This window comes from Moraxella caprae DSM 19149, from assembly GCF_000426885.1.
In the GTDB taxonomy this organism is placed as follows: Bacteria; Pseudomonadota; Gammaproteobacteria; order Pseudomonadales; family Moraxellaceae; genus Moraxella; species Moraxella caprae.
The window spans coordinates 1-82,036 of sequence record NZ_AUGF01000011.1 but is presented as its reverse complement, the minus strand read 5'-3'; the positions used below and the strand labels follow the sequence as shown (position 1 = coordinate 82,036).

At 45.4% G+C, this 82,036-nt stretch carries 72 protein-coding genes, 3 tRNA genes and 4 pseudogenes; 41 read left to right on the top strand and 38 right to left on the bottom strand.

The window, feature by feature from the left end:
• Positions 1-372: 372 nt before the first annotated feature.
• The gene (locus tag K941_RS0105015) at positions 373-1,395 is read left to right on the top strand and encodes a tyrosine recombinase XerC (RefSeq protein ID WP_084137677.1); all 1,023 of its coding nucleotides are present in this window, start codon (positions 373-375) and stop codon (positions 1,393-1,395) included.
• Here K941_RS0105015 and K941_RS14785 read toward each other — a convergent pair.
• Positions 1,396-2,263 (bottom strand): annotated as a pseudogene (locus tag K941_RS14785) (nitrilase-related carbon-nitrogen hydrolase).
• Between the two features lie 308 nt (positions 2,264-2,571).
• On the opposite strand from K941_RS14785, the gene rpoN reads away from it, so the two are divergent.
• A complete protein-coding gene (rpoN, locus tag K941_RS0105000; protein ID WP_029102749.1) occupies positions 2,572-4,173 on the top strand; it encodes an RNA polymerase factor sigma-54 in 1,602 nt (533 codons plus the stop codon).
• Positions 4,174-4,232: 59 nt separating this feature from the next.
• Here rpoN and K941_RS0104995 read toward each other — a convergent pair whose 3' ends face one another.
• The gene (locus K941_RS0104995; protein ID WP_029102748.1) at positions 4,233-4,697 is read right to left on the bottom strand and encodes a hypothetical protein; all 465 of its coding nucleotides are present in this window, start codon (positions 4,695-4,697) and stop codon (positions 4,233-4,235) included.
• Positions 4,698-5,279: 582 nt separating this feature from the next.
• Here K941_RS0104995 and K941_RS0104985 point away from each other — a divergent pair.
• The 12 genes from K941_RS0104985 to K941_RS0104930 all read left to right on the top strand — a co-directional run bounded on the left by K941_RS0104985 (position 5,280) and on the right by K941_RS0104930 (position 14,584).
• A complete protein-coding gene (locus tag K941_RS0104985) occupies positions 5,280-6,998 on the top strand; it encodes an acetolactate synthase 3 large subunit (protein ID WP_029102747.1) in 1,719 nt (572 codons plus the stop codon).
• Positions 6,998-7,510, top strand: a complete 513-nt coding sequence (gene ilvN, locus K941_RS0104980) for an acetolactate synthase small subunit (protein WP_029102746.1) — start codon at positions 6,998-7,000, stop codon at positions 7,508-7,510. Before K941_RS0104985 ends, ilvN begins: the two co-directional genes overlap by 1 nt.
• Positions 7,511-7,555: 45 nt before the next feature.
• Positions 7,556-7,822, top strand: a complete 267-nt coding sequence (locus K941_RS0104975) for a hypothetical protein (protein ID WP_029102745.1) — start codon at positions 7,556-7,558, stop codon at positions 7,820-7,822.
• Positions 7,809-8,192 (top strand): PIN domain-containing protein, encoded by a 384-nt coding sequence (locus K941_RS14780; protein ID WP_036387516.1) that lies wholly within the window; start codon positions 7,809-7,811, stop codon positions 8,190-8,192. The genes K941_RS0104975 and K941_RS14780 overlap by 14 nt, the downstream gene beginning before the upstream one ends.
• Before the next feature lie 49 nt (positions 8,193-8,241).
• Positions 8,242-8,721, top strand: a complete 480-nt coding sequence (locus K941_RS0104965) for a hypothetical protein (RefSeq protein ID WP_029102744.1) — start codon at positions 8,242-8,244, stop codon at positions 8,719-8,721.
• 122 nt (positions 8,722-8,843) lie between these two features.
• Complete coding sequence (ilvC, locus tag K941_RS0104960; protein WP_029102743.1) at positions 8,844-9,866, top strand: ketol-acid reductoisomerase; 1,023 nt, start codon at positions 8,844-8,846, stop codon at positions 9,864-9,866.
• Positions 9,867-9,961: 95 nt separating this feature from the next.
• Complete coding sequence (locus K941_RS0104955) at positions 9,962-10,420, top strand: hypothetical protein (RefSeq protein ID WP_051225891.1); 459 nt, start codon at positions 9,962-9,964, stop codon at positions 10,418-10,420.
• Between the two features lie 291 nt (positions 10,421-10,711).
• Positions 10,712-10,924: a cold-shock protein gene (locus tag K941_RS0104950; protein ID WP_029102741.1), complete on the top strand. Its 213-nt coding sequence runs from the start codon at positions 10,712-10,714 to the stop codon at positions 10,922-10,924.
• A 418-nt stretch (positions 10,925-11,342) separates the two neighbouring features.
• Complete coding sequence (locus K941_RS0104945; RefSeq protein WP_029102740.1) at positions 11,343-12,092, top strand: electron transfer flavoprotein subunit beta/FixA family protein; 750 nt, start codon at positions 11,343-11,345, stop codon at positions 12,090-12,092.
• A gap of 140 nt (positions 12,093-12,232) precedes the next feature.
• A complete protein-coding gene (locus tag K941_RS0104940; protein ID WP_029102739.1) occupies positions 12,233-13,165 on the top strand; it encodes an electron transfer flavoprotein subunit alpha/FixB family protein in 933 nt (310 codons plus the stop codon).
• A gap of 133 nt (positions 13,166-13,298) precedes the next feature.
• A complete protein-coding gene (locus K941_RS0104935) occupies positions 13,299-14,123 on the top strand; it encodes a threonine/serine exporter family protein (protein ID WP_029102738.1) in 825 nt (274 codons plus the stop codon).
• Positions 14,123-14,584 carry a threonine/serine exporter family protein gene (locus tag K941_RS0104930; RefSeq protein ID WP_029102737.1) on the top strand — a complete coding sequence of 154 codons (462 nt, stop codon included), beginning with the start codon at positions 14,123-14,125 and terminating at the stop codon, positions 14,582-14,584. The genes K941_RS0104935 and K941_RS0104930 overlap by 1 nt, the downstream gene beginning before the upstream one ends.
• Here K941_RS0104930 and K941_RS0104925 read toward each other — a convergent pair whose 3' ends face one another.
• Together K941_RS0104925 and rsmG are read right to left on the bottom strand one after the other, a co-directional pair.
• Positions 14,585-15,337 carry a ParA family protein gene (locus K941_RS0104925; RefSeq protein ID WP_029102736.1) on the bottom strand — a complete coding sequence of 251 codons (753 nt, stop codon included), beginning with the start codon at positions 15,335-15,337 and terminating at the stop codon, positions 14,585-14,587.
• A gap of 30 nt (positions 15,338-15,367) precedes the next feature.
• Complete coding sequence (rsmG, locus tag K941_RS0104920; RefSeq protein WP_029102735.1) at positions 15,368-16,033, bottom strand: 16S rRNA (guanine(527)-N(7))-methyltransferase RsmG; 666 nt, start codon at positions 16,031-16,033, stop codon at positions 15,368-15,370.
• Between the two features lie 82 nt (positions 16,034-16,115).
• Here rsmG and K941_RS0104915 point away from each other — a divergent pair, with 82 nt between their 5' ends.
• The gene (locus tag K941_RS0104915) at positions 16,116-18,494 is read left to right on the top strand and encodes a Lon protease family protein (protein WP_036387514.1); all 2,379 of its coding nucleotides are present in this window, start codon (positions 16,116-16,118) and stop codon (positions 18,492-18,494) included.
• Positions 18,495-18,591: 97 nt separating this feature from the next.
• Positions 18,592-19,089 carry a transposase gene (locus tag K941_RS0104910; protein ID WP_029102733.1) on the top strand — a complete coding sequence of 166 codons (498 nt, stop codon included), beginning with the start codon at positions 18,592-18,594 and terminating at the stop codon, positions 19,087-19,089.
• Between the two features lie 192 nt (positions 19,090-19,281).
• Here K941_RS0104910 and K941_RS14775 read toward each other — a convergent pair whose 3' ends face one another.
• Positions 19,282-19,875, bottom strand: coding sequence for a 4'-phosphopantetheinyl transferase family protein (locus K941_RS14775; RefSeq protein ID WP_051225890.1), 594 nt, complete (start codon positions 19,873-19,875; stop codon positions 19,282-19,284).
• 166 nt (positions 19,876-20,041) lie between these two features.
• On the opposite strand from K941_RS14775, the gene nth reads away from it, so the two are divergent.
• Both nth and K941_RS0104895 read left to right on the top strand, forming a co-directional pair.
• Positions 20,042-20,689: an endonuclease III gene (nth, locus tag K941_RS0104900; protein WP_029102732.1), complete on the top strand. Its 648-nt coding sequence runs from the start codon at positions 20,042-20,044 to the stop codon at positions 20,687-20,689.
• Between the two features lie 21 nt (positions 20,690-20,710).
• Positions 20,711-21,463 (top strand): Frag1/DRAM/Sfk1 family protein, encoded by a 753-nt coding sequence (locus K941_RS0104895; protein ID WP_029102731.1) that lies wholly within the window; start codon positions 20,711-20,713, stop codon positions 21,461-21,463.
• Between the two features lie 90 nt (positions 21,464-21,553).
• On the opposite strand, the gene K941_RS0104890 is transcribed toward K941_RS0104895, so the two are convergent.
• The 4 genes from K941_RS0104890 to K941_RS0104875 form a co-directional block, all read right to left on the bottom strand.
• Positions 21,554-23,221 carry a formate--tetrahydrofolate ligase gene (locus tag K941_RS0104890; RefSeq protein WP_029102730.1) on the bottom strand — a complete coding sequence of 556 codons (1,668 nt, stop codon included), beginning with the start codon at positions 23,219-23,221 and terminating at the stop codon, positions 21,554-21,556.
• A gap of 301 nt (positions 23,222-23,522) precedes the next feature.
• Entirely contained in the window at positions 23,523-23,966 is a 444-nt protein-coding gene (locus tag K941_RS0104885; protein WP_029102729.1) for an Mpo1 family 2-hydroxy fatty acid dioxygenase, read from the bottom strand.
• Between the two features lie 149 nt (positions 23,967-24,115).
• A complete protein-coding gene (gene pnuC, locus K941_RS0104880; protein ID WP_029102728.1) occupies positions 24,116-24,877 on the bottom strand; it encodes a nicotinamide riboside transporter PnuC in 762 nt (253 codons plus the stop codon).
• Positions 24,878-25,063: 186 nt separating this feature from the next.
• Complete coding sequence (locus tag K941_RS0104875; protein WP_036387510.1) at positions 25,064-26,293, bottom strand: BaiN/RdsA family NAD(P)/FAD-dependent oxidoreductase; 1,230 nt, start codon at positions 26,291-26,293, stop codon at positions 25,064-25,066.
• A gap of 166 nt (positions 26,294-26,459) precedes the next feature.
• Between K941_RS0104875 and pgsA the strand changes: the two genes are divergently transcribed.
• The 6 genes from pgsA (at position 26,460) to K941_RS0104845 (ending at position 33,714) form a co-directional block, all read left to right on the top strand.
• Positions 26,460-27,107, top strand: a complete 648-nt coding sequence (gene pgsA / locus K941_RS0104870; RefSeq protein ID WP_029102726.1) for a CDP-diacylglycerol--glycerol-3-phosphate 3-phosphatidyltransferase — start codon at positions 26,460-26,462, stop codon at positions 27,105-27,107.
• Between the two features lie 273 nt (positions 27,108-27,380).
• On the top strand, positions 27,381-29,546 hold the full coding sequence (locus tag K941_RS0104865; RefSeq protein ID WP_036387507.1) for a cytochrome c biogenesis protein CcdA: 2,166 nt from the start codon (positions 27,381-27,383) through the stop codon (positions 29,544-29,546).
• 281 nt (positions 29,547-29,827) lie between these two features.
• Positions 29,828-30,382 (top strand): DUF3465 domain-containing protein, encoded by a 555-nt coding sequence (locus tag K941_RS14770; protein ID WP_228130363.1) that lies wholly within the window; start codon positions 29,828-29,830, stop codon positions 30,380-30,382.
• Between the two features lie 142 nt (positions 30,383-30,524).
• Positions 30,525-31,793, top strand: a complete 1,269-nt coding sequence (locus tag K941_RS0104855) for a phospholipase A (protein WP_036387505.1) — start codon at positions 30,525-30,527, stop codon at positions 31,791-31,793.
• A gap of 3 nt (positions 31,794-31,796) precedes the next feature.
• Positions 31,797-32,570 (top strand): ComF family protein, encoded by a 774-nt coding sequence (locus K941_RS14765; RefSeq protein WP_147287573.1) that lies wholly within the window; start codon positions 31,797-31,799, stop codon positions 32,568-32,570.
• Between the two features lie 421 nt (positions 32,571-32,991).
• The gene (locus K941_RS0104845) at positions 32,992-33,714 is read left to right on the top strand and encodes a hypothetical protein (RefSeq protein ID WP_228130362.1); all 723 of its coding nucleotides are present in this window, start codon (positions 32,992-32,994) and stop codon (positions 33,712-33,714) included.
• Positions 33,715-33,827: 113 nt separating this feature from the next.
• On the opposite strand, the gene K941_RS0104840 is transcribed toward K941_RS0104845, so the two are convergent.
• Together K941_RS0104840 and K941_RS0104835 are read right to left on the bottom strand one after the other, a co-directional pair.
• The gene (locus K941_RS0104840; protein ID WP_029102722.1) at positions 33,828-35,594 is read right to left on the bottom strand and encodes a GspE/PulE family protein; all 1,767 of its coding nucleotides are present in this window, start codon (positions 35,592-35,594) and stop codon (positions 33,828-33,830) included.
• A 190-nt stretch (positions 35,595-35,784) separates the two neighbouring features.
• A complete protein-coding gene (locus K941_RS0104835; protein ID WP_029102721.1) occupies positions 35,785-36,012 on the bottom strand; it encodes a hypothetical protein in 228 nt (75 codons plus the stop codon).
• A 305-nt stretch (positions 36,013-36,317) separates the two neighbouring features.
• Here K941_RS0104835 and alaS point away from each other — a divergent pair, with 305 nt between their 5' ends.
• The 6 genes and pseudogenes from alaS (at position 36,318) to rpmG (ending at position 41,797) form a co-directional block, all read left to right on the top strand.
• The gene (alaS, locus tag K941_RS0104825) at positions 36,318-38,954 is read left to right on the top strand and encodes an alanine--tRNA ligase (protein ID WP_208854361.1); all 2,637 of its coding nucleotides are present in this window, start codon (positions 36,318-36,320) and stop codon (positions 38,952-38,954) included.
• Positions 38,955-39,087: 133 nt separating this feature from the next.
• Complete coding sequence (locus K941_RS0104820; RefSeq protein ID WP_029102719.1) at positions 39,088-40,374, top strand: aspartate kinase; 1,287 nt, start codon at positions 39,088-39,090, stop codon at positions 40,372-40,374.
• A gap of 155 nt (positions 40,375-40,529) precedes the next feature.
• Positions 40,530-40,697: pseudogene (gene csrA, locus K941_RS0104815) on the top strand (carbon storage regulator CsrA); the annotation flags it as partial.
• A 91-nt stretch (positions 40,698-40,788) separates the two neighbouring features.
• On the top strand, positions 40,789-41,133 hold the full coding sequence (locus K941_RS0104810) for a HopJ type III effector protein (RefSeq protein WP_029102717.1): 345 nt from the start codon (positions 40,789-40,791) through the stop codon (positions 41,131-41,133).
• A gap of 251 nt (positions 41,134-41,384) precedes the next feature.
• Positions 41,385-41,621 (top strand): 50S ribosomal protein L28, encoded by a 237-nt coding sequence (gene rpmB, locus K941_RS0104805; RefSeq protein WP_029102716.1) that lies wholly within the window; start codon positions 41,385-41,387, stop codon positions 41,619-41,621.
• Positions 41,622-41,641: 20 nt separating this feature from the next.
• The gene (rpmG, locus tag K941_RS0104800) at positions 41,642-41,797 is read left to right on the top strand and encodes a 50S ribosomal protein L33 (protein ID WP_003659281.1); all 156 of its coding nucleotides are present in this window, start codon (positions 41,642-41,644) and stop codon (positions 41,795-41,797) included.
• Between the two features lie 423 nt (positions 41,798-42,220).
• On the opposite strand, the gene K941_RS0104795 is transcribed toward rpmG, so the two are convergent.
• Both K941_RS0104795 and K941_RS0104790 read right to left on the bottom strand, forming a co-directional pair.
• A tRNA-Leu gene (locus K941_RS0104795) sits at positions 42,221-42,307 on the bottom strand.
• Between the two features lie 23 nt (positions 42,308-42,330).
• Positions 42,331-42,404 (bottom strand) — tRNA-Cys (locus tag K941_RS0104790).
• A 411-nt stretch (positions 42,405-42,815) separates the two neighbouring features.
• Between K941_RS0104790 and K941_RS14760 the strand changes: the two genes are divergently transcribed.
• The 3 genes from K941_RS14760 to K941_RS14755 all read left to right on the top strand — a co-directional run bounded on the left by K941_RS14760 (position 42,816) and on the right by K941_RS14755 (position 49,252).
• Positions 42,816-44,282: an efflux RND transporter periplasmic adaptor subunit gene (locus K941_RS14760; protein ID WP_084137675.1), complete on the top strand. Its 1,467-nt coding sequence runs from the start codon at positions 42,816-42,818 to the stop codon at positions 44,280-44,282.
• Positions 44,283-44,291: 9 nt separating this feature from the next.
• The gene (locus K941_RS0104780) at positions 44,292-47,438 is read left to right on the top strand and encodes an efflux RND transporter permease subunit (RefSeq protein ID WP_029102715.1); all 3,147 of its coding nucleotides are present in this window, start codon (positions 44,292-44,294) and stop codon (positions 47,436-47,438) included.
• Between the two features lie 89 nt (positions 47,439-47,527).
• The gene (locus K941_RS14755) at positions 47,528-49,252 is read left to right on the top strand and encodes an efflux transporter outer membrane subunit (protein WP_084137674.1); all 1,725 of its coding nucleotides are present in this window, start codon (positions 47,528-47,530) and stop codon (positions 49,250-49,252) included.
• A 190-nt stretch (positions 49,253-49,442) separates the two neighbouring features.
• Here the strand turns inward: K941_RS14755 and K941_RS0104770 are convergent, their stop codons facing one another.
• Complete coding sequence (locus tag K941_RS0104770) at positions 49,443-50,411, bottom strand: hypothetical protein (protein ID WP_029102714.1); 969 nt, start codon at positions 50,409-50,411, stop codon at positions 49,443-49,445.
• Positions 50,412-50,583: 172 nt separating this feature from the next.
• Between K941_RS0104770 and K941_RS0104765 the strand changes: the two genes are divergently transcribed.
• Positions 50,584-51,822 carry a lipoprotein-releasing ABC transporter permease subunit gene (locus tag K941_RS0104765; RefSeq protein ID WP_029102713.1) on the top strand — a complete coding sequence of 413 codons (1,239 nt, stop codon included), beginning with the start codon at positions 50,584-50,586 and terminating at the stop codon, positions 51,820-51,822.
• Positions 51,823-51,831: 9 nt separating this feature from the next.
• A complete protein-coding gene (lolD, locus tag K941_RS0104760) occupies positions 51,832-52,512 on the top strand; it encodes a lipoprotein-releasing ABC transporter ATP-binding protein LolD (protein WP_029102712.1) in 681 nt (226 codons plus the stop codon).
• Positions 52,513-52,595: 83 nt separating this feature from the next.
• Here the strand turns inward: lolD and K941_RS0104755 are convergent, their stop codons facing one another.
• The 3 genes from K941_RS0104755 to K941_RS0104745 form a co-directional block, all read right to left on the bottom strand.
• A complete protein-coding gene (locus K941_RS0104755; protein ID WP_029102711.1) occupies positions 52,596-53,804 on the bottom strand; it encodes an alpha-hydroxy acid oxidase in 1,209 nt (402 codons plus the stop codon).
• Between the two features lie 371 nt (positions 53,805-54,175).
• Entirely contained in the window at positions 54,176-55,936 is a 1,761-nt protein-coding gene (locus K941_RS0104750; RefSeq protein ID WP_029102710.1) for an L-lactate permease, read from the bottom strand.
• A 575-nt stretch (positions 55,937-56,511) separates the two neighbouring features.
• Positions 56,512-56,922: a thioredoxin domain-containing protein gene (locus K941_RS0104745; protein ID WP_029102709.1), complete on the bottom strand. Its 411-nt coding sequence runs from the start codon at positions 56,920-56,922 to the stop codon at positions 56,512-56,514.
• 173 nt (positions 56,923-57,095) lie between these two features.
• On the opposite strand from K941_RS0104745, the gene mtgA reads away from it, so the two are divergent.
• Positions 57,096-57,767 (top strand): monofunctional biosynthetic peptidoglycan transglycosylase, encoded by a 672-nt coding sequence (gene mtgA, locus K941_RS0104740; protein ID WP_036387531.1) that lies wholly within the window; start codon positions 57,096-57,098, stop codon positions 57,765-57,767.
• Between the two features lies 1 nt (position 57,768).
• On the opposite strand, the gene trmB is transcribed toward mtgA, so the two are convergent.
• Positions 57,769-58,611 (bottom strand): tRNA (guanosine(46)-N7)-methyltransferase TrmB, encoded by an 843-nt coding sequence (trmB, locus tag K941_RS0104735; protein ID WP_029102707.1) that lies wholly within the window; start codon positions 58,609-58,611, stop codon positions 57,769-57,771.
• 69 nt (positions 58,612-58,680) lie between these two features.
• Here trmB and K941_RS0104730 point away from each other — a divergent pair, with 69 nt between their 5' ends.
• Positions 58,681-59,613, top strand: coding sequence for a DUF2628 domain-containing protein (locus K941_RS0104730; protein WP_029102706.1), 933 nt, complete (start codon positions 58,681-58,683; stop codon positions 59,611-59,613).
• 2 nt (positions 59,614-59,615) lie between these two features.
• Here the strand turns inward: K941_RS0104730 and K941_RS0104725 are convergent, their stop codons facing one another.
• From K941_RS0104725 to glmM, 5 genes are all read right to left on the bottom strand, one after another.
• The gene (locus tag K941_RS0104725; protein ID WP_051225884.1) at positions 59,616-60,461 is read right to left on the bottom strand and encodes a metallophosphoesterase; all 846 of its coding nucleotides are present in this window, start codon (positions 60,459-60,461) and stop codon (positions 59,616-59,618) included.
• Positions 60,458-61,111, bottom strand: a complete 654-nt coding sequence (gene pdxH / locus K941_RS0104720; RefSeq protein WP_036387503.1) for a pyridoxamine 5'-phosphate oxidase — start codon at positions 61,109-61,111, stop codon at positions 60,458-60,460. The genes K941_RS0104725 and pdxH overlap by 4 nt, the downstream gene beginning before the upstream one ends.
• A 15-nt stretch (positions 61,112-61,126) precedes the next feature.
• Positions 61,127-61,495, bottom strand: a complete 369-nt coding sequence (locus tag K941_RS0104715) for a hypothetical protein (protein ID WP_029102703.1) — start codon at positions 61,493-61,495, stop codon at positions 61,127-61,129.
• Complete coding sequence (locus K941_RS0104710) at positions 61,485-61,766, bottom strand: hypothetical protein (RefSeq protein ID WP_029102702.1); 282 nt, start codon at positions 61,764-61,766, stop codon at positions 61,485-61,487. The genes K941_RS0104715 and K941_RS0104710 overlap by 11 nt, the downstream gene beginning before the upstream one ends.
• Positions 61,767-62,142: 376 nt before the next feature.
• Complete coding sequence (gene glmM / locus K941_RS0104705; RefSeq protein ID WP_029102701.1) at positions 62,143-63,495, bottom strand: phosphoglucosamine mutase; 1,353 nt, start codon at positions 63,493-63,495, stop codon at positions 62,143-62,145.
• 197 nt (positions 63,496-63,692) lie between these two features.
• Here glmM and K941_RS0104695 point away from each other — a divergent pair, with 197 nt between their 5' ends.
• Positions 63,693-66,656, top strand: a complete 2,964-nt coding sequence (locus tag K941_RS0104695) for an insulinase family protein (RefSeq protein WP_029102700.1) — start codon at positions 63,693-63,695, stop codon at positions 66,654-66,656.
• Between the two features lie 62 nt (positions 66,657-66,718).
• On the opposite strand, the gene trpC is transcribed toward K941_RS0104695, so the two are convergent.
• The 6 genes and pseudogenes from trpC to K941_RS14750 form a co-directional block, all read right to left on the bottom strand.
• The gene (trpC, locus tag K941_RS0104690; RefSeq protein ID WP_029102699.1) at positions 66,719-67,537 is read right to left on the bottom strand and encodes an indole-3-glycerol phosphate synthase TrpC; all 819 of its coding nucleotides are present in this window, start codon (positions 67,535-67,537) and stop codon (positions 66,719-66,721) included.
• 77 nt (positions 67,538-67,614) lie between these two features.
• Positions 67,615-68,676 carry an anthranilate phosphoribosyltransferase gene (gene trpD / locus K941_RS0104685; protein WP_051225883.1) on the bottom strand — a complete coding sequence of 354 codons (1,062 nt, stop codon included), beginning with the start codon at positions 68,674-68,676 and terminating at the stop codon, positions 67,615-67,617.
• 88 nt (positions 68,677-68,764) lie between these two features.
• A complete protein-coding gene (locus K941_RS0104680) occupies positions 68,765-69,388 on the bottom strand; it encodes an anthranilate synthase component II (RefSeq protein ID WP_029102697.1) in 624 nt (207 codons plus the stop codon).
• A gap of 24 nt (positions 69,389-69,412) precedes the next feature.
• Positions 69,413-70,102, bottom strand: a complete 690-nt coding sequence (gene rpiA, locus K941_RS0104675; protein ID WP_029102696.1) for a ribose-5-phosphate isomerase RpiA — start codon at positions 70,100-70,102, stop codon at positions 69,413-69,415.
• A gap of 107 nt (positions 70,103-70,209) precedes the next feature.
• Positions 70,210-70,518: pseudogene (locus tag K941_RS16780) on the bottom strand (type II toxin-antitoxin system RelE family toxin).
• Positions 70,519-70,546: 28 nt separating this feature from the next.
• Complete coding sequence (locus K941_RS14750; RefSeq protein ID WP_051225882.1) at positions 70,547-70,756, bottom strand: type II toxin-antitoxin system Phd/YefM family antitoxin; 210 nt, start codon at positions 70,754-70,756, stop codon at positions 70,547-70,549.
• A gap of 310 nt (positions 70,757-71,066) precedes the next feature.
• On the opposite strand from K941_RS14750, the gene K941_RS14745 reads away from it, so the two are divergent.
• The 3 genes from K941_RS14745 to K941_RS0104650 all read left to right on the top strand — a co-directional run bounded on the left by K941_RS14745 (position 71,067) and on the right by K941_RS0104650 (position 75,181).
• Entirely contained in the window at positions 71,067-72,521 is a 1,455-nt protein-coding gene (locus tag K941_RS14745; protein ID WP_051225881.1) for a M16 family metallopeptidase, read from the top strand.
• 228 nt (positions 72,522-72,749) lie between these two features.
• A complete protein-coding gene (locus K941_RS14740) occupies positions 72,750-74,240 on the top strand; it encodes a M16 family metallopeptidase (protein ID WP_051225880.1) in 1,491 nt (496 codons plus the stop codon).
• 221 nt (positions 74,241-74,461) lie between these two features.
• A complete protein-coding gene (locus K941_RS0104650; RefSeq protein ID WP_036387498.1) occupies positions 74,462-75,181 on the top strand; it encodes a 16S rRNA (uracil(1498)-N(3))-methyltransferase in 720 nt (239 codons plus the stop codon).
• A 1-nt stretch (position 75,182) separates the two neighbouring features.
• On the opposite strand, the gene K941_RS0104645 is transcribed toward K941_RS0104650, so the two are convergent.
• The 9 genes and pseudogenes from K941_RS0104645 to K941_RS14730 form a co-directional block, all read right to left on the bottom strand.
• Entirely contained in the window at positions 75,183-75,539 is a 357-nt protein-coding gene (locus K941_RS0104645) for a RidA family protein (protein WP_172462020.1), read from the bottom strand.
• Between the two features lie 15 nt (positions 75,540-75,554).
• A complete protein-coding gene (locus tag K941_RS0104640; RefSeq protein ID WP_029102693.1) occupies positions 75,555-76,301 on the bottom strand; it encodes a hypothetical protein in 747 nt (248 codons plus the stop codon).
• Positions 76,302-76,311: 10 nt separating this feature from the next.
• Positions 76,312-76,926, bottom strand: coding sequence for a DUF6915 family protein (locus K941_RS17050; RefSeq protein ID WP_029102692.1), 615 nt, complete (start codon positions 76,924-76,926; stop codon positions 76,312-76,314).
• An 8-nt stretch (positions 76,927-76,934) separates the two neighbouring features.
• Complete coding sequence (locus K941_RS0104630; protein ID WP_029102691.1) at positions 76,935-78,185, bottom strand: D-amino acid dehydrogenase; 1,251 nt, start codon at positions 78,183-78,185, stop codon at positions 76,935-76,937.
• A gap of 341 nt (positions 78,186-78,526) precedes the next feature.
• Positions 78,527-79,378 (bottom strand): CPBP family intramembrane glutamic endopeptidase, encoded by an 852-nt coding sequence (locus K941_RS0104625; protein WP_029102690.1) that lies wholly within the window; start codon positions 79,376-79,378, stop codon positions 78,527-78,529.
• Positions 79,379-80,266 (bottom strand): alpha/beta fold hydrolase, encoded by an 888-nt coding sequence (locus K941_RS0104620; RefSeq protein WP_029102689.1) that lies wholly within the window; start codon positions 80,264-80,266, stop codon positions 79,379-79,381.
• A 112-nt stretch (positions 80,267-80,378) separates the two neighbouring features.
• A tRNA-Leu gene (locus K941_RS0104615) sits at positions 80,379-80,463 on the bottom strand.
• A 197-nt stretch (positions 80,464-80,660) separates the two neighbouring features.
• A pseudogene (locus tag K941_RS14735) lies at positions 80,661-81,710 on the bottom strand (TonB-dependent receptor domain-containing protein); the annotation flags it as partial.
• A gap of 57 nt (positions 81,711-81,767) precedes the next feature.
• Positions 81,768-82,036, bottom strand: a 269-nt coding sequence (locus K941_RS14730; RefSeq protein ID WP_036387496.1) for an integrase core domain-containing protein, incomplete at its 5' end; no start/stop codon positions are given.

The following is an 82,036-nucleotide window of genomic DNA, read 5'->3' as shown; positions in this document are numbered from 1 at the left end:
TGGGAAATTGGGAAATTGGGAAATTGGGAAATTGGGAAATTGGGAAATTGGGAAATTGGGAAATTGGGAAATTGGGAAATTGGGAAATTGGGAAAATTATTTAACATAATCCAAAATAATTTGGTTGTCATGACAAATCGTGATAAGATAGTTGTTCCTAAATTTCCTAGTCTGATTTTACCAATTTACCAAATCCACCCAAATAATTTGCCCGATATTTATCCAATACTTATCCAATACTTATCTAGCATCTATCCAATAATAGCCATAGCCATGAGACTGTCCGCCATTTTAAACCAAACCCACTCCGCTCAATCATCCAGTAACGCTCATCCGCCAAGCCTAGCTAGGCAAGCAGAGCAGGCTCATGACATGCCCATTAGCCATGATACAGACCCAAAGCAAGCCATGACTCAGACTCTGCTATCAGCGATAGAGCGTTGGCTGTCGTCACTGACAGGGCAGAATTATTCGCCCCACACGCTGTCGGCGTATCGGGCGAGCATGCACCGCTTTGGCGAGTTTTTGGGGCGTTATGGCGTGGACTGGCAGGACTGTCGCCCCAAGGATTTGGAGTGGTATGTCGTGACACGGTTGGAGCAGGATAGGGTGCAGACGGCGAGTGTCAAACGAGACATTTCTGCCATCAAGCGGTTTTATCAGTTTGCCATCAAGGAGCAGGAGCGGACAACAGACGACAAAGCGAGTATCTGCAACCCGACCATCGGTTATCGCCTAAAATCTGCCCCCAAGCCCCTGCCTGTGGTGTTGGATGTGGATTTGATGACACAGCTGTTGGAGCAAGCCCCACCCGATGACCCCAAGCAGGCGGATTTGTGGGTGCGAGATAAGGCGATGTTTGAGCTGATGTACAGTAGCGGTCTGCGTCTGGCGGAACTGGCATCGCTTGATGTGGCGGATGTGGATTTGACCGCCAAATCGGTTAGGGTGCTGGGCAAAGGCAAAAAAATGCGTGTCGTCCCTGTTGGCACCAAGGCGATACAAGCCATCAATGCCTACCTGCCTTATCGCACATCATGGCAAGCCAAAAAAGTCGCCAAAACTGCCAAGCCTGATGACATCACGCCTGCCAGTACCGTCAAGGCGTTGTTCATCAGTGAGCGACACGGCAAAAGACTAAGCGAGCGTGCGATACAGCTTCGCTTGTCGCTGTGTGCCACTCGGGTAGGTATCGCCCAGAGTTTGCATCCACATTTGCTTCGCCACAGTTTTGCATCGCACCTGTTGTCATCAAGTGGTAATTTGCGTGCGGTGCAGGAGCTGTTGGGGCATAGCAACCTTAGCACCACGCAGATTTATACCCATGTGGACTTTGGGTCATTGACCAAGGTTTATGATAAGGCACATCCTAGGGCGACCGCCAAAAAGCCTTAATTATAATTCCACCTGACATTCAAATATCGGCATATTTTTACGAATATCATCTTGCTCATCTTTATCAAAATCAGCATAAATGATTAAAAAATCACCACCGTCTGTCGTGTTTGTACTGCCCACGATTTGCCCATTGGCATTGACTGTCATGCCATGCCCCCACGTCTGGCGGGTTTGGGGCTTGTCCTTGTGAGTAAAATAGTGTGTGCCACCTTGTGCCGAGCCGATGATAAGGCATTGGCTGTCAAGCGAGCGAGCGGTTAGGAGCGATTGCCAATGAGCCTTGCCTGTGGTGTGGGTAAAGGCGGACGGCACAGTGATGATGTCTGCCCCCCATGTCTCTAAGTTTTTGATAAAGCGTGGGAAATCGCACATCAAAACACACCGTTAGCCCTATGCCAACCGCCATACCGCCTAGTATGCAGTGAGCCACCACGGGCGTATCGCCAGCCTCAAAGGTGCGACCTTCATCATAACTGCCCACGCCGTCCGCCACCGACGCCCGAAACAAGTGGATTTTGTCATAGCGGGTGATGAGCGTACCTGTATTGTCAAACAGTAGGCTAGATTGGCGGAACTTGCCGTCTAATTTGCCGTCTATGGGCGTGCCATCAGGGCGAGTAGGGCAAGGGAGTGTGCCTGCTAGGATATGAATGTCGGTATCACGGGCAAGACGTGCATAAAAATCCACCATTTCATCAAAACGGCTGGCAAGCTCTTTTTGCGACCCCATGACGCAGGCATTTTCGGGCAAAACTGCCAAATCCGCCCCGTTGTCTTTGGCGACAGAGACAGCCTGTTTGATAATGGCTAGATTGTTATCAATGTTATCTTGGGAATTTAGCTGAATGTTGGCAATTTTTGGCATGGTTGTCCTTACTGGCAAATAACTTTGAATTTATTATAAAGCCATTTATCAAGCTAGGCAACTTTTGGAAAAATTTGGGGTAACTTGATGGTTGGTGTAATGTTTATGATGGATGGGATTGTGATGGGATTTTAGGCAGGAGAATGAGTTATAAAATAACAATAATGGGCGTTATTGGGGTGTTATGTCGTAAAATTTACGCCTTTTGGCAAAATCTATGCAAAAATTATGCCAAAATGTTGTAAAATTTAAAAGTTGGTAGATATTTTAAATTGGTAGATGTTAACAAGTAGGACAGTAGTACACCCATGAGTCTCTCATTTGGCTTGGGCGTTGGCTTAAACCAATCCCAAAAACTCACCCCACAAATGCAACAGGCGATTCGTCTGCTGGCTTTGTCGCACCTTGAATTAGAGCAAGAAGTGCAGATGAAGCTGGACAGCAATCCTTTGCTTGAACGGGTTGATGAGAGTTTTGAGGTAGAATTTGACCGTGATGAGCTAAGTTTGGATGACTGGACGGATAATAATTGGCAAAAAAATGACAGTCAAGACTCAGATGGTTTTGATGAGCCCTTTGAGAGTGACAGTTATGACAAACTGACTGAATCGGGGCTGGATGATGGGGCGATGGACAGCGACTGGGATAATGTCTATACCCCTGATTTTGAGTATGATGGCGACTTTGGTGCATCGGGCAGGCATGATGATGAGCATGAGTTTTTGGGGGCGACTCATACTAGCATTCAAGAACACGTACGTTTTCAGATGAATTTTAGCCCCATGAACGCCAAAGAGTCGTTGATTTTGGATTATTTGCTGGATGCCATGGATGAGATGGGCTACATCCGTCTGGGCGTGGATGAGCTGTATCAGAACTTGGCGACCCTTGCCAGCTTTTATCAGTGGGAAGAGATGATTAGCCCACCTGAGATTGTTTCGGTATTACAACGCATTCAGGCGTGTTCGCCAACGGGCGTGGGGGCGAGAAATCTGCCTGAGTGCCTAAGATTGCAACTTGACGAGCTGACCAAAGATGACCCTGATTTGCCTTTTGCCGATGAAGCTTATATGGTGCTTGGGGCAACCACTCATTTGGAGACGAACAACATCAAGGCGCTCATGCAGGATACCGACCTAAGTTCTGCCGAGATAAAAGGGGCGATGGCGATTATCCGCAGTCTTAATCCCGAGCCTGCTTCTGAGTTTTATAAAAATGAAGGTAGTATTGACCAAAGTATTGATATTCCTGATATTTTAGTCATCGCCTTAGAAGAGACCAAAGGCAGATATGCCAAAAAATCTTTGGTTAATCTCACCGATACCGACGCATGGCGAGTGGTGCTAAACCAAGACATTATCCCCAATTTACAAATCAATCAAGAATACGCCAGTCTCATCAAAAAAGGTGATGATGGCGATGATAATGTTTATCTTAAAGATAAACTAAATGATGCTCGTCTGTTCATTCGCAGTATCGATGAACGCAACCAAAACTTACTTAAAGTGGCAAGTTGTATCGTTCGCCGTCAGCAGGGATTTTTGGAGCGGGGCGTGGAAGCGATGATTCCTTTGACCCTAAAAAATGTCGCCGATGAGATTGGACTGCATGAGTCTACCGTCTCACGACTGACCACCAATAAGACCATGTTTACCCCGCAGGGTTTATACCCATTAAAATACTTTTTCTCATCTGGTGTGGATAGTGAAGATGGCGAGGTGTCATCAATCGCCATCTCTGCCCAAATTCAAAGCATGATTCAAAATGAAGACCCCAAAAAGCCCCTGTCAGATGCTTATATTACTGGCGTGTTAGAAGGGCAGGGCGTGAGTATTTCACGGCGAACCGTGACTAAGTACCGTGAAGCGATGGGGATTTTGCCATCAACATTGCGTAAGCAAAAAATTTAAGTAAAAAATAAACCCTACAACTTGATGGTGGTAGGGTTTAATATGGGGTGACTGAAAAGTTAGACGCCTTGACAGTATTGGTCAATCAATTGTTGGTGCTGCTGACGTTTTGAGCTAATCTCTTGGTCATTTAAATAAACTCGCTCGCCATTGGCGTTGGTTTCAAAGATACGCCCACCAATGGTTAGGTTGGCAAAGTTAGCACGCAGTGATTGACAGCGGTTGGCAAGTTCTTGGTTTTGTAGAGCTTTATTTTGCTGTTCTAAGTCGGCAATACGCTGAGCTTCTGGCGTTGGAGCAGGGGCGGGCGTGGCAGGCTGTTGTGCCAGTTGTCCTGCATCAGCGGTGCGTCCATCGCTACGCATCTCTAATATTTGAAAGTTTTGGGTGTCTTTGGGTTGCATTTGGCTATAGCGTACTTCGCCATGTTTACCCACGCTTTTGTAAATCTTGGTGGTGTTGGCGTTGGCGGTAATACCAAAAGCGACAATACTAAGTAGGGCGGTTAAAGTATGAATTTTCATGAAAAGTCCTTAATGTTGGATGATGTCAAACACATCTCCATAGTCGGCAAAAAATAATGCTAATATTGCAACAAAACCACGATAAAATCAAGACCGATTAGGTAAATAAATGCGGTATTTGTCGCTTTTTGGCAAAATTTGGCGTGATTTGAAAAAATTAACAATAATGTTTAAAAAAGTATTGGCAAAAGCGAAATTTTAGGGTAAGATAGCAAAATCTTAGTTTTAATAACTAAATTTGTCAAAAGTTTTTTAACTTATAAAAATTAGTTATATAAGTCAGCGTTTTTTTATATCCAAAAAAGACGTTTGTTAAGCCCAAGCGAATAAATTACCGTTTATTCATACCGACTTAACATTGCCCAAGACTTACCGGTCTGCAAGACGACATTTTCATCTTTTTGTCAGTCCTTGTACCACGTCTTTGGTAAGTTGTTTTGTTTCACCCCATTTGGGAAAAGGATTGATATGACAGAGCAAACCACCCAAGCCCCCAACATGACGGGGCATACTCAGACGGCAGACGCTGCCAAACATTTCCATGAAAATCAAGCCAAACTTGCCCGTGGCGAAACCGTTGCCATGAGTGGGGCGGAACTGCTTGTGCAAGCCTTAGTTGATGAAGGCGTAACCCATATCTTTGGCTACCCTGGTGGGGCGGTGCTACATATCTATGATGCTCTATTTAAGCAAGACAAGATTGAGCATATCCTAGTTCGCCACGAGCAAGCGGCAGGGCACATGGCGGACGCTTATAGCCGTGTTACAGGACGTACAGGCGTGGTGCTAGCCACGTCAGGGCCGGGCGTTACCAACACCGTAACTGCCATTGCCACAGCGTTCATGGACTCCATTCCTATGGTGGTATTGGCAGGGCAAGTGCCAAGCACGCTGATTGGTGATGATGCCTTTCAAGAATGCGACATGATTGGCGTGTCTCGCCCTGTGGTCAAGCACAGCTTTGTCGTGCGTAATCCTGCCGAGATTCCCACGATTATCAAAAAAGCCTTTTTTATCGCAAGCTCAGGCAGACCCGGCCCTGTGGTGGTGGACATTCCAAAGGACATGACGAACCCTGCCGATAAATTTGACTATGTCATGCCAAGCGAGATTCATATTCGCTCTTATCAGCCAACATCAAAAGGACATAGCGGTCAAATCAAAAAAGCCCTAGACGTGCTACTGTCTGCCAAACGCCCTGTACTCTACTCTGGCGGTGGCGTGGTACAAGGTGGTGCGTCTGATGAGCTTCGTGAACTTGCCAATTTGTTAAATCTGCCTGTTACCAACACGCTCATGGGGCTGGGGGCATATCCTGCCACGAGCGAGCAGTTTGTCGGTATGCTCGGTATGCATGGCACTTATGAAGCCAACATGACCATGCACCATGCGGACGTTATCCTAGCGGTGGGAGCAAGGTTTGATGACCGTGTTACCAACAACGTCAAAAAATTCTGCCCAAACGCCACCATTATCCACATTGACATTGACCCAACGTCAATCTCAAAAACCATTAACGCTCATATCCCTATTGTGGGCGATGTCAAGCCTGTCTTGACCGAAATGGTTGCGCTTATCAAGTCGAGTGATAAACGCCTAGATGAGCACGTCCTTGCCGACTGGTGGACGCAAATAGGCGAATGGCGTAAACGTCATGGTCTGCGTTATGGCGATGACACGGACGCCGATGTTCATGCGATCATGCCTCAACGTGTTGTTGAAACGCTGTGTAAACTCACGGACGGTAAGGCGATTATCACCTCCGATGTCGGTCAGCACCAAATGTTCGCAGCCCTTTATTATAAATATGACGAGCCACGTCAATGGCTAAACTCTGGCGGACTTGGTACTATGGGTGTGGGCTTGCCTTATGCCATGGCGGCAAAATTGGCTTGCCCCGAAAAAACGGTCGTCTGTATCACGGGCGAAGGCTCCATTCAGATGAATATCCAAGAGCTATCAACATGCTTGCAGTATAATTTGCCTGTTAAGATTTTAAATTTAAACAACGCCCAGCTTGGCATGGTAAAACAATGGCAAGACATGCTGTACGAAGGTCGCCACGCCCAAAGTTATATGAAATCGTTGCCTGATTTTGTCAAACTTGCCGAAAGTTATGGGCATAAAGGCGTAAAAATTACGAGTCCTGCTACTATGGAACAAGAGCTAAAAGAAGCCCTAGAAATGGACGGTTTGGTATTTATTGATGTGTATGTGGACAGAAGTGAGCATGTCTATCCCATGCAAGTGGCAGGGCAGTCCATGCGTGATATGTGGTTATCAAAAGGGGAGCGTACCTAATGGCACAGTTACAAAAACACTTGATTTCGGTACTTATGGAAAACGAAGCAGGCTCACTGTCTCGTGTGGTGGGGCTGTTTAGTCAGCGTGGCTATAACATTGATACGCTAAACGTCGCCGCTACCGAAGACCCCACGTTATCACGGCTTACCCTGACCACGATTACGACCGCCGATAAGATTGAGCAGATTACCAAACAACTTCATAAACTCATTGAAGTGGTCAAAGTCCAAAATCTGTCCGAAGTCTCTGGCGGTAGTCAGATTGAGCGTGAGCTTATGCTCATCAAAGTACGAGCGACAGGGGCATACCGTGAAGAAGTGTACCGCACGGCAGACATATTCCGAGCCCAAATCGTGGACGTATCGGCAAACCTTTACACCATTCTTATCACAGGGGACGCAGGCAAGTTAGATGGCTTTATTGAAGTCATCGGACGAGATAAAATCCTAGAAGTGGTACGCTCTGGCGTGATTGGTATTGCACGGGGGGAGCGGACGCTTTCTTTGTGATTGTGTTAGCCATTAAACCCAAGCCTAATTTTTAAGGGGTAAAAAATGATAACCCAAGACCTAAGTTTGGATTTTAAAGTAACAGGGCAAGATGCGTATTGGCTATTGGATTTTTGTCAAAAAAATAACACAAAACCCCAAGCGGTATTTGAAGAATTTTTGCAAAGTTTTAAAGCCAATAAAGCAGTTAAAACACCTGTAAAAAAATCCGATTATGCAGGCGGACTTGCTGAATTTGCCAATCCTGAGTTAATTCCCCTAGAAGACCAAGCGGTAGAAATGGCAATTAAGGCAAAATATGGTATTGATTGATACAAATATTGTGCTTAGGTTTTTATTGCAAGACCACGAAACATTAAGTCAAAAAGCCAAAGATATTATTGACAATCATAGGGCGATTTGCCTAAATGCAGTAACCTATGAAGCAATACACGTTTTGCAAAGTATGTATAAAATTGACCGTGTGTTAATCGCTGACAAATTGTCAATTTTATTTGAAAAAAGTATTATTGAAAGTGAGAATACTCAAGTTACCATAAAAGCCTTGACTATTTTTAAAGAAACTTCATTGGATTTTATGGATTGTTTATTGCTTGCTTATCATATTATTGATAATGATACCATTTATTCTTTTGATAAAAAAGTGAATAATTATCTAAAAAGAGTAAATGGTGAAATTTAATTCAACCCACGCCCCTTAGTTTTATGGGTATTATTTTAAGGAGTATTTTATGAACAATGCCACAATGCATCAAATCCTAATAGAGAGTGGTTGGTTGGATAATCTTAATTGTGATGGTTGTGTACATACCAATGTTAATGATTTGCGTCAATATGTTTTAGAAAATCTTGCCGACCCAAATGGCGAATCAGGTGTACTACTATTGACCGAAGAGTGTTTTGATTCAGAAAATTTGTACGACCCTTATAAGATATTGAATAATATGTACAACCTAGCGGTTGGCGATGTTGATAAACAGGCATTTATGAATGCCTTTAAAGATGCTTACGAAACACCAGAAGCATTATTTGATGATGCCAATCGCTTTTTGGCAAGTCAAGGAGTGGATAAGGCGTTTTATATCTTGCCCCAAGTTGACCAAATGGTTTTTTATGTTTATAAGCCAATTTCAGTATATCAAAAGGCATTAGAATTGGGATTGCCTTTGGATGCGGTATATGAGTGGTGGGAAGATGATGAGTGTGAGTAAAGACATATAATGATCACCCAAACCATTAAAAACACACCAAGAACCTAATATATTTGTATTGTTTTAACCACAAACCCACGCCCCTGATATTTATCTATGGGCATTATTTTAAGGAAACCCTTATGAGTTTAACTATCTATTATGACAAAGATTGTGATTTGTCTATCATTCAAGGCAAAAAAGTTGCCATCATCGGTTATGGTTCACAAGGTCATGCTCACGCCCTAAACCTAAAAGACTCAGGCGTTGATGTTACCGTTGGCCTTCGTGCCGGCTCTGCTTCTTGGAAAAAAGCCGAGAACGCTGGTCTAAAAGTTGCCGAAACCGCCGATGCGGTCGCTGGTGCGGACGTTGTGATGATTTTGACCCCTGATGAATTTCAGCGTCAGCTTTATAAAGAGACCATTGAGCCAAATATCAAACAAGGTGCAACCCTTGCCTTTGCTCACGGTTTTGCCATTCATTACAACCAAGTTGAGCCCCGTGCCGACCTTGATGTGATTATGGTTGCCCCAAAAGCCCCTGGTCATACCGTACGTTCTGAGTTTGTTAAAGGCGGTGGTATCCCTGACCTTATCGCCATCTGGCGTGATGTGTCAGGCAACGCCAAGCAAGTGGCTTTGTCTTATGCATCAGGCGTGGGCGGTGGTCGCTCTGGCATCATCGAGACAACCTTTAAAGACGAAACCGAAACCGACCTATTTGGCGAACAAGCCGTTCTTTGCGGTGGTGCGGTTGAGCTTGTCAAAATGGGCTTTGAGACCCTAGTAGAAGCAGGCTACGCCCCTGAAATGGCGTATTTTGAGTGCTTGCATGAATTGAAACTCATTGTAGATTTGATGTACGAAGGCGGTATTGCCGACATGAACTACTCAATCTCTAACAATGCTGAATACGGCGAATACGTTACAGGTGTAGAAGTCATCAATGACCAATCCCGCGCGGCCATGCGTAACGCCCTAAAACGCATTCAATCAGGCGAATACGCTAAGATGTTTATCAGCGAGGGTCAGCTAAACTATCCGTCTATGACTGCCCGTCGCCGTAACACTGCCGAGCATGAAATTGAAAAAACTGGGGCGAAACTTCGTGCGATGATGCCTTGGATTGGCGGTAACAAAATCATTGATAAAGAGAAAAACTGATTTAGATTTTCTTTTTAAATAAAAATGACCGTCCTTATGGGCGGTTGTTTTTTTGCCTTGTCAGTACGCCCCAATCAGCGTATAATAGCACATTTGTGCAGATTTATTTTTTGATGATAGCTTATAATATTCACCATTTTTTAAACAGTTTGTCCGATTTTGCCATTTTATACATTTTGGCAAGTCTTGTCATTGCCATTTTGATTTGGGTGGAGTCGGCATGGGTTGCCCGTAACGGTGGCAAATTGCCCCAAAATACCCCCTTTGTCGTCATCAGTATTTTAACGTCATCATGGCTTATTGTGTCGGGGCTTGCGTTGTACTTTTTGGAATTTGACGGGGTGCTGATGAGCGTGCCTGTGGTGTATGGCGTGTATTCACTGCTAAGCTGGATAAAAGGGGCGAAACTCATCGGCGATGACCTGCCCGATGACCCAAAGGATATCGTCCTGCCTAGCAAATATCTCACCTATTCGCAGTCGTTTGCCCTCGTCTTTGCTGTGCTTTGCGTGAGTATGCTTGCCTTGCCCTACACTGATTTGCCTTTTTTGTAAAATTACAAAAATAAATCCCCTTTTTGATAAAAATTTTGTTATACTAGCTGTACGGTATTTATGTACCATAGATTGTGTTTTGCTCGCCTTGTGCGAAAAAACGACTTTGATAACTTGCGGACGAGTGCTGGTATCAGGGCGTATGTTAGATTTATTACTGAACCATTAAGGCAACTTATCGGTTTGATATAGAGTTTAAGCGTCGTATCTTTAACTTATTTTGCGGTTTTGGCAACATAAATATTTTCACGGCATTTTGCCATTATTTCCCCATTTTTAAGGAAAACTCTCATGTCAAACAAAGTTACTGGTACCGTTAAATGGTTCAATGAAGCCAAAGGTTTTGGTTTTATCGCCCAAGATGCAGGCGGTCAAGACGTATTCGCCCATTACAGTGCCATTGCTGGTTCTGGTTTTAAAACCTTAGCCGAAGGTCAAAAAGTGGCGTTCATTCTAGGCGAAGGCAAAAAAGGCCCACAAGCCGAAGAGATTGAAAAAATCTAATTGCCAATATCATTGGCTAAGCACTCAAAGTAATTTGGGTGCTTTTTTGTTATTTTAGTAATGTATAATCAATTAACCCCAATTTGCACCCATGCTAAATTTTAAAAAAATTCATTTGTCGCATGGCGGGGTGCGTAATACGTACCTTACTGTCATTGGTGTATTTTGAAGTTAAAGGATTATATGTTGGAAAAGCTGTAGCAAATTGCAATTTGTCCTTGTGCTACCCTTGTGGTATATGATTTTAAAAGAATGCCATTTTCTATTATCCAAACACCCCAAAAATAAAAATGACTGCTCATTCACGTTAAGTATTTGACCAAAATTTGTAAATTTTAGACAATCTAGCATGGCATAAAGCTGATAAATGTGATATATTTTTATTAAATTTTTAAAACTCAAAAAAAACGGAGTAACCATGAAAGTATTAGTTGCTGTCAAGCGTGTTGTTGACCACAACGTCAAAGTGCGTGTTAAAGCAGATGAGTCTGGCGTGGACTTGACCAACGCCAAGATGAGCGTAAACCCATTTTGTGAAATCGCCATTGAAGAAGCGGTTCGCTTAAAGGAGGCGGGCGTGGCAAGCGAGATTATCGCTGTATCTATCGGCACCAGCCAATCGCAAGAGCAGTTGCGTTCGGCATTGGCATTAGGTGCTGACCGTGGGGTATTGGTTGAGACAGACGCCAAACCATATCCGCTACAAGTCGCCAAAATCCTAAAAGGCGTGGCACAAGCCGAAGGGGCGGAGCTTATCCTACTCGGCAAGCAAGCCATTGATGACGACAACAACCAAACAGGGCAAATGCTGGCGGCACTTATGGGTGTCGGTCAGGGTACTTTTGCGTCCGAAGTGGTGGTAGAAGGCGGTGCGGTCAAAGTAACTCGTGAGATTGACGGTGGTTTGCAAACCGTGAATTTGCCACTGCCTGCGGTCGTTACCACAGACTTACGTCTTAACGAACCACGTTTTCCAAAACTGCCTAACATCATGGCTGCCAAGAAAAAGCCACTAGATACCAAAACTCCTGCGGATTTTGGCGTGGAGATGACATCTAAACTGATCACATTAAAAGTCAAAGCCCCTGCCGAACGCAGTGCAGGTGTGAAAGTGGGTAGCGTTGATGAGTTGATTGATAAGCTTAAAAACGAAGCAAAAGTAATTTAATGCCTTCCCCATAAGTCCTATTACTTCGTCAAACTCGCCGTGTACTATTTGTACAACTTCGCTCGTTTTTCTCGTACTAGAACTTAGGGATTTGGCATTACCTTTATAAAAGTTACACAAAATTATTTAAGGATACAACCATGACCGTATTAGTTTATGCTGAACACGACAACCAAGAATTAAAATCGGCGACCCTTGCAACAATCACCGCCGCCAGTCAAATTGACAGCGACATTCACGTATTGGTTGCAGGTTCAAACGCCCAAGCCGTTGCCGACAGTGCCGCCCAAGTGGCAGGCGTGAATAAAGTGCTACTTGCTGATAACCCTGCCCTTGCCAATGCCCTTGCCGAAAACATCGCCCCATTGGTGGTGGAGCTAGCCGGTGCATATAGTCACATCATCGCCCCTGCGACCACGACAGGCAAGAACTTTTTGCCCCGTGTGGCGGCTCTGCTTGATGTGAGCATGGTATCAGATATCACGGCAGTGATTGACGCCAAGACTTTTGAGCGTCCTATCTATGCAGGTAACGCCACAGCAACCGTACAATCAGCAGAAGATAAAATCGTGCTAAGTGTGCGTGGTACAGCGTTTGACTCGGCACCTGCCACAGGCGGTAGTGCGTCTGTTGAGAGCGTGAGCGTGGGTGGTGATAGTGGCAAATCAAGCTTTGTTGGCGAAGAGCTTGCCAAATCTGATCGTCCAGAGCTAACATCTGCCAATATCGTGGTATCAGGCGGACGTGCGTTGGCAAGTGGTGAGAACTTCACCAAATACATCGAGCCACTGGCGGATAAACTCGGTGCTGCCATGGGTGCTAGCCGTGCGGCGGTGGATGCAGGCTTTGTACCCAATGATTTTCAAGTGGGTCAAACTGGTAAAATTGTTGCCCCAAATCTATACATTGCGGTGGGCATCTCAGGGGCGATTCAGCACCTAGCAGGTATGAAGGACTCTAAGACCATTGTGGCGATTAACACCGACCCAGAAGCTCCGATTGCGAGCGTGGCGGATTATTTCTTAGAAGCGGATTATCAAGTGGCAGTGCCTGAGCTGACTTCTAAGTTATAATTAATAAGATTTGTCAAAAACGCATTTGATGACATCAAGTGCGTTTTTTATTAGGCAAGTCCATACTGTATTTTTCGCCCATTTTAGATTACAATAACCGCTTTATTCTTAGCCATTTGCCGTTATTCCTGCCATGTCTGATGTGATACCCAAAAAACTGCCCTATCTGTCGCACGAAGAGCAACAGCGAATCACTCGCCTGTGTGTTCGCTGTGCGTTGCTACTCATGCAGTATGGGGCGGAGTCGGTGGTTGTGGTGGATTTGACCAAACGCTTGGGCGTGGCGTTGGGGGTTGGGGGCGTGGAATGCGGACTGTCTTTTAATGCCATTACGCTCACCACGCTGTATAACGGTCATTGTATCACAACCGTACGCAACACCGTTCATCAGGGGATTAATGTGAGTATCTTGGTGCAGATTCAGCAAATCGTCCTAGATGTCGAACGCCAAAGACAAGCAGGCGGACGAGACGAACACGCCGTTACCCACACCGAAAAGCGACTGGATAACATTGACCGCACCACATATCCCAACACGCTCATGGCGTTTTTTGTGGGTATGTCCTGTGCTTGTTTTGCTTATCTTAACGGCGGTGGTTTGGCTATCTCGCTGGTAACGCTCGTGGCAGGGTTTTGTGCCATACGCACTCGCATGTATCTGTCTGCTCATCACTTTAACCCTTTTGTGGTGGTCATCATCACTGCTTTTGTGGCGACTTTGCTTGGGGCGGTGGCGTACTTTTTAGAGCTTGGGGTCAATGCCGATGTGGCGGTGGCGTCTAGCGTGCTGTTACTGGTGCCGAGCTTTCCTATCATTAACGCCTTATCGGATATTTTAAAGGGGTATATCAACATGGGGGTAGGGCGGTGGATGTTTGCGACCATGCTGACGTTGTCGGCGTGCGTGGGGATTGTCATTGCCTTGATTTTGTTACGCATACCGCATTGGGGGCTGTGATGACTGTGCTAACGCTACTGACAAATGTGGGGCTGTCTTGCGTGATTACGCTGGGGTGGTGCTTGATGTTTACGCTACCGAGACGTTATGTCGGGCTATGTCTTATCATGACGGCATTGGGTTATATCACCAAAACAGGGCTGTTGGCGGTGGAGAGTCATCTGGCGGTGGCGACATTTTTTGGAGCGATGTTGCCGAGCTTTTTGGGGGTGTATTTTGCTCAGCGACATGGACTACCGCCAAAGGCACTCATCGTGCCGAGCGTGATTTTTCTCATGCCGGGTATCGTGGCGTATAAGGCAATGGTGAGTATGGTGCAGATAGGGTATTTTGGGTTTAGTATGGAGCTGTTTGTGCTGATGATGACGTACTTTTTTGAAGCGATTTTTGTCATCTCGGCATTGGTGTTGGGACTGTCTATTCCAGGGATTTTGTTTTATCGTAGAAAGCCGATTGTGTAGTTAAGGCTGTCCCAACACTTCATTCATGAGCTGATGATAAGCAATAGCCCCCTTGGACGATTTTTCGTACTCAAAAATAGATTTGCCAAAACTTGGGGCTTCTGCCAATCGGATACTTCTTGGAATGACCGTTTTGTACAATTTTTCGCCAAAATAATTGGCAAGCTCTGCCGACACGTCTTGGGCAAGTGTGCTTCGCCCGTCATACATCGTCCGCACCACGCCACGAATGTACAGTTTGGGGTTGATTTGGGTCAGCTTTTCAATCGTATCTATCAAATCGGCAATGCCTTCTAGGGCAAAATACTCGCACTGCATGGGGATAATCACGCCGTCTGTGGCGACAAGGGCGTTCACGGTCAGCATACTCAGGCTTGGAGCGCAGTCCATGATGACATAGTCATAGTCTAGCTTGGCGTTTTTTAAGGCATTTTTTAATAAAAGCGGAGCGTTCGCTACGTCCGCAAGCGACACGTCAATCCCTGCCAAATCACGGTTTGCCCCCACCACGTCAAGGTGCTGACTTGCCACAATGGTTTTGACCAGTGGTACATCGTCAAGCAACACGTCCGCCACCGTATAATCGAGCTCATTTTTGTCAAGCCCCAGACTGGTTGTGGCATTGCCTTGTGCGTCAAGGTCAATGAGTAGCACACGCTTTTTACCGATAAGTGCCAACGCACTTGCCAGATTAACCGCCGTTGTGGTTTTGGCGACACCGCCTTTTTGGTTGGCGATCGCGATAATTTCCATAAAACACCTTTTCAATCAATATATTAACTATTATTTGGCTATCAAATACACCACACACCGCTCGTCGCTCATTTGTGGCACAAAAATGGATTTGACTTCAATTTGCCAATCTGTCAAATTTGCCACATCATCGCTTGTTGGAGCTTTGCCTTTCATGGCATATAACACGCCGTCCGTCTTTAAATAAGGCTTGGCAAGATTGACAAAATCATCAAGGCTGGCAAATGCCCGAGACGTAATGACATCAAACGCCCCGTCAAAATCCTCAATGCGACTTGCCACAGGATTGACGTTAGCAAGCCCCAATTCGCCCACCATTTGACGGATAAATCGCACCTTTTTGCCATTGCTATCTAAGGCGGTAACGTGCCAATCAGGTCTCATAATGGCGATAATCACAGAAGGCAAACCTGCCCCTGTGCCAATGTCAAGCACGCTTACGCCTGATTTATCAGCAAACGGTAAATCCGCCACGATTGCCAAACAGTCTAGAATATGCTTAATAAACGCCTCTTTTGGGGCGGTAATGGCAGTGAGATTATACGCCTTTGTCCAAAGCAAAAGATTGTCCAAATAGCCAAGCAGTTGTTTTATTTGCACTTCACTAAATGTTAAATTTAGCTTATCGGAGACACGCTCTAATTCACGAGCAAATTCATCAGCATGGGCGGATATTTTATGATAAGTCATTGTTATAAAGTCAAGTTAATTTCAAATCCCCTATTTTATCACGTTTTAATCTGTTAAAATATCCCTTTTTCATATTTTAATAACAACAATGACCGACCAATTCGCCCCCTACCGCCTGCCCCACACCGCCCTAAAACGCTACACTGACACCCATGCCCTACCGCCCGACAGCACGCACGCAAGCCCCGCCCCGAACGACTTTGGGCAACGCCGAGCCGTCAATGCCATACAGACCGCCCTTGACATCAAGGCAAACGGCTACCACGTCTTTGCCGTGGGCGAAAACGGGCTTGGTAAACGCACGCTCATCACGCGTCTGCTTGCCGAGCGTGCCAAACATGAGCCGACCCCGCCCGACTTGGTCTATGTGCATAATTTTGACGCACCCCGCCACCCCATTGCACTTACCCTGCCAAGCGGTCAAGGGGCGATTTTTGCCAAGGACATGCACAAACTTTGGCATGAACTTTATAAAAAAATCATCGCCAAATTTAATAGCATCAGCTACCAAAACAGCATTACCACCATTAAGCAATCCGCCCAAAAACAAGAAAGAAATTTGCTTGATGAAATCAACGCCACCGCCAAAAGTCATAATTTGACCTTATTACATTCTGCCGACCAAAAAGCGGTATTTACCCCCATTGATGACAAAAAACCCATTAACAATACCGCCCTTGATAAATTACAAAAAAAACTCACCAAAATAAATATAGAATTGGACAATTTAGATGATGAAATCAATCAAAAAATAGACGAACTTCACGAAACACTTTTGATTAAAATCATCAAGCCATTATTTAATCCCATTATAAAAAAATATGATAATAAACATGATAAAAAAATCAGCCAATATTTAATCGACTATCAAAAAGATATTATAGAAAATATCCTATTTATCGTAGAGCATGATGAAGACTTTATGGTAAAAACGGCAAATATCCCCAATCGCTATTATGTCAATGTGGCGGTAAGCCATACGCCAAATAGCGGTTCGCCCATTGTCTTTGAAGACATGCCAACCCACCCCAATCTGTTGGGGCATATTGAATACATCACTCAGCTTGGCACGATTTTAACGGACGCAAGCATGATACGGGCAGGGGCATTGCACAAAGCCAATGGCGGATATTTATTATTAGAAGCGTCATCGCTATTAGAGCACCCCTATGCGTGGCAAGGGTTAAAGCGAGCCTTACAATCAAAATCGCTAAGCATATCAAGCCTAGAACAAATGCTAACCCTAACAGGCTCAGTATCTTTATCGCCTGACAGCACGCCATTATCGGTAAAAGTGATATTATTGGGAGAGCCTGATTTATATTATGAATTATTAGAATTTGAACCTGAATTTAATAACCTATTTAAAATCCGAGCCGATTTTAATGATACCCTACCACGCAATCACGACAGCGAATTATTTATCACCCATAAAATTGCCGACATGATAAAAAAACAAGCATTGCCCATATTTGATAGTACTGCCTTTGGGGCGATATTGGACGAATTGTCCGTCTATGCCGATGATAAAGACAAATTGGATTTACACAGCGATAGATTATTGCAACTTGTGGTAGAATCGGCACGACAGTTTTATTTAAATCATTCTTATGATATTGATAATAAAAACAATGATAAAAATATTGTCAAAACCGTCAATAAAACTCACGTCCAAAATGCCTTAGATGACATTAAAGAACGTAAAGGCTATTTAAAAGAATTATATTGGCAAGAGATTCAAAACGGACAACAGCTTATCAATACCACAGGAAAAGTGGTCGGACAAATCAACGCCTTGACCGTGATTGCCTATGCCGACAGCGAATTTGGCTTACCTGCTCGCTTGACCGCACTCATCGCTCCTAAGTTTGGCACGGGCGAAATCTTAGACATAGAGCGAGACGTGGAGCTTGGCGGAAGTCTGCACGCCAAGGGAATGCTTATCATGACGAGCTTTTTACGCTCATTATTTAGCCAATTTGCCGAGCTTAATTTCTCAGCAAGCCTTGCCTTTGAGCAAAGTTACGCCCACATTGACGGCGACAGTGCCACCCTTGCCGAATGTGCCGTGCTACTGTCCGCCCTTGCAAATGTGCCGATAAATCAATCACTTGCAATCACAGGCTCCATGAATCAGCTTGGGGACGCTCAGGCGATTGGCGGTGTGAACGAAAAAATTATTGGCTTTTTTGACGCTTGTGCTGAGCATGGGCTTAACGGCGAGCAAGGCGTGATTATCCCAAAAACCAACATCGGACAGCTCATGCTCCCTGATAATGTCGTGAGGGCGGTAGAGCGTGGCGAGTTTCATGTTTATGCGGTGAGTAGCATTTACGAAGCGTTGTTTATTTTGACCGATATGCCGATTCATGATAAAAATAAAAAAGGCGATTATAAAAAGGATACGCTATTTGGCAAAATCGTAAGACGGCTTATACAATGGGAAGATGATGAAAAAGAGAAATGAAAAACTGGCATATGATTAAAGGTGTGTGCCAAAACCCATACCGTAGGGGCGTGCTGAGCATGCCCAATAATACCCACAACCCAATAATTTCAACAAAATGACATATTCTCAAAATAGGCAAACCATTCGCCTACAACATTATGATTATACCAATCATAGTTATTATTTTATTACCATTTGTTGTATTAACCGATTGCATTTATTTGGTTATGTCATAGATAATCAAATGATATTAAATGATTGTGGAAAAATCGCTCATGATACTTGGCTGTATAATCAAAATAAAAGACAAAATATTCAATTACATAATTTTATCATCATGCCAAATCATATACACGCCATTATAGAAATAAAAGAACAATTAACAAACATTCATCAAGATAAATTTATCAGTCAATCCAATACTATTGGTTCTATCATTCGTGGTTATAAATCAAGCGTGAGCAGTCAATTAAAACATATATTTAATCATTCGGTTTGGCAGAAAAATTATTATGAGCATATTATTAGAAATGAGCAATCTTATCAAATGATTTCAGAATATATCAGCAACAATCCTGCACTGTGGGAACAAGATAGGTTTTATGGGGCTTAAAAATACGGTCAATTAGCCCATATCTGCATTATTCTGAATTTTGAAAACAACCCCTTGTAGGGGCGTGTTGCACACGCCCTTTGGTGTATTTTATATCATCGGGCGTGCTCAGCACGCCCCTACGTCCACATATCAAATTTCAAGCATTGGATATATCACACCCCACAACACTCATTTAAAAACCCCAAAAACCTACACCCCAACAATCCCCACCACCCCAAAATCAAACGGATATGCCACCGTTATCACGCATTCGCCAATATAGATATTTTTAAAATAAAATTTCCCAATCTTATCATGACACACGTATCCGCTATCTTGTGTCATAAATACCGCTTTTAATTCATTTAACGATAAACGAATGCCAAGCCCGCTTGCCTTTAATACCGCCTCTTTAATCGTCCAATAAGCAAACCATAATTTATCATCTTGACTATTTTGCCAAGCGTGATATTCATCATCATGAAAATAACGTTTGGAAAGGGTGTTTTTATTTAACTTACGATTGGCATTTTCAATATCCACACCGATATTTTGAATGGTTAAACTATATATTAAGGCATAATCAGTTTCGCAATGCGATTGATTAAAATGCAGATTGGAGATATTTGCAATAAATGGTTTGCCATTATCATATTTATCATAAATGGGTATGGGTAAATGATTATTTTGGCAAAAGTGTATTAAATGAGCATGGCGATGATTAGCGATGATTTGTTTTTTATCAAGCGGTGTTAAATCATTTGATAAGATATTTGATAATGGCGTATGGTATAAATAAATCATAAGTAGAGCATAAAAATGATATTGAGATTTTTAAAATAACGAGCGGTGCAGTTGTGGTATAATAATCATCAATTCTGATTTTGTCTAGCCCCTTGCCATGACCGCCAAAACCACAAAAACGAAACTCACCACCGCCAAAACTGCCGACACGCCAGCCTCTCGCCCGATGAATGCCGACAGACGTGAACGGTTTTTTGCCAAGCTGTCCGAACATATCAAAGAACCTGTAACTGAGCTTAACTACTCGTCCGATTTTGAGCTACTCATCGCCGTCATGCTCTCCGCCCAAGCCACCGACAAAAGCGTGAACATCGCCACCGCTCGCCTGTTTGCTGTAGCGAACACGCCAAAGGCGATTTTGGATTTGGGACTGGACGGCTTAAAGAGTTATATCAACTCAATCGGACTGTACAACTCCAAAGCGACCAATGTCATCAAGACCTGCCAAGACCTGCTAGACAAGCACGGCGGACAAGTGCCACGCACCCGAGACGAGCTAGAAGCGTTGGCAGGTGTAGGTAGAAAGACCGCCAATGTCGTGCTAAATACCGCCTTTGGCGAGCCTGTCATGGCGGTAGATACGCACATTTTTCGGGTGGGCAATCGCACGGGGCTTGCCACAGGCAAAACGGTGCTGGCGGTAGAAAAGGCTCTCATGACACGCATTCCTGCCAAATATCTGGTGGACGCTCATCATTATCTGATTTTGCATGGGCGTTATACTTGCATGGCTCGCTCGCCAAAATGTGGCTCGTGCGTGGTGTTTGATGAATGTATGTTTAAGGATAAGGACAAATGGGCGGATTTGGCGTGATGGGTTAGGCGTGGAGTAAAAATGTTTGGATTATGGCTGAGTGTTAATTTTATTTTTCCTTTACTGGCGGTTTATTGGCTGGTCAGTCCGACATTTTTATTGCCCAAAAAACAGCTTAGCCGTATCAATGTCTTATCCATCATTGTGATTATGGCATTGTTGGATTTGGTGTGGCTTGTTATCATAGTAACAACCAAAGACGGGGTGCAAAATGCCGATTTCATCGTGTTTGTGATTGGGGCTGTTTTATGGATGTGTTTGGGGGCAAGGCTGTTTTATCAACAAGGACAGCGTTCGGTAGCGGTCGAAAAAAGCAAACCATCAGAGCAAATAATAACAAAAACAACAGTCAATGATAAAATCACGGCATCCATGCATGATATTGATGAAAGTCAAAACAGTTATGTTGATAAAGACAAAAAATTAATTAACGACAAGCAAATCAATCATACTGATAAAGACGAAAAGTTAATTAATAATAAGCCAATCAATCATGATGATAAGAGCGGTGATGATAACAGTAATAATGATAAAATGAGCGACAATAACCATCAAAATGACATATCGGACAATGCACCATTAACACCCCAAGAAATACCACAAGAATTGACATTGCAAGAATTAACACCGCAAATACTCCAACAAAACCCTGATAGCCACAAACAGCCCAATCAAAGCGATGATGATTGGCAAGCGTATAAACAAAAAATGGAACAAGCGTGGGCGGACACAAGAGTGAAGCTCACCCAAAAATCAGAACAGCATAAGAAATAAAAAGCTAAAAAACAACTGCTGATTTGGCATATCGGCTATGGCAGGTTTTTTACATAGCCGATATTGATCATCAAATGGATTCTTGGTTGTCTAAAACAACCCCATAATCTCCCCATCAACCACATCAATGTTCATGGACGCGGGGGCTTTGGGCAGTCCGGGCATTTTCATGATGTCGCCGCAGAGTGCGACCAAAAACCCAGCCCCATGCGAGATGGTGATTTCACGCACGCTGATGGTAAAATCCGTGGGTCTGCCTAGGGCTTTGGGGTCATCAGAGAGTGAGTATTGGGTTTTTGCCATGCAGATGGGCAGTTGTGATAAGCCCAATTTGTCAATGGCTTTGATGTCGGATAGGGCTTTGGCAGTGAGCGACACACCGTCCGCCCCATAGATGGTTGTGGCGATGGCGGTGATTTTATCGCTGACACTGGCGTTATCATCGTAGGTTAGGGCGAAGTGGTTGGGGGCGTGCGTGGCATCGATGACTTTTTGGGCAAGGTCAAGACCGCCTTGTCCGCCTTTTGCCCAGACATCACACAGCGACACCGCCACGCCCCTGTCATGGCAGGCTTGTTCTATCAGGGCAAGTTCGGCATCGCTGTCACTGACAAAGCGGTTGATGGCGACCACCACAGGCAGACCAAAGGCGGATTTCATGTTGTCGATGTGTTTTAGTAGGTTGGGCAGTCCTTGGGACAGAGCGGTGAGATTTTCGCCAGTCAAGTCATCTTTGGCGACGCCACCATTGTATTTTAAGGCACGCACGGTTGCCACGACCACGACTGCATCGGGGCGAAGCCCTGCCAGTCGGCATTTGATGTTGCAAAACTTCTCCGCCCCCAAATCCGCCCCAAAGCCTGCTTCGGTGACCACATAGTCGCCCAGTGCCAGCCCGAGCCGTGTCGCCACGACCGAGTTACAGCCGTGGGCGATGTTGGCAAAAGGTCCACCATGGATGAGTGTGGGCGTGCCTGTCATGGTTTGAACTAGGTTGGGGGCAAAAGCGGTTTTGAGTAGGGCGGTCATCGCCCCTTGGGCCTGCAAATCTTTGGCAAACACAGGCGTACCATCAAAACGGTAAGCGACCATCATGTTGCCCAGTCGCTCTTTTAGGTCGTTCAAATCTCGTGCTAGACAAAACACCGCCATAATCTCAGACGCCACGGTAATGTCAAAGCCATCAGGGCGAATCACGCCATCACTGGGTTTGCCCATGCCACCCACGATGTGACGAAGAAAGCGGTCGTTCATGTCCAAGGCACGTCGCCACAGCACTTTTTTGGGGTTGATGCCCAGCTCATTGCCGTGATGAATGTGGTTGTCAATCAAGGCGGACAATAGGTTATTGGCACTGGTGATGGCGTGAAAATCACCCGTAAAATGCAGGTTGATGTCTTCCATAGGGACGACCTGTGCCTGACCGCCCCCTGTTGCTCCGCCTTTGATACCGAACACAGGACCAAGCGATGGCTCACGCAAGGCAAGCACGGCACGCTCACCGAGTGCGGTTAATGCATCGCCCAGCCCGATGGCGAGTGTGGTTTTGCCTTCGCCAGCAGGCGTGGGGTTGATGGCGGTCACTAAGATGAGCTTGCCTTGGCGGTCAGTGGTCGGGGTGTGGCGGATTTTGGCTTTGTGTTTGCCGTAGTGTTCGATGTCGTCGTCGGACAGTCCGAGTTTGCGTGCGATGTCACTGATGGGGGCGATGGTCGCTAGGGCGTTACTGGCGATTTGGGCGTCGGTCGGTTGGGTCATGATAAGTCCTTAACATCATGTCAATGTGATTAAATGGGTTATAAAAGGCGAGATACACCTAACCAACTTGATATTTACCACGGGTTTGTAGGGGTGTGCTGAGCACACCCTTTTGATGACATTACCGTGCAAGGCGTGCACAGCACGCCCCTACATCCACAAATCATTGTGTTTGTAGTAATTTTAAAGTTTATTGGGTATAGCCGTCATTAATGATAAAATGATTATAATGTCATCATAATGGAGCATTATGATGACATTATAATCATTTTATCAGCAAAAAGCCATGACAAAATTGGGGTTATGATTGTCGGGCAGGGGTTTTGCCAAACAGTGCAAAAGCCACCCACAAAGGTCCAATCAGCAAAAATTGCAAATCTTCAAAAAATGACGGCTTTGCCCCTTCAACCTTATGCCCGACAAATTGCCCAATCCAAGCCACCACAAACACCTCAACCCAAAACCAAATACCAACAGGGGCAAACACAGCAACACCAAGACACAGCCCATAAAAGGCAAGCATGGCAATAAAGGACGACAAAGACAATCGCACATAAAACCACAGCACGCCTATCGTAACGACTGCAAGTAGATATGTTGAGATATGATAAAGTAGGGCGACTATGGTCAAAAAGATAATCGGCACACAGATATAATGAATGCGTTTGTTCGTGGGATTTTGATGGCTGACGGCATATTCGGACAGCCAAAGTGATAAGGGTTTTTGCGATTTAAATGGATGCATAAAATGTCCTTATTTTAGGCTTGGTAAAATAACGGGTTAATTTATTGCTAATAATTTAACCCATGATAAAAACATTGTCAATAATTTATCATTATTAAAATGATAAATATTTAAAATTTAAGATTTTTAAATTACTGTTAAATGGTTTGTCAATTATTTATTTTGGCTTTATTTATCTTTTCACTGCGATACCAGCCATACAACCCAACAATGGCATTGACTTGATAAACCATTGTCTGAATGGCAAAAATATAATTAGCTGTCATGATATTGACAATGAGCCAAACCATATTAACAATAATCCACAAATACCAATTAAAAGAATATCGCATTATCATCGTGGCTTGGGCGGTAACGGACAAAATAAATGCCAAAATATTAATGGTATAAAAACTAATCCCCATAAAGGTAGAGCCGTCATCTTGATAAATGGCGTAATTATGGGCGGTAAGCCAGTCATTGATAATCGGAAATAAATAAATGCCAATACCGATAAATAAAACGGTAATTATCCACACATATTTATTTGCCGATTGTGGAAGCATATCGCCGTCTGCGTCCGTGTTCTTTTTCCAATAAATCACGCCCCAAACGTGCGTAAAAAAGTTAAAGAGTGGGGCAAGCATGAGTCCAATCGCCCCACGACTGCCCTGCACGACCACTTCCCCTGCCGTGGCAAGCATACCAAAGCCGTTGCCCATCACGTTTTTGCGGAAGGACAAACCCACCACGCACAAAAGCCCGATGTAGGAGACAATAAGATAAAACCAGTCAAGTCCTGTGTGTTCGGTGGTTTGCCAAAAGCCGAAAAATAGGGCGATGACCCCAACCACAAACCAAGCGATTATCCATTGTTTTGACCAATCTTTATCGCCAAATCCTGTGATGTTATCCAAAAATTTAAATTGCATGGGTGTCCTTATTACAAGTTATTTCAAAAAATTAGAAGTGATTTTAATATCATCTTAACCTAAAATGATGGTTTATTGATTATTAGGTAATTTTTTGGGTATGGGGTTAAATGGCAATTCGCTCTTAATAAATCGGTTAATAAGGTTAAAAATGGGGCTGATTTAAAAAATTCCAATAAAACATGCTCACACCGCCATCGCACACGCAAAGCCACTTGCCCATGCCCAGTGAAAGTTATAACCGCCAAGCTGACCTGTGACATCCAGTACTTCGCCAATAAAGTATAGACCATCGCACAGTTTGCTCTCAAAGGTTTTGCTAGATACATCACGGGTGTCCACCCCGCCAAGGGTTACTTCTGCCACTCGGTAGCCTTCGGTGCCTGATGGCTTGATTTGCCAGTCGTTTAGGGCGTTGCCGAGCGTGATGAGTTCTTTGTCCTTGATGTTGGCAAGCTCGCTGTCTTTGTGCTGTTGCCAAAAGTGACTCTCTAACGCCAATAGCAATTTTTTGGCAAAATAGGGCTGTAAGGCGGTGCGAATGTGCTGTTTGGGGTGCGTGTGTTTGTGCTTGATTAACAGCTCGCCTGCACTCATGTGTGGCAGTAGGTTGACGTGAATGTACTCGCCGATTTGCCAATAGTTGGATAGTTGAAGCATGGCAGGGCCTGACAGTCCCCGATGGGTAAACAGTAGCGGTAGGGCAAATTGGGCTTTGTCATTAAAAGCGATGACGTCCATGCTGATACCGCTTAGCTCTTTTGCCATGGCTCCGATGTGGTCGGTAAAAGTAAACGGCACAAGACCTGCCGATGTTGGCAGTATCTGATGTCCAAACTGCTCGGCAATCTGATAGCCAAAACCGCTCGCCCCGAGTGTGGGAATGGATAGACCGCCTGTGGCGATGATGAGTGAGTGGGCAGATAGGGTGTGCTCACGGTTGTCTTTGTGCGTGGTTAGGGTGAATGTGTCGCTCTTGTTGATGGTGCTGATTTTGGTGTTTAGCCAGATGGTTACGCCATGATGGTCGCATTCGGTCAGGAGCATGCTTAGGATGTCTTTGGATGAGTCATCGCAGAACAGTTGCCCGTGCGACTTTTCATGAAAACCAATGCCATGCTTATAGACATAATTCATGAAATGATGGGGTGTGAATTTTGCCAATGCCGACTGTACAAAATGCGGATTATGGCTGATAAAATGCTCAGGACGCACGTCCATATTGACGAAGTTACACCGTCCGCCCCCTGACATGAGAATTTTTTTGCCAGCTTTGTTGGCGTGGTCAAGCACCAACACGCTTTTGCCACGTTCGGCAAGATGAAAAGCACAAAACAGCCCAGAAGCCCCTGCACCGATGATGATGGCGTCAAAGTGGGTGATGGACTTGGGCGATGATGGGGTCGGATGAGTCATGATGGTGTGATGATTTGATGATGAGTGTAGAGAATAAAGGATAAAAATAAAGTGGGCATAAAAATTGCTTTATTTTACCCAAAATCTGTGTAAAAATCTTAAATTTTTACACAAAAACACCCCATTTTAGGGTATCATACGCCCATATTTTTATGTTCAGCCCGCCATGTCTAACGATAAGCCCAATAAGACTAGCATTTTTACCCTGCCCAATAACTTGACAATTGCTCGCATTATCATGATACCGCTGTTTGTGGCGATTGCGTACATGCCCCCTGCACTCGGCATTGGCGTGCCTGCCATTCCTGATAATGCCATTGCCCGCCTTGGCATGCTAGAATACAGCGATAACATGCTTCGTCATTTTTTGCTGACGTTTGTTTTTATATTGGCGGCACTGACTGATTGGCTTGATGGTTATTTGGCACGCAAGCTCAACCAAAGCTCGGCATTTGGGCGTTTTTTAGACCCTGTGGCGGACAAATTGATGGTGGCGGCGGCACTTATTATCTTGGTGCAGTGGCATCCGAACATCGTGATGGCGATTAGTGCCATTGTGATTATCTCTCGTGAGATTGCCGTGTCAGCACTGCGTGAGTGGATGGCAGAGCTTGGCAATCGCACATCGGTGGCAGTCTCATATGTAGGCAAATTAAAAACGACATTTCAGATGGTTGCTATTACCGTACTGCTACTCAATTGGCAGGTTTTGGAGACGCTGGGCTATACCTTGATGGTTATTGCGGTGATATTGACCCTGTGGTCGATGATGATTTATCTAAAATCGGCGTGGCCTTATTTAAAACAAAATTAATTTAAATCATTTAAAATCATCTGAAATAAAATTAACAAAAATCCACAATCACGTGTGATTTGTGTATAATCGTTAAAAAACGGCTTATGATATAATAAGCCGTTTTTTTCTGTGGCTTATGCCATTTTATCATAGCTAAACAATATACTTCACTCTCAACTTAAAATGGTAACTTACTGATTATCTGATGGTTATTTTTCGGGTTGTAGGGGTGAATTGCAATTCGCCCTTGATAAATCAATCACTGATATAAAGTTGAGAATAGGATACAATATGTCAAAATTCACTCATTCACTAACTTCCTTATCCCGCCTGTCTGCCTTATCGCTTGCTTTGGCGTTGCCCATGTCTGCGATGGCACTGTCTGCCGATACCGCCAAAAGCGATGGCACGCTATCAGGGCTGTTTGCTCATCAGTCCAAATCCAAATTCCTACCCGTTCACCAAGCCTTTAACGTCTCTGCCAGTCAGCAGGGCGACACGCTTGCGGTGACATTTGGGGTAACGCCCGAGCATTATGTTTATAAAGACAAAATCAAAGTGACCCTGCCCGATGGCGTGAGCATGGGGGCGTGGTCGTTTAACAAACCACACACGATGATAGACGATCCTGAGTTTGGGCGAGTGGCTGTATTTGAAGAAGATGTGGTGGCAACTGTCAAACTGACCACCACTGCCGATGTGACCGCCCCGATAAGTATCCGCTGGCAGGGCTGTGCCAAGGCAGGGCTGTGTTATCCGCCTGAGACACTAAAAACGACCATCAGCCTAACAGGCAATGCCAAAAAAAATCCTGACACACCAAGCAGTCAAACCACGGTCGCAAATAAAGCCAACCAATCGGACAAGGGCACGCCCAAAGATGGCATGGGGCTTGGCTTGGATAATCAGCTAAATAACAAGTCAGACTTGGACAAAACCAGCCCAACCACAGAGCTTACCCAGTCGTCACAGGCAGGCATGAGCCAAGACGGAGTAGGTGTCTCTGCCACGCAAAACACCGCTCCCGACCAAACACTATCAGCCCCAACATCGCCACTGGTCACGCCTGTATTTGGCGATGAGCAGGGGAATGCTCTAACTGGCGAATCAAATGATGAGATGGGTGGCGGACTGGGTAATGAGTCATCTGCCAACATGGCAAGCTCCCCAAATGCCCAAACAAGTACGGCGGCCGCAGACATTAGTCATCAGGCAGTAAGCAGTCAAAGCGACCCGTTTGGCATTAACAAAAATCCTGCCCTAGCGGTGCTACTGCTCTTTTTAGCGGGGCTGTTGCTGTCCTTTACGCCATGCGTCTATCCGATGATACCGATTGTCGCCAATATCGTTGCTCATAACAAGTCCCATACCGCCTTAAAGGGATTTGCCTTATCGGGCAGTTATGGACTGGGTGTGGCGACGGCTTATGGTGTGTTGGGCGGTCTGATTGCGTGGTTTGGGCAGGCGGTGGGCGTGCTTGGACTACTGCAAAATCCTTATGTGCTGGGGGTGTTTGCCATTATTTTTGCCTTGCTTGCCTTGTATATGTTTGACATCATCAAGATAACCTTGCCGTCGGGCGTGCGAGACATTTTGCACAGAAAATCCCAATCTGCCGATGATAAGCTCGGCAGTGTGGGCGGTAGCTTTGTCGCTGGGGCGTTGTCGGCACTGGTGGTGTCGCCTTGTGTGTCCGCCCCCATGGCAGGGGCTTTGACAGCAGTCTCGGTAAGTGGTAGCGTGCCTTTTGGGTTTATCGCTCTGTTTTCGTTGGGGCTTGGCTTGTCCATACCGCTCATGTTCATCGGTCTGGCACAGGGCAAATTCATGCCAAAAGCAGGCGAGTGGATGAACCGTGTCAAGGAATTTTGTGGGCTGTTATTGCTCGCGGTGTCGCTGTCGCTATTAGAGCGACTGCTGTTCTCGCCTGTCATGCTCATCATTTGGGCGGTGTGGTTTGCGATGACGGCAGTGTGGCTATTTAGAATGAAAAATCTGGCGTCGCACGCATTTGCCTTGGTGGGGGCGTTGTGGGCGGTGTGCCTTGTGGTGGGGGCGAGCATGGGGACAACTGACCCATGGCGACCGCTCGCCAAACTGGGGGCGACCGCGACTGTTGCCGAGTCCAAGGCAGACATCAAAATCAGCAGTCTAAGCGAGCTTGACCCCATCCTTACCCGTCATGAAAAAGTGCTGGTGGACGTGACTGCCGACTGGTGTGTCGAATGCCGTATCATGGAACGCACACTATTTACCAATCGCCCTGCGGCACTGTCAGACTATCAAGTGGTCAAGCTAGACATTACCGAGACCAATGACGACAGCCGAGCGGTACTGGCACGTTATGGACTGTTTGGGCCTCCGGCATTGCTTATTTATAAACAAGGGCAGCTGCAAACCATGCTACTTGGCGAGACCAAACGGGCGGATTTTGAGACGGCATTGGCGCAGTTTTGATGATTTTAAAAATTGTTTTTAAAATTTTTTAAAATTGATACCGTCTTCTAAATGCAGGTATAAAATTTACAAAGCCAACAACAAACAACTGACAAAAATTGTAAGTCATTGACAAAAAATGTCAGCTTGGTAAAAATTGGTAATCTTAGGTAAGGTAGAGTTGTGAACCCGAGCGTTTACAACTTTATTTTGCAAGCTTGTTTGGCTTTTGTTAAAATATGCAGTTTTAAGCCATGTTCTGATGACTTGCTTTGGGCAAAATGGGTAAACAGACAGATAAAATGAAACAGGCCAGACAAACCAAGATAGCACTGGGTGCATGTACACACTGGGCAAGACCATTTGTACTGGGGGCGACATTAGGAGTGATGTGTTTGGTATTGACCGCTTGTCTTGATGATAAACCAAGCAAGCAAGCTCCCCAAAGATCGCAGGCTCAGACTTTGGTGGATGCCCAAACCGCCCAAAACACACCGCCCAAGCAGTCAAATCCAAGCTGTCAAAATCAGCTCATTGCCACAAGCTTTACCGAGCGACGCTCTGATGTCCAAGTGGCAGGGTGTGGCACGGTCAAGGCAACCCTGCCCGATGACAACAAAGGCTCACGTCACCAAAAATTCATCGTCTCATTAGACGGGGTGGACATGACGGTGCTTATCGCCCATAACATTGACCTAGCCCCGTATGTGACAGGGCTAAAAAAGGGCGACAGTGTGTCATTTTATGGCGAGTATGAATACACCGACAAAGGTGGGGTGGTGCATGGGACGCACCATGACCCTGCGGGCAGACACCAAGGGGGCTGGATTGTGTTTGATGGGCAAAAATATGAATAGCGGTCTTTGTGTTTGATGTTTTAAAATTCAACCGTTGGTCTTATTTTGATTTATCGTTTAGTATATCTATCATTTAACAAAACATGACAAGCATGAACGCATAATGATTTAAACTTGTCATTTACCCAGTGTGAGATATTTTATGAAGTTTATCCCAAAGCGATTGAGCCTTGCTGTGACGTTCTCGTCATTGTCACTAGGCGTGATGAGTGGGCAGGCATGGGCAGAAGAGATTGCCCTGCCCATGCCCGAAGTGAGTGCGGTGCAGACGAATGAGCTTGACATTGCCGACCCTGTGCAGGGTGAGCGACTGTTTTTTGACTGTGCATCCGTGGTCAATGATGGTGAGCGTTTGGCGTGTTTTGACAGCATTGCCCTAGGCAAAGTGCCAAGCGTACTCCAAGATAAACGCCCTCTTGATTTGGGACAGACCTTTAAACGCACCATCAAGGGCGACCCACAGGTAGTGCTTGCTGAGACCGCCAGTGATTTGCCGACTGCTGACATCGCCCTAACAGAGCATGGGGCAGATGATGAGGTAAATCCTAACATCAGTGCCGGTGGCTTTGGCAAGGTGAATGGTAGCAGATACACACCGCTGAGTTTGGCTTATGACTTGGATAGAAACAGTGGTGGGCTATGGAAAGCTCGTCCTCATAACCCCATGTATATCCTACCAGTATTTGTCAATACCAAGCCCAACCGTTCGGTCAGCACCCCAACCCAAGAAGCAGTGGATTATACCGAAAACGAAATACGTAGTACCGAGTTAAAATTCCAACTCTCATTCAAATCCAAAGTTGTCGAAGATTTGTTTGGTACGAACGCAGACATGTGGTTTGGCTATACTCAGCAGTCGCATTGGCAGGTCTATAACGAAGATAACTCACGTCCGTTTAGGGCTCATGACTATCAGCCAGAGCTGTTTATCACTCAGCCTGTGGTGGCAGACTTACCCTTTGATGGCAAGCTACGCATGCTTGGGGCGGGTGCGGTACACCACTCAAATGGTGAAGGTGACTCCCTGTCACGCTCATGGAACCGTGCCTATGTCATGGCAGGGGCGGAGTGGGGTAACTTTACGGTCATGCCACGCCTGTGGGCGAGAGTTGCTAAGACCAGTGACAGTAACCGTCCTGATGATAACCCTGATATTGTAGACTATTATGGTCATGGCGATGTGCGTTTTATTTATCAGTTTGATAAGGGCAATAATATCTCAGGCACACTGCGTTATAACCCTAAAACCAGCAAAGGAGCGGTTCAGCTTGACTATGTTCGCCCCATTGGTCGTGGTGTGAGTGGTTATGTTCAGCTGTTTCATGGCTATGGTCAGTCCATCATTGATTATAATCATGAGTCCACGACCGTGGGCGTGGGCGTGATGTTAAATGACTGGATAGGATTATAACCTTTGCTCGCTCGCCTGCCCCCGTATGCCCTTGCCATTCTCTCATCATACGTGCATGAGTGCTGTCAGTTATGTGGGCAGACGATAGAGGTTAAGCCTAAGTTGGATATAGGGGGTGTGGCTGACCATGCCCCTTTTTGCCATATTCCTGTTTACCACGCACCCTTTTACCATGCTCCACTGCTTTGTATGTATTGTCATGCCCAGTGGGCAGGTAGATTGCCGATATTTGCCATGCGTGATGATGGGCGAGAGATTGCTTTGTATGCGAGTGCTTATTATGATGTGCCGTTAAAGCAGGTCATGACCGCCTTTAAAGACAAAGGCGATGTGTCATCACTCATGGTGTTATATCATCTGATGAGATACGTCAAGCGACCTCAAGGGGTAAATGCTGATAATGCCGTCCTTATTCCAACTCCGACCACAAGCTCTCGTTTGGTGGAACGAGGCTTTTATCCTGTGCTGATTTTGACCAGATATTTATCCTTTTTGTGGCAGATACCGATGTGGCAAGGTGTCGCTCGCTTGGATAATGTCATTCATCAGCGTGGTCTTAGCCGTAGTGACCGCCTGCACAACGTCAAGCATGATTTTTATCTGGCCGACCCTTTGCCGACTCGTCACGCGATACTGGTGGATGATGTTGTGACCACAGGCTCGACACTGCTTGCCATGGCAAATGCCATTTGGGCAGAACATTCCACTGCCAAGATTTATGCTGTCTGTGCGTTGCATGGGCGAGAGGCGATTCATCTGCCGATTTTGGATGAGTAAAGACCCCAAGCCTATTTTAATACCTTATTCTTAACCCTGTATGAGTTATTAAGTTGCCAAGGGTGAATTGATTTATCTCTCTAGACGAAAAAATAATTACGAGATAATCAACAATTTACCATTATAAGCTGATTGATAAGCTGAGTGAATTTTTAATGCCCTTACTGTCGTCAGTATAAGATTTTTTGTTACTGCATAATCTTTGCGGTAATTTTAGTCCTAGATGTTTACATAATAAAACATGAAAGTCATCAAAATATCACAAATTCCTTTGATTTGACTATTGATTTTATGGTTTTTTGATATTAAAATTAAACCATATAAATTAATGTTTAGTTTATATATTACTTTTGGAGAAAAGATGATGAAAACTTTAAAGTTAGTAACCCTAACTAGCGCGGTATTATTTTCTGGTACTGCCATGGCAAATGTTGTAACCAATGCAGGTCATACCATTGTAGATAGTGGTAAGACTGTCTTCACCACATTAGCCAAGCCAGGTGCTGTCAATGCTGAGATTGGTACATTGGGTTATGGTGCAAGCATTGCATGGTCTGCCAACGAATCAACCGAAGTGGTTGCTGGCTGGAATGGCGGTAGCTTCGATGTAGATACCGACATCGGTGGTAGTGATTCTGTCATCAACTGGAAAAAAGTGCTAGGTAATGAATGGGGTGATTATCAAGGCAACCTAAAACTTGATGGCGATTACAGCAACCCTTATGTTGGTGTTAATCTACGTCCTTGGAAAAACCGCTTTACTGTAGGTACTGGCGTTATTTTTCAAGACAATAAGCTTGATGCAACCCTAACTTCCCAAGAAGGGAGAGCAACCATCAAGATTGATGATAAAGAATACAAAGTTGGTGGCAATATCAATGTTAAGGCAGAGTCTGGCAATACCTTGGCTCCTTACTTGACGTTGGGTGTTAAGCCAAATATCAACAGTAACAGCCGTATCGGTTTCTTTGGTGAAGTGGGTGCTGCTTATACTGGCAAATGGAAAACAGAAGTTAATCTAGATAATGATGTTGTTCCAAGCCAAAATAAAGCAGAATTTCAAGCTGACCTAGAAAAAACCATCAGAGATAATAATCCCACTTGGTATCCTATTGTTAAAGTTGGTGCAACTTATCGTTTCTAATTTAAGCATCTAACTTAATAACCCCAAAGTTTAAAACTTTGGGGTTTGTTTTAGTTTTGTGTTTGAAAGCTTTTTAGACTGGATTATTGGGAGATGTTTTTGGTCGAGCTTTGCTAATTCAACGGAACAACCCGAAGCACTTCTTCAAGCGTGGTAACGCCCTCTGCCACACGTTTTGCTCCTTCTATGCGTAACGGTAACACCCCTTCACTATACGCCTGTTTTTTTAGGTCGTCAAGTCCCCCGTCTTTGGCAACCAGTTTTTTAAGCTCATTGGACAACGGCAAGATCTCATACAGCCCAATTCGCCCTTTATAGCCTGTGTTTCGGCACTCATCACAGCCCACAGGCATGTAGATTTTGGACGGAACAGGAGCGTTCCACGGAGCAACAAGCCCACGCCATTCGTCCGCTAGAGGCGAGTTTTCGCTCACGTCTTGGGCGGATTTGCAGTGAGGGCAAAGCGTTCTGACAAGCCTTTGAGCCATAATGCCCAAAATGGTTGCCGATGTCAAAAACGGCTGAACGCCCAAATCATGTAGCCGTGTCAAAGAGCTAGGAGCGTCATTGGTGTGCAAGGTGGATAACACCAAATGCCCCGTCAGACTTGCCTGCACCGCCATGTCTGCCGTCTCGCCGTCTCGGATTTCGCCTACCATGATGATGTCAGGGTCTTGTCGCATGAGCGAGCGAATGCCGTCTGCAAAGTGCAAATCAATCGCTGAGTTAATCTGCATTTGGTTAAAAGACGGCTCAATCATCTCAATGGGGTCTTCAATGGTACAGACATTCACTTTTTCGGTGGCAAGTTGTTTGAGTGTGCTATATAGCGTGGTGGTTTTGCCTGAACCTGTGGGGCCTGTTACCAGAATAATGCCGTTGGGGTGGGCGGTGAGAGCGTGCCACGTTTCTAGTTGTTTGCCCGTCAAGCCAAGCTGAGCAAAGGTGCGTACCAACACTTCAGGGTCAAACACACGCATGACGAGCTTTTCGCCAAATGCGGTGGGCAAGGTGGACAGACGAAGTTCGGTTTCTAGCCCTTTTGGGGTGCGTGTCTTTAAACGTCCGTCTTGGGGCTTTCGTTTCTCGGCAACGTTTAATCGTCCCAAAATCTTGATACGAGCGGTAACAGCCGTCAAAATCGCAGCAGGCATCTCATAGACGGTATGCAGTACCCCGTCAATTCTAAATCGCACCTTGCCCGTCTCACGGCGTGGCTCCAAGTGAATGTCGGAAGCTCGCTGTTCAAAGGCGTATTGCAAAAGCCAATCTACGACTTTAACGATGTGTTGGTCATTGGCATCAGGGTTGTTGTTATCGCCAAGTTGGAGTAGGGCTTCTACGTTGGTAACGTCCGCACTTGCCTTTTTTTGGGCAATGTCCGCCCCTTGTATGGCACGGGTGACTTGATAGAACTCGGCACGGTAGCGATTGAGCTGTTCAGGTGACAGATAAACGACCTTGATGTTTTTGGGGCGGACGATGTGGCTGATGTTGGCATGCCAATCGTGATAAAAAGGTTGGTCAGTGCCGATGATGACTTCCGTGTCTGTCACGGCAATGGGCAGAATGTACTGATTTTTGGCGTACTCAAAGGACATGATGCCCGTCACGCTCGGCACGTCTACTTTTAGAGGGTCAATTCGCACCACGTCCACGCCAGCTTTGCCCGCCAACCATAGATTGAGCTTATCTACAGTTAGGGGCTGATGGTCTAATAAGCTCGTCAGGTTAAAACGGGCGATGTTTTGGACGGGGTGTAGGGCAGGGTCGTTACGACTGGTGATGACAAGATTGTATGATTTTTGGTCAATGCGACCTTCTTTTAATAACTCATCCAAACACCAACGCAAATCGACGATTAGGGACAACTCAGTCATGACGGCTCTATTTGTGATAAATAAATACTATTGTAACATGAATTGATGGGTGTATTTCAATTTTGTTTGGTCGTACGCTGTGTAAAAATGCCATGATGGGGCGTGCTATCATGGCATATCTATGTTTCGGCTGTGGCTTGGCTATCTGGCTGGTATTGCAATATAGGCCAGATAAGCTGTGCCAAAAGCGTTACTGCGTTTTTTGTTGATTGGGGGTGAGACTGGCAGAGTTTGTCATGGCAGAAATGCGTTTGGTGACGACAAGGGCGATGGGAATGCTTACCACGAGTCCTGCGACCACGGCTCCAAGCACCGTTTGCATATTGGTCATGTCATTGACAAACACCACAATCATCAAGACGCCAATGAGTACAGTAGAAGCAATCGAAAAAATGGCACTAAATAGTGGAATGTTCATGGTGAATCCCCTAGCATTTTTGTGGATAAAATCTATATGCTATTTATACAACTTTTTTACATGAATGTTAAGCATTTTTATCAAAAACTCCATAATTTTTATAAGGATTTTATATTAATTCCAAAAAGTTATTAAGTCAGTCAGTCTTTCAACTAAATTTTGTGAAAAATTGGTTAAAATCACTGTTAATTATGGCGGTTTGTGATAAAATTAGCTGTTTATTTATCAAATTCGCCCCATGATTTTTAAAAATCACAGGCAAGCTACGAGATACGACCATGACAACCGCTCACTTAACCAAAACCATGCAACTGACCGAAGTACGTCAAGCCTTTATTGACTTTTTTAAAAGCAAAAACCACACGCCTGTGGCATCATCAAGTCTCATTCCACACAACGACCCCACGCTACTATTTACCAATGCAGGCATGAACCAATTTAAAGATACCTTTTTGGGTCTAGAAAAACGGGACTATCAGCGTGCCGTGTCATCACAAAAATGCGTGCGTGCAGGGGGCAAACACAACGACCTTGATAATGTGGGCTACACCGCCCGTCATCACACCTTTTTTGAAATGCTCGGTAATTTTAGCTTTGGCGATTATTTTAAAAAGGACGCCATTGCCTTTGCGTGGGAGTTTTTGACCGATGACAACTGGCTTGCCCTGCCCAAAGACCGCCTTTATGTAACCGTCTATCACACCGATGATGAAGCCTTTGACATTTGGCATAAGGACATCGGACTTGCCCCCGAGCGTATCATTCGCATTGGCGATAAAGGTGGGCTTTATCAGTCGGATAACTTTTGGGCGATGGGCGATACAGGACCTTGCGGGCCTTGCTCCGAGATTTTTTATGATTATGGCGAGCATATGGAAGGCGGACTGCCCGGTACGCCTGACGAAGATGGCGACCGTTACGTGGAGATTTGGAACTGCGTATTTATGCAGTTTAACCGCCAAAAAGACGGCACGCTAGAACCCCTGCCCAAGCCGTCTGTGGATACAGGCATGGGCTTAGAGCGTATCAGCTCGGTCATGCAGGGCAAATATGGCAACTATGAGACGGATTTGTTTGTTAATCTCATGAATGCGACTGCCCAAGTGATTGGCGTGGAGAGCACCTATGAGCCGTCTTTTAAGGTCATTGCCGACCATATCCGTGCCGTGTCGTTTCTCATCGCTGACGGTGTCCGCCCAAGTAACGAAGGGCGTGGCTATGTCCTACGCCGTATCATTCGCCGTGCGGTACGTCATGGCAATAAACTGGGGGCAGAGGGGGTATTTTTCCACAAAATCGTCCCTGCACTCGTGGCAGAGATGGGCGAGGCTTACCCACAGCTTGTCAACAAACAGGCTGAGATTGAAGCGGTCATCTTAAAGGAGGAGGAGCAATTTGCCAAAACGCTGGCACAGGGCTTACGTCTGTTATCGGGCGAATTAGAAAGTCTAAACACAGGCGATACCTTGACAGGGGAGACGGTATTTAAGCTATATGATACCTATGGTTTCCCAACCGACCTAACTGCCGACATCGCTCGTGAGCGTGGCGTTGGCATTGACGAAGACGGCTTTAATGTGGCTATGGAAGCTCAACGTACCCGTGCCAGAGAAGCGGGCAAATTTGACGTGGATTACACAAGTAGCGTAAAAGTAGAGACCCCAACCGAATTTGTCGGCTATGACCTGCTAGACAACCAAAGCCAAATCATAGGCGTGTACCAAGACGGCAAGGCGGTAAAGCGTTTGGGTGAAGGCGATGAAGGTGTGATTGTGCTGTCTGCCACGCCATTTTATGCCGAAGGTGGCGGTCAAGTGGGCGAGACAGGCGAGATTAGCACGTCCACAGGGGTGTTTTTTGTCGAAGACACCAAAAAATCTGGCACGGCAATTATCCATTATGGCACGGTAAAAATGGGCGAGATCACCCCAAATCAGTCCGCCAACGCCCAAGTGATTGCCGACGTGCGTAAAGCTTCCGCCAAAAACCACTCCGCCACGCACCTGCTCCACGCAAGCCTACGTGCGGTGCTAGGCACAGGCGTTGCCCAAAAAGGCTCGCTGGTATCGGCAGACGTGCTACGTTTTGACTTCTCTTATGATAAACCAATCAGTCATGATGAGCTTGCCACCATTGAACGCATGGTGAACGAGCAAATCCAAAAAAATACCCCTGTGCAGATTGAGTACCTACCCATTGATGAAGCCATTGACAAAGGGGCAATGGCTCTGTTTGGCGAAAAATATGGCGAAACCGTGCGTGTTCTTACCATGGGGACAAATGCCGATAACTCTACGTTCTCCATTGAGCTGTGCGGTGGCATCCACGTGGCTCAAACAGGCGATATAGGTCTGTTTAAAATCGTCTCCGAGAGCGGTATCGCCTCGGGCGTTCGCCGTGTGGAAGCCTTGACAGGCATGGGGGCGGTGCGTTATGTGCAGACGGGTGAGATGATTTTGGGTAATTTGGCAACGAATTTTAAGGCAAAACGTGGTGAGATTGAAACTCGTGTCGGTAGCCTTGCCGAGCGTAACCGTGAGCTTGAAAAACAGCTAGAACGCACCGAGCAAAAACTGGCAAGCCTACAAGCAGTATCGCTACTACAAAACGCGGTCAAAGTGGGCGAGACAAATCTACTCATCGCCAAAGTGGTAGGCGTGGACGGCAAAGCCATTCGTGGGCTTATGGATACCCTAAAATCTCGCCTTGATGGGGTGATTGTACTGGTGGGCGAGAGTGATGATTTGGCACTGTCGGCAAGCGTGGCGAAGGGCTTGACTGATAAGGTTAAGGCGGGCGACATCATCCGTCATTTGGCGGGCGAATTGGGTGGTAAAGGTGGCGGTAAACCTGACTATGCCCAAGGCGGTGCGGACAAGTCGAATAAACTGGAGAGTATATTGACTGCTTTACAAACCAAATTAACTGGCGAGCTGGCTTAATCAACAGTTAATTTTAGCAAACACGCTAAATGTTTGGTTATTTATAAAATTTTTTGATGAAATTATCAGTTTATTTTAAAAATAAATTGGGTTATAATTTTGGTTTACAGTTAATCCTTAATAGGAAAAGATAATGGCACTAATCGTCCAAAAATACGGTGGCACTTCCATGGGGAATGCCACCCGTATCAAAAATGTCGCCAAGCGTGTCAAACGCTGGCACGACCACGGTCATCAAGTGGTGGTGGTGGTCTCTGCGATGAGCGGAGAAACAAACCGACTCATCGGTTTGGCTCGTGAGATTAGCTCTGACCCCGACCCTCGTGAATACGACCAAATGGTCGCCACAGGCGAGCAGGTATCTATTGCCCTACTTGCCATGGCACTAAAAGATTTGGGCGTGGACGCCAAATCCATGACAGGGCGTCAAGTCGCCATTAAGACCGACACCACGCACACCAAAGCACGTATTGAGCATATTGACGCTGAAAACCTAAAACAAGAACTGGCTGACGGTAAAGTGCTGATTGTGGCAGGCTTTCAGGGCGTGAACGAACACAACGACTTGACCACGCTTGGACGAGGTGGCTCGGACACCACAGGTGTTGCCATCGCTGCGGCGTTAAAGGCAGACGAGTGCCAAATTTATACCGATGTAGACGGCGTGTACACCACCGACCCACGAGTAACCTCCAAGGCGAAAAAACTTGACAAAATCACTTTTGAAGAAATGCTGGAAATGGCATCACTTGGCTCAAAAGTTTTGCAAATCCGCTCGGTAGAATTTGCAGGCAAATACAAAGTGCCTGTACGGGTGCTGTCTAGCTTTGATGAAGGCGATGACGGGGCTTTTGATGATGAATTTAAACAAACTGTCGGTACGCTGATTACCGCTGATGAAGGAGATACTATGGAAAAAGCGTTAATTTCGGGCATTGCCTTTAACCGTGATGAAGCCAAAATCGTTGTGCTGGGTGTGCCAGACCGCCCTGGTATTGCCTCTGCTATTTTAAGTCCGATTGGCAAAGCCAACATCGAAGTGGACATGATTATCCAAAATATGTCCGAAAATGGCGTAACCGATTTTAGCTTTACCGTACCTCGTGGCGACTTTAACAAAGCCATGAAAATCCTAAAAGAGCAAGTCAAAGACGACATCGGAGCCACCGAAGTAGTAGGAGCGAGCGATGTGGTTAAAGTCTCTATCGTGGGTGTGGGTATGCGTTCGCACGCAGGCGTGGCAAGCAAAATGTTTGAAACATTAGCGTCGCAAAACATCAACCTACAAATGATTTCAACCTCCGAAATCAAAGTCTCTGTACTTATCAAAGAAGAGCATTTAGAAAAAGCGGTCAAATCCCTACACACCGCCTTTGGGCTTGACCGTGAAGACGGTGAGAGTAAGGTTGCAGGGCTGTAATTAGCCATTATGTAACAATTTGGTTTATTAATCATAATCATTACGTAAAAATTGCCAAAAAAGGCTGACAAGTTACCCAAGAAGTTTTATAATAGCAACTTGGGTAATTTTTATTTTTTTGCTTTTTAGCATTGTTTTTATAGCAAGGAGCTATTATGTTAATTCTAACCCGCCGTGTTGGCGAAACCCTAATGATTGGCGATGAAGTCAGTGTTACTGTGCTGGGTGTCAAAGGCAACCAAGTCCGCCTTGGTGTGAATGCCCCCAAAGACATTGCTGTTCACCGTGAAGAGATTTATCAGCGTATCCAGCACGAACGCTCTATGCAAATGCACATGAGCCACCTAGAACAAGGCAACTTTGCCCCACCATCATTTGACGATGATGATTATTTTAATCGCTAATGGATGTATGATGAATCACACTGACATTTCACGGCTATTAAATGGTATTGAGCAGGGCGGTTTGACGTTCAAAGACGTGCTTGCCTTTATTGATGCCAATTACACTTATACGCCTGTCGCCTTTCATAATGGCGAAGCGGTCAATCTTGCTGGTACTAACGAAGGCTCTGCCAAGGTGTTTAGCCTTGCCAAACTGCATGGGCTAAATCAGCTTGACACCCTAAAACTATTTGCCGAGCATTATCAGGCAGTGCTAGATAAGCCAGACGGCACCGACCACGCCAATATTCGTAACTTTTTACATTATGGCTGGCAAGGGTTTGGCATGCCTGTGAGTGCTTTGACCGCTCGTTAATTTTGTAAATTTGATAAAATAAGCCCGATTTTAAAATTTTACTTGAAATGTGAGTGAAATTGGTGTAAAATTCGGGCTTTGATTTTTCTGTCACTTTCTATTTATTGTCGCCTTTAACAATAAAGATGAAATGACATCACTAACAAGTTTGAATAATCCGCCTAGTCCATACCTAATTTTGTGGCGATTATTTAAATGGCACAACAGATACCGCTCAATATCCGTGCCACATCGTAATATAGGAGTTCATCATGTCTCGTGTATGCCAAGTTACTGGAAAACGCCCACTAGTGGGTAATAACGTATCTCACGCTAACAACAAAACCCGTCGTCGTTTTTTGCCAAACCTACACAACCATCGTTTTTGGGTAGAATCTGAAAACCGTTTTGTGCGTCTTCGTGTATCTTCAAAAGGTATGCGTATCATTGACAAGCACGGCATTGACAAAGTGCTTGCCGATTTGCGTGCCCAAGGTCAAAAGATTTAATTTAGCAAAAGGATAATACCATGAGAGATAAAATCAAACTCGTTTCTACGGCTGGCACTGGTTATTTTTATACCACCACCAAAAACAAACGCACCATGCCTGGCAAAATGGAAATCAAAAAATTTGACCCAAAAATTCGCCAGCACGTTCTATTTAAAGAAGCAAAAATCAAATAATTTTGCCCTTTAATTGAGAAAATCGCTTAAAACCAAATTCGGTATTCGGATTTGGTTTTTGTTTGCTGATAAAATAGCATTATTCCAAGATTTTTCCCCTAGCAAATTTGATATATGCCACGGATTTGTAGGAATGTGCTGAGCACGCCCCTTTGATGACATTACTGCACAAGGCTACATCCAAATATCATTATATTTGTAGTAATTTTAAAGTTTATTGAGTGCATATTTTAAAATTAGGCTCTGGTTCAAAAAGTATGCCACAGCTAACAAAATTGAATTTTACTACGGAAAACCTAGTTCAGCATACTTTTTAGACTACTACCTAAAATTAAAGGAGTATAGATGGAGTGGGGCGGATGTTAGATGATTTATTTAGACAAATAAAAAATACTTAGAAAATATCTAAGGATTTTAAATAGATGGTGCCCGGGGCCGGACTTGAACCGGCACGCTCAAAAGAGCGAGGGATTTTAAATCCCTTGTGTCTACCAATTTCACCACCCGGGCGGATTACTAAAAGTAATCAAAAATGGAGGCTGAGGTCGGAATCGAACCGGCGTACACGGAGTTGCAGTCCGCTGCATGACCACTCTGCCACCCAGCCTTGTCTTGGTCTGTCAATGACCTAAGTGGTCGCTATAATATCATGTTTTGGTAAAATTGCAAGTATTTTTTAAAAAAATTTTAAAAATTTTCGTCAAAAGTTCATAAAAAACGGTCGTATTGTTCACAACTAGCCCGAAAAATCAAGTGCTTTTTTTGGTATTGGTGTCAATAAAACTCATAACTTTTAGGGTAAATTAGAGTATAATAGTCAGGTTTAGCTGTTTTTGAAAAAACAGGCATTTTTATCCAAAATGCAATGGCTTTAGCGTTTTACTTTTGTTGGTTAATTTTCATTATAATATCATAAATATGAATTTTTTGAAAATCTATAAAAGCGTGTAATCAAAAAAGTAAAACCCTAAAACTCTTTTTATGATTACTTTAAAATATTTATAGTAAGCAGGTATTTATGAAATTTAATTTAAAAGTATTAACATTCTCTGTGCTTGTGGCAACTGCTGCTCTAGTAGGTTGTGGTAAAAACGACCAAGGGGCAGGCGGTGCAGGAGCGGGGGCAGGTGCTACCCAGCAAATGCCCCCAGCGACCGTAGAAGTGCAGACGGTGTCGCTACGTTCAATACCCGTGGTTAAATCCTTCTCAGGGCGTGTGACAGCGGTTGAGACATCCGAGGTGCGTCCACAGGTGACGGGTATTATTGAGTCTGTTGCTTTCCAAGAGGGCAGTTACGTCAAGGCAGGACAAGAGCTGTACCGCCTAAACCGTGATAATTATATCAGTGCTGCTAACAGTAGTATCGCTGCCATTCAGACAGCGGAGGCAAGCTTGATTAGTGCCAGAGCCAGTCTTGCTGCCCAAGAGGCGACCCTTGCCCAAGCTCGGGCAGATTTGGCTCGTGTTGAGAGCTTGGTGGGTATCGATGCGGTATCAAAACAGTTGTATGACCAACATAAGACCGCCGTGAGAACCGCACAGGCAAATGTCGAGGCTGCCAAAGCAACGGTCAATCAAGCCAATGCGTCAATCAACAGTGCCAAGGCAAATCGTGATGCCAGTCAGCTTGACATGAGCCGTACCATCATTCGAGCTCCGATTAGCGGTAAGATTGGTATTTCGGCGGTCACGGCAGGGGCATTGGTCTCCGCCAGTCAAGCCACACCACTGGCGACCATCTCACGCACTGACATGGTGTATGTGGACATCAGTCAGTCATCATCAGAGCTACTAAGACTGCGTCAGCAGATGGCAAGCGGTCAAGCCAGTGAGGGCTCAACAGAGGTACAAATCGTTCTAGAAGATGGCGAGACCTACCCGCTCATCGGACGTTTGGCACTCTCAGATGCCAGCGTGGATGAGGCGACAGGAGCAGTCAAGCTAAGAGCGGTGTTCCCGAACCCTGACGGACTGCTTATCCCAGGAATGTATGTCAATGCCAACCTAGCCCAGTCAGTGGTGCATAACGCCATGCTACTGCCCCAAACTGCCATCATTCGTACACCCAAAGGCGAAACTCAGGTCTATGTGGTCAATCAAAACAAACAAATTGAAATGCGTAATGTCAAGACCGCAGGCACGTTCCAAGGTCAATGGGTAGTAACCGATGGTCTGACCAATGGCGATAATGTCGTTGTGGTTGGCGGTGCTAAGGTTAAGCCTGAGCAGGCGGTTGAGACACGTCCATACTCACCAAATGGTCAAAATCCCCAAGGAGTAGGTCAAGCCCCTGCCCAAGGACCTGTACAGAGTCCTAACCAAGCCCCAAGCCACGCTCCACAACAAAGCAAAACCAGTCAGCAAGGACGGCAAGAGCAACAGGCACCAGCAACTCCTACTCAAAACCGAGCACCGACAGATGATGGTGCTGAACAAGCAGAAGCCCAAGCGATGGCAGATGCTGCTGATGAAGTGGTACAATAGGGGTAGGTGATGTCAAAGTATTTTATTGAGCGACCCATTTTTGCGTGGGTCATTGCTATTTTGATTATGCTTGTGGGTATTATTGCGGTACGCAGTTTGCCCATTGAGCAGTACCCGCAGATTGCCCCGCCAACGGTGTCGGTCAATGCCGTCTATCCAGGTGCTGATGCCCAAACGGTGGAAAATACCGTAACGCAGGTCATCGAACAGCAGATGAAAGGGCTTGATGGACTCATGTATATGTCATCAAGTTCATCAGCCAATGGTTCGGCGTCTATTACGCTTACCTTTGAAAATGGGGTCAATCCAGACACCGCACAGGTGCAGGTGCAAAACAAACTGCAAGCAGCGACCAGTTCTCTGCCTACTGACGTACAACGTCAAGGCGTGTCGGTAAACAAGTCGAGCAGTAGTTTCTTGATGGTGGCGTCCTTTGTGTCAGAAGATGGCAGTATGACCCAGTCGGACATCGCCGACTACATTAACTCAAATGTGGTGGACAGTCTCAGTCGTGTCAATGGTGTGGGTTCGCTAAACGTGTTTGGCTCGCCTTATGCCATGAGGATTTGGCTAGACCCTGCCAAATTATCATCTTATTCACTCATGCCATCTGACATCTCAGCAGCGATACAGTCGCAAAACGTGCAGGTGTCAGCAGGTCAGCTTGCCAATTTGCCAACCGATCTTGATCGCCAAGTGATTAATGCTACTGTAAGTGTGCAGAGCTTTTTACAAACACCTGAAGAATTTGGTAACATTTTAGTCAAAACTGACACGTCAGGGGCGAAAGTCTATCTACGAGACGTGGCGGATATTGAGCTGGGTTCAGAGAGTTATGCGGTAAAAACCCTCTATAATGGACAAGAAGCCGCGGGTATGGGTATCATGCTCGCTTCTGGTGCCAATGCCTTAGAAGTGCGTGAAGCGGTACAACAAAGGCTTGATGAGTTATCACAAGGCTTTCCTAAGGGTTTAAAAATTGTCGTACCTTATGACACCACACCGTTTGTCAAATTATCCATCAAGCAAGTGGTGATGACGCTATTAGAGGCGATTGTGTTGGTATTCTTAGTCATGTTCTTATTCTTGCAGAACTGGCGTGCGACCATCATCCCTACACTTGCCGTGCCTGTGGTTATCCTAGGAACATTTGCGGTACTGCTGTTTTTTGGTTTTACCATTAATATCTTGACCATGTTTGCGATGGTGCTTGCAATCGGTCTGCTTGTCGATGACGCCATTGTTGTTGTGGAGAACGTCGAGCGTATCTTAGAAGAAGACTCGAATATCTCAGTCAAAGATGCGACCATTCGGTCAATGGGCGAGATTAGTAAGGTGGTTATTGGTATTGCCTTGATTCTGTCAGTGGTATTTGTACCGATGATTTTCTTTGGTGGTTCATCTGGGGTGATTTATCGTCAGTTTGCTGCAACTCTTATCACCAGTATGTCGCTGTCGGCAGTGATTGCATTGGTGTTTACCCCTGCTTTATGTGTGACTATTCTAAAACGTCAAGCTCATAAAGACATTCATGCCCAAAAAGGCTTTTTTGGTTGGTTTAACCGCTTTTTCTTTAAAGCCAGTCGCAGTTACGAGAACTTTGTCGGTAAAACCTTTAATGCCAAATGGCTCTTTGCCATCGCCTATGCAGGTGTGATTGCGGTATTGGCACTGATTTTTGTGCGTTTGCCAAGCTCATTTGTACCAGAAGAAGACCAAGGTATGCTGATGACATTGGTGCAGCTGCCAGCAGGTTCGACGCTTGATCAAACTGCTGCGGTCATGGAAAAGGTGGGTGGCTACTTTCGTGAACAAGAGGCGGATAACGTAGAGTCGGTCTTTACCATCTCAGGGTTTAGCTTTGGGGCAAGTGGTCAAAATGCGGGTTTGGCATTTGTTAAATTAAAAGATTGGAGCGAGCGTACCTCGGATGAGAGTGTAGCACAGGCGATTGCAGGACGTGCCATGGCACTTAATGTCATGATTCCAGAGGCGACACTTGTGTATCCAATTGCCCCGCCTGCGATTCAAGGTTTTGGTAATGCCAGTGGCTTTGATTTACAACTCCAAGACATCGGCGGTGTGGGTCATGCTAAGCTGTTGGAAGCTCGTAATATGCTCCTTGGTATGTCTGCTCAAAACCCAACTGTGGCAGGTGTCCGCCCTAATGGTCAAGAAGATGCCCCTAAGCTCAAAGTCAACATCAACCAAGAGCAAGCAGCTGCCTATAACCTAAATATGACAACCGTCAATGCCACGCTTGCCCAAGCCTTTGGTGGTAGCTATGTTAATGACTTTATTGACCGTGGTCGCATCAAAAAGGTCTACATGCAAGGTAATCCTGACAGCCGTGCCACGCCTGAGGACATCAGCAAATGGCATGTGCGTAATGCCGAGGGGCAGATGATTAGCTTTGCGGCATTCTCAGACAGCGAATGGCAGTATGGTAGCCCTGGTTTAAACCGCTATAATGGTCTGTCATCACTAAATGTCCAAGGTGCCGCCGCCCCTGGTAAGAGTACGGGTGATGCCATGCTTGCCATGGAAGAGATGATTGCACAACTGCCTGAGGGTATTGGTTATGAGTGGACGGGTCTGTCACTAGAAGAGCGTAAATCAGGCGGTCAAGCATTGCCACTTTATATCATCTCCATGCTGGTGGTATTCCTATGTTTGGCGGCGTTGTATGAGAGCTGGTCGATTCCATTCTCGGTCATGTTGGTGATTCCGCTGGGGGTTGTCGGTGCGGTCATCTTTACCATGCTGCGTGGCTTTGCCAATGACGTGTACTTACAGGTGGGTCTATTGACGGTCATCGGTCTGTCTGCCAAAAACGCCATTTTGATTATTGAATTTGCCAAAGAAATTCAAGAGTCGGGCAAATCCTTAAAAGAGTCGGTCATGACAGCAGCTCGTATGCGACTGCGTCCGATTATCATGACATCGCTTGCTTTTGGTATTGGTGTGGTACCACTGATGATTGCCACAGGGGCAGGCTCTGGCAGCCAAAACGCTGTTGGTACGAGTGTGGTTGGTGGCGTTATCACGGCGACTTTCTTGGGCGTGTTCTTTATTCCAATGTTCTATGTATGGGTGCGTTCGATTTTCCCCTACAAATACAAAAAGACAGCGAATGCGGACGTTCATAACGCCTAAGCGTGGCAACCAATAGGAAGACATTGCCAAATTAGCCTGCATTGTGTATCATGACATGATTTGGGCTGATTTGGTTAAAGAGAGATATTATGAAAAATAACATAAAAACATCACGTGTGTTCATGCTAAGCACGCTTGCCTTGTTCATGACTGCGTGTAGTACCATTCCCCAAAAATCACAAAGTGTATTGGCTCAGCCAAAAGTGCCTTTAGAGTTGCCTTATGAAGTACTTGATGTTGATACAACCATCAGCACGCCTGAGGCACCAAGCTTGGCAGGCATGCGTTGGCAAGATTTTTATGCTGATCCTAAATTAAAAGCCCTGATTGAAATGGGTCTGACTCACAATAAAGACTTACAATCAGCCATCTTGGCGGTGCAAAGTGCCAGGGCTCAGTATCAGGTCACCAATGCCAATGCCTACCCCAATATTGGCGTATCGGGCGGGGCAACTCGTGGGGCAGATGCTCGTGATAGAAATCCTAGCACCAATTATAATGTTGGACTTGCGCTGTCAAGTTATGAGCTTGATTTGTGGGGTCGGGTTGCTAGTGCCAAAGAAGCAGCACTACATGACTATCTGGCACAAAATTCCGCCAAAGATGCCGCTCAAATTTCTATCATCTCAGCAATCGCCCAAGGCTATGTCAATCTTAGCTATGCCATGGCACAACGTCAGCTCGCCCTAGAAACGTTAAAAACTCGTGAGCATTCGCTGTTCATTAACAATAAGCGTTTTGAGGCGGGCATTGATGCCAAATCAACCAGTCTGCAAGCCGAAGCGTCGCTAGAATCTGCCAAATTGGCAGTCTATCAGGCGGATACCAATATCTTAAAAACAAAAAATGCCTTGCAGTTATTATTGGGAACCCCGATACCTGTGGAGCTATTGCCTGATTTAGGCGTAAATAACATCACCACGCAAAGTCTATTTAGTACGGGTCTGCCCAGTGAGTTGTTATACTATCGCCCTGACATCGTCCAAGCTGAACATCGCCTAAAAGCAGCAGGAGCGAACATCAATGTGGCTCGTGCTGCCTATTTTCCTAGCATTAGACTATCAAGCAACATCGGCTATGGCTCCACTGATTTGGGGGATTTGTTCAAATCAGGGGCGTTTAGTTGGTCAGTGGGTCCATCTATTAGCTTGCCAATTTTTGATGCAGGATACAGACGTGCTAATTATGAAGTCGCACAAATCGGTCAAAAGCAAGCGTTGGTGAATTATGAAAAAACCATTCAAACGGCATTTAAAGAAGTCTCTGATGTGCTTGCTACCCGTGCCACCATGGAACATCAGCTAAATTCACAGTATCGCCTACAAAAAAATTATCAAGAAACCTATAACATTGCCCACGCACGTTTTCGCTCGGGGCTTGATAATTATCTTAATGTGCTAGATGCTGAGCGTTCGCTTTTTGCCAATCAACAAAGCATTTTGAATTTGGAATTACAAAAAATTCTAAGTCAGATTGAGCTTTATCAAGTATTAGGTGGGGGAGCGACACTTTCGGCTGAGCAGATTACAAACTTTAATAAACAGCGTGAAGCCATGCAGACAGCAAGTCTTGCTACCGCTGAGCAGTTGGCAAATGCCCAAATTAAAGGCGCTAATACTGCCACCAGCCCAGAGCTTGTACAGCCTGAGCCTAATAATATCAGTGTGGTAGAGCCATCAAATGTAGGTGGTGTGGCAACGAAGCTTGCCACGACCAACGACGCACAGGCGACCAGTATGCCTGCCACTAACCCATCGGGATTAGCCATCATCAAACCTGCTGATGATAGTGAGTCTGTGCAAGTAACTCCTTGATTTTGTCATCAAAAAAGTCCGCAATCTGTGTTGGGTTGCGGACTTTTTTCATAAAGTTAAGTGATGAGCAAAGGTGTTGTTTAAACATGGCTTTTAAAATTGTGGCTTGATATAGATGGTCATTGATATAATACGTGAAAATTATGGTCAAGATGATGAGTAGGGCTTGGCAAATACGCCATCAATATCGCTAGATGTGAGATTGCCTTTGTTGGTTCTCGGCATAGATTGCCACTTGTAGCCAGACGTTTGCTTGAATGTAGTCTTGCACTTGAATCTGACGGTTTTGCTCATTGCTGACGGCAGCGATACGCACCACAAAGGCCTCGGCATTGGGTTCACGTAAAATTGCCACATCAAAGAGTGTGATGGGTATGCCAAAAAATTCAGTACGGCTTATGCCCAGCACCTGACCTTGGCACCATGCTTCATCTTCTTGCCCAAAGGTGTCGCCAAACAGATAAATGCAGCTCTCCCCAAAGTTAATTTCTACAGGAGCAAGAGGCATGTTTTCATTGCCGTCTTTGGGCGTCCATGTTTTTATTTGCTCATCAATGTCATCAGGCACTATGCCACCATTATCCGCTACGATGTCATTAAAGGCACGATGATAGCGAATGGCTTTTGGGTTTTTGACCAGTAGCGTCTCATCTTTGTTGCTTGGTTCAATGTTGTACGCCCATGCACTAAAATTAGCAAAGTAATTTTTTGGGGTTTTGTACTCGTGGCGATTGATGGCGTAGAGCTGGTCAAAGGCGTAGATGGTTGTGCCATCGGTGGTTCGAAGGCGTAAAATGGCGTCAGCGGTACGCTCACAGCGAATCACTCGCTCAATCTGACAGTTTACCCCATAAGGACTATGCACCGAAGGGTAGGCGTTGATAAAAGCGGTGGGTTTGCCGTTATCCATGGTAAGAATTTGCTTGATGTGACAAGGGGTGTCTTGTCCGAGTAAAAGGGTCTTATGATCAGTACGCCCCACGGTCAAACCAGCAGGCAGGGTGGCAGTCTCCAACATGGCTTGGAGCCAATCTGGCACGTCATCGGCAATGTTATTGGTTAAAATCGCCCAATGATCGCCATGTCCTGCATTTTTGTCGCAAGGCAAGTCTATCTTTTGGGGTGGTACTTCATGCTTGTAGTCGTAGCGAATGCTCATGGGAGTTCCGAATGAATAAATACCCCATCTTTATAGGGGGGAATTTTAAAAAATCAAGTCATCTTATCCTACTGATTTGGATAAAATTTATCATCATGAACGACAAAATCCCCAAAAGCATGCCAAAATGGTGTAAACTATGGCGTCAAATTTTAAAAGGCAATCCCCATTTATGTTTCGTCCCCTTGCTTTATTTATCGGGCTAAGATACACCCGAGCTGAGCGTAAAAATGGCTTTATCTCCTTTATCTCACTCATCTCAATGATTGGGCTAACCCTTGGTGTGGCGGTGCTTATTACTGTTTTGTCGGTGATGAATGGCTTTGATAGGGAGTTAAAAACCCGCATTTTGGGCATGGTGTCACAGGCAAATGTCAGCTCTTATGAGATTATGCCTGATTGGCAAACACTTGCCACAAAGATTGAAGAGAATGACAAAAATGTCGTGGCAACTGCTCCATTTATCGGATTGCAAGGCATGCTGACCGCTCATGGACAGGTGGCGGGTATTATGGTAACAGGCATTGAGCCTGAGTATGAAACCAAAGTGTCCATCATTGGTGAACATATGGTGCAAGGCGACATCCATGTATTAAGGGCGGGGGAGTTTGGTATTGTCTTGGGTGAGAGCATGGTGCAATCTATGGGACTGATGATAGGCGATAAGGTAACCTTGGTAATGCCCGAAGCATCGGTATCGGTGGCGGGTGTTGTTCCTAGATTTAAGCGTTTTACCCTTGTGGGGACGTTTAGCATCAGCCCTGAGATTGACAGCACCATGGCGTATGTTGCCATGCGTGATGCAGGCGTGCTACTGCGTCTGCCCGAGGGAGCTCAGGGCATTCGCCTAAAAATGAATGATATTTTTAAAGCCCCCCAAGCGGCACTAAAAGCACAGAACATCGCTCCTGAGCGTTTGATTGCTAATGACTGGACAAGCACGCACGGCAATCTGTTCTCCGCCATTCAAATGGAAAAAGCCATGGTGGGACTACTGCTTTTTTTAATCATTGTGGTGGCGGCTTTTAATATCGTGTCTAGCCTTGTCATGCTTGTGACGGATAAAAAATCTGACATCGCGATTTTAAAGACCTTTGGGGCAAGTCCTAAGCTTATCATGCAAGTCTTTATGGTGCAAGGCATGATTATTGGCGTGATTGGTACGATAGCAGGGACGATATTGGGCATAACTCTTGCTTTGACGGTGAGTGATATTTTAGGTTTTATTAATAATTTCTTTGGACTACATTTGTTTGATGCGTATTTTGTCAATTATTTGCCATCACAAGTAAAGGTAAGCGATGTACTGCTTATCACATCCGCATCATTTTTATTGTCATTTGTCATGACCATTTATCCTGCTTTGCGTGCGTCAAAAATTCAGCCCGCCCAAACCTTGCGTTATGAATAAGGAAATTAGATGAGTATTATTTTAGAGGCAAAAAATATCAGCAAAATCTATGACGAAGGCAAGATTCAAACATCTGTACTGACAGGGCTTGATTTAACCGTTCATCAAGGCGAACGTGTTGCCATCGTTGGTAGTAGCGGTTCGGGCAAAAGCACGCTGTTGCACTTATTGGGAGGGCTTGATACACCAACTGAGGGCGAAGTATGGCTCAAAGGCGTGTGCCTAAATCATTTAAATGAGACGGCACGTGGACAGATGCGTAATGAGCATTTGGGTTTTATTTATCAGTTTCATCATCTACTGGCGGAGTTTAGTGCCACCGAAAATGTTGCCATGCCCTTGCTCATGCGTGCTGATGTCAGTATTAACGAAGCAAAAGATAGGGCAAATGAACTACTAGACCGTGTCGGTCTGTCGCATCGTACCCACCACCGCCCAAGCGAGTTGTCAGGCGGTGAGCGTCAGCGTGTGGCGATTGCCCGTGCGTTAGTGACACGCCCGAGTTTGGTGTTGGCTGATGAGCCAACGGGCAACCTAGATGATGATAATGCTTTGGCGGTGTTTGAGCTACTCTCAGAGCTACAAGATACGCTTGGCATGGCACTACTCATGGTCACGCATGACAGGACATTGGCGGCACGAGCTGATAGGGTGCTACACATGAAAAGTGGGACGTGGGCGCAGTTTTGATGGATGATTCAATGAACTGTATGAGCTTGCCATGGGTAAATGCATCAGTAAAAAACCACGTCCTAAGACGTGGTTTTGTGTTTTTACCAACGAATTGGCGTAACATGGGGGTTACTGGCTTTGAGATTCTCGTATGTGCCTTTGACAAAGATGTCTTCATTGACGGTGCTGATGTTGGTATGACCGCAGAACGCCATCGTGATGTCGCACTCTTTGTAGATAATCTCTAAGGCACGGCGAACGCCATCTTCGCCATACGCCCCCAGACCATATAGGAATGAGCGACCTATCATCGTGCCTTTTGCTCCTAGTGCGATGGCTTTTAGCACGTCTTGACCTGAGCGGATACCACTGTCTAGCCAGATTTCGCATTTTGAGTTTTCTGCTTGTACCGCTTGCACGCAGTCGGCAAGGCTAGCGATAGAGCTTGGGGCTCCGTCTAGTTGACGACCGCCGTGGTTGGAGATGACCATGGCGTCCGCCCCTGATTTGGCAGCCAAAATGGCGTCTTCGGGCTCCATGATGCCTTTGATAATGAGTGGTCCGCCCCATAGCTCTTTGATACGAGCGACATCGTCCCAATTAAGGCTCGGGTCAAACTGCTCTGCCGTCCAAGATGATAGGCTAGACAAATCGCCCACCCCTTCGGCATGACCGACAATGTTGCGAAAGGTATGGCGTTTGGTGCCAAGCATATTAAAGCACCATTCAGGTTTGGTCATCAGATTGATGATGTTGGTTAGGGTAGGCTTAGGGGGTGCAGACAGACCATTTTTGATGTCTTTGTGGCGTTGTCCTAGCACCTGTAAATCAGCTGTTAAGATAAGGGCAGAGCATTTGGCTTCTTTGGCACGGCGAATCAGATTTTCCATGAATTTTTTATCACGCATGACATACAGCTGAAACCAAAATGGCTTGGTGGTGTTCTCTGCGACATCTTCAATAGAACAAATACTCATCGTCGAGAGCGAAAAGGGAATGCCAAATTTCTCAGCAGCACGAGCCGCGTGAATCTCACCGTCTGCCCACATCATACCCGTAAAGCCTGTCGGGGCGATTGCCACTGGCATATGCACGTCTTGCCCTATCATCTGTGTGGCAAGCGAACGACCTTCCATGTCCACGAGTACACGTTGGCGTAGCTTGATGCGGTCAAAATCGGTCTCGTTATTGCGATAAGTGGTCTGTGTCCACGAGCCTGAGTCCACATAGTCATAGAACATGCGGGGTACTTTACGCTCGGCAATACGGCGTAGGTCTTCGATTTCGGTGATTTTACTTAAATCTGCCATAAAACAGCCTTAGTTTTTAAAGTTTTGAAAATGGGGTGTATTTTACAATAATTTATAAAAAATAACAAAAGGGATTAGGGCATGTTGAACATTGATAACATTTTATAAAACAAGATGAGAATTTGATAATATCAATCAATTTTTGCATGAAAAATGGCTATCCAACCACTTAATCATGTAGATTTTTAAGATTTTTAAAACTTAATCTCTTAAAATTAAGTGGTCGGATTGTTTTTCATAATAAAAACTTGTCTGATAGAAAACCCACAGCCTTTGTTTTTTCCTTGAAAAACGTGCGATTTTTCTTATTTTGCATTGCAAATACCAATGTTTAACACGCCCTATAAAACCCCTTTTGTTAAAATCATACTCTAAGTTCGCTCACTCTTTTTGCTGATAACAGTCATGATGGCAAAGAAGGCAATCGCCCACAATGCTGCTGCAATCCACCATACAGGGTTAAATATGAACGCCATGCCCACCAGACCTGCTTGTATTACATAATAACTCATGGCGATGAGTGTCTTACGAATAACCAAGCCTTCACGGTTCACCAGTCCGACCACCGCACAGGCAGCGACAACGTTATGCACGCTAATCATGTTACCAGCGGCACCGCCCACGGCTTGCAGGGCGACGACTTTGGCGGCGTCATTAGCACCTAGGTCAATCTGAGTGGCAGTGCTCCACTGAAAATGGCCAAACATCATGTTAGAGACGGTGTTTGACCCCGCAATGAACGCTCCCAATGCCCCAATCCAAGGCGACACGAGTGGCCACATATTTGCAAATACATCAGCAGCACCTGCCGCCAGTACTTTTGGCATGGCAAGAATCGGCTCGGCAACATCAGCAGGCGTGCCAGAGTTGATGAATACTTGCACCATCGGGATGGAGAACAGTAGGGCGGGGGCGGCGGCTATCATGGTTTTGCCAGAGGCTGACCAACTTTTTTTGACGGTGTCGCCTTTCATGCCAAACAAAAAGATACAGATGATGGAGACAAGCAGCAGCACGGTCGCAGGCGAGTACAGTAGCTGTGTTTTGTTGGTGATACTGGTTTCTAGGATATTGCTAAATGTGATGACCGCATTACTGCTTAGCCAATCTTTTAATGGCTTGATGGTACGAGTGGCGATTAGAATACCGATGACCAGCAGATAAGGCGAGAATGCTTTAACCACAGAGAATTTGGCTTTTTCATTCACATCAATGTTGGTGGTGGCTAAGGTGCCCCTCCATTCTTCTTCCCATTTATCACGGCTTTCAAAGTCAAAGGTGTTTTTGGGGGTCAAAAAGCCCATTTTGGCAGCTGGCACGACAATAGCAAGACCGACCACGGCTCCGACCAAAGAAGGCAGTTCGGGTCCGACAAATTTGGCGGTCAAATAGTAAGGGATGACAAAGCACAGACCGGCAAAAATGGCAAAAGGAGCGGCTTCAAAACCTTGGCGAAACGAGCGTTTTACCCCAAAGAATTTGGTCAAGAAACAGCACAAAATCAGCGGAATCAAAAAACCCACCACTGAATGCACAAAGGCAACGTTTGCCCCGATTTGCACGATATAATCATTAAAGGCAATGCCCTGCTGACTAATGGCAGCGGTTACATCTTCTTTATTTTCAAGCCCCGAGTTCACGCCGATAAGAATGGGTGTACCTACTGCTCCATAGGAGACAGGAGCGGACTGAATGATAAGAATTGCCATGACACACGCCATTGCAGGAAAGCCGAGTGCCAGCAGTAGGGGAGCTCCCACTGCTGATGGCGTACCCCAACCTGTGGAGCCTTCGATGAGTGAGCCAAACAGCCATGCCACAATAATCATCTGTACACGGCGGTCAGGCGAGATGCCCATAAAGCCTTGGCGGATGGCGACAATGGCTCCGCTCTCTTTTAGGGTATTAAGCAGTAGCACCGCAGTAAAGACGATGAATAGGACGTTGGCGGCGGTTAATACGCCATGAATGGTCGCAGCGGCAACTTGATTGCCAGCGGTTTGCCATACAAATAATGACAGCAAAGCGGTTGCAAAATACGCCACAGGCATGGCAATTTTGGCGGGTAGTCGCATGACGACCAATAAGGTAAAAACAATTAAAATTGGTAATAATGCCAAAAAGGTCAGCATATACACTCCTTTGTCTAACAAAGACTGTATGCCCATTTGTGTTATGATTTCAATTTTAAAAAATCCATTAAAATTGTTGGGTCATACAAAATAACAATCGTTTGTGATGATTGATACATCACAAAGCCCTATTTTTGGTAAAATTTAGCAAATACCATAATATAAAAATGGTTATTAGCAATAAATCTCATTAGCTAAATAATGAGCCAAAGTGCTATTTTACTCAAAAATTTATTAAAAATAAATAGGGCGTACCTATCCTTGATAACATTTTTATAAAATAAGATGAGAATTTGACAATTTCAACCAATTTTTGCATGAAAAATGGCTAAATCTTGTGGCTCGAAGTCAAAAACTTGCTTGATAGAATGACTATCAACCTCAAGTTTTTTCCTTGAAAAACGGGCGATTCCCCTGCTTTTTTAAACAGGTATTTTTCATTGCAAATACCAAAGATAGGTACGCCCTAACAGATTTTAACAAATCATCACATTTTTATTGTTTTTTTTCGATAAATTTTAAAAATTGATAAAAATATTTTATAAAAATCGGTGTGATGTATGCTTTTGGTAGGCTTATCTGTGATGATTATTCGGTAAAAGATGAACAATATCCATAATCCCAAACGGATAGCATAGTAGGCGGGTGGGGGTGAGAAGAATGGGAATGAGCGTGCCCAGATGGTCGATCAACTCTTCGCTGTCGGCAAGGTCAAGCACATGAACGGCAGGCATGCGTGGATGTATAGCTCGGGCTTGGGTCAGTAGGGCGTGGCTGGTGTGGCACAGGTGACAGCCATCCGTGCCTAAAAGATACCAATCTGTGGTAGGATTGGATGTGTGGATGATTTGCTGGCTGTCTAAGCCTGTAAATGTCGCCAATAGTAGGGCATGAAACGTGCGGTATTCGTTATGAGCCAGACAAATTAGGGCGAAGCGGTCGTTTGTTAATTTTTGTAAGTATTTGATAAAATTAATATTATTCATAAAAAATAAATGCCCCATAGCAAAAAATCGTGTAAAATAGGGCGTTTATTATAGCAAATACACCCCAAGTTTATCTTATTAGTTTATTTTATTTTATGTTTAAAAAAACCACAAATACGCCGTCTTGGCCCAGTCCCGACTCACAAACACCCCCCAAACCCAAAAGACGGCGACTGGTGGCATGGCTGTGGCGATGGGTGATAGCTCCGCTGTTGGTGTTGGTCATCAGCTTTCACCTGCTCATCGCCGCCATGCTGGGCGTGTGGAAAGTCGCCCCTGTCGGTAACTCCATGTTTATGGTTGCTCATCGCCTATCAGGGGGCGAGGTTGTGCAGGTATGGGTGGATTATGATGATATCGCCAAAGCGGTCAAACAGGCGGCGGTGGCGAGCGAAGATGCCAAATTTGCCACGCATAATGGCTTTGACATGGAAGGCATTGAGCGTGCCATGAAGGCGAACGAAGCAGGCGGGGCGGTGTCAATGGGTGGCTCGACCATCAGCCAACAGCTTGCCAAAAATCTGTTTTTGACATCGCACCGCTCCTATATCCGTAAGGGTGAGGAGGCGGTTATCACGGTGATGATGGAGCAGATGTGGGACAAACAGCGGATTTTAGAGGTGTATCTGAACGTGGCGGAGTTTGGCGAGGGCATTTATGGCATTGAGGCGGCGGCACGGCATTATTATGGCAAATCTGCCAAAAACCTAAGCCGTGAGCAGTCGGCATTGCTCATCAGCATGCTCCCTAATCCCAAATATTACCAAAAAAATCTCAATAACCGCCGCCTACAAAACAAAAAGCGGATTATCATGAAGCGTATGCCCAGTGCGGTATTGCCTTAGGTTACACCTTTTGATATAGCAAATCCCAAGACGCACGCCCATAATCCGCCCCACGTTTTTCGAATTTGGTGGCAGGGCGAAAATCAGGACGTGGCGAAAAGTTGCCTTTGCCTGCCATATTTTCAAACTCGCTCATGTTATCTAGCACTTCAAGCATCCACAAGGCATAATGCTCCCAATCGGTCGCACTGTGAAAAATTCCGCCCGTTTTTAGTTTGTCCGCCACTAAGGTCATGCGGTCGGTCGTTACAAAACGGCGTTTGTAATGTCGCTTTTTTTGCCACGGGTCGGGAAAATAAAGCTGTACCGTGTCCAAATGCTCACTAGGTAAATTGTTTAATAAGGCAATTGCATCGCCATTTAGCACCTTTAAATTAGTCAGTCCCAACTCATGAGATAGATAAGCAGTACGCCCAATGCCTGGTTCGTGGACTTCTATGCCGACAAAGTTGCGAGCTGGCTCGGCTTGTGTCATTTCTACCAAGCTGTCGCCCATGCCAAAGCCGATTTCTAAGGTCAAAGGGGCGTTCTCGCCATTTGGTGCATCCTTAAAAAACACCCGCAAATCGGTGATGTTAGATACATCGCCCAATCTGCCCAAATCCTTACCGTGATTGATGATGTACGGAGCAAAGGCAGGGTCGGTCAGGGCGGTCTCAGCATACTGGCTCAGGTGCGTTCGCCGTCTCATAAAAGTGGCAATGGCGTGGCTGTATTCGGTAGGCGTGCGAGCTAGGTTTTGGATTTCTTGACTGATGGTATCCCGAGAGATGTCAGGGGTTTGGCGGTCGCCCCCAACAGGGGCAAGGGGGGCTTTTGGGGTGGATTGGTCTGGATTAGTCATGGTATATTATCTAAAAAAGGCGTAAAATAGTGCCTATTATAAAGCATTCATGGGTTAAGTACAAAATTTATGTTTCGTTTGCCATTTTTAGAAGACACGACTCCGCCTCCATTTTATTTGCCCCACTTATCCGACAAAGAGCGGATTCAGCTTGACAAGTGGTTTATTGGCACACGCTCGCAAAGCTATTATTTAAAGCGATTCGGTCAATTTGATAAGGCAGGCAAACTGCATGCTCGCTGGAACTGGTCGGCGTTTTTCACCACGTTTGGCTGGTTGTTATATCGCAAGCGTTATCTAGACTGCGTGGTGTATTGTGTGGCAGGGTGGTCGTTTATTAAGCTCAACATCGTCATCATTTTGGCGGTGTGTGAATTTTTATTTGTGGGTAAACTGCCTGATGACTATCAGATGTACACACGGCTCATGATAGCTGGGGCGGTGTGGCTGTTTTGGTCGGGCATGGTGGCACGCTGGGCGGACGCGTATTATTATCGCATGGCACGGCGTGAGATTGCCGATGCCGTGGAGCTATACCCTAATGACAAGGACGCCCAAAAGGCACATCTGGCAGAGCATGGCGGGGTCAGTGTGGTGGGTCTTGGCGTGGCGTTTGCCATGTTTGGGACGTTGCTTGCGATTATTGTATTGCAATTTGTGCCGATTATCGCCGTGCAAAAAGAGCAGACAGTGATTTTTGAGAGTTATCGCAGTACCAATGCCATTGCCAAGCGAGTGGAGCTCATCTATGAGCAAACAGGTAACTGCCCTGTGGGTCTGCCCGTGACTGCCGACAACCAAAGGGTGAGCGTGGAAGTGGTGGCAAGCCTGCCCTATGCCAAGACCGATTGTGCGGTGGTGGCAACGGTGTCAGGGGCAAGTTATCCGGTGCGGTATTTAAACGGTCGGCATTTGGCAATTTATCATCAAATAGATGATAATTCGTGGCGGTGTCAGACATCGCTAAATAAAAAACAAACACCAAAACGTTGTGTGGGGTAGCCTCACTCCAAACTCACAAACACTAATTCAGGACGGTTAAACAGACGTGGCACTCTCGTGCTTTCTCGTGCTAAGCCACGGCTCACGATAAATTTGGTGTTATGCTCATTGGCAAATTCATAAAGTCCGCCTGCATATTTGGGGAATAGCCCTTGATTGGGAGCGTACACGCCATTGATAACAAACGGCACTCGCCATTGTCCGCCATGAGCATGACCTGCCATGATGATATCAAAAGGATAATTAAGATACGTATCAATATGCTCGGGGCGGTGGGTTAATAAAATATGGACGTGATTTTTACCAGTATCATTGTTTAACTTATCTGTTACTATTTTTAAATCCGTATCAAACGCTCCGCCGTCTGGGTCAGATATGCCATGAATGACGACATTGGTATTTGGCACGGATATACTTTTGCCATGAATGATTGATACGCCATGAGTGTGAATTTTACCCATAACTTTATTATAATCCGCCTGACTTAGCCAATTTTCATGATTACCGTCCACATAATAAGTTGGGGCAATATTGGGTAATTGGCTTAATAATTCATCGGCATTATCAAAAGGCATTTTATCATCATAAATATCCCCGCCCAATAATATCACGTCAGGCTGTTTTTGTTTTAAACTATCTATCAGCCATTTTTGATTATCGCCATAATAACAAGCGTGCAAATCGGTAATTAGGGCGATATTTAATGCCTTATCACTTTGATAGCCGATATTATCAAATTTATAATCCACCACTTTTAATAAATTGCTATAAATAATAATGGCAACTATCATCAATAAAGCGATGAGTATTCTTATCATCGCTTTTTTATATTTGTTAAAAAACATCATGGCAATATCCGCTCTCGCTCCCAACCGTTTTCGCCCTTATGATAGACAATGCGGTCGTGCATACGGTTGGCTCGCCCTTGCCAGAATTCTATTTTATCCACCAATAGGCAATATCCGCCCCAAAACTCAGGCTTGGGGATACGCTCGCCAAACTGCTCGGATAATTTGGCAAAATCGCTCTCCATGACTTCACGGCTCTCTACCTGCCCACTTTGGGGGCGACTGACCCACGCCGCCAGCCGACTCTCTTTGGGGCGAGAATGGTAGTAGGCTTCTGATTTTTCAGTGGATAATTTTACCACACGCCCAGACGCTCGCACTTGACGTTCTAGCGTATGCCAAAAAAACAAGGCTTCGGCAAAGGGATTGTCCGCCAAATCCCGCCCCTTGTCGCTGTCATAATTGGTATAAAAAATCATCTGAATGTCGCCATCATTAGGGACAATCTCACGCATGAGTAGCGTTCGCACCGATGGACGCCTATCCGCCCCACAGGTGGCAAGGCTAAATGCGTAGGCTTCGCCAATTTGCTCGGATATGGCGTCATCTATCCATTTTTGTAATAAAGGATAAGGGGTGTCGCCAATGTTTTTTTCAATGAGTTCGTCTTTTTCGTAGGACAAACGGCTAGCACTAAAATCAATTCCCATACAGTTTACCTTTTATTAAAGTTGTCTTAATTTATCTTGGTTTGGTAATTCAAAAGGTGGGTGCGTACTTATATCCACCAATATAATTTTATCATCAAAGCGTTGATAATGCAGGATACATTCGCTCGTCATATCGCCATCATCGCCCACATATTTAGGAATACCAATATGATAATGCCATAAACAATGTTTTTGGGCATAATCAAAATTAGCTCGCTCTTTTTTGGCGTGGGGATTTTGTGGGGCGGATGATTTGTTACGTCCTGCCAATCCATATAAGCCATTTTGCTCGACATAATTGATAAATTCAGCAACCCTATCTTGGCTTTGTTCGTCCAATTTATCAAGCAATCGCAAAAAATATGATGAGAGATTAACTTGCATTGGCTTTTACCCATGTTCTAAATGCTTCTTTGTCTTTTGCCAGTCCTTTGGGTGGGCTAACAGTATGCTTGGCACGTCCGTTTTCATCGGTTTCGCCAATGGCTTTTGTCAAGCGTTCTATATCAAAATGATGTTGATAAAACCACTCATAATAAGCATCTTCATCATCTTTGGTAAAGGTGGATATAAGCAATTCATCAACCGTCATCCCTGCTTGCTCAGCTTTGGCGGTAATCAGCTCTATGGTGGTTGGGGGGAGGTCTAATATCATGGGTTTTTCTCTTTTTTAATATTAGGGCGTGTTGAACATTGATAACATTCTTATAAAATAAGATGAAAGTTTAACAGTTTCAATCAATTTTTGCATGAAAAATGGCTAAATCTTGTGGTTCGAAGTCAAAAACTTGTCTGATAGAATGACTATCAGCCTACGTTTTTTCCTTGAAAAACGTGCGATTTTTCTCATTTTTCATTGCAAATACCAAAGTTCAACACGCCCTAAAATGATATTTTTATTTAAGGGTATTTTTAAATATAGATTTTAAAATTGGATATGTAGGGGCAATTTATTCGCCCAAATGTTAAATTACCACAAGGCAAATTCAATTCACCCCACACACCCATTTTAAATTATCTATGATTTAAAATCACCCCAACACCGCCTTAACTTTATCCGCCAATGACGTTGCCAATGCTTTTGCCGTCTCGCCATTTTGGGCTTCTACCATGACCCGAATCACAGGCTCAGTACCTGATTTACGGATTAGTAGTCGCCCTGTACTGCCAAGCTCGCTCTCGGCTTGGGCGAAGGCAGATTTTAGCTCGTCATTGTCATAAGGGTCGCTCATTTTGGCTAGGCGAACATTGATGAGTGTTTGGGGATAAGGGGCATAACCCTTTGTTAAATCAGACAGTTTACCGCCTTTTTTGACCAAAACCGCCAGCACCTGCAAACCTGCCACAATGGCGTCCCCTGTGCGGGATTTATCAAGGCACAAAATATGCCCAGACGATTCTCCGCCAATAAAATACCCATATTTTTCAAGCTCTTGCATGACGTAGCGGTCGCCCACTTTGGCACGGATAAAGTTAATTCCTTGATTTTTAAGAAAATTTTCCAAAGCCATATTGCTCATCAGCGTGCCGACCACGCCAGCAGGCTTTTCGTCCGCCCCATTGGCAAGAATGTATAAAATACTGTCGCCGTCCAAAATCTGTCCGTTTTCATCCACCATCACAATACGGTCGCCATCGCCATCAAGGGCAATACCCAAATCCGCTTTGTGTTCTAGCACGAGTTTTTGTAAGGTTTCGGGGTGGGTTGAACCACAGTTGTCATTGATGTTCGTGCCGTTTGGCGTGTTGGCATGAGCGATGACACTTGCCCCAAGCTCACGCAAAACCCGTGGGGCAACGCTGTACCCTGCTCCGTTGGCACAGTCCACCACAATGGTCAGCCCACGCAGGTCATATTGATAAGGAAATGAGCCTTTGCAGTACTCAATATAACGCCCCTTGGCATCATCAATGCGGTAGCTTTTGCCAAGCTCGGTGGGGTAGTCGGCTATGGGGGCAAAACTTTGGGCGCTGACAAGCTCGTCCAATTTGGCGTTAATGGCGGATTGGGTGTCGTCTGAGATTTTTTTGCCTTCGCCTGAGAAGAATTTTACGCCATTGTCGCCATAAGGGTTGTGGCTCGCCGAGATGACCACGCCCATGTCGGCATGAAAACTTCTTGCCAAATGAGCAATGGCAGGTGTCGGCAAAGGCCCGAATAGGTGTACGTCCACGCCTGCCGAGTTGAACCCTGCTTGCAAGGCGGATTCGATGACATAGCCTGAAATGCGAGTGTCTTTGCCAATGACCACGCTTGGGCGTTTGCCCTCATTTTCTTGACACAAAACCTGCCCTGTGGCATAGCCAAGTCGCAGTAAAAAATCAGGGGTGATGGGAAATTGTCCAAATGCCCCACGAATGCCGTCTGTGCCGAAGTAGCTCATGATGATTGCCTTTTAAAATTAAAATGATAAGAAAAAATAACCCTAAGTATACCGCCAAATCATTCTCTAATTCAATACTTTTTCGGTAGTATAAAAGTTAATCATAAAAACAAGAATTTTTATCAAAATTTACAAAAGCCTTGTTTAAATTGCAAATTTTTGCCACAATATAGCATTTTTTCATCACGGAACCATTCATGACAGCATTTAACCTACACCCTGCCTTTGCCCTAAAATCTAAGCACCACATAGAAGCCCTTGATATTACGGTGCTACTTTGTGAGCATACCGCCACAGGGGCAACTCATTATCATCTGGCGTGTGATAATGACGAAAATGCCTTGATGATTGGCTTTGCCACTCAGCCCATGACTTCTCGTGGCGAAGCTCATATCCTAGAACACGTTGTCTTGTGCGGTTCACAAAAATACCCTGTACGAGACCCGTTTTTTAGCATGATTAAGCGGTCATTGCAGACCTTTATGAACGCCATGACGGCAAGTGATTGGACGGTGTACCCCTTTGCCAGTCAAAACAAAAACGATTATTTTAACCTATTATCCGTCTATCTTGATGCGGTGTTTTTCCCCAACATTCACGAGTTAGACTTTGCCCAAGAAGGCATTCGTTTAGAGCTTGACGAGCAGGGACGACCTGAATACCACGGCATTGTCTTTAATGAGATGAAAGGGGCGATGAGTGGCGAGATTGACCAGCTTTACTACGCTTTGGCACCACACCTGTATCCGACCACGACTTATCATTATAATTCAGGGGGCGACCCAAAAGAGATTGTGAAGCTGACCCATGCTGATTTGGTCAATTTTCACAAGACTCATTATCACCCGTCCAACGCCATCATCATGAGTTTTGGCGACATTGACGTGGCGGACATTCAAGCACGCCTGCACGATGATGCCCTAGTACGTTTTGATGATGCCGAAAAACCGTCTCGTGGCAAACAGTTCGTCTCCATGACCGAGACTCGCCTAAATGAGCCTGTGCAAGTCTATGACACTTATACCGCTGACACCAGTGGCGAGAAAATGACCCATAACGTGTTGGCGTGGCTACTACCAAGCATTACCGACCCCAAACAGCGTCTGGCACTTCGCCTCATGGAGGGCGTGCTGATAGAACACGCAGGTTCGCCCCTAAGAGCCTACCTTGACAGCTCGCCACTTGGCACGTCTGCAAGTCCGCTACTGGGCTTGGACGACAGTCATTATGAGATGGCGTTTTATGCAGGGGTGCGTGGCTCGGAGCACAAGCTTGCCGATGACGTGGAAAACGGCATTTTGGAGCTACTTCGTTCTGTGGCAGAAAACCCCATTGCCGATGAGACCATACAGACCATTTTACATCAGATAGAGCTAGACCAACGCCACATTGGGGGCGACAGTATGCCTTATGGCTTGACGCTCATGCTTGAAGGGTTTGGTACGGCACTGCATGGCGGTAATCCTGTGGATATGTGGGAGATTGATGAGCATTTGTCGTGGCTATCGGAGCAGGTCAAAGAGCCAAACTGGGTGCAAAATCTCATCAAAACGCACCTACTTGACAACCCACACCGAGTTCGCTTAACACTATCGCCTGATAAGGACAAAGCCCAACGCTTGATAGATGACGAAAAGGCAAGTTTAGATAAGCTAAATGCCACGTTAAGCGATGAGGATAAAGCACTCATTCGCCAAAAGTCTGCCGAGCTTGCCACACGCCAAGCAATGATAGATGACGTGGATATTTTGCCAAAAGTGGGGCTAGATGACATTCCCAAAGCGATAAAATTCGCCCACGCCAACAAACAGCCGATAACCATTGGGCAAGACGAACGTACACTTTATGAGTATCATGCAGGCACAAATGGACTGTATTATTATCAAGTGGTGCTTGATTTAAATGACAATTTAGGCATTTTAAATAATCCGCTGTTGCCCCTATATCTAGGGCTGTTGTCCGAGCTAGGTACGGATAGGTATGACGCACGCACATTCCAAGCGGTGCAAGCGTCCATCTCATCAGGTGTTACCGCTCGCATTTCACAGCGTACCGACCGCCATGATAAGGAGGCGATGACAAGCTATCTAGTAGTGGCGACCCGTGCCTTAGCTCGCAAGCCTGAGGCGATTGGGCTGGTGAGCGACGTGCTAAACGACACCATTTTTACTGAAACCGACCGCATGAGCGAGCTGTTACAGCAAAAACAAGCGTCTTGGCAATCACGCCTATCAGCAAGCGGGCACAGCTACGCCATTCAGACCGCCAGTCGGAGCATGAGCAAATTATCATCGCTAGAATACCGTTATTCGGGCTTACCTGCCCTGTCGGCACTAAAATCATTTTTAAAACAAAGTGAAACCGACCAAGCGGTTTGGCAAACGCTATCAGCACGCCTAGCCCAAATCCATGAGCAAGTACAAAACCTGCCCAAAGACGTGATTTTGGTGTGTGAGGCGGACAAGGCGGACGAGTTAAAGGTGGTGATAAAAGACGTGCTAAACACACCGCATAAGCCTGCCAAATCGTCTGTCGTGGTACATGATACGCTAGCGTTTGATGAACTTGTCAAGGGTGATGACAATAAAGACATCGCATGGCTTATCGCCACCAATGTCTATCATAATGCCATAGCCTACCCTGCGACCACATCGGGGCATGAGGACACACCTGCCTTGACAGTGCTGGCTCCGTTTTTAAGAAATGGCTATCTGCATTCGGCAATCCGTGAAAAAGGCGGAGCGTATGGTGGTGGGGCGAGTTTTGATGCTAATTCGGCAAGTTTTCGCTTTTATAGCTACCGAGACCCGCACTGTGTGGCGACTTTTCTTCATTTTGAAAAGAGTATTGACTGGCTACTTGATAACGACCATGACGCTGATAAGTTGGAGGAGGCGATTTTGGGAATTATCGGGGGTATGGATAAACCTGCGTCCCCAGCAGGCGAGGCGGTCAAGGCGTGTTTTAGCGAGCTACACGGACGCACCAAAGAAATGCAAGAAGCCATACGAGCCAAGCTGTTGGCGGTTACGATAGACGACCTAAAACGAGTGGCACGCACCTATCTAAAAGATAAGCCCTATGTTAAGGCGAGCCTTGCCCCACTTGAAAAAGAGAGTCAAATGGCAGAGCTTGGGTTTGATTGTCATAAGATTGGTTAAGATACTTAAAATCAATGAAAAACCCCATGCCGTGTGGTGTGGGGTTTTGGTTTGTGTGTTATTTATATGCTTTTTAGCAATTTCTCCAACGCAAGCCCTGCATTGTCCGTTTTCATAAATTGCTCACCGATAAGGAAGTGATGAATGCCATGCGACTGCATCAGGTGTACATCGTCCGCCCCATGAATGCCACTTTCGCTGACGATAAGTGCGTCATCGCCCACATTTTCACGCAAGGTCTTAGCAAGGCGAATGGACGTATTTAAATCCACATCAAAGGTATTCAGATTGCGGTTATTGATGCCATAAATGTTGTGAGTGGATTTGGGCAATTTCAATGCACGAGCCAGCTCCTGTTCATCATGAATCTCAATCAGCACGTCCATGCCAAGCTCTATCGCCACCTTGTGCAAATGTGCCACCGTTTCATCATCAAGGCACGCCATGATAAGCAAAATACAATCCGCCCCAAGCGTTCGGCTTTCATAAATGTGGTACTCGTCCACCATAAAATCTTTACGCAAGGCAGGCAAATTACAAGCGTTTTTGGCTTGGATAAGATAGTCATCATGCCCCAAAAAATACTCACGGTCGGTTAAAACAGACAAACAAGTTGCCCCTGCCGACTCATAGCCTTGGGCGGTGGCAATGGGGTCAAAATTTTGGCAAATCACGCCTTTGGACGGGCTTGCCTTTTTTATCTCGCTAATCACGCCAATCTTGCCTTGCTCTACCTCTCGTAGGGCATTGGCAAAACCACGCACAGCAGGGGCGGATTTGGCTTTTTGTTTTAATTCATCAAGGCTGATTTGGGTGCGAGCATGGGCGATTTCTTGGTGTTTGGTGGCAACAATTTTTTGTAAAATGGTGGGGGTGGACATGGTTTTTTCCTTTTAAAATTTTTTAAATTTGAAAATATAATTTGGGCGAGTTGCAATTTGCCCCTACATATCCTATTTTAGGCGTTAAATGTCTGGGTAAATGCCACAAATTCCTGCATTTTTTGCCATGCCTTACCATTTGCTAGGGCCTCTTTGGCAAGGGCGACACCGTCTTTAAAGTTGTCTGACACCCCTGACAGATACAGGCTTGCCCCTGCATTTAGAGCGATAATATCGCACGCCTTTTGGGTGCGTGGGTCGGTTTGTCCTTGTAGGGCGGATTTGATAAGGTCAAAACTTTCATCAGACGAGCCAACCGACAAGCCGTCAAGCGACTGCATGGCAATGCCGACATCGGTAGGGGTGATTTTAAAGGTGGTTGCCTTGCCGTCCTTGTATTCAGAGACGGTTGTGGGTGTGGCAAGGCTTATCTCGTCCAAGCCGTCATCAGAATGCACGACCCACACATGGCGACTGCCAAGTTTGCCCATGACGTGAGCGAGCTTTTCGCACAACGCCACATCATACACCCCAAGCAAGCTATTTGGGGCAGACGCAGGGTTGGTCAAAGGCCCTAAGATATTAAAAATCGTCCGCACCTTCAACGCCCCACGCACCGCCTTGGCATGACGCATGGCGGGGTGATGATTGGGGGCGAACATAAAGCACACACCTGTATTTTTGGCACACTCGGCAACTTGGCTTGGGTCAAGGGCGAGATTCACGCCTGCACTTGTGAGCAAATCGGACGCGCCCGAACGGCTTGATACGCCTGTGCTACCGTGCTTTGCGACCACACCGCCGCAGACCGCCACCACAAAGGCGGATGCTGTGGACACGTTGAACAAATTCGCCCCATCTCCGCCCGTTCCCACAATGTCCACCGCATTATCCACGTCCAAAGTAACGGCATTGGCAAACGACCGCATAACACGAGCAGAAATGGCAACCTCGTCCACCGTCTCGCCCTTGATACGCCAAGCCGTGATAATGGCGGACAGTAGCACATCGGGGCATTTGCCTGTCATGATAAGGGTCATGAGTGTGGTAGTGTCGTCATCGCTTAGGTTTTCGCCATTGATTAGGGTGTTTAGGGTGTGTACCAAAAAGGCGTGAATGTCGTGGTCATTTTTTAACATGGATTTCCTTTTAAATTTTTTTAAACGAATAATTTTACCGAATTTGGGCGAATAAATTGCCCTTACAATACTGTTTTTAAATAAAAAATCACGCCACTGTTGGCAAATTTTCATCATCTAGCACAGCAAGCCCACAGCGTTTTAAAAAGTTATTAAAAAGCTGATAACCATGCTCGCTTAAAATAGATTCTGGGTGAAACTGCACGCCTTCAATGTCTAGCTCTTTATGACGAATACCCATAATCTCGCCCATAGAGCCGTCTGCATTTTGTGTCCAAGCGGTGATTTCTAAGCACTCAGGCAACGTGGCTTTGTCAATGACCAGCGAATGATACCGCACCACCGACACAGGGTTTGGCAAATCGTGAAATACGCCCATATCCTTATGATACACGTCCGACAGCCGTCCGTGCATGACCTCGCCTGCTCGCACGACATCGCCCCCAAAGGCTTGCCCAATGGCTTGATGACCCAAACACACACCCAAAATGGGAATTTGCCCGCCAAAATGCGTCAAAATTGGTACGGTAACCCCCGCCTCAGTCGGTGTGCAAGGGCCTGGCCCTAGGATAATGGCTTGTGGGGCAAGAGTGGTTATCTCATCAAGGGTAATCTCGTTGTTGCGTTTTACCACAATGTCCTGCTTTAATTCGCCAAAATACTGAACAATGTTGTAAGTAAAACTGCAATAGTTATCTATCATTAAGAGCATGTCAAATCCTTATTTTTATTTGCCTTATTTTGTCGTCTTGTCAAATTTTACCGTACTTACGCCGTCATCGCCTGCTTTTAGCATGATGTGAGCCGACTGACTGGCAAAGATACCATTACATACCACGCCCACGATGTTGTTTAGGGTGCTCTCTAGCTCGGCAGGGTCTGTGATGTCCAAATCATAAGTATCCAAAATCACATTACCATAATCAGTGACAAAGCCTTCTCGATAGACAGGCTCACCCCCGAGTTTGACCAGTTCACGAGCCACATAGGAACGGGCTTGGGGCAACACTTCCACCGCCACAGGGAATTTGCCCAGTTTGGCGACTGTTTTGGAGTCGTCCACCATACACACAAAGCGTTTGGATGCTACCGCCACGATTTTCTCACGGGTCAAGGCACCGCCACCGCCTTTTATCATGTTGCCATGAGCGTCTATCTCGTCCGCCCCGTCAATGTACAAATCAAGCTCGCCCACCGCATTTAAATCAAAAATTTCAATGCCTAAGGCTCTTAATTTATCTTCGGTCACTTGTGAGCTTGCCACCGCCCCTTTTAGGCGAACCTGTGGCAACAGCTCAATCAAGCAGTTTACCGTACTGCCTGTCCCCACGCCCAAAATCATGCCGTCTTCGATGTAGGCAAGGGCGGATTTGGCAACGGCTTGTTTTTGGGCAAGTTTGGGGTCAGTGTGGGCTGTGTTAGACATGATGATTCTCATAAAAATTTGGGGTTATTTTACGCTAAATTTAGCAAAAAATAAATCATAAAAAATCAGCTCTACCATACTAAATAGAGCCAAAGCCTATAAGTGCGTCAAATATTATCATACACCGTATCACGCCGTCCCACCGTAATCACAAGCACCACCAGTTTATCATCCCTAACTTCATAAACCAAACGATAACCTACCTTACGAAGTTTGATTTTGTATAAATTCTTAGCATTCGCCCCGTGTAGTTTATTCTTGGGAATGTGTGGATTTAACAGCACTTTTTCTAGCTTTTTTAAAAATTGTTCGGTAATCGTGGCGTTTAATTTTTCAAATTATTTTAACGCAGTTTCGTTAAATTCTAATTCATAAACACGATTTTCATCATTATTGGAATTTGGCTCGTAAGTCATCAATCGTTACCTTTACCGTTTTTTGGTTTTACCGTTCGTTTGCCAATTTGATGAGTTCTTGGTCGTCCAATGCGTCCAACATTTTTTCGTATAAAGACGCAGGCACGCAATAAAAAGCAGGGGTATTGCGATTTAAAATCGCCACAGGTTCGCCATTGGCGTGGGCGAGTGTGTCCATGGGGCTTTTCTTTAAATCGCTGATACTGGCAACATAACGGCTATGGATTTGGTTTAGCATAATGGTATTTCTTTATTAAAAATATTTTAAAAGTCTTTCTATGATATTTTTAAAAGTACTTTTTGTCAATCTTTTTCCCAAAATTGCCATCCACCCCAACTTATGCTAAACTATAACCTTTTGCAATTAGGAATTATCATGAAAAAATTTATACGCATCATCGCCCTATGCCTGCCCCTAACGCTTGTGGCGTGCAGTGCCAATAACGGTCAAGGTGTACGTCCTACTGCCAGTATTTTGATTGGTAAATGATTTCTCTTAATTGACAAAATTTTAAATCAATAAAACCGCCAAACTCATCGGAATGTCTATGAAAACCTTTAACCGCCTTGCCTTATCCTTATGCGTATCCTTAGGGTTATTATCCCTGACCGCTTGCCAGCACGCTCCAACCGCCACACCCCAAGCCCCAACAGTCCTTGCCACTATCCCCCAACAAGAGCTAAAACTGCTCGCCAACATTCACGAACACACCCTAGACAACGGCTTACAAGTCGTCATCAAAGAAGACAAACGAGCCCCTGTGGTCATGACCCAGATTTGGTATGGCGTGGGGGCGAATGACGAGCCTGTGGGCAAGGGCGGATTGTCGCACTTTTTAGAGCATTTAATGTTCAAGGACACGCCCAAGGTATCCAGCGATGAATTTAGCCGTCTTATCAGTCATTATGGCGGTAGCAATAACGCCTACACCAGTTCGGACGTTACCGTTTATCATGAGATTTTGCCCGCCAATCGCTACGCCCTAGCGTTGGAGCTAGAAGCCAACCGCATGAAAAACGTCCTATTTAAACCCGAACAGATAGAGAGCGAACGCCAAGTTGTTCAAGAAGAACGCCGTTCTCGTACGGACGACAACCCCATGGCAAAAGCGTGGGAGCGGTTTTTACCATTCGTCTATGGCGACACGCCACGGGGTCGCCCCATTATCGGGAGCATGGCGGACATTGAGAGCTTGACCATGGATGACCTAAAACACTGGTACGCCACATGGTACGTCCCCAACAACGCCACGCTTGTCATCGTGGGCGACGTGGACAAGGACGAAGCTTTAACCCATATCAAAAAATATTTTGGCGACATTCCCAAAGGCGACCCCGTACCCGCCCGAGACCCTGCCCAATTCATCCATGCCGATGACCTAAACGCAGGCAAAGGCGGTGTGAGAGAACGCCATGTCGTCATCAAAGAAGCCGTCCAAGTTCCCACGCTGATTTTGGCGTGGCAAGCCCCGACTTTATCTAGCCTAAAACTCACCAACCGCCACACCGCTGATAATGAGCGAGAGCTGTTGGCATTGGGGTTGTTTGATGACGTGCTAAGTGGCGGAGCGTCTGGGCGATTTGCCAAAAATTTGGTCAAAAAAGAACTCGTTACGTCTGTACATAGTAGTTACGACAGTACAGGCTATGGGGACGGCTTTTTTATGGTCATGGCAACACCAAAAGCAGGGGTGAGCCTTGATGAAACCAAACACCTTGTTCTGGACGAGATAAAACGCACCATGACCGACCCCATTGACCAAAAAGAGCTTGACCGTTCTATGGTTGCCACAAAAACCGCCTTGGTGTTTGCGTCCGAAGGCGTATCAGGGCAGGCAAGTTTATTGGGAATGCTAAAAAATGAAAATATCCCTTTTGGCAAAATCCAAGAAGAATTGGCAATCCTGCCCACCATTAGCACCGATGAAATTAAAAATGCAGGCAAAAAATACCTAAGCGATGAGCGTATGTATAGTGCCTATATTTTGCCAAAAGATGAATAATAGATTATTTTTGGGGCTTGAAAAGTTGATAAAAATTATGGGTAAAATTTAAATAAAAAATTAAATTTTACCAAAATCATTTTATTTAAAAGATAAATTGATATTAAATTTGGATATTTAAAAAATGAACAAGACATTTTTCCAAAATTAACCATGACAATCAATTTAAATAAAAATGATTTATATAAAATCAACAATTAAAACCCCAACCCAATATCAGGAAATCTCATGAAAAAACTTACCCCAATTGCCTTAACCTTATTGCTTATCAGCCACACCACATGGGCGGACGGTCATCATCATGCCCCTGTCGTCCCAAGCGATAAGCCCCTGCCTGTGCTTGACAGCCTAAAAGATGACAAGCCACTGGACTTAAAAATCCCACACATGGAGCGGTTTGACGTGGACGGCGTGCCTGTGATTTTTACGCCCATTGATGAGCTACCGATTTTGGACATTAGCTTGACCTTTAAGGGCGGTTCTGCCAAGGACGACACCATACGAGCGGACGGCTACGGCATTGCTGGCATGACCGCCACTATGATGACCCAAGGCACAACCCACCTAGACGAGAACACATTTGCCGAAAAAGCCGAACTGTTGGGCGTGGTATTTGGGGCGACTGCCTACCGAGACACGTTTGTTTATGCGTTTAGAAGTTTGTCGGACGACAAAGAGTTGTATCCTGCCCTTGATTTGTTTGCCGACATGATACAAAACCCCCGTTTTGATGAAACTATCCTAAAACGCAACCAAGCCCAAGCGGACATCGGTTTTGAGCGTGCCAAACAGAACCCAAGCCATCTGGCAAGTGTTGAATTTTTAAAAACCCTATACGGCACACACCCCTATGCCATCCCCACAGGCGGAACACAACAGAGCGTGGCGAGCATTAGCCGAGATGACCTAATCGCCTATAAAAACAAATACTTAACCAAAGGCAACGCCCACATCGCCATCACAGGCGACATCAGTGCCGATGACGCACGCACCATCGCCAAACGCCTGATAAACGCCTTGCCCCAAGGCGAGAGAGCTACCGACTTGCCCACGCCCATCGCCCCCAAGCCACAGCACGTCCATATCCCCTATGATAGCACCCAAACGCACGTCTATATCGGACACATGGGCGAAAAAGAGACCAAAGATCCTGTGGAGCTACAAAACCGCACCAGTTTTAGCCTTGCCAACAGCGTACTGGCAGGGGGCGATTTTAATGCGTATCTCATGAAAGAAATCCGAGACAAGCACGGCTACACCTATGGTATTACGGGCGGTATGACGACATTTGATGAGCGGGGTTATTATCGTATCAGTTTTTCTACTCAGACCGACAAAGCCAAAGAAGCAATCATCAAAACCTTACAAATCATTGAAAACACAAGAAAAAATGGCATAAAAGACAGTGAATTTAACCTAGAACGCACCAGTCGCAAATACGCCTACCCCATGAGCCTTGCCACCAACTCAGCCATTCATAGCACGGCAAGCCATTTGGGTTATGATAATTTGCCCGACAGTCATATCACTGATTATTTGGTGCGACTAGACAAGGCGACATTGGATACGGTCAATCAATCGCTAAATACCTATATCCACCCTGATGAATTTATCATCGTTACCATTGGTAAAGAAAAACCTGATTTATCAAGTTTGTTTAAACAAGATAATAAAAAAGGGTCGAAAAGGTTGATTGAAATATTGTTTAAAAAGAAATGATTTATTTTTGGATAAATGCGTAGGGGAAAATTTAAATGTTTCTAATGTAACATATCAATTTGGATAAATTAAATTTACCCCATGTATCTAAATCGTAAATTAACCATACCTATTTTTTTAAATAAGATAAAGATAAAATTGGCAAATAAAAATCAATAAAATGCTAAAATCATTTTATATTTACCAATTTATTTTTAATAAATCATTTAAAAGGCGATTTCATGCGTTTTTTTGTAGATATGCCCCTAGTCGTACATGATACGATAACCCTGCCTGATGACGTGTATCATCATTGGACGAAAGTTTTGCGGGCAAATATTGGCGATACTGCCACGCTCTTTAACGGGCAAGGGGGCGAATATACCGCCACGCTGACCCATATTGACAAAAAGTCCGCCCATGTGCGTATAGATGACTTTAACCCTGCCAATCGCACTCTGCCTTATCGTGTTACCCTAATCCAAGCGATGAGTAAGGGCGAGCGTATGGATTATACCATCCAAAAGGCGTGCGAGTTGGGCGTGTCCGCCATACAGCTCATCACCACCGAACGCTCCGAGCGACTAAGGCATGAACGTGATAACAAAAAGCTTGCTCATTGGCAAAAAATCGCCGTCTCTGCCTGTGAGCAATGTGGGCTAAATATTATCCCTGTCATTTTGCCCCCTGTTACGCTGTCGAACTATCTAGCAAGTTGTACCGATGAGCTAAAAATCGTCATGAGCCTATCAGACGACACTCACCGCTATATCCCAAAAGACCCCTTGCCGTCTACGATTGGCATACTGGTCGGTTCAGAAGGCGGGCTGTCTGATGATGAGATAGATGCGTGCCATAAGCATGGCTTTTTGTCGTGGACGATAGGCGAGCGGATACTTCGCACCGAGACGGCAGGGGTGGTAGCGTTGGCAGGCTTGCAGGTGGTGGGGCAAGTGGGCTAAACTAAACCGCTGCCGTTACCACAATCTCAATAAGCCAGTTCGGATTGACCAAATTTGCCTGAACCGTGGCACGAGTGGGTGGAACATTGCCTGCTATCCAAGCGGTGTATTCGGCATTAAATTTATCAAAATCATCTAGGTTTTTGATAAAGACTTGGGCGGTTAAAAGGCGAGATTTGTCCGTGCCTGCTTTGGCGAGAGCCTTATCAATATTTGCCAAAATTTCACGGGTTTGCCCGACAATGTCAAGGCTATCATCGTCAGGCACTTGCCCTGCCAGATATACCACACCGTTGAAAATCGTGATTTCGGTAATGGTTTCATTGCTGTCTAGTTTAATAATTTCACTCATCATAATTACCTTTTAAATTAATTAAAGTTTGGCAAATTCATCAATGCTCAACGCACGAATTTCAAACCACGGTTGTTTTAATAGGGCATTGACCGTTTCCAAATCGGACAATTCTTTAAAGTTTAAACCGCCCACTTCTATCAATAATTGATTGTCTTTATAAATCACCAATTCGCCATCAATCAATTGTTCTAATAGCGTGGGGGAATCACTTAATTCTTCCAACGAGCCTTTTGGAGCAACTTTATTTAACATCTCCAAAAAATCAGCAATTAAATCATCATAATGATAACCAAATCTATCATAATCAAAATCTAGTCTATTATTTTCTAAGCTAACAACATCATCATTCCAGCGAAAATACTCATCTTGATGATTGAACCAAATGACATAGAATTTTTCACTGTCATCAACTTCAACAATTTGATAAAAGTTTAACCCTGCAATTTGGGCAAAGGCAAATACATCGTCATCGCTCCATTCGTCAAAATCAATGTCTTCTAAGTCTTCAAAAGTTTCGCCAAATCTTTCTTGGGTAAAGGCATCAATGGCATCATAAATTTCTTGTTCGGCATCGCCATTGCCAATTGCATAGCTTGACAAATATTCACTACGCAAGGCGTGAACGGTCAATTTTTTATAAGCGGTTTCGGCATCGCTTTGGTTGTCGTGAATTTCTCTGATGATACTACTTTCAACATAGTCCATTACATACCATTCATCATTGTAGCCAAATTCGTTTTGGCGGATAACATATTTGGTGGTCATAAAAAACTCCTTACAGTTTCACTTTAATTTCTTGCAATTTTTTGGCACTGGGCGGATAAAACGCCCCATTGTCCATCCACATTTCAAATCGCATTGGGTTAAAAATCATATCAGGCGAAATGTCAAATTCCATAAACCGAGCCTTAGCCATTCCCATCATTGGCAAAATGGTATTGACAAACCAGCTATTATGGGTAATTAACAGCGATTTTAATTGCCCCGTTACCGATAGCGGTGATAACATTGTCGCAGAAATTTGCGGATTGTCAATCACATCGGCGTGAAATTTTTCAAGGCGTTTGGCAAGTCCTGCGGTGGGAATGTCGTCCATCGCCATCACAAAATCGCCCAAAGTCGGAATAAAACGATGATGAAAATCCACAAGCAAATGGTCTTTTTCGCATAAATCTTTGGTTTCAATGGTTTTGCCTGCACTATTGACAAAACTGTGTCCAAAAATGGGAATAATCACTTCTTGCACGCCCCAAAAAGTGTGCAAAATGCGGTGGCGGTTGTCGGTACACAGCATTTTTGTGCTGTCAATGAGGGCGTGAATGTCCACATAATCTTCGACTTCTCCGCCCCGTCTTTTTTGGGAAATTTGTGCGTGTTTATAGGGGTTCATAGAATTCCTTATTTATAACGGTCAATATTTAACCCATCAATTTTAATTTGTGTCGGCTGACCCATAATAATATCACAAAGCAGTTTACCAGACCCACACGCCATCGTCCAGCCAAGTGTGCCGTGCCCTGTGTTGATAAACAAATTATCATATTTTGTCGCCCCAATAATCGGCGTGCCGTCTGGGGTCATCGGACGCAGACCCGTCCAAAATTCTGCTTTTGGCAAATCACCGCCATCAAATAAGCTCTTTGTTACCATTTCTAGCGTGGCACGGCGGGCAGGATTTAATGACAAATTAAAGCCCGACAGCTCCGCCATACCGCCCACACGGATACGATTATCAAAGCGGGTAATGGCGATTTTGTAGGTCTCATCAAGCACGGTAGAAACAGGGGTACGGGTTTCGTCCACGATTGGCACGGTTAAGGAATAACCTTTGACAGGATAGACAGGCAAATCAAGCCCCAAATCCTTTGCCATCACCCGAGAGTAACTGCCGAGTGCCAACACAAAACCGTCTGCCGTCAAGGTTTCGCCCCCTGCAACCACGCCTGTCACTTTTTGATTATCAAAGATAATTTTGTCAATGACGGTGTTAAATTTAAACTCCACGCCCAAAGTTTTGCAATGTTCGGCAAGGCGTTTGGTAAATAAATTACAGTCGCCTGTTTCATCATTGGGTAATCTTAGACCGCCCAAAAGCGGAGCGGTAGCATAAGCAAGTGCAGGCTCAGCCTTGATAAGCCCATCTGCGTCCAGTATCTCATAAGGCACACCACATTCTTCTAACACTTTGGTATCAAGGTGCATGGCTTGGATTTGGGCGGGTTTACGAAACAGCTGTACCGTGCCACCTGTACGATGTTCATAGCCAATGCCAATCTCATCACGTAAGGCACGGATGCAATCACGGCTGTACTCTGACACTCGCATCATGCGTTCTTTGTTGATTTCATAACGCTCGGCATTGCAATGGCTAAGCATTTGTTTCATCCATGCCAGTTGAAAGCCTGTGCCATCAGGCGTGATGGCAAGGGGAGCGTGCTTTTGCATGAGCCATTTGACCGCTTTCATTGGAATGCTTGGGGCAGCCCAAGGGGTTGAATACCCTGGGGAGATTTGTCCAGCATTGGCAAAACTTGCCTCCATCGCCACATCCGATTGGCGGTCTATGACGGTAACTTTTGCCCCTGCTTTGGCAAGATAATAGGCGGTGGTCGTGCCAATCACGCCCCCACCCAAGATAATGATGTCCATAAAATACCTTGATGATGACTTGTAAGTAAATTAGGGTGTGCCTGCCTTTGGTATTTGCAATGAAAAATGCCTGTTTAAAAAAGCAGGGGAATCGCATGTTTTTCAAGGAAAAAACTTGAGGCTGTGAGTCTTCTATCAAGCAAGTTTTTGACTTCGAGCCACAAGATTTAGCCATTTTTCATGCAAAAATTGATTAAAATTGTCAAATTTGCATCGTATTTTATAAAAATGCTATCAATGGTAGGCACGCCCTAGTATGTTTTGCCCAGTTAAAGTCTGTAATTAGGGTGTGCTTATAAATAGTATAACAAGCTCTGATGGCAAAGAAAAGGGCTTTTGAGTCAGCTTGCCAAATACACCGCCATCGCCATGCCATTATTGACCATGTGCATGAGTATTGCCATGATGAGTCCGTATTTGACACGAATATAGCAAAACAGCAACGCCATGGCAAAGATGACTGCCATGCCAAGCAGGTCGTATTGCAGATGAACGAGCGTAAAGAGCAGACTGCTTATGAGACTTGCCATGAGTGTGGACTTAGCGATGGTAAAACCGACCAGACGGATGGGGGTTTGCTCGGCACGATGACGATGAAGCAGTCCGCCAAATATCAACCCCCGAAACACCAGCTCTTCGTAGATGGGTGCGACCACCACGATGGCGAATATGAGTAGGGGTAGGGACTCATCTGTGATAAGCCCATCCAAAAAATCCATGGGTGAGCTGTCCAAGGCGGTCAAGACAATCTCACTTACCGCCATAAATGCTATCATGCCTATTAGACTGACGACAAAGCCCCGAACGCCTATCGCCTTTATCCCAAAAAACTGCCAAACAGTCCCCCAGTGATGAGCTGATGGGGGCTGATGAGGCGTGCCGTGGCGTGCCGTTTTGCTTTTAAATAGCACCAAACCTACGGCAAACAGCGTAAAGGCTAGGGCAGTGATGACAACCGAGATGGCGACCACCACGCCGTTATTGGAGCCGAGCATGATGAGCGTGGCAACATCCAGACTGTCTGCCTGCTCATAATAAGCCAATGAGCCGATATACACGCCAATGATTTGTAAGGCAAACATGCCAAACAGGCAAAATAAGCACAGCCCCACCACGCCCACTGTCGAAAAAGAAATGACAGGGCGTGGGGATGGCTTGGTCATCTGTGGGTCGGTTAGGTCATGATGGGGCATTTAGCGAGCCTTGATTTGTTGGGCGATGGTGTCTAGCACGAGATGGGCGGTGCTGTCGGGTATCTCCAAAGGGAACATGTGCGAGCCGTCCACATAGATGACTGGCACACCCCAACGGTCGTGGATGGCGTGGTATGAACCCATGTGGGTGAAGTGGCTGTACTTGCCAGCGATGAGCGTGGTGGGGCGGTAGATGGTCAGTGACTTCGCCCAGTATAGGGATGGAATGGTGCGAAAGATGGCAAGCTCGACCGCCTTGGGGATGGCGAGTGTGAATTTGTCGTCTTTGGCGGTCAGTCCATGCTGGATGTAGCCGTCAAAGGTGCGTGCGTCAAAGGCTCTAAACAGTCCCTTTTGACGTAGACTGTCATGGGCAATCTGCCTGCTGTCAAAGGTGTCTTTGCGGTATTTGGATTTGCTGGCAGGCGAGATTTTATCGACAAAATAGTGATGAAATCTGGGCAAGGGGCGTAGGGCATTGTCCATGACTTTGGATAACTGATAAGCTAGGCTCATCTTGCCCATAAGTAGAGATGGGTCAAGGGCGATGACTTGGCTGATGTGCGTGGGGTCTTTATCACACGCCTGCATGGTCGTCACCGCCCCCACAGAATGCCCCACGGCAACCAGCTGTGGCACGCCGTGTTTGTCGCACGCCTCACGGATGCTGTCTAGCACTTGCTCGGTCAGTCCCTGCCAGTGGTTGTCAAGTGGATAATCAGGGTGCGTGCCAAAGAGCTCAATATACTCAATGCTAAACACCTGCTCCCAATGCTCAAACAACGGTGCATAGACCTGACTGGGAAAGCCATTGGCATGGACAAAATGCAGTACAGGCTTGCCTGTCAAGGTAGATGTGGGCAGGGTATCAAAAGGTGTGGTCGTCATGGGTCATCCTATCAAGTGTCATGGGATTGGGTCATTATTGTGTTTATGAGAATAAATGTCAATAAATTTACACACAAAAAAACCCAACCGCTTTCACGATTGAGTTATAACATGGTGGGGACGGAGAGACTCGAACTCTCACGGGTCGCCCCGCTGGAACCTAAATCCAGTGCGTCTACCAATTTCGCCACGTCCCCTTTTGGATGCCAATTATACAGTAATATAATAAGATGTCAAGCTTTTTTTTCAAAAAGATGGTCTGACCACAGAGATGTGCCTTGCAAAGTGAATGACATGGTAATTTTCGTCTGTGGCAACCTGCTAAATTATAAAGAAATTGCTCCAAAGGCATCATTTAGGTCAAATGAAAAAAGTTAATGTTGCAGAAAATCTATTAAAACCTCCAATTTAGCCCCACCATGAAATTACGTCCCATTTGTGGAATATAAGGTAAATAGGTTTCGTGGGCATACACTTTTTGGTCTAACAAATTATTGGCTTTAAAGAAAATCGAATATTCTGATGCACCAATTGCATTTTGATAGTCCACGCCAACATTGACTAAATGATGTCCTTTGGTTGGGCTTTCAAAATTGGAAATTTTCTTTTGTTCAAAAGTTCTGACATACTCCACATTGGCGGACCATTTTTCATCAAAATTGGCATTTAATTTTGCACCCAATCGCATTGGCGGCAAGCGTGGTGTATAACGGTCATCAGGTTTGATGTAGGTTTTGGTATCAGGATTGCCAAGCCAGCCCTTCTTAAAATCACTGACAATAGGTGGTAAATCGTGCAATTTTCCATTCACATAATCGCCAAAAATCGACCCATAATAAGTGTCATTAAATTGATAGCCGATTTTCCCTTCAAAACCGTAAAATTTGGCAGGACTTTGGTCATAGCGATTGATGTGCAATTGTAATGGGTGAGCGACTTTGGCAGTGCCTAAGTATTCATTGATGGTATGCAAATAAATATAATTATCAAAATCATACAGATAGCCTGACAGTTGATAATCCAATTTATCGCCCTGATAGCTTAGTCCCAGTTCATAATGCTTGGCACGCTCTTTGGTGAGATGGCGATTGCCAATTTCAAAGGAATTGGTTGCAAGGTGCATACCGTGCGTATAAAGCTCTTGGCTATTGGGTAGTCTCTCTTGCTTGCCCATATTTAAGGACAATTTATAATTAGGCAAAAATTGATAATGCACGCCCAATGCATAAGAATGAGCAGTTTGTTGATGTGGTTTGGCGGCATCTTTACCATAAGCAATCACCTGTTCTAATTTTTCTGGTGTGAGGCGAATCTGGCGACGGCGAGTTACCTCTTCAATATAATCCAAATCATAATCCATGGCCACTTTTTGTTTTTCAATACGGCTTGCCAATTCAACTTGTAATTTGCCCGTATCGTACTGCCCCATTGCAAAGATACTTTGATTTTTTAAATTATTTTGCGTTAATAACGGTAATTTTCGCCACTCGGTGTAAGAAACTCACCCGTTATTTACACTTTGTTTAAAATAAAACTCCAACCACTCATAAGGAGTAAAAGTTAAAGTTTTTCCTGTAATCTCATCTTTCTTGGTTAAAGATGAATGTGGTCTAACAGTGTTGTAGAAATTAAGAAATCTGGTTAATTCTTGCTTTCTGTGTTCACTGCTGACAAACTCATATTGATTATGCCAAAGCTCCATCAATGTTCGTATCACTCGTTCAGCTTTGCCGTTGGTTTGTGGTCTGCCTACTTTGGTAAATTTTTGGT

Coding starts and splice junctions, on each gene's coding strand:
- K941_RS0104965 (WP_029102744.1), top strand. CDS start 8,242: ATGAACAATGCCACAATGCATCAAATCCTAATAGAGAGTGGTTGGTTG.
- K941_RS0104930 (WP_029102737.1), top strand. CDS start 14,123: ATGACTGTGCTAACGCTACTGACAAATGTGGGGCTGTCTTGCGTGATT.
- trpC (WP_029102699.1), bottom strand. CDS start 67,537: ATGTCCACCCCCACCATTTTACAAAAAATTGTTGCCACCAAACACCAA.
- K941_RS0104650 (WP_036387498.1), top strand. CDS start 74,462: ATGCGTTTTTTTGTAGATATGCCCCTAGTCGTACATGATACGATAACC.
- K941_RS0104940 (WP_029102739.1), top strand. CDS start 12,233: ATGACCGTATTAGTTTATGCTGAACACGACAACCAAGAATTAAAATCG.
- K941_RS0104895 (WP_029102731.1), top strand. CDS start 20,711: ATGTTTGGATTATGGCTGAGTGTTAATTTTATTTTTCCTTTACTGGCG.
- rpmB (WP_029102716.1), top strand. CDS start 41,385: ATGTCTCGTGTATGCCAAGTTACTGGAAAACGCCCACTAGTGGGTAAT.
- K941_RS14775 (WP_051225890.1), bottom strand. CDS start 19,875: ATGATTTATTTATACCATACGCCATTATCAAATATCTTATCAAATGAT.
- rpoN (WP_029102749.1), top strand. CDS start 2,572: ATGAGTCTCTCATTTGGCTTGGGCGTTGGCTTAAACCAATCCCAAAAA.
- K941_RS14755 (WP_084137674.1), top strand. CDS start 47,528: ATGAAAAATAACATAAAAACATCACGTGTGTTCATGCTAAGCACGCTT.
- K941_RS0104910 (WP_029102733.1), top strand. CDS start 18,592: ATGACATATTCTCAAAATAGGCAAACCATTCGCCTACAACATTATGAT.
- pdxH (WP_036387503.1), bottom strand. CDS start 61,111: ATGGGAATTGATTTTAGTGCTAGCCGTTTGTCCTACGAAAAAGACGAA.
- K941_RS0104710 (WP_029102702.1), bottom strand. CDS start 61,766: ATGATATTAGACCTCCCCCCAACCACCATAGAGCTGATTACCGCCAAA.
- K941_RS0104630 (WP_029102691.1), bottom strand. CDS start 78,185: ATGGACATCATTATCTTGGGTGGGGGCGTGATTGGCACGACCACCGCC.
- glmM (WP_029102701.1), bottom strand. CDS start 63,495: ATGAGCTACTTCGGCACAGACGGCATTCGTGGGGCATTTGGACAATTT.
- K941_RS0105015 (WP_084137677.1), top strand. CDS start 373: ATGCCCATTAGCCATGATACAGACCCAAAGCAAGCCATGACTCAGACT.
- K941_RS0104875 (WP_036387510.1), bottom strand. CDS start 26,293: ATGACTCATCCGACCCCATCATCGCCCAAGTCCATCACCCACTTTGAC.
- K941_RS0104950 (WP_029102741.1), top strand. CDS start 10,712: ATGTCAAACAAAGTTACTGGTACCGTTAAATGGTTCAATGAAGCCAAA.
- K941_RS0104985 (WP_029102747.1), top strand. CDS start 5,280: ATGAGTGGGGCGGAACTGCTTGTGCAAGCCTTAGTTGATGAAGGCGTA.
- lolD (WP_029102712.1), top strand. CDS start 51,832: ATGAGTATTATTTTAGAGGCAAAAAATATCAGCAAAATCTATGACGAA.
- K941_RS0104810 (WP_029102717.1), top strand. CDS start 40,789: ATGAATCACACTGACATTTCACGGCTATTAAATGGTATTGAGCAGGGC.
- K941_RS14780 (WP_036387516.1), top strand. CDS start 7,809: ATGGTATTGATTGATACAAATATTGTGCTTAGGTTTTTATTGCAAGAC.
- K941_RS0104840 (WP_029102722.1), bottom strand. CDS start 35,594: ATGACTGAGTTGTCCCTAATCGTCGATTTGCGTTGGTGTTTGGATGAG.
- K941_RS0104995 (WP_029102748.1), bottom strand. CDS start 4,697: ATGAAAATTCATACTTTAACCGCCCTACTTAGTATTGTCGCTTTTGGT.
- K941_RS14750 (WP_051225882.1), bottom strand. CDS start 70,756: ATGCTAAACCAAATCCATAGCCGTTATGTTGCCAGTATCAGCGATTTA.
- K941_RS0104935 (WP_029102738.1), top strand. CDS start 13,299: ATGTCTGATGTGATACCCAAAAAACTGCCCTATCTGTCGCACGAAGAG.
- K941_RS14760 (WP_084137675.1), top strand. CDS start 42,816: ATGAAATTTAATTTAAAAGTATTAACATTCTCTGTGCTTGTGGCAACT.
- K941_RS0104625 (WP_029102690.1), bottom strand. CDS start 79,378: ATGCCCCATCATGACCTAACCGACCCACAGATGACCAAGCCATCCCCA.
- K941_RS0104835 (WP_029102721.1), bottom strand. CDS start 36,012: ATGAACATTCCACTATTTAGTGCCATTTTTTCGATTGCTTCTACTGTA.
- pgsA (WP_029102726.1), top strand. CDS start 26,460: ATGTCTAACGATAAGCCCAATAAGACTAGCATTTTTACCCTGCCCAAT.
- K941_RS0104725 (WP_051225884.1), bottom strand. CDS start 60,461: ATGATGTTTTTTAACAAATATAAAAAAGCGATGATAAGAATACTCATC.
- K941_RS14770 (WP_228130363.1), top strand. CDS start 29,828: ATGAAACAGGCCAGACAAACCAAGATAGCACTGGGTGCATGTACACAC.
- ilvC (WP_029102743.1), top strand. CDS start 8,844: ATGAGTTTAACTATCTATTATGACAAAGATTGTGATTTGTCTATCATT.
- K941_RS0104890 (WP_029102730.1), bottom strand. CDS start 23,221: ATGACCCAACCGACCGACGCCCAAATCGCCAGTAACGCCCTAGCGACC.
- K941_RS0104620 (WP_029102689.1), bottom strand. CDS start 80,266: ATGACGACCACACCTTTTGATACCCTGCCCACATCTACCTTGACAGGC.
- K941_RS0104715 (WP_029102703.1), bottom strand. CDS start 61,495: ATGCAAGTTAATCTCTCATCATATTTTTTGCGATTGCTTGATAAATTG.
- K941_RS0104975 (WP_029102745.1), top strand. CDS start 7,556: ATGATAACCCAAGACCTAAGTTTGGATTTTAAAGTAACAGGGCAAGAT.
- trpD (WP_051225883.1), bottom strand. CDS start 68,676: ATGTTAAAAAATGACCACGACATTCACGCCTTTTTGGTACACACCCTA.
- K941_RS0104695 (WP_029102700.1), top strand. CDS start 63,693: ATGACAGCATTTAACCTACACCCTGCCTTTGCCCTAAAATCTAAGCAC.
- ilvN (WP_029102746.1), top strand. CDS start 6,998: ATGGCACAGTTACAAAAACACTTGATTTCGGTACTTATGGAAAACGAA.
- K941_RS14740 (WP_051225880.1), top strand. CDS start 72,750: ATGAAAAAACTTACCCCAATTGCCTTAACCTTATTGCTTATCAGCCAC.
- K941_RS0104820 (WP_029102719.1), top strand. CDS start 39,088: ATGGCACTAATCGTCCAAAAATACGGTGGCACTTCCATGGGGAATGCC.
- K941_RS0104750 (WP_029102710.1), bottom strand. CDS start 55,936: ATGCTGACCTTTTTGGCATTATTACCAATTTTAATTGTTTTTACCTTA.
- rpmG (WP_003659281.1), top strand. CDS start 41,642: ATGAGAGATAAAATCAAACTCGTTTCTACGGCTGGCACTGGTTATTTT.
- K941_RS0104680 (WP_029102697.1), bottom strand. CDS start 69,388: ATGCTCTTAATGATAGATAACTATTGCAGTTTTACTTACAACATTGTT.
- K941_RS17050 (WP_029102692.1), bottom strand. CDS start 76,926: ATGAACCCCTATAAACACGCACAAATTTCCCAAAAAAGACGGGGCGGA.
- K941_RS0104885 (WP_029102729.1), bottom strand. CDS start 23,966: ATGCATCCATTTAAATCGCAAAAACCCTTATCACTTTGGCTGTCCGAA.
- K941_RS0104745 (WP_029102709.1), bottom strand. CDS start 56,922: ATGAATAATATTAATTTTATCAAATACTTACAAAAATTAACAAACGAC.
- K941_RS0104765 (WP_029102713.1), top strand. CDS start 50,584: ATGTTTCGTCCCCTTGCTTTATTTATCGGGCTAAGATACACCCGAGCT.
- K941_RS0104945 (WP_029102740.1), top strand. CDS start 11,343: ATGAAAGTATTAGTTGCTGTCAAGCGTGTTGTTGACCACAACGTCAAA.
- K941_RS0104730 (WP_029102706.1), top strand. CDS start 58,681: ATGTTTCGTTTGCCATTTTTAGAAGACACGACTCCGCCTCCATTTTAT.
- K941_RS0104915 (WP_036387514.1), top strand. CDS start 16,116: ATGACCGACCAATTCGCCCCCTACCGCCTGCCCCACACCGCCCTAAAA.
- K941_RS0104780 (WP_029102715.1), top strand. CDS start 44,292: ATGTCAAAGTATTTTATTGAGCGACCCATTTTTGCGTGGGTCATTGCT.
- trmB (WP_029102707.1), bottom strand. CDS start 58,611: ATGACTAATCCAGACCAATCCACCCCAAAAGCCCCCCTTGCCCCTGTT.
- alaS (WP_208854361.1), top strand. CDS start 36,318: ATGCAACTGACCGAAGTACGTCAAGCCTTTATTGACTTTTTTAAAAGC.
- nth (WP_029102732.1), top strand. CDS start 20,042: ATGAATGCCGACAGACGTGAACGGTTTTTTGCCAAGCTGTCCGAACAT.
- K941_RS0104770 (WP_029102714.1), bottom strand. CDS start 50,411: ATGAGCATTCGCTACGACTACAAGCATGAAGTACCACCCCAAAAGATA.
- K941_RS0104925 (WP_029102736.1), bottom strand. CDS start 15,337: ATGGAAATTATCGCGATCGCCAACCAAAAAGGCGGTGTCGCCAAAACC.
- K941_RS0104640 (WP_029102693.1), bottom strand. CDS start 76,301: ATGACCACCAAATATGTTATCCGCCAAAACGAATTTGGCTACAATGAT.
- pnuC (WP_029102728.1), bottom strand. CDS start 24,877: ATGCAATTTAAATTTTTGGATAACATCACAGGATTTGGCGATAAAGAT.
- rpiA (WP_029102696.1), bottom strand. CDS start 70,102: ATGTCTAACACAGCCCACACTGACCCCAAACTTGCCCAAAAACAAGCC.
- K941_RS0104865 (WP_036387507.1), top strand. CDS start 27,381: ATGTCAAAATTCACTCATTCACTAACTTCCTTATCCCGCCTGTCTGCC.
- K941_RS14745 (WP_051225881.1), top strand. CDS start 71,067: ATGAAAACCTTTAACCGCCTTGCCTTATCCTTATGCGTATCCTTAGGG.
- K941_RS0104855 (WP_036387505.1), top strand. CDS start 30,525: ATGAAGTTTATCCCAAAGCGATTGAGCCTTGCTGTGACGTTCTCGTCA.
- K941_RS0104755 (WP_029102711.1), bottom strand. CDS start 53,804: ATGGCAGATTTAAGTAAAATCACCGAAATCGAAGACCTACGCCGTATT.
- K941_RS0104845 (WP_228130362.1), top strand. CDS start 32,992: ATGGCAAATGTTGTAACCAATGCAGGTCATACCATTGTAGATAGTGGT.